Genomic DNA, 115,343 nt, shown 5'->3' on the forward strand with positions numbered 1-115,343 from the left:
AGCTGCTGCTGCCAAGCCAGTTCAAATCCCCGAGCAATGGCATTGGCACCGTTGACGGTTTGGTTGACCGTATAACCATCATAAGTTCCTCCTTCTTGAATGTAGGAACTTTCGTAGATATAATCATTGATGTTTTTCATAAACACACCACCCGACAAAATACCTACTGACTTAAAATAATGTTCAAATAGGATATCATAATTGATGGAAGTTGACTGGGTGAGGTCAGGGTTGCCCATTTTTACACGGTTTCTTCTAGTTTCCACTTCTTCCCATGGTACCAGGTCATAATAACTGGGCCGGGATAATGAACGGGTTACTGCTCCCCTGATGTTGGTACCTTTGCCAAGGGCATATCGAAGGTTTATGGAAGGGAACCAACCATCAAAAGTCCGGTCGGTTGATATCGGGTTGGTGCTTACATAATTTCCCTGGTCATCAAAGTTCACCCGGTTACCTTCATAGTCGAATCCTGTCTTTTCATAACGGATGCCGGTAATGATTTGGAGGTTGTCAATATTCAGTGCTGTCATGACATAGGCTGCAGCAAGGTATTCGCTGCCCTCGAAAGAATCCGGATCCGTGTTTTGACGGGTATAGGTCTCGTTATCACTGAATAGCTCAGGGTGCTGGTTGTAATAGGCTTCCATGGCTTCGGCCTCGGGAAACTGTCCCATATTGTAGGCCCCCTCGTAATGGTCGTCTTTTTTATAGTCAGACAGGTAATCACTCAGCACAAATGATCCTTCGTTCAGGTCATGGAGAAAATAGTTTCTGGACCTATCATTGTATTTTAGCTTTCCCCTTCCCCCAAACTTTAAATTTCCTTTATGTCTTCCCAATTGGTAGGGCTTGTTAATATTCAAGGTAAGCTGACCATCCCTGTCCACGGATCTGTCATGGCGGTTGATATACCTGTTGGTAGTAAACAGGTCAGGGGAGTAGGGATCCGCTTCACTAAATTCGAACTGCGGGGTTATTGGATTTTGAAGATTCAAGCCTGCCGAAAGGCCGTCACGTACAAACGCAGCACTGTAATAAATGGGCTGATCGTATTTACCCTGAGATAGCGTTAGGTCATAGTCCAGCTTCATATCACCGATATAACTTTTGCCGCCCATAGAGGCCTGTAGCAGGTTTTTGTGGTAGTCCCTCCAGTTGCCGGATTGGGTTATCCGGAGGTTATCCACTTGGTCGGAACTGGTGTACTCTCCGATGTTGAAGATACGTTCCAATCTGTTTTGGATTTCGTAGTAAAGGTTATAAGAACCGCGAAGATATAGTTCTGACCTATCATTGGGATAGTATTTGAATTCCCCGTTAAGGGCCAAATTGTCCCGCTTGATTTCATAACCGTCCAAGTCCAAGTTGCTCAGGTAAGTTGATTCTGTACCATTTACCGAATAGGTGTCATAATCCTTTTCCACACGGTCTTCCCCACGCCAGTTGCGGGAATAGCTTGTACCGATAATGTAGCTGGTCTTTTTCTTTCTTTCTCCAAAGGTAAGACCTGCATCGTAGGTAGCTTTGTTCACCAGTCCATTATATCCGCCGGCAAGCTTGGCATCAAATAGCTTTTCATCTTTGGCAGGGGACTTGGTAATAATATTTACAGCACCGCCCGTGCCATCAGCATCGCGATCAGGGGTCAAGGTCTTGATCACCTCTATACTCTCTATCGAATTGGCCAGGATGCCGTTCAGGTCAGTATCCCTGCCTCCGGCACCAGTGGACGGAAGGCGGGTACCGTTTAGCGTCATGGAACTGAGGCTTTGGCTTAGTCCCCTGATAATGATGTCCCTGGGAATGCCATAGCTGTAACCAACAGCTACCCCAGGAACTCGCTGTAGGGACTCACTGACTGTGAGGTCCGGAAAGCGTTCTATTTGTTCCTGAGACATGACATATTTAATGTTTTCTGCATTTTTCATGCTGTTCAGGGCCTTTACTTCTCCACGCCTGATCCCGGTGATCGTAACGCCTTCAAGTTCACTCATATTGGAAACCATCTCGACCTTTAATTCCGTGGTTTCCCCTGATATGATCTCTATCTGCTTTTCCAGAGATTCATATCCCAAATAGCTTATTTGAAGTGTATGACTACCGGTAGGGACTGAGGGGAAAAAGAACTGTCCCTGGTCATTGGTTAACGTGTATTTGTCCGAACCTTTGAAATTGACCGTTGCATACGGGAGGGGCATATAATCGGGCAGCCCTGTAACCGTTCCTTTTAGACTTCCGTTGATCACATTGGTTTCGGTTTCTTGTTTGAAAGGCACGATGGCAATCTGGCCAGAGACCACCTTGTAATTCAAATTATTGGGAATAAGTAACCTGTCCAATACGCTGGACAAGGGAAGGTTAGATACCCTGAGGGATACGTACTTTTTTAGGCCAGGCAATTGGTTGTTGTAGATAAAGCCAATTTGGTACTCCTCATCCATATTGGCCAGAACGGTACCCAATGGTTTATGATTAGCATGGAGTGATATTTCTTTTTTTAATAGTTCATCTTTATGCGCTGCTTGGGTGGCCGTCAGGGGAATGAGGTTTAAAAACATTATACCAAGCAGGAAGTGTATGCTCTTTTTTGTAATTAATTTCATAATTTTGAATCAGTTTTAAATTGGAATGATTTGAAACGCTTGCTTTTGATTAAGCGAGGTGCTGGATGTGGTGCAAACACATCCGGCACTCTTTTGAGGTGTTACATAGGCTTTGATTTTTCAACATTAGCAATGGTGTCCATATAGGTATACTTTTTTACCCTTTATTTTATATTCGATGCCCAAAGTAGTGGCCAGTAGTTCCATGAGTTCCCGAAGGGATTGTTTCTTGACCATACCAGATAATTGGCAGTCTTTGAGCTGTGGGTCATGGAATATGAACCTAACGCCGAATTTCCTTTCCAATACTCCAGTCAGTGTCCCCATGTTCATCTGGTCCAAGTAGTATTGCCCATTTATCCATGAACTGAATTTTGACGCATCTACAATTGATTTGACCAAAGGAGCGGTAGTTTCTGTCAAAAAGACCTGCTCATTAGGGAGGAGGATTACCTCATTGCCCTGCTGTTTTTCTTGATTTGAACCGGTTTTCTGTATCAATACCTTTCCGGTGGATACGGTTACAGTTGTAGGCTCTTCCTGATAGGCAGACACATTAAAGGAGGTGCCCAGTACCGTGGTGTATAATATTGGTGTGCTCACGATGAAGGGGCGGGTGGAATCGGGGTGTACTTCAAAAAAGGCTTCCCCAACAAGCTGCACATGGCGCGAATCCGGACTAAAACTTTTGGGGTAGCTTAACGTGCTTCCGGCATTTAGATAAATGAGGGTGCCATCTTCCAGCTGGATAGTGGAGGTTTGCCCATAAGCAGTAGTCTTGTGCACCATCTCCAATGAAGGACTATGAATCAATGAGGCATGAAAAATATATGAAATCGCCAACATCAGCAACAGGACAGCTGCAACATTGACCAAGGGCTTATGGCGCTTGGGCAGCTTGCTGACAAGATGTGGTTTTATCCTGCTTTTGACTTCTTCTTTGTTTCCCATGAGCAATGGATCCCATTCGGTGATTCGTTGAGATTCAATTGTATAGAATTCTTCTGCCAGCTTTTTTTGGTTTCCGGCCAGTTTACCTTCTAGGTATTCTTCAAACAACAATTGTTTTTGGTTTTTCATGGTACTTTCCCTGTTCACCTATATAGACCGGTAAAGCAGGGTAAGCACTCACTGGAAAAAGCTGATTTAATAATTGTTTAAACTTGGTAACCTTCGCTTAATGCCATCCATTGGAAATGTGCCAACAAAGCAGGTAGGGTAGGACTTCACGTAAGTGCTTGATGGCACGGTGCAATTGGTTTTCTACGGTCCGATTACTGAGGGTGAGTTTTTTGGCAATTTCTGTATTGGACATGTTTTCAAATCGGCTCATCAAAAAAATTTCCCTACATCGATCAGGAAGATGTTCCAAAGAAGCCATAATTTGTGACTCCAGTTCCTTGGCATTCATCTCATCCTCGGCATTATAAAGTAATTCCAAGGTGGTCAATGTATTGAGATGGTTTGCCTCTAGTTTTCTTTTAGCCAAAATTTTAAAGGCTCCATTTCGTGCACTTGTCTGGAGGTATGAATTGAAATGGTTGATCTTAATGGACTTTCTGTTCTGCCAGATCCTTAAAAAAACATCCTGAATGATGTCCTCGCAGGTTTCCGGATCCCGCAACAGGCTAAAAGTTTTTAGATACAATGTTTCCCAATGCCTGTTGAAAAGCATATCGAATGCCGCGGTATCCCCTTTTTTTATTAGGAGTAATAATTCTTGATCTGGGCTTTCATCGAATGGCATGGATGGGTGGTTTATTCCATCAAATAAAGGGTATAGTTTTATAAAAAATCACTTTTTGTAGGTTAAGAATTTATTAAAGAAAACGCTAAGGGAAAGGTTGTAGGAAATGGATGGAAAAGAAAAGCACACAGAAGGAAACCAGAATTAGGTTGGCTTGAGTAAATTGTAGCACTGTGGGATGTTATTGCGTCTAGGAAAGAAACAACCAGACATAACCATGAAACTTCCATTTTCATTTTCTTTTTTTTGTTTGATGGCACTCTTGGCCTCCTGTAAAAGCGATGATGAGATAGTGCCCACTCCTGAAAATATCAACGGTACCTATGAAAGGACCATTTATTCTGGGGAAAAGGATATTTGGTACGCTTACAGTTTAGTTTTTACTGTTTCTGGTGAGGTGGAGCAGGCGATTACAATTCGGGAAACCGAAAATGGAGAAGATGAAGGATACTTTAGCTTGGTAATGGGTAAATATAGCCTTCAGGGCGCAAATCTCACTTGGGAATTAGAGGAGTTCTATGATTGGGTATCTTCGGATCCGAACGAACCGTATGGCCCAAGGGAGCAAATGGTGCTGCAAGAAGAAGCCAATCCCATCCAACAAAGCGGCACACTGAAACTGCTTGATGGAGGAAATACCCTTTCCATTGAATTTCCCTGTAATGATGTCATGTCGAATTGTGTAGGGGAACTGATTTATCATAAAGTAGATTGATCAGGGATCATACAGTTTTCAATCATCCCACCTCCTGTCTTCAAAAATACTCCATTAATTTTGCCTTTGTTTTAAAAGCATCCATGGCGAGGTAGTAGAAGAGTTTGGTGGGTATGCCCTTGAGGCAAGTGCCTTAAGAAATCTGGGATTGAGGAAGTAATGGAGGATATTGGATGAATTAAGAGTCATTTTGCTATTTAATATTTTAAAGGAAGCGAAAAGATGAAATTTGCGGGGCTAGGACTCTTATTTACTACTCTTTACTACCTTATTTTGATTGGAGTTTTGCATTTGGTGTTATATGTATAAGGATTACTTGTTTGGGTGTAAGTAAGGCAACTTTAGGTGGTTGGGAAGGGGATTAGGTTGATACAAAGGTTTCTTAGGCTTAGAATTGAAGAAAAAAAGCCATGGAGGAATACCTTTACAGATTACCCTTATTGGATTTTGATATTTACAATGATCAGGCTGTCAATGATAATTATGGGAGAATATTGGATGCAGTATCTTTGTCCTCAAGGTCATTTTATCATGCTATAAAGGAAAAAACCTTAGATGAATTATCTGTAAAGGAAAAGAAAGTACTCAGGAAATATTTATTACGAGGGAGATATCGACCCATACCCTTTGGAAAATGGGCAGGTGTTGGTTTAGGTAAGTGGACGAATGCATCCCAATTACCCCCAATAAACACCCTTGAATATTCAGGCATTTGTACCGTTCATGATGATTTTTCTTGCAGAAAGACGCAAGAAAAGAGGAGCTCTTTAAACCCATTTTTGTACAAGGTCAAGAAAGGTTTTGTATTGTGGGAATTGATCTCCGAAGAAGAAAGGTGGGGAGAGGTTTTTCTACAGGAGGGAAGGATTTTGAGTTTAATCAATAAGTACTTGGAGGAGGAGAAGGTAATTGATTTTAGTGGTTTTAATCAATTGTTTGATGCCCAAATACCTTATGGATCAATACAGACAATTTGGGAAGAACTGCATTTGTCTGGTTTTTTGATTGAAGAAAATCAAACAGTAAAAGCTACAGCAAAAGAAGCACCACGATCCAAAGGAGGAAATGAATTTATATTCAGTAAGCTAAATGGCAATCTAAATCAAACAGCTTCAATCAAGGCTGTAGTAAAAATGGCTTATGAAGAATTGGGCGCTTTGATGCAGCCCATGTCATCTGCATTTTTGGATAAATTTAAGTCTGTCTATTTTTCCACTTACGATGATCGTTTTGTGCCCTTGAAAAAACTCCTTGAACCTTATTCCAAAGTGCATGATTTTTTAGTCCATCCTGATGATGCTATGGAGAAGGAAGGTAATCATGAAAATGGTGTATTGAATCCCTATTTAGGCTTGAGTGGAAAAGCTTATCATGAAGTCGTGGACCTCAGCGAATTTATTAAAGCTAAAAGGTGTGAGGTATCGCATCATTTAACTGTTTTATATCGCTTAGGAGAAAAAAACAGTATTGTTCTGGATGATATGGTAGGGGATAGGTCCTTTGGGATTTTGGGCAGGTTTACCCATGATACGGAAATTTTTAAATATGCTAAGCAAATAGGTAGCTCCTTGACCATGGACGGTGATGTGATATATGCAGATGTCTGCTATGAAGAGAATCCAAAGAATAATTATTTGACAGCCCACAGAAATATTTTAAGCTATAAGATAGATATGATGGGAAATAGTGTAGGAAACCTTCACTTGAATGATCTTTATATAGGGTTTGACCAGACTAGAATAGTATTATACCACATTAAACTAAAGAAAGAGGTCGTGCCTGTTTTCCAGCATGTTCTAAATAGAAATTTAATAAGTCACCCCATTGCCCGTTTATTGTGGGAAATGGCCCATCAAAATGTGCTTTCGTTAAAATTTAATCAGGAAGTCCCTCCTCATGTCAAATACCTGCCCAGATTAATCTGGAAGGAAATTATTTTATGCCCAGCCAAATGGTTGTTGCATTACCGACCCGTCAAAGATTTTAGGGGTATTAGAAAGGAAATTGAAAAAAGGAAGCTACCCAGGTACTTACTTATTGGTGAAATGGATCAGGAACTATTGATAGATATTGAGGATCCGCTTTCAGTTGATATTTTATTGGATGAACTGAAAAGCAGGAAGGAATTATGGGTGAAGGAATGTATATGGATCAAGAACAGATCCTATTTCCAAAAGGACAGCCCATTGTTTCCTCAATTTCTGGTAACTGTTGAAAAGAAAGAAAGGCCGAGATTGGAACAGGTCAATTTTAATCCGATCGAAGTAAGAGAAGAGGATTGGGCCGTTGTATATGTTTATCTCTCTCAACAGCTGGTACTGGATTTTTTAGTGAATGAATTAGCTTCTTTTTTGGATAGAGTGGAAAGGTACCACGGCGTAGAACAATGGCATTACCTATGTTACCGTGATCCAAATTATCATCTCAGATTACGTTTTAAACTTTCTGATATCAATAGGGCTTCCTTTGAAAAAGACCTGTATTTGTTCCTTAAGGAAAGCAATGAAGTGATATCCTTTTGTCCCAGGGATTACTATCCAGAGTTGTTGAAGTATGGTGCAAAGGGGATAGCGGTGTCAGAAAAGTTATTTGCGCTGGAATCAAAATTTTTATTGATGTCCAGTAATTCCCTTCTTTTGGAAGATGAGGAATATAGGCTTGTTTTTGTGGTTAAGGTGATTGTATGCTTACTCAAAGACAAGTGGAAATCATGGTACCCGTATTTGGTAAACTTTGTAAAGAAAATACTTTTGGAAAGAAGGAAATATTTCAAAAGGTGGTCAGAGGGTATTGATTTTAATGAGGAAAATATGAGCGTAGAGGAGTTACGGATATTCGTGGCCGGTTACCTTAACATGATGGGGAATCATAGCAAATTGGAACATAATGATGAACAACAAATTTCTCTGGCAAGGAATCATTTTCATATGTTCATCAATAGACTTTTTCCTGAAATCAATTCTAACAGTACCGAAGATTTTGTGTGGTACTGTGTGTATGGGGAATTGGGTAGAATGGTACATAAAGTATGATGTGCTTTGGTTGAGGAAAGAGGGGTTTAGGCGATTATAGTGCATAAATTATATTTTATTTATGGCGAGGGGAACCATGCTTCATATGGTTTTACTTTTTGTCAATGAATGTATATTTTTCCTGAAAGTTTCTCCAATCGGAACCGTTAGGTTTTTTTCTGCCAATATTATTTCCCTAGATGAAATACTCTTTATATTATCAAGATTCACCAAGTAGGATTTGTGTACTCTAATAATACCCGTATTGGTAAGGATCCTTGAAAGTTCTTCCATGCTTAAGTTAGAGGTATATTTAAAGGTTTTGGTGAAGATGTCAGCATAATGCCCTGAGGCTTTTATGAACATGATGTCATTGGTGTTGATTTTAATATAAGCATAACCTTTATTGGCCTTTACGAAAACATAGTCAGGATTCGGAGAAGTGTCCAGGTTCAATCTTCCATACTGTGGAGCGTGGTTATTGACTTTGAAGAGTGCTTTTGATAATTTATGGATAGAAATAGGTTTAGATAGAAAGTCCAGTGCATCGACTTCAAATGCTTCCCGGGCATCTAATGGATGCCCACTGGTTAGGATGACTGGAATATTTTTACTTTTAATTATTCCAGAAAGAACAATACCGTTGAAACCTGGCATATGTATATCTATGATCAATACATCTGGAGAGGAAATTTCACAAAGTTCCAGTACCTGATCCGGATTGGTGGTATAAAATATTACTTCTGCATTTGGGGTTTCCTCAATTAGTTTTTTTAAAATATCAAGGGCAGGCTTTTCATCATCCACTAGACCGATTTTAATGTGCTGTGTATTCATAATCCAAGGATAAATAAAGGTCAAAATCTGATTTAGTTTTATTATGAATCAATTTAAATTTGTCAGGGAAATAGAATTCCAATATTTCGATAATCCTATTTATTCCGGAACCCAAGCTACTATGAGGGGATGGGTTTATTTTGTTTTCAATAAGCATGGAGAATGTAAGTCTTCCGGGGAGTTGATTATTATTTCTTAAAGAAAAGGTCAATCTTGCTGGGGTATTTACATCATTAAAATCGCCATGCTTATAGATGTTTTCTACCAGGCTCAGCAAGGCCATTCTTGGGATAAATAGTTTTTTGGCTATGTTATGGTCAATATTGCTGGATATGATGATTGGTAATTCTTCTTGTTGCCTTCTTTTTTCGAGGTTAATATAGGTGACCGTCATATTTAGTTCTTCGGATAAATTGCCTTCGGAGGATATTACACCATATTTAATAAGCTCCGAAAGTTCGACCAACCAATCGGAAAGATCTCTTGATTTGGTGAATAAAGCAGACCTAAAAGAGTTTAATGAATTAAAGAGGAAATGCGGACTTAGTTGGCCTTTTGCAAGGTCAAGTTTTGCTTTTAGGGTTTCATTTTTTGCTTGTAGATTCTGGTTTTTCATGAGGACTGAGAAAATTATAAACCAAAAACCAAAAGAAAGGAGTCCAAAATATATTACTCTCCAGAACTCTGCGATGAGCAGTTGGTTCCAGTTATATTGAATTTCAGTCAAGGATATTGTAAGAAAGAGTTTGAGACAGCTTATCAGGGACAGCGATGCAATGATGGTCAACGAAGTCCAAATTTTGCTTTTGTCACGGTAAAGGGAAACCCATAGGATAAGTGGGATGGAATAGAAGATAAACAGTATATAAATAATGTTTAAAATTACGTAGGGCCAGTGAATTGAAGTGTTTTCAAAAATCATCACAGAGATAAAGTCCAGCAATAGATAGACGGACCAGGCAATGAAATGCCATCTGATATTTTTCAGGAATATGTGATGTAAAATATTGTTTGAGTAGGTCATAGCTGTGTTTGTGTTTTTGTGGTTTTCTAAAATGTTCATAACCATTAGCTTTTGTTAAAAATAAAAGCCTATGATTAAACCAGAAGATGTTCGGGGATTCGACATCAAAAAACGAAATAAGAATCCCAAGCCTTCAAAATTCAGTGTTCCGGCCAGCTCTAAAAGTGTTGTTTTTCAGAGTATTTTCAGGGAATGTAAAACAACTATTACAGGTGCTGGCTTATAAAGTTATGAAGGTTTTTCTGCAGGAGATCCACTTTGAACTGTTGAACCAGTCCAGATATCTCCATAAAAAACAACACATGTAGTTACAAACTATTTGATTTACCGGATCGAAATTCCGGTTGGGTAATGAAAAGCCCCAGAAAAACTGAGCAGGAAGGTCATGCATTTTCTTCCTGCTATTTTTATGGTACAGCCTTTACCGAATGTATTCCATTACCTTTTCTACTGGGATACCATGAAAAGTTGCATATTCCTCAAAGGTCACCACCTGGTGGTCTGTTTTATTATAGTAATTTTTGATCTTTGAAAGAAGTCCGTAAGCATAACTTTTGCTTCTACCTGTAATAAACATGATATCCTGGGCGTATATTACACTACGCTCGGTTTTTGTCATTAAAAAGATTTAACGGAATTATGGTTACAAAATAGTTTGTTGTGCGACAGCTTGACATTTTGGCGGAGCATGTCGGCAAGGGAATAAAAATTGCTTATTCATCGTCCTTTGATTAAATATTACTTTCTTCATATATTTTAGGTGAAATACCTAAAAGTTTGCTATTAATATAAGTATTTAAATTTATTCATGTTAACAAATTGTTAAATACAAGTAGAAATACGGTGTCGTTTCTGGGTTTTCCATATGGATTTATCAATTGTTTTTATGCCTATTTTGAAACTATTGGGTAGGTGATGTTTTTCTATAGTACTTTGGGAAGTTCCACCGTCCTTAGCAAGTAAGGACTCTTATGTTATTGGAAACTGCATCTCCTTTACTTTTGTAGAACTGTATAATCGGTTAACTGTTTTTTGGATGTTGGGTATGACAAATGGCCTTTTGGGGTGAATGATGTTATTCGGTAGCAGGACAGGTTTTAGACAAAATATGTAACAACCTAGCTTAAAGGTAGGAAGGAAACCTTTCCTTACTTTTTGTCCCCTAAAGTAATTCGGGACGGGCTTTATACACAAAAAGTAACAACCTAGCCTAAAGGTAGGCAGGAAACCTCAAGCCAGAAATAAAGCTTCTGCCCTCATGCCCACCGCTGGCTCGCATTTCTGGCAGCCTGCCGCACCTGTTTAAATTAATCTAGGGACGCATATAGGTAATCAACAGGGGAAGTATTCCACTTTACCAAGAGGTGCAGCATAAAATCATCGTAATATAATGAATGCTATGCAGGAGGGCGCGTTAGTGGATGCAAATCCGGGCCGGCGTTCGGCCATGCGGGCTGAAGGTTATTTGCATCTTGATCTTTTTGGTTCGTTTTTGGATCATAGCCAAAAATGAACAATACCAAAACAGCAGAGATGCTGGACTGACTGGGGTAGGTTTGCGTTGGAAGATTGATGAAAGTGGCTGAGTCGGAGACATCTCCCTTACTTTTTGTCCCCGAAAGTAATTCGGGACGGGCTTTAGACACAAAAAGTAACAACCTAACCTAAAGGTAGGCAGGAAACCTCAAGCCAGAAATAAAGCTTCTGCCCTCATGGCCACCACTGGCCCGCATTTCTGGCGGCCTACCGCACCTGTTTATACTATTCTGGAGAGGAGGTGAGCTTGAATCATCACCTTTTTATAATTGCTATCAAGGTTTATGGGGATCGGGTCTGCGTCCGAATATGGATGAAAGTGGCTGAGTCGGAGACGTCTCCCTTACTTTTTGTCCCCGAAAGTAATTCGGGACAGGCTTTAGACACAAAAAGTAACAAAAAAGTCAAGCCAGAAATAAAGCTTCTGCCCTCATGCCCACCGCTGGCTCGCATTTCTGGCAGCCTGCCGCACCTGTGTGTCGATAGCTGGAGAATTGGGACTGGAGATTGGGGAATGGGGAATAGGGAATTAGGACAGGGACGGGGGACGGGGGAATTGTCAAACTGGGGATTGTTATCGGTTAAATTGTTTAGGGGTTAGGGGCATTACAAATGCCCATGATTTATGGGGCCAGATTGCAAATCTGGACCAGTGGGGGGCTCTCCGCGACAGCGGATTGGGGCAAGGTGGTATTTAAAAAGCAAGGGAGTACTCCCTTGCTTCTGTACACCTTTTAAACTCTCCAGTTACTCATCAGTTTTTATTTCTTTGATTTGAGAGTCCAGCCACTCACGGATGTTTTGCTGCTCAGCTTTGAGCCATATAAACATATCTCTGAGTTCCAATTGGTCACGCTTCATCTGTTTGATTTCGTGAACCAATAGCTTTAGCAAATACGTGATCACTGCCAGAAGGAAGGAGACCACTGTTTCGGAAATTTCAGGAATGGTCAGCTGATCCATGCTACTTTCCTTTGGTACTGTGCTAAGTTCAAAGCCTTGTCGGGAGAGCTCCGCAGTTCTAAAAAGACTTCCTCCTGGGCCATGGCCTGAAAAAGGATTTCTTTGAGTTTTTCGAACATATGCTTGGATTTGATACCTCTACATTCACCTAAGGCCCTGTTAACAGGAGCTATATTTCCTGGCTTTAGCTTTTTGATATCTGTGGCAGGAAGGATGGAAATATCCTCCCTTCCCGGGACATTTTTTACCCGCAGGTACCAGCCTTTGGAGGCATCAAAAGCTTTTTCCAAAGGATAAAGTCCTTCGGGAATACAGGAATTCTGTGGATGATTTCTGTACCATGGCCATTCTATACTTCGGCCGATCCTAAATCCTTCAATGGTGAGGGTACCAATGGTACCCCCAGGCCAATATTCACGTTCCAGATGAAGTATCATGTTCCCTCTTCTGTAAAAATGATACCGGCTCCATTGTGTGCCCCATTGTTCAGGGTGTAAGTTTTCCCATTGGTTTCCTGTAGAAACTCAATACCCAGCGCATAGAAATGGTCTGCCCCAGTCAACTGGTTTTTGTCCACCGTAAGTACCAGGTCCGAGACCTCCGTTTCATCGATAGGATACTCGGCACTGCTTACAATGGCAGACTGTTTGGTCTGTTCGGCAAAGTTGGCACTGGCCGCGACCATGAACATTTTGAAGTGACTGGCACCATCCGGTTTGGCCAAGTACCTTACAGGTACAAAGGGATTAAAGGTCACTGTAAACTGTGTTCCATTATCCTGCACCGTGTGGTCCACAAAGACGAGTGATTCAAATACCGATGCAGAACTGAACTGAAAGCCGGTGAACAGGGAAATGTCCCCATCTTCCACTTTACGCTTTCCACGGTCTGAAACCAGATCGGATTTCAATACTTTGAGGGTCTGACGGTAAACCCGTGTATGGGTCCTTGCATCCTTGGCCCTGGCGACGATTTCCTGAAAAGCCCTTTTGAGCAATTTGGAAGCTGAAGCGGCACGGGCAAATTCCGCCAGGTTTTCCCGGGTACGCCTGAACTTTTCATCCTTAAGGATCCGCTCTTTTGTGATCCCTCCTTTTTGTCTGGCATTATAGCCATTTCTTCCTTTGTAAAAGGTCACATCTCCGATGGTTCCTTCCAGCTTGATAAAACTTGATTGTCTTGCCATAGTATATGGTTTTTAGTTAAACATGTGGACAAGATGGGGCTTGGAGGAATGGAATGAAATTGAAAGTGGACTATGTGGAAAATAAGGAAAATATGGAATGAATGAGCTTGAAATGTTTATAAGTAGTTGTTATTTGTAAATGAATGATTTTGGATTGTTGAACTGGTTGCCTGTAGAACTGTAGGATTGATGGCATTGTAAATGCCCTTTGATTTAAGGGTCGGGATTTCAAATCTGGACCAGCGTAGTTGCAAATCCCACCCAGCGTGGGGATCGGGGGATTGGGTCTTCGTCCGAATATGGATGAAAGTGGCTGAGTCGGAGACATTTCCCTTACTTTTTGTCCCCGAAAGTAATTCGGGACGGGCTTTAGCCACAAAAAGTAACAAAAAAGTCAAGCCAGAAATAATGCTTCTGCCCTCATGCCCACCGCTGGCTCGCATTTCTGGCAGCCTGCCGCACCTGTTTAAATTAATCTAGGGACGCGTATAGGTAATCAACAGGGGAAGTATTCCACTTTACCAAGAGGTGCAGCATAAAATCATCATAATATAATGAATGCTATGAAGGAGGGCGCGTTAGTGGATGCAAATCCGGGCCGGCGTTCGGCCATGCGGGCTGAAGGTTATTTGCATCTTGATCTTTTTGGTTCGTTTTTGGATCATAGCCAAAAATGAACAATACCAAAACAGCAGAGATGCTGGACTGACTGGGGTAGGTTTGCGTTGGAAGATTGATGAAAGTGGCTGAGTCGGAGACATCTCCCTTACTTTTTGTCCCCTAAAGTAATTCGGGACAGGTTTTAGACGCAAAAAGTAACAACCTAGCTTAAAGGTAGGCAGGAAACCTTTCCTTACTTTTTGTCTTAGACACAAAAAGTAACAAAAAAGTCAAGCCAGAAATAAAGCTTCTGCCCTCATGCCCACCGCTGGCCCGCATTTCTGGCAGCCTGCCGCACCTGTGTGTCGATAGCTGGGGAATTTGGCTTGCGAATTGAATTTGGGAATGAGGCATTGCAAATGCCCATGATTTATGGGGCCAGATTGGAAATCAGGACCAGCGGGGGATCTGGACTAGCTGCCACAAGGCAGATTCAACAATTCAACAATCATTCAGTTCAACACGCCCACAGTCAAACCTTCCCCCATCCCCACATCAAAGCCATACCAAAGCTGGGGCAAAGCTATATCAAAGCTAAGGTAAAGCTGGGGCAAAGCTGGGTTTAGCCCTCTTTTCAAGTCAAAAACAACCACGCTGGCCCATATCTACCCACGCTAGGCTGGGGAATTGTGGCGTGTTTATAGGTTAACTGTTTAATTGTTTAAGGTTAAAGGTGTTACAAATACCCATGATTTATGGGGCGGGATTGCAAATCCCGCCCAGTGTCGCTCAGTGTCGATAATTTATATGGTCAGATTTGAAATCTGGACCAGCTGGTGCCTGATATATGCTGGTCTGGGTTTCAAATCCAGACCAGCATCGTTGCAAATCCCATTCAGCGACGAAATTCAACCCATCGTGGATTTCAATTTTTAGGTTGGTGTAGTTTTTTGGGGTATTTGTGTGTTCGAAAAGGGTGTTCAGGAATTTGCTGTTTTATTTTTTCCTACCTGTAGCTAGCTTATGATGGTATTAGGAATAGTTGGGCATTTTAAATGCCCATGATTTATGGATCCAGATTGCAAATCTGGACCAGTTTGGTTTACCAGGTTTTTAAATCAGTAATGCATTAATGTTTTTCTTTACTATAAATGCCTCAATGGACTTTAATATGAAATTAAACTATAATTACTCATCTTGGCTTTACCTGGCTTCTTCAATGCTGTTTGTAGCGCTATGGACTTTCACGGGGATAGAAAAGCTTTTGGGCTTTTCAGCGTTCCAACAAGCCATGATGAATCAAACAATTCCTGTAGTATGGGCCAAGTTGTTGGCACCGATCATTATTATAGCTGAACTGGGGCTAGCTCTGTTGTTGGTGTTTAAAACCACAAAAAGACTTGGGATGCTTTTTTCATCTCTACTTATGACCGTCTTCACCACTTATATCGGTTTGGTATGGATGGGAGCTTTTCCCCGGATTCCTTGTTCCTGTGCAGGGTTTATCGAATCCATGGGTTGGGAGGGACATTTTTTGTTTAATGTAGGATTTATTGTCTTGGGGATGTTTGGAGTGATGGGGCGTGAGCCTTGATATGTGAAACATGGAATTCTTAGCTGAGTCAGAGACTCAACTTTAAAAGTCCCGTCCGCCACGGCGGGATCGGGACAACCGTTTGAAAAAATGCTGTCCGATTCCATGGCGGCAGGTATACTAGGTGGAATCAGTACCTGTGTCAGGCAGTGAAGAGAGGAGGATGCCCAAAATCCTGAAAAGAGTAGGCGAAAACAACCATAAACGTTAAGGGATTTTGATGGTTAAAAATCCCGATCTCAATAATGAAAAAATGGATCAAGAATATGCCGTTGCTGGCCTTTGTGCTGGCAGCGGCAAGCGCCCTGGCATTCAATATGCCTGAAAGTGAATTGGCTTCCGAGTTCGGTACTCCAGATGGAGGTCAGACATGGTATGATGTCACCAACGTGGACATGGGGCCCGCCCCGGACGAATACCAGTGCAATGCCTCTACAGAGTCCTGTCTGTATTCGGAAAAGGACCTGGAAAGTCCCATTACCGAAGAGGAAGGGGAGTTTGTTCCCGGATCGGCACTGATCCCTGATTGATCAGTTATGAAGGCCTCCCGAAATATGGAGGCCTTTTCTTTTTTCAATTATGCCCTGTTTCAGGGGTTCTGCTCCAATCCGTTCAACTGGATTTCAACAGGAGGGATTGGAAATACATACCGGGGGCTTTGGGGTTCCAATACGAATTCTTTTCCATCTATCGTCCGGGTAATGGTCTTGGCATATTCGGGTTCCCGGTTCAACCTTCTCAGATCCGTCCACCTGATGATACCCCTGCAGGGCAATTCCTTTCTTCTTTCCAAAAGGACGGCATCCAGAAGTTGGCCGGCACTTGCAAAATCTTGGTCCATATAGTCACCTGGTCGGTAGCGTGTGGCCAACCATTGGTTGAAAATGGGGACAGCCTCATCCAGGGCATTTCTTCTGGCCATGCATTCCAGTTTGATCAATTTCATTTCCGATACGGTCAGTCCACTGAAGAAAAGGTAATCACCCGTATAATTGCCAATAAAATTATATCCACCTGTGGCTTCATTGGGGTAAAGGTAGATGGCCTTTCTAAGGTCCCCGTCTTTATAGCTGTCCACAATGTCCCCGGCCACAAAAAGGTTAGGGGAGAAGAAATCGGATACCGAAAACATTTCGTCGTAAAGGAGTACCTCTTTGTTCTCCCGGGGGACCGGGTAAAAATAAGGTGGCAGTGGAAATTCCAGTCCCTGTTCCACCTCTGATAGGACCAAAAGTTCTCCGCCCATTTCCAATGAAGAAGTGGCATGTTCCTCTGCTTTCCCATAATCCCCTATGCTGAGGTATATTCTGGCCAAAAGTCCATGGGCCGTCTGCAGGTTGGGGCGGGTCCAGTAAATTGAGCTTTCAGGCAACAGTGCCAGGGAATTGTTCAGGTCGTCAAATACCTGCCGGTAGTTTTCTTCCAAAGGCGGTCTTTCTTTCCATTGGTTTACATCACTGTCCAGTTTTAAAGGCACTCCCAGTGCCCCTTCAGTTCCATAGGGCCGGGAAAACAGCTGTAAAAGGATATAGTAGGCATTGGCGCGGAAATAAAGGGCGGTACCTTTGATCCCCATTGCCTGTGTATCCTTCTGTTTAGCAGCATCCATTTCCCGCAGTTTTTCGAGAATAATATTACAGTACAGGATCTGCTGGTAGGGCACGGTCCAGTCGCCCACTTCATCGGTGGTTTCGAAAATGGCCCTGTCCCAGGTATGGGCCATCCTGACCCAATCTTCCCTGAAACCGAGGTATCCCTCGTCATTGGCCACCAGGTCATCGGAAGCCCAAAGTCCAATGGTAGGGGTACGGTTGAATACGTTGGTATTGTCCAGCATGGCCTGCATGTCCTCCAATGTTTCGGGAACGACAATTTCTTTTCTGGGCTTGGCATCCAGAAACTCCTGACAGGAACTGAGGAGGTGCGAGATACAGATGATCATGATGGCAAATATGGGGTTGAGTGTATGTTTCATGTTTTTATTAGACTTTAGATTTTAGACATAAGATTTGAGATTGGTTCACGGTAGCGAGGTCGTTCTGAAATCCATCATTGCGCGGAGGAGGAACGACGACGTGGCAATCTCATTTGCCGAAGAGGAGACTGCCGTACCTCCTATGTTGGTTCGCAGTGACGGAGACTGTGACAATCCTATTTTTATAATTCGTTTGCGTTAGTGGGAGTCTGGAGACACCCGGTTAATGGAGTTCCAAGTCACCGCTTTGCTAGAGACTTGGAACAGCGGGACTACCTAAGATGAGACTGCCGCAAATTCCCTAGGGTCATCCTCGCCTGCCTTTGTCGGCAGACAGGCAGTGACGTAATCTCTTTTCTCTTTCATCATTACTTTTGCTACTAAAAAGAGTCCCGGTTTCCCTTCTGGAAACATTTCCCGCTGACGATGATGTGTTATCAAATCATATGAAGAAAGTATGCGGTAAGGGACTCATTGATAGTAGTTAGTATAGAGTATTTAGTAGTTAGCCTTGTTCACATGGGCGTGATTGTATAGTCTTATGTACTCAGAGGCTTTGACAATCCTATTTTTATAATTCGTTTCATCGTTATTTTGAGATGTTATTTTTATAATTCGTTTGCGTTAGTGGGAGTCTGGAGGCTCCCGATTAATGGAGTTCCAAGTCACCGCTTTGCTAGAGACTTGGAACAGCATGGCATATCTTACTTTCATCTTTATTCTTTTCTCTATCATTCTTGCTACTATCATCTTGCTACTTTCTACTTAAAGCAAGCCCCGCCCATCATGGTTCTCAGTAAGTAATCAATCCGGTTTAACATAAATAAATAAGGCGATGGACGAAGCTATGTCTTTGGTGTCCTAGAAATCTATTTTGACTCCCAATGCTATGCTTTTTAATGGTTTGGAAGTCCTGAAATCCGGATCCAGGGGATCATCACTGGCCTTCCAGATCATGCCCACATTGTTGATATAGGTATAAAGTTCGGCACTTTGGAAGGGGAGCGAGGGCATCCTGCGCTTTTCAAATCGATAGCCCAAACGGATATCCTGTAGCCTGATATGGTCTCCCTTTTCCACCAGGGGTTCCGAGAACTGGTAGAAGTAATTCCTCGAAGAGTTGGAAGAGGAAGGCATGGAGGGGATATCGGTATGGGCTTCGTCACCGGGCTGTTGCCAGCGAAGGGCATGGTCGCTATGGGTGATCCTGCCGTTCAGCAGGTCATAATAGTTGACCGACTGCCTGCGGTAATAGTAGCCCAGCCTGAACGAAATGTTCAGCGATAGGGAGAAGCCTTTCCACTCAAAGCCATTCCTTAACGCGCCAAAGGTGGTGGGCCTTGCCGGACCATGGTAGACCAGCTCTTCGGGAACGGTGCCCGAACGCAGCGAATTGTAATTGTCGCTGAGTTCCCCGTCCACATAGCCCAGGGGATCACCGGTATCCGGATCAAGGCCACCCCAGCGCAGGCTGTAGATGGAAAACAGGGGCCTCCCCTCCATAGGTGCGGTTCCCAGCCCTAGGTACTGTCCCGTGGTGGAGGGAATGCCATAGGCGGTGACTTCTTCATTCAGGTGGCTGAAGATAAGGTTGGTCCGCCAGGTAAAAGGTCCGTCAAGGTTCAGGGTGGAGAGGTTCAGATCGATGCCCGAAGTGCGGGTTTCGGCATAATTGCCGGTGAAGGAGGTCACCCCTGAGGAAGGCGGAAAGCGGGTCTCCCCAATCAGGTCCCTGCCGTTTTTGATGTAATATTCCACACTTCCTTCTATCCAGTCATTTTTGGAACCGAAATCAACCCCCATGTTCCAGATGCCGATCCTTTCCCATCTAAGGGAGGGGTTGGGCGGGTTGATGATGGTGGCACTTCGGATTCCCGGAACGGGTGCCGAGCTTCTCGAAATAAAATAGGAAGCCGTGGTCAGTGAACTCAGCGACTTGTCCACATTGCCATTGTACCCGAAGGTCGTCCTGAGTTTCAGGTAGGGCATCCAAGCTGCTCCGTAAAAGCCCTCCTCACTGATGATCCATCCTGTCCCTGCCGACCACAGGGGAACCCCCTTGAGGTTGGTGTCCACTCCAAACAGATTGGAGGCGTCCTTACGGACACTCCCCGTCAGGTGCAGCCTGTTGTCAAAGGAATAGGCGACATTGGCAAAATAGGAAACAAAGCGGTCGGTCAGTCCGCTGTGGCCGTCATTGCCGGGGATGGTCGTCTGTGAATTGTTATGGTACAAAGGGAAGCGGTCCACCAGGTTTACCGGGACACTCAGCCCCATTCCATCATCATAGCCATAGTACCGTCTTTGGTCAGCGATTCCCTCCCAGTCCCTCAGCTCAAATCCTGCCAGCGCATCCAACCGGTGAAGCCCCCAGGACTGGTTATAGTCTGTACGTGCACGGAAAGTATGGCTGTCATCACGGCCATTGCCAAGGTCCAGGATGCCGCCCATCGGTACGGGGTATTCCCAATTGCCCTCCCCATTGAGCTGTGAGTAGCGGTTGACCATATTACGGGCAAAGTAGGATGCCAGGGGATAATTGGTCCTTGTTTCGCTGCGGTTCTGCCAGTACTGGTAGGAGACGGCCGCTTTCCAGTTTCGGGAAAGGTTTACCTTGATATTCGTATTCAGCCTTATATCGGTGGACCGGCTAAGGTCCGAGACCAGCCCGATTTCATCCAAGGGAACGTATTGCCAATTGAGCAGCCCTGCTTGTTCGGCCTGTTCCACAAACCGAAGGTTATAATCACGGATAAGGGCCGCACGCCTTCCTTGGGCATCGACTAGGCTTTCATAAGGTGAGCCGGAAGGGAGCTGCGTCCCGTTCTGGACGGAGGATCCAGTCAGGTATATGCCAGTGCCAACTTCCAGTTTATCCTTCAAGAGTTTCCAGCCCATATCCCCTTTGAGCGTAAAGCGCCCGTTGTCATTTTCCCTGATGGAAGCGCTGTTTTTGTCCCATCCTACCGAAAGGGCATAGCGCTGATAGCGTTCCCCACCGGAGAGGCCCAGGTTGTACTGCTGACGGACGGCAGGACGGAGGAAGTGTTTTTCCATGTCCCTCCGTATGTCCCTGTTTTTATAGGCTGCAATTTTATCATCTGCTTCCTGCTGGCTGATCATGCCCGTTTCTGCAGCGTACAGGGCTTCCACCACTGGTGAAAGGGGCGTTTTGGAAGAGCTGTTGATGCGGGAACTGTAAAAGCCATTGTCATAGAGGCTCCTTTCCACCTCGATGAATTCCCCGATGTCCATTTGGGGTTCGTAGAAAAGGTCGGGCTTTTCGAGTACGGTCACATTGCTGGTCAGACTAACGGAAAGGGGCCTTCCATACGTTCCCTTTTTTGTGGTGACCACAATGACCCCATTGCCGGCACGTGCACCCCAGATGGAGGCGGCCGCGGCATCCTTGAGGATGGTGATGCTTTCGACATCATTTGGGTTTATATTCTGTAAGGGTCCATCATAGGGAAAGCCGTCGACCACCACCAAAGGTTGGGTATTGGCAAACAGGGTGCTCCTGCCGCGAATACTGATGGGGTCGTTGCCGGATCGGGCATCACGGTTAAAGAGTACCCCCGGGGCAATGTCCTCTATCCTGTCCATCAGGTCAGTGCTCACCCTGCGTTGGAGGAGCTTTTCGTCCAGCTGTACAAAGGAGCCCGTGGAGCGTTCCCGTGGCAGCTGCTGGTATCCTGTGGAGACCACGTCCACCGCATCCATGGAGAGACCTTCTTCCACCAAAAAGGTGACAGGTTCTTTATCCAAGGGAACGGAAATTTCCAAAGTCTGTGAACGGAATCCAAGGTAGCTGATTTCCAGACTATAGCTGCCCTTGGCTAATTGAAACCCATAGTTCCCTTTTTCATCGGTCACGGTAGCGGTTTCGGTACCGGCCACCCTGATAAGTGCACCGGACAGGGGCAATTCCTTAATGGCTTCCAGCACCTGTCCCTTTACCGGATAGGCTGTCTGGGCATGCAGGGAACCGAAAAGTCCCCACAATAAAATAATAGCAAGTAGAAGATGTTTCATGGTGTTGTGCTTTGATGGGGTTCTTCAATAAGTTCCTGGATAAGGCCGGCAAGTTCCTGTGGATCATCGGGGAAGTTGCCGACTTTGCGGATTTTGCCTTCCCGGTCCAATAGCATCAGTGTGGGGAAGGCGTGGATATTGTAATAGTCCAGCACCTTGTGGTCGGGCCCTCCCGTCCATAGGTTGGTGTATGCTTCGGAGGTATATTTTCCTTCACGGATACTGTTCAGCCACTTGTCTTTGTCCCTGTCCCTGGATATGGAGACCAGTTCAAAGTTCCCGGCATCGCCAATGGCATCGATGGTAGGCTGAAGGTAGTTGTGGTGCATCTTGGAGCTGGCACTGCAGCCGGTAAACCAGAAGTCCAGCAATACCACCTTGCCCTTGAAGGTGTTGGATGGCACCGTTTTTCCATCGGTACCGGTAAACTCGGTTTCAAGGAAAGGGGCGCCCACCTTCTGTGTCTGATAGAGCCCTGAAATGGTTTCCAATACCCAAGGGGTCTTTACGGTGGCCAGGCCCTGGGTGAATTTTTCCTCGGGAGAGGGCAGTTGCCGGTAGAACTTGACTAGGTATTTGCCGATCAGTTGGTCGCGCACCTTGGGGCTGTATTCTCCATAGACCTCATAGATGGGTACCCCTTCCAAGATGGCCCTGAGCGTACAGCGGTCAAAAAGGTAGTCCAGATAATGGGCGGAGTGCCGGAGCACATCGTCTTCCCTGTCGAGGGGAAGCGAAGAGATGGTTTCGTTATAAAGCTTCCTGAAGGCGTCCGTATGCCTGAACGAGCGCATAAATGCCTGTACCTTTTCCCCATAGGCCATCCCTTCCAGTTCCTTTTCCATGCTGACCATAAAATCCCTGTCCAGCACAGCAGCATAGGCGCGTAGCACTTGGTACCCGGGATGGTCTTTTACCTCCAGGTTAAGGACAGAACGGATATAGGGGATGGAGCCGTCGCCATAGGCCACTACCTGCATGGGAGGTTGCATTGATGGGGCGTTTGCCAATGCCTTTTTGTACTCCTCCCTGTTGTTACCTTCGTTAAAGTGGACGGCCGTATCTCCCGTATACATGACCGGGGGAACCTGTTCCATGAATGCCCTGTGTGCCAGTCTGAGCTCATGTTGGCAGCGGTACTTCATCGCATCAGGTCCGGAGAAAACGGTGTTGCCGTTTTCAAGGTCCACGCTGATGGCCACACTGTCGCCCGGGGAGATTTGGACGCGTTCTAGAAAGGTGCCCTTGCCCCCTTTGATGGTCAGGTAGCCGGTGTCCGAAAACCGGGGGCTTTGGTAGGTGAAATATTCCATGGAAGCATTTCCGCCGTACACGGAGCCCCTTTTGGATGCTAATTCCGTGTTTTCCGGTTCGGGAAGCCGGGTAAAGTCGTCCAGATAGTGGGCATTGAAGCTCACCGTAAAGGTGTCGATGGGGACAGGGGAGTTGACTTCGAAATACACCACCACCGGAGCCGAAACATTTTCCGACCCAGTAGTGGTGGGAGGTGAAGCAACTTGGCCATATATTTCGCTTCCAAAAAGGCATAGCAATGCCAGGAAGCATGTGATCTTTGTTTTTTTCATGCTTAAAATGCGGTTGTGTAGAAAGTGTTGGGACAAGACATCGAGTCTTGTCAGATGCTAGACGCTAGACTAAAGACACAAGACTGGATTTCGAAGTCGTTATTTACCCTCACCTCTCCCTCTCCCTTAAAGGAGAGGGCGAACATTTCTGTCTACCGATAGATGTCTAGTGTTGATATTTACACTCTTCCATCGATGTCGTGAGGACTTTCTGACCTCGTTTACGAGATTACCTGCCCTACAAGCTGGCTACGGGCTAAAAAGAAGTGGATCTAGCCGAGGGCTAGCTAACTTCTTTTTTTAACGCCCTCCGTCAACTCCACAAAACCAACAGCTCCAAGGGCCGGAACCGGAATTTCGTATTTTACCCCCACCTAGCCTCCCCCTTTAGGGTGAGGAACCGATCTCGTTAACGAAATCTTGAAGTCCCCCTTCAGGGGGATTTAGGGGGTAAGTCTCACGTCTCAAATCTGACGTCTAGTGTCTTTTCCATCACTTCTACAATAGTTAAGAAATCATTTAATTACCCCAGTGCTTATAAAGCCCCAGGCTAGGCTGCCCTACCAGACGCGAGGGGCGTCCCCCAGGCGAATGCAGCCTCCGAATCGTCGAAAAGTACGAGGTATGAGGTACCCAGTACGATGTATACACTTTAAAATAGGTTTGATGGTGTTATATGATTAGTACTCAGTAGCAAGTATCCCTATCGCTTACGTTAATAAAAGTTAGCTACTAAATACTAAATACTAGGTACTATCTTAGATGGGATTTTTCGGTTTGCGTATAAATAGCATATCAAACTGCGTACAGCTATTTTGGCTATTTAGACAACTTGGATTAAAAATACAGGCAGCCGAACTTTCTCTTCTAAAAGAAGACCCTAATGGATTAGGATATGTAAATGATGTGCTACCCATAATGTCTTTTTTATTATGAGCCTCATTTAGTTCAATTATGAAATTGGCGCCTAAAAATTGGTAGGGCAGGCAATTCCAAGATTCTAATGCCACAAGGTTCTGGTAAACCTCCACTTTTTAAAGTAGTCCGCACATTAGAAACAAGGAGTGCCCGCCCTATTTTTTGAATAGGGACAAGGACCACTCTTTGAATTCCCGCGCGGAAAATTTACCAGATTTTGTGGCGAGACTCATTGAGCAGTTCCATTAAAGGTCCTGCGTTAAAATTAGTTTTTAGTTATATTATTTCAATAACATCTTTTCAAATATAATAAAGTATTATTAAAGTAAAAATTTAAATTTTCATTTTAAAAATTTTTCTTTTAAAAATAAGTGTCAGTGGTCAGATTGGGCCTAATGAAATCAAAAGAATCGAAAAAGAAAATCCAAGAATTCAAATTCGATGAGGAGTTTGAGGAAATTGGTGCATTATTTAATCAAGGTCTTATCAAAAGCATTTCAAGACTTCAAGAACTTAAACCTACTAACCTGTCCAAAAAGCTTCAAATGGGATTTAATACTTATACCGAAAAGCTAAGAAATCCAGAATTATTTACTATTGAGGAAATAGTTAAATTAGCTATTGTAGTTGGTACTAATTATAAAATAGTCTTAGAAATTATTCAAAGAGAAGTCAAGGAGAAATATGGAGTTTGATGAAATCAATAACAGTATATATCACATTGCAAAAGTTGGAATACTTAAAATGAAGCATAGTATTTTTGATCTATAGGCAATTTTCATTTTTAAATAACTCTTACTGTGATTCCACAAATAATGATTTATAAGTTAAATTAAGGAAGCTGATAAAATATATAAGTTGTTTAAATCCTATTCAATAATTTATAGAAGCCCTTCGGTTGGAGGGCTTTTTTTTGTGGGGTTTTGGTGAAAAATACCCCAAGTGGGGTATTTTATGGGAAGTGGGAGATTGTTAGTTTTAGAGGATATGTTCAATTATAAATAATTACAAATTATTGGTAAGCGTTTGGAAATGGATAAATGGTCTTTTGTTAAGGAAATAGGGCAAATTTTGTTAAAATAAATATAAAAGGTATATCAAACATTGGATGGTGATATACAAGTGCTGTGGTTAATGAAAAAGGAAATACTGAAAAGGTTAAAGAGAAATTAATATCTAACTGAAATAATATGGCTATATCGAGTGGTTTAACAATTCAAGGTACACATGTTCAAACTATTTACACTGATTTTATTAAACAAAGGTTGTTAGTAAACAGAAACTATCAACGTAAACTAGTTTGGACAATCGAAGAAAAAAGAAATTTCATAGATACACTTTCGAGAGAATTACCAATTCCTCTATTCTTATTAGCGGAGGTTAACTTTGAAAGTTCAACCAAACTTGAAATAATTGATGGAATGCAAAGATTTGATGCAATTTTTTCATTTATCGAAAACAAATATAGTTTAAAAGATGGTTTCTTTGATCTATCTGTAATGTCAGACAGCCAGTCAAGGCTTGAGAATGGTGTTTTAAAGCAAAAAGAACCGAAGCTTGATAAGGAGTTTTGTAGGAAAATAGTCAATTATTTACTTCCAATTTCAAAGGCAAGCACTCTAACAGGTCCAAAGATTGAAGAAACATTTCGAAGGATTAATTCTAATGGAAAACATTTATCTAATCAAGAACTTAGACATGCAGGTACACTTGGTAAGTTTCCAACTTTAGTAAGAAAGTTAGCAACTGATATAAGAAAGGATATTTCAGATGATTTATTAGTACTCAATGAAATGTCAAAGATCAGTATAACTCAAAAACGGCTTGGCTATTATGGAGTTTCTGTACTTGATATGTTCTGGGTAAAACATCATATAGTTAGTCCAGATAATATAAGAAACTCAACAGATGAAGAAATAATCGCTTTTCTATTAGCTGATATGATATCTGCAAATGACATTCATATGACTGCTGCTAGGTTAGATAAGTATTATGGTTATAATCCTAATCCTTTAGCTGTTGAATCAAAGGAGCTGGAAGAAATAGAGACTTCTCTAAGTAGAGTATCTGATGAAATAATTTCCAAAAATTTTCGAAGAGTATTTGCAACAATTGAGAACCTTTTGATTGAAGCAAGAAAAGACTTCCCAAATCTATTATTCGTTAAGAGTAAAGGGTCAAGTATTAGAGAAGTTTATCATATTTTATTTATGACTTTTTATCAATTAATAATAAAAGAGAACAAGTCAATTAATGATTCAAAAGCACTAATTAAGAGTATGTCAGGAATGGGCGATGATTTGTTTTCTAAAAATCAGCTAAGAGAGGCATTTAAGGGAAAAGAAAGAAGGAATATTATCAATCACGTTATTGGAAGAATTCAAGAGCATTTTCGAGAAAGAAATTCAGGTGATCCAATTAATGAGGACTGGACATTAGAATTTGAAAAGATATTAATGAATTCTATAACCGAGCAAAATCAAATTGATTTTAAGATGGGAGTAACCACTCTTACCAATGGAAAATATAACAGCGACCTTGTTACAAAGATTGCTAAAACTCTTTCTGCTATTTCAAATTTAGGACCTAATAAAGCTGGATATGTAATCGTTGGTGTTGCAGATAATGAGAATGATGCAAATCAACACAAAGCACATTACAATCGAAAACATTTTATAATGAATAAATTTCGTGTAACTGGGATAGAACCAGAAGCACTGAAATATTATAATTCAGTAGACAAATATTTAAGAAGAATTAAAGATACTATTAAATCTGCACCTTTAAAACCTGATAGATACAAGAATGAGATTTTGTCAAATATTATTTCAAGACAATATCATGGTAAAGAAGTATTGATATTCAAAGCCATCCCAACAAATGAGCCTGTTTGGTTTGATGGAGCTTTGTTTGAGCGTCATATGTCCCATAATAATAAAGTTGAGCCAGAAAATCATTCCGCAATATATTCGAGATTCTTTAAGAGAGATTAACTACAGTTAAGTAAGTTGATGACATTTTTTGGTATATGAAAACAATTAAACAAGTTGTGCAATAAATTTTAAGATGAGTGATTCAACCACTGTAGAATTTCAATTAAAAGAGTTTAAAGATAGATTAATGGAATATATTCCTGAAACATTTGTGTTTTCAGGAATAAAAGATAAGCAATTAAAGAAAAAAATTAGTGCAGTTAAAAATCGGTATGATCAGTTGGTTAAGATTACAGATCAGTCAAAAAACTACAGACCTCACTGTATCTATGATTTATTGTTTTTAACTGATATTGACTCAAATCCAAATAATAGATATATTTCTTTGCTTAGACACATAGAGTTAACTCTTAAAGAAATAAAAAAGCTAATAAATCCAGCTTTATTACCAAAAGTAAAAGATACAGTTGTTCAAATGTTAACAGCGGTTGACCCTAAACTAGGTTCAAATTACCAATACTTAAATTTTTTTGCTGAGTTACTGGGGATTCACTTTATTTTAAAAAATGGGTTTAATTTAGAGGATATTGAGAGACCCTTACCTAACGGAAAGAAAGTTGACCTTGTCTTTAAAAGTGAAGATGATTCTTCCCTTTTATACATGGATTTGATTAGTTATCATAATATAGCTCCAGACCTTCATCGAAGTGATGATGGATTTAAACGTTTTCTTATACAAAAGTTTAATGAGAAAATAGAAGGTAAAACAGAAGGATTGAATAGTAAAGGCCAATACCTTAATATAAATGGTGAAAATATTCCTTTTACGATTTTACCTATCATTTGGGGCGATCCCGATAGTTTTTTAAAATATAGAGATTTAATAAAACGTCTCGAAGAAGAGTTAATTAACGTGACAGCAATAGTAACTTTACTCACTGAAATTGATGATTTAGGAAATGTTCACTATACATTTACTACATTAAGTAATGTATTAGAAAGAATAGCAACGCCTTAGTCGATTAGGTAAAGGGGAACCCCAGACATAAACCTCTCACATGATCTGTCCTGCCATAGCTTTCAGGCTGTGAACTTCTCGATTCATTAGGCCAATGTATCGGTTGCTCTCTGAAGAGGTTTTAGTCCTTATTACCTGCCTAGAAATATTGGATTCGAATTGTTTTTTAAAATGAATTAATAAAATCTCGGTCTATATTTGTAAAAGACTTTAAAAATAAAAATGTGAATTGTATAGATTTATATAGTGGTATTGGTGGCTGGACTTTAGGGATGAAACTCAATGGTATAGAACATATCAAATCATTTGAATGGAATAAGGAATCTAACCTAACACACAATATTAACTTTGGAACAAACACCAAAGAGATAGATATTAGAAAACTAGATTTCAACTCTCTGCCCAAGGTGGGCTCAATTGATTTTGTTGTAGGCAGTCCACCCTGTACTCAATTCTCCTATGCAAACAGAGGTGGTGGAGGAGATATTCAAGACGGTTTAGTTGATATGTATCAATTTCTTTCCGTTGTTGAATACCTGAAACCAAAGTATTGGGCAATGGAAAATGTCCCAAGAGTTAAGAACATTTTAGAAAAAGTTTTAAATGAAGACCCTAAGTTTAAGCGATTCAAGAAGCTATTCAATTATTTAGAAGTGGTTGATTCAAGCGAATTTGGCCTTCCACAAAAGCGAAAAAGAATGATTGGGGGAAATTTTCCCCATCACCTATTCGAAGCATATAAAGCTGAGACAGCTGACAGGACATTGGGAGATGTTTTGAACGCTTTAAAAGGTGAAAAGGTAACTGATCCAATATATGGCTATGAACTATCAAGGGAAGAATTGACTGACCACATAATTGAAGCCTCCCTTAATCCTGAAGAATTAAGATTAAACAGAGAATCAAAAGAATATCATCCTGTTTATAATGGCATGTCATTTCCTGAAAACTTAACCAGGCCTTCAAGAACCATTACCTCTACGTGTACTAGGGTATCCAGAGAAAGTCTAGTTATACAAAACGGTGTTGGTTTCAGAAGATTAACAGTAAGAGAAAGAGGAATGTTAATGGGTTTTCCTATTACATATCAATATTATGGAAAAACATATAACTCAAAATTAAAAATGATAGGAAATGCCATTCCTCCAGTGGTCACGTACTATTTGTTTCAAAGTATGTTGGAAACTCCAGTTAGAGAATTAACTTTAATCGAAAATGCTCATCATTATCGACATGAATCACCAGGTGAGCCAATTCCTATAACTCCACCAGATAAAGCAAAATTTAAGTATCGAGATGACCGTTCGTTTAGATTAGCGATACCTGAATATAGATTTGGAAGTGGTGTTAGATTTGAACTCTCTAACAAGTTTGTTGGTACTATTTGCGCTTGGAAGGTAAGGTTCTTTTATGGTTCTTCAAAAAAAATAAATGAGGTATTATTTACCGATAAAAGCCATAAACAAATACTTGAGTTACTGAAAATTCAGAATATCAATATTGATAAGAAAGTGAAAGAATTAAAAGCTTTTTCTGAAACTCTAAGCTCTGAAGAATTACAGAAGAAATGGACTCATAAATCTCAAGAATACATCCATCCATATGACGTTTTGGATACAATTTCCAGGATAAGTTTAGATATAAGAAACAATATCTCTGATATAAATATCTCTGATTCTGAATTTGCTTCTATTGTTGGAGATAACTTAAATACAAAACTTTTTGACAATAAAGCTTTAGTGATTTCAGGGATCATTTCAGGGTATGTGTTCAATAAACATATTAAAGCATGAAAATTGGAGCAATGTACAACCATCTCAATGGTTATGAATGGTTGCAAGTTCATAGAAAAGAAACTTGGGAAGAAATTGAAAAAGTGATTGCTTCCATTGATGCGGAAGAGTACCGCACCAAAAAGAGCAAGGAAAAAACCATGAAAGACAAAATGGTTTTTTCGCCAATAGATTTGAATGCTAGAATGAAAAAAGAGTTTGAAGCCTCAGGTTGGAAAGAATCGAGATTCAATTACTACGTAACTGATGATTATGAATTAACAGCAGATATAATGCATTTGCCATATGAGGAACAAAAAATCCGAATAGAAAAAGCGGGTAAAACGGCTATATCCTCATATAATCAGACCGATTTTCAAAAAGATAGAGTTGCCATTGAAGTACAACTAGCAAAATATAGTTTTATCGAATTTGATCTGTTCGTAAAACACTTAGGTTTTTATATTGGAAACACCATCGATTTAGGAATTGAAATTATTCCAACCAAGAAACTGCAATCAGAGATGTCCTCTGGTCCAGGTTATTTTGAAAGAGTTATACATCACATAGCACGACAAGGAAGAGGAACTCCAGCAGTTCCTTTAATCTTGATTGGTGTAGAGCAAGATTAAAACTAAGATCAAGAACCCCTATTTGCACATTTCAATCTTCATTCCGACATTGGCAAAGAGCTTTCACACCTAGGCTAAAAACGAAATGAATAAAATAAAATGGTATACAACAACTAGGTTTTCGTCGCGTGCGTAGCACGAACGATGAAACCAGTGTAGCACGGAACCGGAGAGGTTCCTATGGGGATTGAGTCAGGATTTTTTGAGGGAAACGAGATGTCCAATTAGATTAAAGGATTTTGAACTATTTACAAACCAATAATTTTGAGCGTAACATTTAAGCAAATCAACCCAAAAGAAGCTTATAATAGCTATCAAACGGTATTGGATAATGGCCGCAGTTTGATTAAATCCGGGAAACTTTTAGGCCAAAAAGGTAACTATGGTGTTGCCTGCTCCTTACTGATTTTAGGAGGAGAGGAACTGGTAAAGTCAGGTGTACTCTTTTTGCTCGGCCATGGAGTAGAATTAATTAAGATAAAGGAAATGGAAAAGGTATTTTTCAATCATAAAGTAAAACATGACACTGCCTTTTTTCCAGAATTGATAGGGATTTTTGAGCACTTCTTGCAAGCACAAGAAATACCGAAAAACAAAAAGAGTTCTTTTTTAGATAATTTCGGACATTTTCTAAATCAAGCATTAATGGTTTTAAGTGGCCTAAAGCAAGTTGGTGAAAATCTCGAATGGTGGGAAAATGCTGATAATTTAAAGAAGCAGGGTTTTTATGTTGATTATAAGGATGGCTTGATTAGCCCAAAGGAAATCACAAAAGCCCAATATGAAGAAACCAATGAGATCATTAAGGGGCTTTCCATTAAAATAAGGGTTTTACCCATCCTTTTTCGAGCCTGGTCTGATAATGAAAAGGATAGAGTCGTTCAAATGTTGAACCAAGGGATTGATCTTAAGGTCGAGATGTCAGCAGAAAGGAAAAAGTTGGTTAATTAAAAGTAAGTTTGGTTGATTAAGCTTATATTTTATTTGAGGAAATTCCAATAACCTATTTCAAACTTTTAACCATAAACCTTATGAACCTCAAAGGCGGCGCATTGATTATTGGGTCCTTGTTTTGGCAAGACTATAGGGATAATAAAAATGATTCAAAAGATAAGAAAAGAAAGGAGTGGCGCGATAAACATCTAGACATGACCAGTGCAAAAGATGTTGTGGTTCCTATCCGGTATGGTCGCTTTTCTTCTAAGGATGGAGGGACATATACTATGGTATTTGATAATTCGCTCAATAGAGATCAATATGGTGTGGCGAAGGCGGTCGGTTTTGAAAAAAGTGATCTAGATGTTAAAGATATCGTAAACATCGTTAAGAACCTATCTAATGTTGAAGGAGGTGATCATCCTAATTTTATCAAAGGAAGTAGTGCGTGGTGTGTATGTGGAATACTTTTTAATCCTGAGCTCTCTGATGAGGATAAGAATAGTCTAAGAGATAGGTGGGAAATAGAGATGAAAAAGAACGGTGATGGATATAAAGTTTTTATAAATAAACCAGAATTATATAGTATGACCAAATCAGGTGAGCTGGACATCCCCTGGCCGGAGGGCTTGGATGATTTGGATTTTTTGTTGGCTACTTCTACTAGACCAAGAGATGAAAAGGGCGATAATAGGATTATACCCCCTAAGGAGATTGCTGAATATATTCCTAATCGAGAGTACGTTATTCCTAATATTATGAGTGGGATACGGACTTTTCAGGATGAGGAGGTGTTAAACAGGTATCTTAAGGCTTTATCTCACGATTGGAAAAAAGATGATATTGGAGAAAAAGGCTTGATTGCTTTTGAGCATTATTACAATCTGGAAAAGTTTTATAAAAACTTACCAAATTTTAAGGAGGTTGTAGAAAATGCTGGAAATGCAGTAGTTCCGAACAATACAACAGGTTGTGATAATAATAAAACCATGTTTGCCGGTCATCAAAATCGTGTAGGCAAGAAAAGGTGTCAAGATGGGGCTGAACTATTGCTTCAAGCTCCCTTCTATGAAGCTTTAGAAAAAGCCAAATCCTTCGAGGATATTTTTGAGATTACGGAGGAGGTTAAAACTAAAGTCTTTGGACTGGGTGATTTATGGAGTTATGATACTGCTCAAAGAATTGGTCTAGCCAAATCGTATTACCCTAAAGCTGTATACTTGCAAACTGGAACCTTATTAGGGGCAAAGGAATTGGTAAAACGTGGATTAGTGGATGGGAAGGCCTTAAGGGGACAACGTAGCGTTCCCCAAACTGTTTTTTCAAAAGTATTTAGAGACTTACCATGCTATATGATAGAAAACTTGCTGTGTGTAGGACATAATCAAAAATGGTTTACGTAATTATTTCCCCATGAACAAATTTAAAGAAGCAGCACTACAGGTTTTGATAAAGCATAAATCTTCCCTTCATTATAAAGAAATAACCAAAAGGGCATTGGAACAAGGGATATTGGTCACTGAAGGCAAAACGCCTGAATCTTCCATGAATGCCCAGTTGATCACCGATATCAATTCTAAAGGTGAGACATCCGCATTTATCAAAACAGGACCTGGTACTTATGGTTTAAATCCTAACCCATCAGTTCCTGTAAAAAAGGAAGAGATGAAATCATTGGCTCCTATAAAGAAGGAAAAGGTACAAGGGGGATTTATCGGCAAGGCCGGAGAGCACTATGTAACAGCTGAGCTGCTATTCCGCGGGTATAATGCCAGTATCATGAGTGTGGACGTTGGGATGGATATCATCGCAACCAGGGACAATAAACTGTTTAGCCTTCAGGTAAAAACATCGAATCTAAATGCCCAGAACTCATATATTTTTGATATGCGTAAGGTAGCGCTTGAGCGGGGTTATGCAGGGAATGTATTTTATGTTTTCGTGATGATCCATCCAAACAGACATAAATCTGTGGTCATCCTACCAGCAAATAAAGTAGATGAGTTGGTCCATACCAATGCCATCAAAGATATCAAGTTACATGATCGCTTTAGGGTCACACTTAAAATCAGGAATGAGAGGCTCTTCATTGGGACCTTGGATAATGAGATTGGGTATTATTGGGATAATTGGGAGATTATTAAGTGATGTAGTTTTTAGTATTGTATTAATTATTTTATGAATAAACATTCGAAAAAATGTGCATTGGGATGTATAATAATTTTACAATTTCTAATAATAATCAACTGGTATTTAGACAGGAAAGGGAGGAAGTCTCCCAAAAATGCTGAAAAAGTTTAATTTTATCGTTTCTTTATTACAAAACACTTTTTGCCATGGATGATAATTTGGAAAGTAAATTTAATGACAAGGCATTTGAAATTTATGAAGCAGCAAAAAAATATTGTGGATATAATGCCACTCGCTTCTTGCAAAAAATCAGAAAAGATGGTGGGTTAAAAGCTGCCAAATCATGGCTTAATCCAAAAGCCATGAATAAACCGCCAACTAAAGGGTTTATTACTTTGGTCAATGAAGGCAGGCTGGATATATCATTGGAGGCCCTGGTACTCAGGGAGCCCTGGAGAGAACTGTTCACCTCTGAAGAATTAGCCGTTGCTAGTCAGAGATTGAGGGAATATGGTTATGAAAACACTGAACTTTTTACGCATTCAAGTGATAAAAATATTCCTGAAGAACTGACAGAAAACAGCATATATGCTGAGGGAAGTTCTAAACGTATTCTTGTAAATTCATATGAAAGAGATAGTTCAGCGCGAAAATCATGCTTAAAACATCATGGTTACTCTTGTATTGTATGTGAGTTTAATTTTGAAGATCATTATGGTAGTTATTTTAAAGATTTTATCCATGTTCATCATCTTAGACCAATTGCTAGTATTGGAAAAGAATATCAACTCGATCCTGTAAGAGATTTGATACCAGTCTGTCCTAATTGCCATGCAATTATGCATCGCAGGAACCCTCCATATACTGTGCATGAAGTTAAAAAAATGATAAAGAGTAAAAAGAAAAAAAATCAAAATCCGCCAAATAGAAAGTGAAAAACGATTTGATTGACATATTTGAAATTGAGCAATCCTGTGAATACCGAGATGAAGTCTATCGGGTAAGGGATAATGGTGCCATTTGTAGACTTCAAAAATCTGGTAAAAGAAAAAGACCTCTGGACGAAAAATGGACTTTTGGAAAGGTTGATAAACAAAAAGGGTATATGTATCATTCATCAGAAACGGTGCATAGAATTGTGGTGACCGCTTTCCATGGAGTTCAACCATCAGAATCTCACGTAATAGATCATATTGATACCAATAAGAGAAACAATAGACTAGAAAACTTGAGATGGGTAACAAGGCTTGAAAATATACTACTAAATCCTATCACCTTGTCCAGAATAATTTTCAACTATGCTATCTTTCCAATCTCAATAAGCCCCTTAACGGTAATCTTGAGTAAAATTTCTCTTGGATGAGAACTGTCACCAAAGAAGAAGCAGAGAACGCAAAAAACAATTTACTGAATTGGGCGAAGGAAGGGAAAATTTCAAAAGGTGGTCAATTAGGAGAATGGGTATATAGAAAGATAAATCCGAATAATGATTTATCAAATGTGGAAGAACTTATAATTACATCAAAAACACCCAATGCTCAACAAAAAAATTGGAAAACACCAAATGAATTCCCAAACTGCCCTGCTTCAATCAACGAAAATGGATTACTAGAATATGTGCAAGGATTAGTAAAAGGAAGTGTATTTTCTAAGAATAAATATGGAGAATCGATAGTTGACTCGGCTGAAATAAATAGTGCTACCAACGAGCTTTTTGTTTTAACGAATGGCAGCGGCATAAAACCCTATGCACTGGCAAAGGTATATATCGAAGGAAATAATTTTATTCATGAAAGTATGGGGTCATTTTTTGATTTAAATGGAGCGCAAAAGCAATTTAATCTAGCACTTGGAAGAGAATGGGATGGAGATGATTCTATTGACGATTTTTCGTGATTTTAGATTGAAGCATTTATAAAAGATTTAAAGGAAATCATCTAATTGAACACCTATTCCCTGTGCCAGTCCAAGTTTTTTTTGCGAGGGAAATACCTTTCCTTATCGGGTTACAATAAAGTTCTTCAGAAGTCAGTACCTTGGTTCCCTTGCTTGCTTACTATGCTCTTTCTTCAATCTGGAAAGTTATAATTTAATCAGTGATTTTAGGTTGCCAACCGATAAGGTTTCAAAGCTTTTGTGTAGCATTCTATGGCAATTGGAACAGACCAAAGCCAAATCTTCCAATCGTGTATCGACCCTTCCATCAAAATCAGATAAAGCTACTTTGTGATGGCATTCTATATATCCTGCCCCTAAATCACCATATTTTACCTGGAAATTAAAATCGCAAGCCTCACAATCTAAACTACCATATTTTTGAAGATGTTGCGATTTCTTTTTTAGCACAAGTTTACTGTTACGCTCCCGGTACTTGTGCAATTTATACAGCACTTTTCCTTCTTTAAAAACAAAACCCGATTCCTCTTCGTTTTCAGGAATTTTATAGAGCTTATTGCTCAGGTTTACGTCTTTGACAGCATTTCTGATAGAATTGGCAATTTTCTTTAACTCATATCGCTTTCCATCAAATTCATTGAAAACCTGTTCGTCTAACTTGCTGAAGCTTTGCATTCCCTTGCCATGATATTCGGGGTCTATCGCAAGAAAGTTACTCAATTTTAAACCAACTCCATTTGGGTTTCTGAATTTGACAGCATCAGGTTTGATATCAAAAATCGGTAAACGATTTAATAATTCCGATAACTCAATAACCGCTGGGTTTCTTCCATGAATTTGACCCGGCTCTAAAGAATAGTACAGGTCCAGGGCAAGGATAATCTCGTCACGGTGCCATTTGGGGTTTCTCATGGGGGTATTTATTTTCTGTCTAATGAGATTGTTTTTGGAACATTTCTTTTGATGCTACTCCGTCCAAATAGGTATATGGACACGGGTTGTCAAGGTATGTGTGCCGTTGACTTGACCGGCTTTCCGGTTTTGTGTTTTTTTGTAAAAAAGCCGTTTCCCTTCCGTAATGTGGGCAGGTGATGGACTGGTTAGAGGAACAGTGAATAGCCATGTTACCGATAGCTTTAAGTATAAAATCCGGGACGATAGGGTCTCAATATAATAAACCCAAATGAATAAACTGCAATTCAATTACCTCTACCGTGACAGTGGTAACTACAAACAGTATGGCTACGTAGTATTTGCCAACCCTGAAAACCTTCATCCAGAGGAAGCCACCGCTATGATCAGGGAAAAACTGATTTCGGAAGAATTCTTTGTTGCGGAGGAATGGGATGTGCCCTCCTTGAGAAAAGACCCCTACGATCCGGAAATTGACCATGGTTGGCATGAGTTTGAAGAATTCAAATGGACGAAAGAGGAGGTGACGGATAATAGGCTCATTTCAGATTTTTTGAATGGGATCAAGAAAGGAGCAGGATATAAAAAGGTGTAGATACAATCTACACCTAGGCGCTCATACTACATCCAGGCGAGGGTTCTACCATGAATTTGGCTCGGCTCTAAAGAATGGTACAGGTCCGGGGCAAGGATAATCTCGTCACGGTGCCATTTGGGATTACGCATTAATGTTATAATATTATGTTTAAAAATTCAATTGAAGATAGTAAACATAAACTTAAAAAATAATTACGACGATCCTCTTTAGTTTATTGAGCTCAAAACTTGATTCACACATACCCCCAACTCCTTTTTCACTTCAAAATCCCAAAAGCGTAGGACCGTCCATCCTTTTCTTTTGTAATGGAGGTTGATCTCACGGTCGCGCTGCATGTTCCGTTCAATCTTGGGGATCCAAAAGTTCCTGTTGGACTTGATGGCCTGTTTCCTTTCGGGCCAGTTATGACCGTGCCAGAAGGTACCGTCGATAAAGATGACCAGTTTGTATTTGATAAAAACGATATCGGGTTTGCCTGGGAGTTTTTGTTTATTGGAGCGGTGGTGTAGTCCTGCGTGCCATAGGGCTTTCTTAAGGAGTTTTTCCGGCTTGGTGTCTTTACTTCTAATCCTGGACATATTATAAGACCGCTGCTTGGTGGTATAGAAGCCGTTTTCCTCGGAGAAGCGGGGGACTTTGATCTTTTGTTCAGGGTAGGTTTTTGACATGGCTTTGTAAACTTCTTTCACAAGAAGTAAGGGTCTTATCGTATACGTAAAATTTACAAAAGTGCAGGGAGAAAACAAACGGGCTTTTTATTGAATTTTTTAAAAGCGTAATTCTTCGATTAATCAAAAAGGAGATATAGAGTGAGACGCAGTATTAGGTGGTTCTGCACCTGTGAGTCTTGGCTTAGCTCAGCTGAGCAAATAAGAATTTTATGTTGTTGGAAACAGTATCTTCCTTACTTTTTGTCCCCGAAAGTAATCGGGACGGGCTTAGACACAAAAAGTAACAAAAAAGTCAAGCCAGAAATAAAGCTTCTGCCAGCAAGTCCTACGCTGGCCCGCATTTCTGGCTGCCTCCCGCGCTTACTTATATTATTATCGGAAGGAGTATACGTTTTTAACAGGGGAAGTATACCTGTTCACCTAGAGGTGAGTTATCCGAGCTGGAAAGAAAGGTTTACAGTATATTTACCTCGTATCCTGGACATATTATAAGACCGCTGCTTGGTGGTATAGAAGCCGTTTTCCTCGGAGAAGCGGGGGACTTTGATCTTTTGTTCAGGGTAGGTTTTTGACATGGCTTTGTAAACTTCTTGCACAAGAAGTAAGGGTCTTATCGTATACGTAAAGTTTACAAAAGTGCAGGGAGAAAACAAATGGACGCTTTTATGAATACTTTAAAGGGCATTGGAAGATAGTAGTTGAGTCGGAGACTCAAGTTTAGGTGGTACTGCACCAGTGCGCCGTGGCGTAGCTCAGCTGCTAGGACAACGGGGATCGCAATGACAGTTGTGGGGGGATTCCCCCTTCAGGGGGGCAGGGGGTGAGGGAAAGGTGGAGGTGAGAAGATGGGAAGAGGAAGAGTGAGCAGTGAAAGATAGTAGTTGAGTCCGAGACTCAAGTTTAGGTGGTCCTGCACCAGTGCGCCGTGGCGTAGCTCAGCTGTCAGGACAACAGGTCGCAATGACGTTTGTGGGTGGATTCCCCCTTCAGGGGGGCAGGGGGTGAGGGAAGAAAAGTGCTTTAGAGGGATTAGAGAGGAGACATAGAGGGAACATCAAGGAGACGTCGTGGGAACATCTAGGGAACGTTCAAATTTTATCTCTGTTTATCTCATGTGTTGTAAATAGCTGATTAGTAATGGTTGGGAATGTTTAAACTCTTTTCATGAAATTCACTAACTTTGTATTATGAAGGAAAGGAAAGACGATATCACTAGACAGATAGAAAACTTCAAACGCAAGATGAAGTCACAAATGCCTAAAATAAGGAAGGAAATTAAGGTATATGAAAATAACGTGGCCATGGGGATCCAAAACAAACATCCTCAAATAGCTCCTCAATTTAAATAATTCATGCCTCAATTTTTTGTCCTAGATGCTGAGATAGAGAAAAGATTCAGAGAGGGATATGCCAATTTAAACAAGCATTTCGAATTTTTTGACAACCTACATTTGTTTAACAGTTCATTTTATAATAGGACTCCTCAATACTGTGTTTCGTTTCAAAAGGGAAAAACAATTAAAAAAGACCATCTGCCTCATTTCTTTAAAAATGTAATTCCTGCATTATATTCAGCAATTCAGGAAATTGATGAATAGTCGCGCTTTAAAGGGTAGTGAAAGTACGAAGGGCGTGGAGTTCACAGAGGATGTAATGGGTTGTAATTCTCAGGGCAGGATTATGGGTTTGATCGGAGTCTGGAGACCTGTCTGCTGCCAGGCAGGCTCCTACTATTATTAAGTTCCAAGTCACCGCTGTGCTAAAGACTTGGAACAACTGAATGGATGTAAGTGGCTGAGTCGGAGACTCAAGTTTATGAGGTCCTGCACCTGTGCGCCGTGGCGTAACTCAGTTAGCATGACAACGGGGTCAGTCTTTTAACATTAAGCTTGTCCCTCCTATGGGGGTGTTTTATTTGTTTTGGGGATTATTTAGTTTTTATCAAACATTTTAAGTTTTTTATCCGGTTTGTTTGCCATTAATAATGGGTTTTGAACAGTCTTTCTATGATCTGTGTTATATCATTTAATGGAATGTAGTTGTAGTTAGTCTCTATTTTTATAATATTGTAAATGTTATGAGTAAGGATAAGTTAAGATATATCAGCACCCGTTTGGTAGAAAGGAAATCATCAAAGGCCTTTAAGGAAGGGGCCAAAAAAGCCATGGAGATCAATGGATATGTGATGGTCGCCGAGAAGGGTTGGGTAGTCAAAAAATATGAAGATGGGCATATAGAAAAAGTAAAGGAAATCAGCCATGGAAGTGATAACCAAAAACTGATTCTGGACTGATGACCAAACGCATGCGAATATTTGCTGGCCCCAACGGTTCAGGAAAAAGTTCCATCATAAAAGCCATTAGAAATACCGAAGTTCAAAGTGGTAAAACGCTGGACTTCGGTATTTATATAAATGCAGACGATATTGCTCAAGACCTTTACAACAGTGGACTTGATTTTTCGACTTATAAAATAATATATGATCAGCAGGAGTTTGAGGAAGTTGCTCATAATTCTGGATTGATCAGAAGAGAATTTCAACTACCAAGACTGCTGCAATGCATAAAAGTATCCAATAACCGTTTAAAGGTCATTCGAAAAATTTCAGATGAAAAGAGTGACAATCCTTATGAAAGAATTGCTCAAATACTGGCTGATTTTTTAAGAAAGAAATTATTAAAAGAAGGAGTGAAATTTTCCTTCGAAACGGTTTTTTCTCATCCGAGCAAAGTAGCAATCATCAAACAGGCCAAGGAAGCAGGTTATAAGGTTTACCTTTATTTTGTTTCCACAGAAGATCCAACAATAAATGTTCATAGGGTAAAGAAGGTCAGAGTTCCCCAGGATGGACACGATGTTCCAGGGGATAGGATTATTGACAGGTATTACCGCTCAATGGATTTGTTATACGAGGCAGCCCAACATTGTTACCAGGCTTATTTTTTTGATAACTCAAAAGAAGGAGAACGGCATAATCTATTTGCACATTTCAAGCTGAATGGAAGTGGAAAGAAGGTTTGGAATGATATCAAAAATGAAGAAGTGCCGGAATGGTTCAAGCATTATTATTCGGGGAAAATTGGTTGAATTATTAAAATCGTCGCTCCTAGGAAAAGTATATCTCTTCTTGCTTTTACTCGAGGAAATCACAATTCTAGTTAAGACGAACAAATTATAATCTTGGGAGCTGGTAGTATTAAAGAGGTGATATCGTGGGAGTGTCTAGTGGATGTCCGAATTTTATTTGGTGGTTTTGGAGGGGAAAGGGTAGTCTAATCGGTTAATTGTCGAACCTGTCTTACGGTAGCCAGGCTGGGGAACTGAGAATTGTGAGGGTGCGGAGTTCGGTAAGGGAGTAAAGCGTATTTACTATTGGAGAGGAGGATTGCGCTGGAAGATGACTGAAAATAGCTGAGTCGGAGACTCAAGTTTAGGAGGCCCTGCACCTGTGCGCCGTGGCGTAACTCAGTTAGCAGGACAAGGGGGGGAAATCCAACTTGGTAAAGAATACTTCTTCACCCTACTGTCCTGGAGTTTGGGTACGATATATAAACATTTCCTTTCATTTAAATCAGTTCCTTTTCTTCTAGGGACTTTTCTAGTCTGGCCTGATTTTCCCAGAACCGGTCCTCGATCTTTTGCATGACCTCATCAAATGCTGGATGATCTCTCAAAGGGGTTACCAGTGGGTCGATTTTCATAAATACAAGTATCCAGTATTGAAAATTATCCTGCATGGCAAACTTATTTAAATGTTCTATGGCCAGGTCTATTTTTCCCTCATTAGCAAATTTCATGGCCAGGCTTGCATTTTTGTAGATAGACTGGTCATTTTCACAATATTCGGTATAAGCCTGATAATAATGCTTCGATTGTTCTTTGAAGCCCTTCTTTTCATAGACCTTACCAATCCTTAAATCATCCTGAGGATAAATATCCAGTCCATTTGCTTCTTTGGCAGATACGAATTTATGGAAGAAATAAAAAGCACTGTCATAGTCTTCCTCGTAAAAGTAGAAATTGGCCACTTCCTGCAAGATGTCTAATCGTGTGGTATCCCTTTTCCATAGCTGTTTTAACGATTGTTTGGTCCGTTCAATATTAGGTTCCTTGGCATACATGATCAATGCCTTTACATAAGGTGCAAAATGGTTTTCCGGAAAGAGGTCAAGGGATTTATTGATATAGGTAATCGCCTCATCAACAAAACCATTCTGGATAAAGGCGTTGCTAAGGTTTAAGTAGAGATAGCTCAGGGTAACAGCATCATTGGCTGCCACATCAAGCTGCACCCCTTTCAAGGCGTACTCCAGGTATTTACCCGAGTTGGGAATGATTCTAAAATAGAAATCGGCAAGCATCTGAATTGCAAAAGATGAATTAGGGTTATACTCCAGGGCCTTTTCAAGGTGCGGCAGGGCTAGACTGTACTCCTTTGTTTGTAGGTAATAAAAAGACTTGGCGATGAGACTCTCTGCAGATTTTGAATCATAAAGCAAGGCCTTATCTGCATAACTATTAATCTTTTCGGTGTACTGTTTCTCCAATTGGGATATTTCAAGAAGATAGTATGATATGGCGATGTTGGCATAAGCCAGCGCGAACTCAGGGTCTAATTCTATCGCTTTTTTCAATAACCCAATGGCTTGTTGAAGCCCATCATGGGTTCTTGAATGAAGCGGGCCAAGTGCCCGAAGATAATAATCATAGGCCAGCAGGTTTTCAGTAGGTTTTTTCTCTATAAGATCAAGTTCCGAAGGGGTTACAATGACTTCTATGGAGCTGACTATTTTACGAGCCACTTCATTCTGCAATTCAAAAACATCGACAACTTCCCGGTTATACTGCTCTGCCCAGAGATGCCGATCGGTTGAGGCTTCAATCAGCTGGATGTGGAGTAGTATTTGGTCTCCGATCTTCTGACCACTGCCTTCCACAAAATAACTGACCTGGAGTTCTTCAGCTATTTCGGGAATGGTCATATCTGTGTTTCTGTATTTTTCCACCGAAGATCTGCTGATTACCCTCAGGTCCTTGATTTTTTGAAGATTGTTCAGTGTTGACTCCATAAGCCCATTCACAAAATACTGGTTCGATGAATCACTGCTCTCATTTTTGAATGGCAACACGGCTATGGATTTATCATTTGAAATTACAGCAGAATTTGATCCCAATTTTCCATTGAATATTTCAAAGGAGTAGGCAAGGATCGCTATTAGGAGTACGGTTGTAACTATTAAGGACCATTTTACAATCGGATTTCTCTTTGAGACGCTAGCATCCGAGCGCTCAATAGCACCAAGTTGATCATTGGAAACAGCATACACTTCTATGGGCTTGGTAACGTTTTTCAGTTTATGAATGCCCATGGACACCGCTAGAAGGTCATCTTGATTTTTAACTTCATCATACACCTTGTCGGAGATATAAATACTTCCAGTCTTGGCAAGTGATTCGATCCGGGAAGCAACATTTACTCCATCCCCGATGATCTCTTCATCTGATACAATGATATCACCTGAATGTATTCCAATTCGAATGGGGATTGTAGGCTCCTCCCTAAAAGCAAGTTGCATTTCAATGCCACACCGCACAGCATCGATAGCACTTGAGAATGTACTTAATGTGCCATCACCATAATACTGCAGAATGCGCCCGTTATATTTTTTGGTTGTAGCATCAAAAACTTTTCTATGCCGATCTCGATAGGCAACACCTTTCTTTTCATCCGTTTGCATAAGGGCAGTATACCCCTCAATATCAGTGAACATAATCGCCACTAACTGTCGATGTCTGGCCGATGTGGCTGCTGAACTTTTATCAAGCTTTCCTCTTCTACCTACCTCACCAGGCGGATAACCATAATATTCTCTGAAGCATTTGATAAAGTAGGAAGTACTTCCAAAGCCAACGTTGAAGGAGACTTCCGAAACAGTCAGGGAAGTCTGTCCAAGTATCTCCATACTTTTTTCTAACCGAACCTGACGAATGAACTGACTCGCTGAAAGCTTAGTTTGTTGCTTGATCTTTCTGAGTAGGTTAGAACGACTCGTATGCATGGCTTCTGCCAGGTCAGAGACACCGAATTCTTCATTGGAGACGTTCTCAAGGATGATGGATTCCGCCTGATCCACAAAATTTTCGGTGTTGGAAGGAGTGTCTGACATATCTTTTAGGTAGTTCAAAAATAATAAAATTTATAGCAATCCAACAATATTAGGATTTTCCATAGTACGATGAAGAATTGGGTTATTTGCTTCATAGTTTATATCCCTGCTCCATAGTTTTTATGACTTCCGAAAACTTTATGGATTTGGCTTCATAGCTCATAGGTCTCACTTTCATTCTTCCCTGATCTTTGTAAAAATCAATTAATCACAAAAAAACAAGATTATGAAAACGTTAAAAAACAGCTCCTTAGCAGTACTCTTGAGCCTAGTGCTGGCGGTATTATTATCCTCTTGCGGTAATAACAATGGCCACGAGAAAAATAAATCAGGAATGGAAAAGCCTGAAATGAATATTCACTCCGCAGTACTAAATGGAAACCTGGAAATAGTTAGACAGCATATAAAGGCAGGCACCAACATCGATGAAATAGAACCCATGAGTGGGTCAACACCTTTAATCTCAGCTGCTACATTCGGAAAAACAGCTATTGCTCAAGCACTGATAGCAGCTGGTGCAGACTTAACCATCTCAAATAAAGAGGGCACCACACCGCTTCATGCTGCAGCCTTCTTTTGCCGGGTTGAGATTGTACAGTTACTGGTTGATGTCAATGCTGATAGGACACTTAAAAATAATTTCGGAGCCACTCCCAGGGAAACCGTTATGGGGCCATTTTCTGAGATCAAACCCATCTATGAAATGATACAGCAACAGCTAGCACCATTAGGCATGCAACTGGATATGGAACAGCTCGAAAAGACCCGTCCTGTAATAGCGATGATGCTACAGTAACAAATCGCCAAAACAACTAATCTGATGATAACTGAAAGAAGAAACGATATTGACTGGCTGCGCGTAATTGCGATAGGATTGCTGCTAATCTACCATGTCGCCATCATTTTCCAGCCATGGGCCATGTTTGTAGGATTTATCAGGAGTGATGAATTGATGGAAGGCCTCTGGAAGCCCATGACTATGCTGAATGTCTGGCGGATTCCTTTCCTGTTTTATGTTTCAGGTATGGGTGTTTATTTTGCCATACGCAAACGAAACTGGGTGCAACTGTTGACAGAGCGTTCTAAGCGAATTCTTATTCCCTTCGTATTTGGCATAGTAGCTATAGCTCCATTGCATTTTGCGGTTTTTCAGGAATACTACAATCTGCCTTTAGGCTATTATGCACATCCGGCGCATTTGTGGTTCCTGGGAAATATATTCGCCTATGTGCTGATACTTCTGCCACTCTTTTACTACCTGAAGAAAATAGAGGGTGGCAGGTTTATGAAGGGTTTATCGACCTTCATGAGCAACCCACTCGGCCCTCTGTCCGTATCGGTCTTTTTTATCCTCGAAACTGTGATTGTAAGGCCACAGGTCTTTGAAATGTATGCTCAGACCTGGCATGGTTTCTTCCTTGGATTCCTGGCTTTCTTTTTCGGATTTCTTTTTGTGTATGCTGGCAAGACTTTCTGGCAGACTGTTTTGAAATGGAGGTGGCTTTATCTGGGAATGGCGGTGACATTATATGGCATCCGGTTGGTGGTTTTCGAACTTAAGTCACCCGGTTATTTCATGGCATTCGAATCTCATTGCTGGATCCTTTCGGTTTTCGGATTCGGCTACAAATACCTGAACAAGCCAAGTAACATTTTAAGCTATCTAAGCCAGGCAGCATACCCGGTGTATATCATTCATATGTTTGTATTGTATTCCGGGGCTGTTATCATTCTTCCATTAGGTATACCGGTAATGCTAAAATACATATCTATCACCGTGTTCACGACTATAGGGAGCTGTTTGATTTATGAATTCATCATTAGGAGGATAGGTTTTCTAAGGCCTTTGTTCGGGTTAAAATGGACCTTTAACAAATTTCAAGACGCAAAAAATGCTGTGGAAACCGTGGGGTCCATAAGAAAAAAATAGGCTCTTAGATTACCATTCAAGCTTCGATTAAACTTCAAAAGTCTCCGTTTTTAAAAATTACTAATATGAAAAATCTATCTATAATTCTATTGCTGTTCTGCGCACTTAATGCTTTTGCTCAAACTAATTCACCATCGGGTAAAGAAAATGGAGTAACCACGTAAGTGGCGTGTAAGTATACCTTATTTTATTATTACCTACCCTCTTGGGGGAGGGTGGAACGATCGTACAAGTACCCAAATGGTCGAGCTTCATATAAAACATAACCTGGTTTAATGGGGGATTTGTTGAATTGTCGAATCTGGGGATTGGGGAATTGGGAGAGGAGTTCGGTAAGAGGGTAAAGTGTGTTGTCAGTTGAAGATGAGATTGCTTCTCTTGGTCAACCGGAAGAAGCCTGCCTAACGCAGTTTCAGTAAGGAGCAAAGCGAATTGTCTATTGGGGATGAGGATTGCGCTGGAAGATGGCTGAAAATAGCTGAGTCGGAGACTCAGGTTTAGGTGGTCCTGCAACTCAGTTAGCAGGACAACGGGGTGCGGAGTTCGGTAAGGGAGTAAAGCGTATTTACTATTGAAGAGGAGGTTTACGTTGGAAGATGGATGAAAGTAGCTGAGTCGGAGACTCAAGTTTATGAGGTCCTGCACCTGTGCGCCGTGGCGTAGCACAGCTGACAGGACAACAGGGGGGTATATACGTTGTGCCCCGGCTAGATGAAGAATGTTTCTTTACTAAGTTATCCTGGGAATTTGAAATTCCCTTCTGAGTTAATTGATGCTAGATGAAGGATAAAGATATTAAGGTGTAGAGTGCACCAGCACCCAGGGAGGGTATTGACATAGCCTATTATATTTACTCCATTGTTTGCCATAGTAACAGGATCCAGCTTTGGAAATAGAAAGAAACAACCTATTACAGTTCCTTACTTTTTGTCTTAGACACAAAAAGTAACAAAAAAGTCAAGCCAGAAATAAAGCTTCTGCCCGCAAGCCCTCCGCTGGCCCGCATTTCTGGCGGCCTCCCGCGCTTACTTAATATTATTCTCGGAAGGAGTATATATTTTTTACAGGGGAAGTATACCTGTTCACCTAGAGGTGAGTTATCCGAGCTGGAAAGAAAGGTTTGCAGTATAAAATCATCATGCTATTACGAGCGCTATGCAGTAGGGCGTGGTGGCTGATGCAAATCCGGGCCAGCGTTTGGGCCTGTGGGCGGAAGGTTATTTGCATCTTGATCTTTCCTGCCTACCTTTAGGCTAGGTTGTTTCGTTTTTGGATCAAGCCAAAAATGAACAATACCAAAACAGAAGAGTTGCTTCACTGACTGGTTAATAGAGAAGAAAGTCCCAGCTTGGCTACCCTGACTGGGTGAAGAATGCCTCTTCACCCTAGTATCTTGGGAATTTGTAATTCCCGTTATGGCGAACGAATTATTATCTTGTTAGGGGAGTAAACAGGAGACGTTTAGGAAAGTCCGAATTTAATTTGGCGGTTTTTGGAGGAGGAGAAGTGGCTGCCCTGCAAGCTGGCTACTCGCTTAACAGAAAGTGTCTCAAATCCGTCTCATTGCGTCCAGTACAGTAGCTGGGAGAAGCCTGCCTAACGGAGTTTCAATAAGGAGCAAAGCGAATTGTCTATTGGGGATGAGGATTGCGCTGGAAGATGGCTGAAAATAGCTGAGTCGGAGACTCAGTTTTAGTTGGTCCTGCACCTGTGCGCCGTGGCGTAACTCAGTTAGCAGGACAACGGGGACAACAGGGAGACTAAGGTTAATACTTTCGGTGTCACTATGCGTATTTTTGTTATATATTTTGATGTTATGTATTAACAAAGTATAAAAAGGTGTAGATGCAATCTCAATTAGGGAGGGAGGCTAAAAGGGGGCAACCGTAAATAATTATTAAATAAAGTAAAAGGAGAGAGGGAATGGTTTTTCTTGGTGTCATTTTTATAACAGATGCCAAAAACCATACATTTCGTTATATACAATCCCCCATATATTAAAAACATTTACTTTCGGGGCTAACGATTGAAAGCTTATTGGTGCTTAGAAATAGTTTTATGGAATTGTAATTTTAAAAGGTAATTAATTGTATTTTTCAAGACGTTAGTCAGAATTTGAATTATAAGCCGAAATTGAAGAAAATATGAGCAAACACATTGATGCAAGTCCTGAAGCAGGAAAAGAATTTTATCAAAACTTCCACGACAAAGGAAAGGTAGTGATGTTGAACTTACTGAAGTTTAAAGCAACGGCTGACTATAAAAATTTGGAAGAATTAAAACCTACTAAAAATATCAGTGGAGAAGAAGCCTATCAATTGTATATGGACAGCACTCTACCCGAATTAGAGAAAGCAGGAAGCCGAATTATTTATTTTGGAAAGAGCCAAAACTTTCTGATTGGACCCGATTCGGAAAAATGGGATGCGGTTTTGTTGGTAGAACACGAGTCTGTTTTGAAGTTTATGGAATTTGCCCAAAACCCAGACTATTTAAAAAAAGCGGGGCACAGAACAGCAGCGTTGGAAGATTCTAGATTGTTACCAACGAGTGAAATAAAAAGCTACACCTAACTTCCGAGCAAAGTTCAAGCATGGCTAGTAGAAAACTGGCAGGATAGTGTTTTGCCATTTTCCCTATCTGTCCGGAGTGGACATTCAATTGTTGTAACGATCAACTTTTTGACCTATATTAAATAATTAAGTATTCAACATTTAAGGCTCACACAAGATATATAGCAAAAGAACCTGCAGGGTATGCTTTATGTCCAAAACACTACTAGTAACTAATGATAAAAGTAAGACTAGAAATAATAATACTGTTATTGCTGACATTTGGATTTATTAGCTGTTCTGACCAAGAAAATCATAGCATAATTATAAATGGAAAAATAGAAGGCGAAATTCCCGAGAAAATTGAATTCACCACCCCAATTAACGGAAAATGGTATTATGGGAATAAAAAAAGTATTCAACCAGATTCAACCGGTGAATTTAGAATAGAATTGGAAAGTGGAAAACCTTCATTTGTAACATTGTACCTTGTTGGAAAAGCAAATGGTCTTTTGCTAACAGAGCCTGGAAAATCTTATAATGTAAAATTTGACTTGAATGCTAAGAGTAAAAAGTTCATAGTTACATCACAGGACAGTTTGGCCCAGAATTATTATAACACTTTGCCAACACCAGACTTTTATATGATTGCATTGAATCAATTATACAGGGATTCAATACCTTCAGAGGTGTCATCCAAAATAAGTTCATATAAAGAGAAAGAGATTTCAAAATTCAACGAATTATTGGAGCAAGGAAGTATTTCAAAACAATACCATGCCTTAGCTGTACACGATAGGAATGTATATTTTGATGCGCTAGAGACTGGAGCGGCTTCAATTCTTTTGCGGAAATACCTTGACAATGGAAACCCCAAAAAAATTGATGAATTCAAAAAGTACTGGGATAAAAAAATTGATGTAACAAAATTGAACCAAACAGACAATGTGAGGTCCCCTTGGTTTTATGCTTTGGTTTATAATACCATCTGGTACAACTACTTTTCATCCAAAATGCCGGGGGATGATGAGATGACGGAAATGTATGAAACAGCCAAAAGATTGCGGTTTAACATTGATGAAGTCAAAAAATACCTTAGCGGAGAATCCCTTGAGTATTATTTAGCCTCGTTTATTTTTTTGGAAAGTTGGCAGACAAAAGATAATTCTAAAGAAATAATTAAAATATACGATAACTTCAAAAAAGCATATCCCGAAAATCCATATAACGAATATATAGCTGATGCAGTAATACCAATAATCGATTTCCATAATAAAATAGAAAAAGGATCAAGAAACGATAAAATACAAATAGTTGATAATCAAGAGCAAATCGATACGTTTGATGAGCTGATAGAAAAATTTCGTGGTAAAAAAGTATTCGTGGATATCTGGGGCACTTGGTGTGGACCTTGCAAAAAAGAATTTGAACATAAGGACAAATATGCTGAGTTGCTCGAATCAAAGGAAATTAAGACTCTTTATATATGTGAAGGAAATAACAGTAGAGAGAAAATATGGAATGAGATGATTAACTTTTATGAATTAGAAGGATATCATATTCTGGCTAATGAAAAACTTGTATCCAATATCTTTGAAAAATTCGGTAATCAGGGATCCTTCACCTACCCAAGGTATTTACTAATTGATGAAATCGGAAAAGTAGTAAACCCTCATGCTAGTTATCCGTCAAAAACTGATCAACTGGAAAGGGAAATCAACCAAAGTTATGTCTGGTAGTCATTGGGAGACTGGATTATAGATTGTATCTAGATGCCGTTGATGAAGTGCTTGGCATAATAAGAAAGCATCAGTTTTTACTCCTTACTATTCAAAGTTAACAAATATGATAGTAGTAATCCGTAAATGGCTTTGTTAAAGGTTATTTGGTATTTGAATATTCCCGAAAGCTTCGAAATTAGGAGATTTTCCACAGTGGACTGACTAGGTGAAAAATTCTTCCTCCTATTTTTCCCGGGAAATTGTATTTTTCGATATACAGAACAACTTATAATCTGTGGATATAGGATAGATAAGACTTAGTGGAAACGTCCCAAATTTATTTGATGAGTATTATAGAGGGAAAAGGGTAAGGACTTGGGATGGTTTGGTGTATTTGTGTCATTGGAAGCACCACCTGTTTAACGAGGGTGCCTGTAAGTTGGCTAGCCGCTAATTCCTAAAGCTATCGGAGCTCCTAACTGATTTGTTTACGCTCAGCCCCTCCAATATGGGGTGTTTAATTTTTTAATATACTAATAAAAGAAGAACCATTATGCCAAGCGATTATATGTACAATGGGGGATAATCTTCGCACTTGCTCTAAAATGCAATATATCCAATAAAAAAAGTATAGACCTTCAGTACCTAAAATATACATGCCAATATTCATTACACCCTATCCAAAAGGAGCTTATTATAATACAACCTTATGAAATGATGGCCGTATTGTTTAGTTAAATAATCATATGACCCAAATGAGGATATTAATCTTGTTACTATGCCTTTCATCAATTTCCACTTTTTCAAGTTGTGTGCAAGATGATAAAGAAAATGTGCAGAAATTAGTCGAAATGACCATTTATACGGAAACTGAATTCGGCGGTTATCTATTTTTATCAGATCTTTATCGGGAAGATTTATTGTTTTCAGAGAGTGATAACCAAAATAAAAAGTTACTTACCAACGGCGGTTTTGTCTACGATAACCTAGCTTACCGAAAGGGTTTTGAATATAAAATAGAGGCTGTAAAAACACTCTGAAAAATTAAAAATAGATAAACCAAAAATAAAAACTGAATGAAAAATAGAAAAGTCAATTTTGGAGGAACAATGAATTTATCCATTATAAGTTTTATTACTCTCATTTTTATTTTGAGCTGTTTTTATTCCTGTACGCCAGTTCAATACGGATTTGATGCAAGGGAATACAGTAAATTTTCAACATTTGATAATTTAGGTCTTTCTAAAGAAGATTTCATAAAACAATATGGGCCTCCAACCAATAAAGGTTTGTTTCAAGAAACATCGGCCACAAAAGTTGAAAAGTTATACTACACTGAGAAAATTAAAGACTTTTTAGTTACCACAAGATTTATTTTTGTAAACAATAGCCTAGAGCAAATGGAAAGGGTGGAAACAATTAATAATTTTACTGAAATCCGAGGACAAGTAGAAGGGACACGATAAGGTAGGGCTCCTACCATGTAATACCTGGTTTACCCCTGACAGGATGAAGGATGTCCCTTTATCATCATAATTTAGTGTTTAGGAAGGAAAAAAGAGTAGAGGCAGGCCTGAAAACTAGCAATTCGACTAAAAGAGGGACGTATCAAAAATCCATATTATTGCAACTATAGTTATGTGTCCAAAGGACTTATTCCTTACTACAAGAAAGCCGGAAAACTCTACTTTATCAAAGACGAAATCACCGAGTGGATTACTTCCAAACCAGAAGCATCTAAGTTAAAAGGAGTAAGGTATCACCAAAATGGCCGTCTCATGGACAGGGGATTCAAGAAAATTTAAAAATATTTTTTGACACCATTTTGTGTGCAAATACATAGGCCAATTACTATTTCCAATCGTAAGAGGTTATAAATAAAATTTTCTCAAACCAATTTTATGATCATTTGGAGAAATATTTTTGGGAGGAAAGTTAGTTTTAATGGAACCGTCAGGTGGAGCTGGCATCACATGGATCGAACTCTTTTTTGGAAGAAATGGAAATGTTAGAGAAGTTGATGGCTTTGGGTAAGTTGGGAGACGAGTCACTATAGTTTCTCATATGTGGCTCGATGTTCCAAAATAGCAAATAAATCTATGAGAGTCATCATATATCAGTTTTGCTATATGATGTATTTGGTGCATCAAAATATTCCTATTCTTTGCTGTCTGGATTAATCTTTTCTTGAATTTGTTTTTGACCATTTGGTCCGGTATTATTCGAATGTGAAGTGAATTAAATATCCACGAGATTGTTGAATATTAACCGCTACATCTCATTTGAAGAGAGCCTTTTCTGTATGGATTAATATTTTTTAAGTACAGTCCTATATTTTTAGCCACATTTAGCTAAAACAATTGTTTCGAAATTTTAGACCTGTTAAAAATCTCTAGTCTTATGTTTTATTATTGAGATAACAATATTGCTTTTTATTCAATAAAATATGAAGATTATTCCTGGGGTCACCAATTTTGGTGACCCCAGAATGCTGTATGCGAGATATTTTTGTTCTAAAGGAATTAGCAAACCGCTTTAAGTAAGGTGAAAAGAACCAAAGGGACTTTATCTAATTTCTTAGTCAGTGAAAGCTGATAAGCTTTCAGCTAGACAATAATCCATAGTTCTTTTATAATCTGCAATCAACCAGCGATTGCAGAGCATCGGTTGGTCCAAAGTGAAAGACACTCTGATGACCAGATGTGCCAACATACAGGGCATTGATTATTCTATATATCCTTTCAAAAAATGTTTGATAAAATGAACTTTAATGAAATTTACTTCGACAAATCTCTTTTAGGGAAGTGCTCTATGACGGCCCTCATCTTTGTTTTGCTTTTACTTTCTTATCCAATCAATGGACAGCAAGTTCAATCGGATGAGGCCAAGGTGGATTATTTGCAGCGAATTTATTTTTCTGGTGAAAATAAAGAAGGAATAGTCAAAAATATTTTGATTACGATCCAAGAACTCAAAGGAATGACTTTTACCCCTGCTTTGGAAAAGCAGTATATCTTTTTAAATGAAATAGAGGGTCAAGTAGCAAAGGCAAATGATGCTTGTGAAGCTTTGGATTTACTTGCTGTGGGTATATATAATATTGATCCTACTGAAGCGGCCAGTCAGGGAGTCATATTGCCTAGTGAAGAGGCAAAAGTAAAATCTTCTGATGCCATGGCCAATTTCAATAAGATAAACACCAATGCAAAGGATATCAGTCGCGTAGCTAATTCCGCCAATATGAATTCAATTGCTGGGACAAGTAGTACGGTGGGTGATGCCGCTAAAATGGCTGGTGAAGCAGGTGAAATAGGAAAGGAATTGGCCGATCTTGGTAAGTCAATAGGTATACTAAAGAAAAAGGATAAGCCATGTAAAAATGTGACCCAAAAGGATATCCCAATTGGTGTTCATTTAGTTTCAGGAAATTTAGTCAATTCAGGGGCTGTCTCACAGAGTGTAGAAACACTTACCACTGTCATTACCATTTCAAATATGGATTTCTCCTCTTTTAATGTGATGGTAGATACTTTGTCCAGTAATCCTAACATAAAATCTTTGGATAAAAAATTCAATGAGGATTCATCATCGATTACAGTAGTGCATATAGGAAGTACGGATGATTTGGCCGATTGGGTCCATGAAAAATTCAAGGATAAGGTAAAGCTGGTGGCGTTTGAAACGGGATTAATAAGTCTGGTTAGTGAAATCGAATGACAATTAATTTCGCTCAGCTATTTTGTTAATCATTTGTAGGAAAATTATTCCCTAAATAATTTAAAACCTGTATTATGGAAACTTCATATCGTATATTTTTACTTCTAATTCTTTTTACATTAGGCTCTTGTAAGAATGAAGATGAAGAACCTCAGGAAAGTTATACTCTTTCTGTTATGGCATCTCCAAAAGAAGCAGGTGAGGTAAACGTTTCTCCAGACAGGTTAAGTTATGTTGAAGGCCAAAGTGTATCATTATCAGCTGTACCTAATGAAAACTGGATTTTTGAAAAATGGGAAGGAGATGTTGACGACAGTTCTTCTCCTTTGTCCATCATAATGAATTCTGACAAGAATATTACCGCTGTATTTATCAAAAAGGATTATCCTCTGACTATCAATATTGTAGGAGAAGGAACGGTAAATGAAGTCATAGTACACAATCCAGGAGGAAGGGGATATCCCCATGGAACGACCGTGGAACTTACGCCAGAACCTAGTGAGGGATGGGAATTTGATTCATGGGATGGTGACCTAAGTGGTAATGAGGTTCCTCAACAGATTACAGTAGATGGGGAGAAAAATGTTACGGTGAGGTTTAAAGAGGTGAATTTCATGCCTGCCATTCCTGCCAAAAATATATTTGGGCAGCCTTATGTCGTCCCTTCCTGTAGATTAATAGAGGCATATAATGAAGGGTCAGACTCTAAAACTGTATTTGAGTACTACGATAATGGAATGATTAAACGGTGGATTGAAATTGATGGCGGAGTTGGAGTGGATACATTGACAGTTGAATATAGAGCTGATGGATTAATACATATCATACAGGAATATTTTAATACAATGACTATGGGCTACAATTCCGAGGGCAGGTTAGAGAGGGTATTTTTGGAGCATAATGCTTCTGGGTATAAAGACACAACGGATATCACCTATGTGGGTGACAGAACAGTTAGGATTGTACAGAAGCAATTTGGCTACTTCATAGGGAATTACGTTCATGAATTTGATGATAACTACAATCTTATCAGATCGGTTTTGAATGATCCCTCCAACGGTCAGACCGCTTATGAACGTATTTCAGCTTTTTATACGGACATCCAAAATATCTGGCTTTCCTTTGGTGATTTAAGGTTTCATTTTTTATTGGCCGGGGACTATTTTGGGGAAGGTACATATCCTGTTGTAGCAAGTGCGAATTTAATAAAAAGCACTATTTATATCAATCATTACGAAAATCTTCCAGAAAGAGAATATGCTGTATTTGATGTACTCTCTGTAAATGATCATGGGTTTCCTACAAAGATCTTAAATGTATATTCAGAAGAAGAAGAAGAAGTGACAATACTGAAGTATGAATGTGATCAAGGGAATTAAGTTAAGTTATAGCGCCAATTTCCATCAAGTTTTGTAAAAAGAATATTGTTATGCTATTCCTTACTAAATGTATATCAAAATCACATAAAATCTGATTATATGATATGAAGCAAATAACCATAAATCCTTTGCTCAGGTGGTAGAAAGCCTGTCTAACTGCCAGGTAGAACTGAAGATCGCAGCAGTTGATACTTTAATCAAAAGGATTTTTTTATTCGCGTTTATCCTTTGCTGGTAAAATTACATATATGCGTAATACAAAAAAATGTCTTATATCATTAAAGCTTTTAAGTCATGAATACTAAGGACAAACTATTATCAATAATTATTATGGTGGTTTTTATTCTATCATTCTCCTGTAGTTCTGATGATCCATCTCCCAAACCAATTTCAAACGAAGATCCTGTTGGCCCTATCAGTGGAGAGGATTTTAAAAGTGTTCCCATCCCGACCTATGATTTAGTTATTGAGGCTTACGAGAACATTTCTAATACATCTCCTAATCTTTTAGAAGAAGAAAGTGATCAACTTAGTATAGCTCTTTTTGAAGAAATAAAGAAATTGTCAAATAAGGCAAGCACAAATAATGACAGGCTTTTATATGAATCTTTGTCAGACAAACTGACTGAGGAAGAGTGGAAGTTGGTATTAACTAATCCATATAAAAGTTTTTTGGCTTTTCTCACTTTAAAACCATCTTTTGATGATTCAGGAAGCAGCTTTTCTTGTGACCCGAACCTCAGCTTAAAAGATACAAAAGTGGACGCCATAAGGCATGCATATTGGAATGCATTAATGACACAAAAGATTTCTGATATGACCTTTATTGAAGAACTGACCAATGCCCATGAAAGTAATTCTGATTCTGAAGATGCTAAGTTGATGGATTTACATAACAATAAAATAGGTAGAGAGCTCGCACTACAATACCCGACTGCAACTGCCGATGAACTATTGACAATTCTGCTACAGTATGATTTTTTGTTTGTTGGTATAGGGCAAACTATCCCTGAAACCTATCAGGGTTTAGTGTATATAGAAGGTAAAAAAATATTTGATATCAAGATGAAAGGCTCTTTGTCAAACCCTGATTCTGGAGGGCCTTGGGATATTGAGTTTGATATTTATGAATGCGGAAATACTATAAGAGGAAACTTCACAATTATTCGCGGGGCAGAAAGACAAGATAGAAGATTTTCAGGTACCATGGTGGATGGTTTAATGCAATTAGAAGTATCGAATCCTCTGGTTTTCGAAAATCCTAGGGGATTGTACGCTTGTACTGGTATGAGAATGAATTTGACTGGAAATGAGAAGTCATTAGAAGGAAGGTGGACATCATCAAATTGCTATCGCGGTGGAACTGTATTGTTGTCAAATGAAAATTAATCGTAGGGCTTCATAACAATGAACTACTGACATTTTAAAAAGGACTTTGATCTAGAATTTTTCCTTATATATGTTGTATAGAGAGAATGGTATTCAACTTTTGGTTGATCCCAAAATTGTAAATGGAGAATATAGTTTCGTAGGACAAAACTAAAGATGAGTCCTTTCACCTGTATATTTTGAATATCCTGAAAAATGTTTCATTAGTTTATCTTCTTATAATTTCCGTTTTACTTGCATCTTGTGGTTTAGGAGAAGAAAAGCCTAAAGTAAGTTATTTCCTTACTATCAAAGTGTCTACTCATGAATGTGGAATTGTTATTATTTCTCCCGACTTAGAATATTATTCAGATGGACAAAGGGTAAATCTTTCAGCGCTCCCCATCCCAATTGGGTTTTTGAAAATTGGGATGGGGGAGCAAAAGGGAATTCTTTAAGCCAGGACCTAATTTTGAATGAGGATAAAGTAGTCACGGCGAGCTTTGTTAAAAGAGATTATCCTTTGAGTATCACGATTGAAGGAGAATGAACGGTAAATGAAGTCATAGCAGACAATCTAGGAGGAAGGGAATATACCCATGGAACCAATGTGGTGACTACGTCAGAACCTAGTGAAGGATGGGAATTTGATTCATGGGATGGGGATCTAAGTGGTAATGGGTAGATGGGGAGAAAAACATAACGGCGAGGTTTAAAGAGAAAAGAGTATTTTACTGAGATGAAAATGGAATCACCTGCAAATGTGAGGGCGCAGTGACGGAATAGTAATCAAAGAGTCTATTTGTGTGGACAAGGGAATGGGGAGTATTTGCTGGTGGTAACTATTATAAAAGTTAATATGACAATAAATCAAATGCAAGTCCATACCAGAGCACTTCATGACTTTCTTCCAATACCAGTAAATCCTTTATCTTTTTCTTATGAGTGTTCACGGTATTGACGGATATACCCAGCATTTCACTAATTTCTTCTGCTTTACAGCAGCTCACCATATGAGCCAATACTTCCTTGTTTCTCTCTGTCAAAAGATTGAACTTTTTGTAATTGGCCTTTTTAAAATTCATCTCTTGAATAACCCGTTCCATTTTGGCCATTGCCCATGACTGGAACTTAATGGGAATAATCTGGATGAGTTGAAGTAATGGTGCATCAGTGTTTTCTGAAAAGATCTTCTTCACCAGGACCAATTCCATGGTTGTTTTATGGTCAAATACTTTTCGTTGTAGGTACAATTTTGTTTCTCTTTCATTAAGAGACTGCCCCTCTCTTGTGCCTAAAAAGCAAGTATCCTGGTGATGTGGTGAAAAAATAATTTTCTCAAATTCACGGGTGGGTAAGTGCTTAAAAAAAGCAGGGGATAAGCCATAATGTTGGATCCCTTTTTCACAAATAAACAGGTTTTGATTAGGGTCTATCTGTTGGATAATTTTGATCCCCGGCAACCATTTTGCAACCATCTCAAAAGCAGCAAGCTTCCCTTGGGTTTGGTCTTTATTTATGGAGGCTGAGTTATTCATTACCATTTGATGTTTTTGTTTCAACAGAATACACTTACTGGTTAATCAATTTGGATTAAGTAAATGTGTGGACCTGTTTTAGTTTGAATTAAGCAAAGCCCCAATACTTTTCAAATCTAAGTTCGTGAGGAGTCGGAAAAAGTTCGTGAAAAGGGAATATGTAGGAGGGAAGGAATAATCGTGTATGATGATCTCTTTGGGGTGAATTCTGAGTCTAGATCAACTAAAGAAGCTTTTTTATAATGATAATTTTTTAATCAGATTGAAAATAGCTCCCAAAAAAATGAAAGCATTAATAGAGTTCGAGAATAGTATGTTTGAAAACTGATGTAGAGCATAGGAGAGGTCTTTTGTTAAGTACACGTTTAATTACATACGGCAATAAAATACTTTAAAAGTATCTCAGCCACCAATTATGGTGATCTAAGTCAATTTGGTGATAGATAAATTGGAGTTATAAATATTAATCTCAGAGCGAACTGTTTTATAGTATGATCGAGTGATATCAGATGAAGATAGATACCAATATGGTTATGCATTAATGGTTAAAGTTCCGGATTCAATTTGTTGGCAGCTAAGGTGATGCGTTCAGTTGGGCTACGGTTCAAAGAGCAATAAGCCATGTAGCAAGTTGATTTTTCTTAGGGATTAATAATGTTCTAAGATAGAGTACTTAATTATTTATAACCTAAAATTTATTAAACCATGAAAAAACTATTCTTTTTAATGACTTTTGTGATAGTTACTTTAAGCGCAAAGGGTCAGAGCACTGGCGAATTGCGCTTGCAAGTGGGAGGTGACTATGGTTTCGAGATTGAGCGATTTGGTGTGAATTTTGGAGCAGAGTATTTGTTTTTGGACAATATCTCTGTTGCTCCCAATTTCACGGTGTATTTTCCAGAGGAAGATGTAAATGCAAGTAACCTGAATCTCGATGTAAGGTATTATTTAAGCCATCAACAACTTCAGTTCTATGGTATGGCTGGGTTTACAACCCTTTGGGTATCATCTAAGTATATGGGTATAAAGGCCGCCGCAAGTAATTCTGGTGCAAATATCGGGGTTGGAACAGTAGTAAAGTTTACTGACAATTTTGGTATTAATCCTGAAGTAAAATACCAAACCCTAGGAGATGGGCAAGTTGTTGTCAAGGCAGGTCTGGTGTATTTGCTTCAGTAAATTAAATAGGAATGGCAAGTTTAAAACTGGCCATTCCTATAAGTTTAACTAGATATATTTATTACTCCTCCTCCATATCCCCATAGGCATCCTCCACTGCCTTGTTCCAGTCCAGCTCATCCTGATCGTCAAAGATCGCCCCATAATGGCGCAAGCGTTTTTTTTCTTCGTCGGTGAAAATTGAGTCAGGGTGAAGATTTCGGAAGTTGACGCCCTGTACAATAAGCCCGAAATCATCAAGGTATCTCCTGTCTGGTTCACCGACTAAAGATCGTTCAATAATGGTGTTGTCTTTAGTTCTAAAAATAATACATTGTTTGTTAGGACTATTAGTAAAAATATAATTATTTACGGTGTCGGTGCTTTCTGAGAATAGTAGCTTTCCGGTGGAAACAGACCATCCTTTGATCATTAGTCCCTTGGAGTCAGTAGCAATGACTTTCTTACCTGCCATACTAAATTTAATAGAAGAGCTACTATCAAACCCTTCTAATGTAGATAAATTGCTTAGAGTGACACCATCCAAAGATCTTATTTCAACAGTGCCATTAAAAGAGACAGTTAAAAAATGTGTATCGTTATTTAAATATATAATGTGTTTAACATTAGAACCCTTAAAAACAATCTTCCTGAAGGGAGATGAGAATCCCTCATGCCATTCGAAAGCTATACTATTAGAGTGTGAGAATAGTTCCTTATGATATGAGAAAGCACTACTTATACTATTATTACTTGTCAAAGAAATAATTTTTTTTCCATCTCGACTATATGCGATTGAAAGCATACGCTCTTCTCCAAATTTGAGCGTTCTTAACAAATTCCCTCTAGTGACCGACCACTCGCAAATAGTCCCATCTTGGCCAAGTGTAAGTATGCGATCTCCATTTGGGCTATAAATAGCATTTTGAATGTTGCTATGAGTGAGTTGAAATATTTTTAGACATTGACCCTTAAATGTGGAGAATTCTTTAGCTGTGCCATTTTTAGATATTAATAACATTTGTCTACCAAATGGACTATACTCTGCAAACTTAATTTCATTTTCAATTAAAGGTTGTATTGTTGATATACATTCCCAAGTGGATCTCAACCATTCCCTTATGATTCCATCCCCAGATAAAACAAGTATCTTTAGTCCATCAGGACTATATATTGCTCGAATAATCCTTTCGTTTGATCTAGTAATTTCAAGCGTTTTTAAACATGAAAGTGTTGACGCAGACCATTCTTTAATTGTACCGTTATAATAAGTGGATATTATATATTGACCGTCTGGACTGTATGACGCATAGAGAACTCCGCTAAAATGTTTTTCCGAAGTATTGAGGCATTGTCTGGTTGCTACAGACCATGTTTTTATAGTTCCATCTTGAGATGCTGAGAGAACTGTTTGTCCATCTGGGCTGTAATTAATGAAATTGATTCCGTCACGATGGAATTTAAACGGAGAAAGCCATGTTTTATCCTTTTCAGACCATTCATCAATTTTCACTCCGCCTGAATTGATAAGTATTCTATCATCATAGGGACTGTATGCAGCAAAATAGGACTGTCCAAAAGACTTTTTGATTGTTCTTATTTTTTGCCCAAGAATTGATTTCCATTCAAAAGCACCATCTCTTGATCCAGTTATAAAACGCTCACCTGTTGAGTTATAGATAGCACTTAATACACCTCTAGTATGTTTATTAATAGTATAAAGGCAAATCCCTGTAGTTGACCATTCTTTTACAGTTCTATCCCACGAAGAAGATAGTATACGGTGATTATCCGGACTGTAAACAGCTGACACAACTCCCGCTTTGTGACCAGAAAAAGTATTCAAGCATAGCCCCGTTGACACCAACCATTCCTTTATAGTTCCATCTTTTGATGCTGAAAGAATCCTTTGCCCATCGGGTAGTCTATACTCAATAGAGTTAACGAAACTGGTGTGGCTTTGACAAATAAACTGCTTTCCATTTACTTTTGCTTCTTCAATTCTTACAGTCAGATATTTTTTTCCTCGGTAAGCAGTGAGCGGGATATTATTTAAGGCAATGCACGCTAAATCCAGTTGCCGCAAATCTGATCCAGCTAATGTTGCTCTTACTTCGTGTAGAATGCTGACTAGATTCCAAACTGTATAGTTATTTGTCATATTCTGACCTCTACAGGAATCTAAGAGATGTGTTATTAAATTTTCTTTGATCCGGGAGGGAGGCTCTTGTCCCTGCAATAATTCCTGAGCATCAAAGAGGTATTCTCCCTCCATTTCCCCCAACATCTTTCTTAGATAGATAGGAAATGTTCTTTCCTCCCATTCCATTGGTCTTTTTTGCTCGGATAGAGAAAATGTAATGCAGTTTCGCAAATGGCATGCAGCGTAGAAATCCCGAAAGTTTTGGTGCAGAAAGCGCAGGTCAGTTCCTTCCTGAACCAAGATATTCAGGTGGTGTGTTAAGTAATTCTTGATTTCCTTGGAGCGTTGGATGTCACTTAATACATTCGTTGTTTGTTCGGAAAATAGGTTAACTACCTTTGGGACGTCTGAGTATTTTTCTAGAATGCTTCTTCGATTTAGTTTTTCGCAGGCTTCCCTAATTACTGTGTTGAAATTGAATTTTGAATTTTTTGCAGAGGTACTAGAGATAAAGAAGACACCTTCTTTCTCCATCTTCCATGCGATATATGACACCACATATCGAATCAAAAATGCAGCGAAGAAATATTCTTTCCGTTTGCTTTCGAATTCTTTAAACGATTTGGCTAAAAGAGATTCATTAAAGTTCCAAAGCAATTCTGCCTCTGTCTGCACTTTGAAAAAAGAAAAGAGACTATGGTCGCTATATTCTCTTGAAATTTGTTCTGTTCCAACATATAGGGTCAGCATCATGGGATTACCTAACAACTCGAATAGCTTAGAATCCTCGGTTGGTGTAGAAACTCCGTGTTCGGACAGGTAATCTGAAATCGTGTTTTTTTCTAAATGGACTAATTCCATGACTTCGGAGTTGCGCGCCCAAGTATAGTTTTGAATCTCCACATAGCGGGAAGTGACGACCATTTGAACGTTAAGAGCCTCGGTTGATAGCTTGGATAGTTCCCAAATTAATTCGTCTAGGTCAGTTGTGACCTCATTGAAGCCATCCAATAGTAAAACGATGCCAAGTTGTTCCTTTTCCGGTTTCTTTTTGAGCAAATTCCAGATCAGGTTTTCTGTCTTTTTAGTGGGAGAGCTTTCAACTAAATAGTGGTGGGCTATATACTGGAGGATAAAATTTTTTCTTTCCTTTTTTGGAGCGTTGTTGTATTCGTTGAGCGCAATAAAGAGAGGTATAGGTTGATTTTTCTCTTTCAAAAGCCTTTCCCAAAGATACAAAAGCGACATCGTCTTTCCCATGCCACCTGACCCAAGTATAATGGCATGAGGGATGTCTTTTTTTCCTAAGGATTTGATAGCGGTAAAAAGATCTAATTGTTTATCCCTATTCTTGACCTCGGTTGGGAGGTTGGATGTAATGCTGGCATCCGCAAGAAGAATCTCTTCAATTCTTACATGTTGGAAGCGCCCTCTATTACTTAAAAGTGAGTTTCTGTAAGAATTTGAATTTTCCCTTAATTGTCCCAGTAAAATAGCCTGTTTGTCAATAGCTGCTTCTATTTTGCTTTCAAGGGGATGAGATTGTGATGTGCTTAAAGCCTCTTCTACTTTTTTTTGAGAATTTCCGCTTTGTAGTTTTTCAGGGGTATCCAGAAAGTTTAATTCAGCAGCTGTTTTGTCATAAAACTCTTGATACGACCTGCATTCTATAAAATTGCTAAGTGTATCTACAAATTTTGCTAGGTACTTGACAATACCGAAGTTTTTATTTCCGGGTCGGACAATGTAGAAATAATTCTTAATTGTATTTGCTCTAGGTACATCATATCCTTCATCTTTTGGGAATTGTTCATTAAGCTTTTCTTCTAACCTATCCCAGTGAGATTGCTTGTAGTTAATATGACAGTCAATTTTTTGGCGTGGATCAACAGTCTTGTGTTTTTCGACAATAGTTTCGATGAATTTTTCGAATACTAGAAAATCTACTTCGTGATTTTTTCCCATAGTCTATCAAAAAACTGTCGGCCGACAGCGGCCGACAAGCACCGACATTTTTACCTACATAAATTTGAATCATAATGAATTTCATATTGCAAAAAACAAAGTATGAATTTCATTATTCAATATAAAAAATAGAATCTATAAAATAAAGCAAAAGGCTTTGTTCCGTCCAACATGAATGCATGCATGTTGGGATAAAACGGATTGTACTGGATCAGCTGAATGCCGAAGGAAGCCATTAAATGTGGGGACATTTAGGACTCTTCACTTCGGCCACCTCCCCCATAATTTTAAAAACTAAAAATTTAATAGACATGGGGAAAATGTTTAATTCAGTTATCATCATCATTGTGATTATGATATGCTTAAGTTCATGTGGCAAAATTTTTGGCTACGATGAAAAAGATGAAAGACCCGCAAAGATGGAAAAAATGTTAGATAGCGGTGAAGGTGATGAAAAACCTGTTGACAAAGGTTGATTGGTGAAAAGACCTTGATTTTCAAGGTCTTTTCTTAACTTTATCAAACACGTATTTTTTACTAATTAATACATTTACAAGTATATGAAATTCGATCCTAAATTTATCAGGACATGGTCGCTAATAAGTTTCTTTCTTGTTTGGACCATTTGCTTTTCTTTTGGTCAAGAACCCTTCCAGTCAAAGCAAGACTCATTATTTGACCTGACCAATACTTACCTAGATGAAGGTGAGCACCATAAAGCTAAACTGATACTTCTAAGATTGTTAGCAGATGTAGACTGGAGTAGTAGATTAGTTAATAAAAGAAAAGCTACCAATAATCTTGGCTTTTCTTATTACTATCTGGGACAATATGATTCCTCCAATCACTTTTATATACTTACTAATCAAGCTGCCACTGAACTAAAAGATACCGTAAAGATCATCAGTTCATTTAAATCGATTGCTATGAGCTATAGGAGGATGGGCTTATACTCAAAATCCTTGGAAAGTAGCCAAAAAGCTTTAGAAGTGGCAAAAATCAAAAAGGATACAGCAAGTGCCTCTGAAATTCTCAACACAATCGGACTAATGTATATAGACTTAGGGGAGAATGAATTAGCTGCAAAAAGTCATAGGGAATCTTTGGCATTGGCATTGGCCATTGGTGACTCCACCATGGAATCATTTGTCTACAATAACTTGGCAATGGCCTATCGAAAGCTAAATTATATAGATAGCAGCTTATATTACAATTTCAGGTCCCTTGATCTAAAAAACAGATTGTCGATAGTTAATACTGCATCTACTTTAACCAATATTGGCTTAGATTTTTTGAAATTGAATCAGTTGGATTCTGCCCAAAAGTACCTTGAATGGGCAAATATGGTTTATCATAAGAATGAACATCAAATAGGGTTCCTAGTAAGCTATAATAATCTAGCCGACTTATTTCTTCATTTAGGCCAATATCAAACCGCTAAATTCTATCTGGATTCCGGCGCAACATTGTTAAATGCGGTCACCTTAAAAGACTTATTATTGGATCATTATGATTTAAAAGTAAAAGTCAATGAAAAAATGGGACAGCATGAAGATGCACTTATGGCTTTAAAAAAGTTGGGCGAATTGAAAGAAGAAGTATTTTTAGAAGAGAAGTTACAAGTTCAAAAGGTAGAGTCAAGGTTTCTGTTGAGAGAAAGAGAATTGGAAAACGAGTATTTAGAACAGGAAACTGTTTTAGCACAAGCTCGTATTCGAACAAATGAGCAGTTTATTATCTTTTTAGCTAGTGTGGTAGGATTGTCTATTATTTTCGGACTTTTCTTATTCCGTTTCAATAGAAAACTAAAGGAAAAAAACCTCATTATCATTGACCAAAAAAAGGACAATGAGCATAGAATTTATAATTTCCTTACTCGTCTTCAACAGCTACTTCGACTTGCTTCGGAAAGTATTTCTGATGAGAAGGCAAAAGAAGTGTTAAGAAACTCTGAAGCAGCGATTATTTCAATAGCGTCGTTGCAGGAATACTTGACCTACTCAAATCATGAAGAGGAAGATGTGCTGTTGGGAAATTACCTTTTGGACTTGACATCACACCTTGAAGAATTGTTCAGGCATACAGGCCAGAAGATTGATTTTAGGGTAGAAATCGATTCCAATGCTAAGTCAACAAGATTATCAGTCCCTACCTTACTGAATCTTGGACTGATTGTTTCGGAAATAATTACCAATGCTTCCAAATATGCATTTAACGAAACCATCAATTATCCTCAAATAAGTGTTTCATTAAAAAGACAGGCAAATGTCATTTTAATTCATTTGGAAGATAATGGCATTGGAATATCCAATGAAGCAAGTGAAGGGCTTGGTACAAAATTAATAGGTCGATTGGCTAGGTATATCCAAGCTGAAATAAGTTTACAGTCCGATGTGGGAACGAGGTATACACTTAAGTTGATTAGAAAATAGTAAATTGTATTTTAAGTTTTTGTAAATGTTTTTAGTCGCAAGAGAATTGTTTAAAAAAACCTATATGGTAAACGAAATAAACATATTATTGGTAGAAGATGATCCGTTTATTGGAGATATGATAAAAAGTGATTTGTTAAAAACTTTTTCACAGGGTCAGGTAAACGTTACAGGGCCGGCCACCTCATTTCAGGAGGGGGCAGAGTTGCTAAATTCAGACACATTTGATATTGCTTTGTTGGATATTGACTTAAATGGGGATCAGACAGCAGGCATCCAGCTGGCTTTACTGATCAATCAAATAAGTTCCATCCCAGTGGTTTTTCTATCTGGTTTGCCAAAAAATACTGGCTTTGATATTGCGAAACTTACAATGCCGTATGCCTTTTTAAGAAAACCATACAGAAGGCAAGAGCTTGAAGATTTGATGGAATTATTGGTAATCAAGCAAAGCCAAAGTAAAAAAGAGAACCATAACCAGTCAAATCATAGAAGCAAGTCATCAAATAATATCAGGCCAACTATCTTTGTTACAACCGGACATGGAGAACTTACAGGGTTGCCCATCAAAGAATTGGTTTTATTGGAGGCAGATGATAAGGTAATCAAGGCATATTTCCTTAATAAGGAGCAGCCAATAGTTTTTAGTTCTCCAGGGCTTAAAAACTTTTATGATGAAAACCATCATATGCTGGGGAAAAGTTTTTTTCAATTAAGCAGGAAATATGTCATTGATCTTAAGAAGATCATATCCATAAAGAACAATCATGTTCATCTGCCTAAATACAGTAAAACCCCATCTTATCCTCTATATTTTTCGTTACCCATTCCGCAAAATGGTGAAAAAAGAAAATTGCTTTTTGATAAGCTTGGAATCGAAGGTAAATAATTGTTTACATCTTTTTTTGAAAGCCTATTTTATTCAATACCATAAAAGTTGAATAAAACTTAAAACAAATAAGATATCACCAAAATGGCTGCCTAAGGGACAGGGGATTCAAGAAAATTTAAAATTATTTTTTGACCCCATTTTGTGTGCAAATCGTGTGCAAATAAAAAAGCCACTTACAATATTTTATCGTAAGTGGCTGATTTTCAGTGGGCCCACCTGGGCTCGAACCAGGGACCCCTTGATTATGAGTCAAGTGCTCTAACCAGCTGAGCTATAGGCCCCGAAAAGCATTGTTTCTGGAGTTTTCCAGTGGATCAAACCATGCAACCAATCGAAATCGCTTAGATGACTTTTTCCTTGCTTTTGGGACTGCAATGTTACATATTTGATTTCAAAACAACAACATTTACCTGTATGAAATTAGATAAAAATATCGATTTTTTTGTTTTTGATCTCGGTGGGGTGATCATTGATTTGGATATTCCGTTTACCATCAGTCAATTAGGTGAAAACCTGAGCGGTTACGGAAAAGTACTCTCTGAAAACTTCATGAAGAATCCAATTCATCATGCTTATGAAAAAGGTGAAATCGATGACGCTACTTTTAGATCAGAAATCAGAAATGCCTTTAAAAAGGACTGGAGTGATTTAGAAATCGATAATATTTGGAATGCGATGTTGGGAAAAATACCCATGCAGAAAATAGAATTGCTTCAGTACTTAAGAAAATCTCATCCTGTCTATATGTTGTCCAACACCAATGGCATTCATTTCAAAAGGGTCGAGGAAATTTTATTAGAGGATACTGGTATTGCTAGTTTTAAAGAACTTTTTGATCATGTATTTTTAAGCCATGAGATGGGTTGCCGTAAGCCGGATACTATTATCTATGAAAAAGTTTTGGATCATATCGGGATGCCAGCAGATAGAGGGGTGTTTTTTGATGATACGGCACCCAACCTGCTCGGAGCAGAAAAGGTAGGACTTCGAACCTGCCATATTAATCACCCTAATGCCCTGATGGATTACTTTTCTGATGTACAGTAATAAAGAATACCTTAAGCACAGTTTACTGTTTATTGTCACATTTGTGTGTACTACCTTGGCAGGTGGAGAGTGGTTGTTTGGAAGAAGCATTCTTTCTGATGAAATGCCGCTTACTTGGGACTACTTTGTCCAGTCCATGGCCTTTTCCATTCCCTTCGTTGGGATTCTATTGATACATGAATTGGGGCATTTATTCACTTCTATCCATCATAAGGTAAAGTCTTCCTTACCATTTTTTATTCCTTTTTGGTTAGGCTTTCTAGGCGCTCCATCTATTGGGACCATGGGGGCGATTATTAAAATGAAGGACTTTGTCAGTAGTCGTAAAAAGTTCTTCGATATAGGTGTGGCTGGCCCTTTGGCAGGTTTTATTATTGCCTTTGGTGTGTTGGTATATGGGTTTCAAAATCTTCCTGATGCTGACTTTATTTATGAAATTCATCCAGAATATCTTGACCCTGATTATTCTCTGGAAGAGAGTGGGGGAGTAAATATTCAATTGGGCTACAATCTGCTTTTTTATGGTATGCAAGAGCTTTTGGCAGATCCTGATAAAATGCCCGACATGAGTGAGGTAATTCATTACCCATATTTGTTTGCCGGGTATTTGGCCTTGTTTTTTACTGCCTTGAATCTCTTGCCCATCGGGCAGCTGGATGGGGGCCATGTGGTGTTTGGATTGTTTCCTAAACATCACCGGAAGATTAGTCTTAGTTTCTACACGGTATTTTTATTCTTTGCTGGCTTGGGGATGGTTAACCCCTATGAAGGAACCAGTTATTTGATTTTTGCTTTGCCGCTTTATGTGATCTTTATTTATATCTGCTTTAGGAAGTCCAGCCTTAAAAACCAGACAAAATGGACCTTAACCTTGAGTATTGTGACATTGCAATACGTGCTGCTCTATTTTTACCCACATTTGGAAGGGTACAGTGGTTGGTTGTTTTTTGCATTTATTTTGGGAAGGCTGATTGGAATTGAGCATCCTCCAGTAAGGGATGGGAAACCTATCAACCCGCCAAGAAAAGTATTGGCTTGGCTGGCCATTATCATATTTATCCTGTGCTTTACACCACAACCATTCCAGATAGCCTAATGGTGCATCCTATAGTTGGAAAAATAAAAAGAGTAGGTTTTGCCTACTCTTCTTCTAATTCTCTGTATGCCATAATGCCTCCTAGGACATTTCTGACTTTGGTGAAACCTTTTGTTTCTAAAAACTTCTTCGCATTTCCACTTCTTGCACCTGAGCGGCAATGAACGATCAGTTCCTGGTCTTTGTATTCCTCCAACTCACCCAAAGCATTTGGTAACTGGGACAACGGAATATTATTGGCACCAAGGTTATCTTCCTCGTATTCCCATTCTTCACGAACATCTAAAAAGGCAAACGATTCCTTATTGTCCAATCGCTCTTTTAATTCTTCTACCGTAATGTCTTCCATAATTATTCTACTAAAATTCTGATTGATTGAGGAGTGTTTTTATTCCATACTTTGATCAGGTACACTCCCTTGTGATTACCTGTAAAATTAATGATTTTACCTTTTTCCGAAGGTATGATATCTATATTTATTTCCCTGCCAAAGGCATCATACATTTTTACCAAATCCATTTCTCCTTCCAGAAAAATCCTTTGCTCGGTGGCAGGGTTTGGATAGGCTTTTATTCTATCTGTCTCGCCGGGTGTTTCAGGCACCTCTGGACCTGTCGTTTGCATATGGGGCCTAATCATCAAAGAACCTAAGACCTCAGTATTGGGCTGCCAAGTACCTGATGTGTTGTACATGACTTCACCTGAAGTATCATTGGACTTGTCTAAGCCGATTTGTATAAACTCATTCGTGAACTGCATAAAACCTACGTAAAAGTCTCCTTCTACACTGATGGCAGTATCCAGTTCAAATTTTGTAAAAGCTTCTAAGGAAGGCTTTTCTTGGATGATTACTTCTTTGGTAAATAAAGGGTTTTCCTCCAGTGATGACCAAATCATCAAGTCCACTGCATTACCTCTTTGGGCGGCATTGGTGAAATTGATGCTAATGGCATTAATAAAGGCTGGAGCAGAAGTGTTGTATTTTATCGCAATCATTCCGGATCGCTGATTGATTCCAGCTGCATAATCTACAGTACCTCTATCGTAAGCATAAAAGTCCTTGATTGGGATGGCGGTATTTATGGTGTCATTAAGCCTAAAGTCAACACTTGTATGGTAAGTGGTATCTAATCCATTGATCGCCTCAATCAAGTAATTGTCACCCGAACTAAGATAGACCCAACTTTCCATTTCAAATTCTTCTGTAACTTCTTCCAGGTTCCAATCCCCTGGGGCCGCGCTGCTAAAGTCCCTTCTTTCGTTGGCCAATGGTACTGGGTTAAAAGGTGTATTGCTATTAAGTACCATTATGGGTGCTGAAGTTGCTTTATTTCTTATTTCAATGGAATATTCCATGGCCCTAAACCGATCATTTAAATTGAAAAATTGGTTAGTGATAGGCTGAGGGATTGTGTCTGGCAAATTATTAAACTCATAAAGTGGAAGAGCCGCATATTTTCCCAAAAAGTTACTGTTCAATTGGGTTAGGGCACGGTCCTGATAGTATAAATCATTGCTGTTTCTACCATCATTGATGTAAACATAATCTATCATCCAGCTATCAAAAGGCCCTGCCATTCTTCCGGCACTTTGGAACTTGAATTGGAAATGATCATGAAGGAAAATGCCATTGACCTGGATAGTTTCCTGTTTGAATTCCTGAACATCCTGACCTCCTTGCTGTATCCATACTTGGTTCCAATTACCCAAACTGTCCAAGAATAGTAATTCCAAGTAATCTGAAGCATCAGGGAGTTCTGCCTTTCCACCTGCTTGCCAAAAGAAACTGAGGTAAATGGATTGTTGCGATATAGCTTCAATATCTTTCAGGTTGATGAATTGAGAGCTTAACTGGTCTGTTACTCCGGATTGGGTAATATCCGTACTATAAGGTTGGCCATTGGCTTTAACTCCATCCAGAAGGGCAACACCCAAGCTAGGTGCATTAATGCCTACATTCAGGGACACATTGGCTCCTTGATTGATCCATTTTGTTGAATCCAAGCTGCCGGATGAAAAGTCATCCCAAAAAGGCAAGGACAAAGTATCTGCCATTAGCCTTGCCCTTTGAGTGATGTTTTTGTTTTTAAAACCTGTATGATTTACAGGAAGCTGTATCAACTGTGCCTTTGATGGAAAATAGATCAAAGTCGACAGTAAGGAAAAAAGTAGAATTATATAAGTCTTTCTATTCATTTAAAAATTTATATCGACTCCCAGCTCAGAAACCCATAAATCGATCAATTCACCTGTTTTTGCTTGAATACCAGATGGAGGCAACTGTTTAAGAATAGTACCTTTAGGTACGGTATCGGTGGTCACATAATTGATACGGCCCAACCTTAAGCCAGATCCAACAATGGCAATTTCTGCTTCTTCTTCATCCATTCCTACTACGTTTGGAATGGCCAGGCTCTGCTTGCCAAGTCCATCACCAACGACCAAGTCGATTTGGGAACCCTTCGGGATCTCAAATCCCTCTTTGATCGATCTGCCTCTAAATTTTTGTTCTAAAACAACATTGTGTCCAATGTCAGGTGTGTAAATGATTTCTCCCCTTATCAGTCCGTAATTGGCCAATACTTCTTGTGCATTTTTGATAGGACTGTTAACCAAATTAGGCATTTTTATCAAAGGTGCATTTTCAGCATTCAAGGTAATGTAGATTTTTCTATCCCTTTTGACCTTTGCACCAGGTCGGGGATTCTGTTTAAGTACTGCCAAAGGTTGAGCATCTGCTACGAAACCACTGTCAGGAGTGATTTCATACCTCAAATTACGTGCTTCCAAGTATTTTTCAATTTCGCTATAGTGGAAATTTTCCAAATCTGGTACAGTTACCGATTCTCCGTGGTTGGTATATCCAGGGAGGTAAATCTGAAAGAATACGAATAGGACCGCAAACAATAAGCCCAATATTAAGGCAATATGGACAATAACTTTCTTGGAACCTTCTTTAATAGTGCTCATTGACAATTTACTTGGTTATATTTCCTTAGGTAAAGGTAATTTTAATTTTGGCTTCATGGAATGATTTTACCACAAATAATAGCATGTAAAACTATAATAAGTGTGCCAAAAATTACTAAAAAGCGTTAAAGTTTCATCTTTATTTAAAAACTAAAATGCTACTGAATGATTAATCTTTTTGTAAGGGAAAGGTCATCACTTTGAATTTTGATGATGAATACTCCCTTGGCAAACAGTTCAGTGCTAAAGCTATAAGTCTGATTGAGTGTTCCTGGGTAAATAACATCATGTACCAATTGGCCAGAAGAACTGATCACTTGAATGCGGACATCTTCGAAATCATCCAGGTTAAAGACAATATTGAATAAGTCAGTGGCTGGGTTAGGGTAGACCTTGGCATTGCCCAAGCCCGGGTTCACTGGTTCAGGATTGTTTTCAAGATAAAATTCAATATTGTCCAAATAAACTGGATTGGTTTCACTGTTTCCGTTTTCAACCACAAAGGCCAGTCTAACTTTTTCAAATCCAGAACCAGTGTAGTCAGAAAGATCAATAAACTCCCTTACAAACTCACTTGGTGTATTAGGGTTAACAGGCGCTTCACCGTTTATGGTATTAAGTTCCTCACCGGTAAAAGAGGTCATTTCTTCTGAAAATGTGACACCACCGTCTTGGCTAAGCAATACGGTCATTTGGGTGTTAGTTTCCACTCCGCTAGCCGCACGATCAAAGAAGACACTTGCCCGACTTGTACCGCTTAAATCCATTACAGGTGTACCAATCCAATAGGAGTTTTCATTGGATTGCTCGCGAAGATTAGCCAGGTTATCTCCACTTTCTCCAGTTTCTTTGGCAACTAACTCCCAAGAAGTGGCCCCACTTTCAGGGTTCACACTTACCCAAGGACTTATGGAACTGTTATTGTCAAAGTTTTGTCTCCAAGGAATGGCTAATTCGGCATTATCTTGATAGTAGTAACGCATCAAACTGCTTTCAGTATTTGGATTTTGGTCAAAGTTAGGTTTGGAAATGGTGTATTGAACCTCATTTAATCCATCTGTAAGTGCATTTGGAAGTTCTACTGTAATTGTTTCATTTGGATTTAAGGTGATGCCATCTGCAATCAAGGTGGATTGCTCCGAGCCATTGATCGTTCTGTCCAAAAGGAAAGAATTAATCACCAAGTTACCTGTGTTGCTTACATTCAGCACTTCATTTTCCTGACTGCCATCTGTAATTGGTGAAGGGCTTAGTACTTCATCGATCTTAAAACCATAGCTGATTACTTGGTTGGTGTTGATGGTAATATCCTTGATGTATAAATTGTTGCCGTAGCCGTTAATAGAGATAAAAGCAATTCTTATGTTTCCATAGTCAGCATAATCACTTAAATCTACTACTTCGGTTCTGAAAGCGCTTTCAGAAGTTGGGATAAATTCATTTGACGTGGAAGAGGCTGTTTCCAAAGTCCCTTGAGACTTATCGTAAGGGGCATTCACTAAATCAAATGTATTGCCACAGTCAGTAGATATGCCAATAAGTAACTTGTCGTCCAGGCCATCTTCCGGATAAGTGGCATAAGCCATTTTGAAAGTTAGCTGGGCATTAGGTGTGTTGGAAAGGTTTATTTGAGGAGTAATCAAATAATCCATTTCTCCATCAGTTTCATAATTGTAAAAATTGACTAGTAGTGCTTCCTGACTGACTCCATCTAGCGTCAGCTGTTCCTGTCTCCAAGTAATTCCTTCATCATCATTCCTTATGGACCAAATATCATTGACGTCTCCTGCTGAGTAAGTATAAGGAAGTACAAGATTTGGTTGAACGATAGGAGAGGAAGTCAAGCGGTTATTTCCTGGGTTTTCATCTGTTTTGTTGTTGACTGAAATTACATTGACTTCAAACTCATTACCATCATTTTGAATATCGATAGGATCAAATGTAAAGGTAAAAGTATCTCCTTGATCAAGGTCAAAAGTAAATGTCTTTTGCTCCATGACACTTCCATTGAGAGAGATGTTGACTACTGCGCTGGTCAAGGTAGTAGTACCTCCATTGAAAGCTTCCACTTGCGGTGTTACTGTATTGGAACAAATGTAATCTTGAGGTACCCTGATTTTATCCAAGGCCAAATCAAGTGAGAATACCTCAGGCTCTAGGGTGGCTCTACCATTTACCAATGAAACCCTTCTCGGGCTATTGGACAACACTACATCAAACCTTTCCAGTTGACCAGCTGTAAACAAGTTCATACACGCATCAGGCGTATAATCCATATAGTTTTGGATCATGTCCCTTGAACCACAAGTCGTCCTTACTGTGCTGTTACAGGCATTGTTGGAGCTTTCCTGATTGGGAGTGTCATTTACAAAATCATCGACAGAACAATCCCCATCACCCCAAATGTGCCTGAGTCCAAAAAAGTGGCCGATTTCGTGCGTGGCTGTTCTTCCTAGTGATGAAGAGGAGGCATTTCCTCCAGAACCAAAATAGCGATAATCAATTGTGACACCATCGGTTTCTTTGGAGCTGGGAGAGAAATTTAAACCATCTAAGTCCGATATAGGAAAAGACGCATAACCTATATAGGGGGATTGTATGGGCACCACCCAGAGATTAAGATAATCATTTGAATCCCAATAAGAAAAGGAGCTTATTAAGCTTGCATCGCTTTGGCTATAAACGGCTTTGGTGCCTTGAACTCTATTGATACCTGAAGTGGGGAGCCCCCTTGGATCTTGTTTGGCCAAGACAAATTCAATTTGTGCATCTACAGCGACACCTTGAAACTCATCAGGCGTATTGGCTGCGTCAGCATTTTGTCTTCTGAAGTCCTCATTTAGAATCCTGATCTGTGCCTCTATTTGTGACAGTGGAATATTGGCGCCATTGCCAATCGCTTCTCCATTGTGGATCACGTGAACAACTACTGGAATTACCCTTACTTCATCGGCAGCAGTTCTTAAACTTAAGCTTTTTTTTCTGCTTTCAATCTTATCATTTATCCAAGATTCAAAATATTCCTTTGAACCAAACAATCCCAATTCCTGAAGTTGTTGAGCTTCAACTAGGGGAGTGGCACACTTATCCCCATTACTGCTGATGGTATTTTGGTTATAAAAACGAGGGGTAATATTTTGGGCAAAAATGCTGGTGTTTAAAAAGAAGAAAAAGGATAAAACCAACTTTATCCTTAAAATCAGTAATATCCTTTTCATTAACTCTTTCTTAAAAATCGCTTTTCATTTACTCTGAAACAGAAATGTTGACGGCTTCCACCTTGCTGATCTCAGGAATGGCTTTTTTGACCGCTTCCTCAACACCTGCTTTTAAGGTCATGGTGGACATAGGGCATGAACTGCAGGTACCAGTCAACTCCAGTTGCAATACCATTTCCTCTGTAAGCCCCACAATTTTCACATTGCCACCATCAGCCTCCAAATAAGGGCGAATCGTATCCAATGCTGTTTCTATTTTTCCTATCAGTTCAGTTTCCATTTTATTATATCTAGGTATTAACCTGTACTATTTTTGTTTTATTTCTTTCTGCATTTCTAATGGCCACTTGTCTGGCTACTGTTTCAGCCAACTCGGTAAATGCCTTTTGGGTAACACCTTCTTTCAATACAGCAGGGAAGCCGCTGTCTCCACTTTCTCTAATGCTTTGAACAATAGGAATTTCCCCAAGGAAAGGCACTTCGAATTTTTTAGCCAGTCGCTGACCACCTTCTTTGCCGAATAAATAGTACTTATTTTCCGGCAATTCTTCTGGTGTAAAATAAGCCATATTTTCCACAACACCTAAAACGGGAACATTTATTTGGGGCTGTTTAAACATGGATAACCCCTTGGTAGCATCTGCTAGTGCTACTTTTTGCGGGGTAGTAATAATTACAGCACCAGTTACTGGTACTGTTTGTACCATAGTGAGGTGAATATCGGAAGTGCCCGGTGGCAGATCGATCAATAGATAATCCAATTCACCCCATTCAACATCTGCAATAAATTGCTTTAGCGCTGAGCTGGCCATTGGACCTCTCCAAACTACTGCACTGTCTGCAGGAGTCAAAAAGCCGATAGACATCAATTTTACACCATATTGCTCTATAGGAATGATAATATTCTTCCCGTTTTCTTGTTTAACAGCGGGTTGTTCACCTTCTACATTGAACATAGTAGGAACTGAAGGCCCTGAAATATCTGCATCGATCAAGCCCACCTTGGCACCAGTAGCTGCCAGGGCCACTGCCAAATTGGAAGAACAAGTTGATTTACCCACACCGCCTTTACCAGAGGCCACAGCAATGATGTTTTTCACTTTTGGTAGTAAGGGAGCATTGTCTCTGATCGTGGTTACATTGGAAGTCATGAAAATATCCAATTCAATAGTTTCACCAAATTCCTTCTCCAATGCTTCAACACACTTACTTTTGATCAATTCCTTGAGAGGGCAAGCAGGGGTGGTAAGTACTACTTTGAAACTTAATTTATCACCCTCAATCACAATATCCTGGATCATACCCAGTGTTACCAAATCCTTTTTCAGATCCGGATCATCTACTGTGGAGAGGGCTTTAAGTACCTTTTCTTTACTTATAATCATTACGTAGGGTAAATTTTGCGCAATTTAGTGCTTAATAATCCTTTTTAAAACTGTTGAACCTAATATCTATATTTTGACTTCATTGATTTAATCGATGATCATTAGGTAATCGGGCTTCAACCCTTTTAATTTTTTAACACTATAACCCTTTACTTTAAGTAATAGTTTCTATTAAGCGCGTCCTTTAGGAAGTCTATTTTCATAATACTTTTTTATCTTTGGATTTATTCCCAATACAGCATGTCATTAAGTAATATTACAACAGAAAAAGTCAAGGATAGGGCGGATATTGAAGAGGTGGTCAATGACTATGTGCCCCTAAAGAAAAAGGGACAGAACCTTTGGGCCTGTTGTCCATTTCATAATGAAAAATCTCCATCATTTTCCGTTTCTCCTGCCAAGCAGATTTATAAATGCTTTGGTTGTGGGGCTTCTGGTGATGCCATTCAGTTTGTCATGGAAGTGGAAGGTATTGGCTTTAATGAGGCTATCAAACAGTTGGCGCAAAAATATGGCATTGAAGTAGAAGAGGACCACACGGCGACTCCAGAGGAAGTCCAAGCGTACAACGAAAGGGAGAGTTTATACATAGTCCAGGCTTTTGCAAGGGACTTATTCCATAAAAACCTATTGCAAACGGATGAGGGCAAGTCCATAGGTTTAAGTTACTTTAAGGAGCGAGGCTTTAATCAAGCCACTATTGAAAAGTTTGACTTAGGATATGCCATGGACAGCTGGGATACCTTGCACAAGACAGCGACAAAAGCGGGTCATTCCGAAGATATTTTGCTTAAGGGAGGCCTGATCCTCCAAAAAGAAGGGGATCCAAGCCGGAAATACGATCGATTTCGAGGAAGGGTGGTTTTTACGATCCATAACCTCGCGGGAAAGCCCATTGCTTTTGGAGCAAGGATTCTCACCAATGACAAAAAGCAACCCAAGTATATTAACTCGCCGGAAACGGCTGTTTACCATAAGAGTGATGTGCTCTATGGGATGTACCAAGCCAAACAAGCTATTCGGAGCAAAGACAATTGCTATTTGGTCGAAGGGTATACCGATGTGGTTTCAATGCACCTTTCTGGAATAGAAAACGTAGTTGCATCTTCGGGTACCTCATTGACAGAAAATCAGATTAAGCTGATCAAGCGGTTTACCGATAATGTGACGGTACTTTATGATGGTGATGCTGCAGGTATCAAGGCTTCGTTGAGAGGTATTGATATGTTGTTGGAAGGAGGGTTGAATGTAAAAGCTGTTGTATTCCCTGATGGGGATGATCCTGACAGTTATTCTAGGAAAGTTGGGTCAGAAGCTTTTCAAACTTATTTGAATGAGCATGCCCGGGATTTTATAGAGTTTAAAATTGAGCTGTATGAAGAGGAGGCGAAGCATGATCCTATTAAAAGAGTAGACACAGTTAGACAGGTTGTGCAGAGTGTTTCCAAGATTCCTGATCCAATTACCCGTGCGGTTTATGTAAAGGAATCTGCCAAGCTGCTCCAAATGGAGGAAGAAATAGTCTTGGCCGAGCTCAATAAGATTCTTCTGAAAGGACAAAAAGAGACCTATGCAAAGCCCAAAGATAAATTTTCTCCGGGCCCACCTCCTCAAGATGCTGATACACCATTTGAAGCTTTTCTTCCAGAGGAAAAGCCTAAACTTTCCGCTAAGGATGTTTTGGCTGGTCAAGAAAGGGAAATGCTGAGACTTTTGGTTACCTATGGTTTTGAAAAAATATCCGAAGACCTGCATGTTTGTGAATACCTTATCCAAGAGACTGGGGACTTGGAATTTCAGACACCTTTGTATCAAAAGATCCTTATTGAATATAAAAGAGCTTTACGAAAAGGTGTTTTACCCAATGCTGATTACTTTATTAAGTTAGATGACAGTGATGTAAAATCTGAGGTGATCAACATGATATCCAATCGACATGAGATGTCCGACAACTGGCAACTCAAGCATTTGATCTATACTAACAGGGAGTCTGATGATTTGTCCAAAACCACTTTCAACGAGATTCACCGCTTAAAGAGAAGGGTCCTGGAAAAGATGGTGGATGAAACCATTCAAAAAATACGGGTTGCCGAAGAAAATGGGAATATTGATGAAGTGTCAGACTTTCAAATGGTTCTGATGGCATTGAACGAATCATTGAAAGAAATCAATAAGCAACTTGGAACCGTAAAGTCCAGATAGACCAAACTAAATACCGTCTTTCTCGGTTTAAGACAATAAAGAGTGTAATTTTGCACACTAAATTGACCATTCAATAAAATACTATGGCTGAAGAAATTAAATTAGATTCCATCGAAGAGGCAATTGAAGCGATAAAAGCTGGTGAAGTGGTCATTGTGGTAGATGATGAGGATCGTGAAAATGAAGGAGATTTTGTATGTGCAGCTGAAAAAGTAACGCCGGAGATTGTCAATTTTATGGCAACCCACGGTCGGGGTTTGATTTGTGCACCAATTATAGAAGACCGTTGTGAGGAGTTGGGCTTGGAGTTGATGGTTGGCAGAAATACAGCAGCTTATGAAACGCCATTTACTGTTTCTGTTGATTTGATCGGGCATGGTTGTACGACTGGAATTTCAGCTAGTGACAGGGCCAAAACGATCAAAGCATTAATTGATGATAATATTCATCCTGATGAACTGGGAAAACCAGGGCATATTTTTCCTCTAAAGGCCAAAAGGGGAGGTGTGCTAAGAAGAACAGGTCATACCGAAGCAGCGATTGACTTGGCTAGATTGGCAGGTTTGTATCCCGCTGGTGTTTTGGTAGAAATTATGAATGAAGATGGTACCATGGCCAGGGTTCCGGATTTGATTGAAGTAGCCCAGAGGTTCAACTTAAAGTTTGTGAGTATCAAGGATCTCATAGCTTACAGGCTTAAAAACGAATCATTGATCAAGCGTGAAATAGGTGTAGACATGCCTACGGAATGGGGAGATTTTGATTTGGTAGCCTTTAGACAAACCAATACTGATGAAATCCACATGGCCCTGATCAAAGGTGAGTGGAAGGAAGGGGAGCCAATTTTGGTAAGGGTTCATTCTTCTTGTGTGACGGGTGATATATTTGGATCTTGCAGGTGTGATTGTGGTCCTCAACTTCATAGTGCCATGGAAATGGTCAATAAAGCAGGTAAGGGAATTGTGCTATACATGAATCAAGAAGGAAGAGGCATTGGTCTGATCAACAAACTCAAAGCCTATAAACTGCAAGAGGAAGGAATGGATACGGTTCAAGCTAATCTTGCATTGGGTTTCCCTATGGACAAGAGAGATTACGGTGTTGGGGCACAGATTTTAAGGGATTTGGGTGTTTCCAAAATTAAGTTGATCACAAATAATCCAACTAAACGAGCAGGTTTACTAGGTTATGGCTTGGAGATTGTTGATACCGTAGCGTTGGAGATCAGCCCAAACAGTCATAATGAAAAATACCTTACCACCAAAAGGGACAAAATGGGTCATCAGATTCTCAAAAAAGAGATCAATAAGATGAAATAAACAAAGAGCCCTGAAAAAACAGGGCTCTTTTAGTATAAATTGAGACGTTTCGACTAACTAATCCGTCATTAATTTCGTTAGTCTAATTAGAATCAATGCCTTAATCGTCATGAAAAAACTGCTGTATATATTTCTTTTCGTATTCATTGCTGTGCAAAATGTTGATGCTCAGAATTTTCCTTCCCAAGTATGGCATGATGGTACCTTGTACCTGAGTGATGGAGAAGTTTATAAAGGAAAGCTAAAATACGATTTGGATAATAATATTGTGCAGTTACAGAGTCAAAGCGTCCAAACCTACAGTAGTTCTTCCATTACTAGGTTCGAGATATTTGATGAGTATTATGGAGGAATTAGGACTTTTTATAGTCTTCCTTACGATATAAATAACAATGACTATGCGGTTCCTATCTTTTTTGAACTCCTTACCGATGGTCCCGATATTACATTATTGTGTAGGGAATATATTACCAGTGACCCAAGAAGTATGGGAATGTACAGCATGTACATGTCACCTATGTACGGTCCGCCTATGACCAATTCCAGCAAATTGGCTTTTGACTTTTATTTCTTGGCAGAAGGTGAAATCACCAAATACAGCCAAAAGAAAAAAGAACTGCTTAACTATATGGAAGATAGGGAAGATGAGGTGAAATTGTACATGCGCAAAAACAGGTTGTCCCATGATAGAAGGGGAGATTTGTTGCGTATAACCGCTTATTATAATCAGTTAAAAGAGTAAGTATTTAAATTAAGGTCAAATAATTAAGAATGATGGACTGCCCGTTCATCATTCTTTGTTTTGGTGGGTTTATTGTAACAACTTTCCTTAAATTTGACCAAGAAGAATTTTTAATCAGACATCAACTTTAAAATATATTTTAATGAAAAAACCGTTGATTCTAGTATCCAATGATGATGGTATTACCTCACGGGGAATTCGTGTATTGGTGAATGTAATGAAAAAGTTGGGCGAGGTGGTAGTGGTTGCTCCAGACAGTCCTCAGTCCGGTATGGGACATGCGATTACCATCGGCAACACGCTTCGGCTAGACGAAGAGGAAATTTTTGATGATGTTGAGGCCTATAAGTCCAGTGGTACACCTGCAGATTGTGTGAAGTTGGCCAAACATTATGTTTTTAATGACCGCAAGCCAGATTTAATAGTTAGCGGAATTAATCATGGTAGTAATACTTCTATAAGTGTATTATACTCAGGTACTATGTCTGCTGCAATTGAAGGAGCAATTGAAGGGTATCCTTCCATAGGTTTTAGTTTGTGTGACTATAGCTCCAAAGCAGATTTTTCTCACGTGGAAGATTACGTGTTTAAGATTGCAAAACAGGTATTGGAACATGGAATGCCCAAAGGTGTTGCTTTGAATGTGAACTTTCCTCCCAAAAGAAACGAACCAATTAAAGGAATAAAATTGTGCCGCCAGGCCAGGGCCAAATGGCAAGAGGAGTTTGATGAGCGCTTTGATCCAAATGGTAGAAAGTATTTTTGGATGGCTGGAAACTTTGTGAATTTTGATAAAGGAGAAGATAATGATGAATGGGCCATTGCCAATAACTATGCTTCTGTAGTGCCTTGCCAGTTTGATATGACCGCGCACCATGCCATTACCCAAATGAATGAAGAATGGGATTTGGACATTGAATAAGGAGAATTGTATTGGAATCAAAAAGCCCTTCATTTTTGAAATGAAGGGCTTTTTGATTCTATCTGCTAAACTGCTAAAACTTTAATTTTGCAGGAAGGTATTTGGCCACCAGGTCTTCATAATAGGGCCTTAATTCTTTTGCATTTGGAGGAGTGGGGACTTTAGAGTAAAGATCATAAGGGTTGAATTTTTTTACCCAATCAAACATATTATGATCATGTTGGCTCATCAGGTGATCATAAGCATTTTCCTTATGTTGTGGGTAAAAAGAGTGGTAACGGATCATATAAAGCGCCGGTTCAGGCAAATAATCTTTGACCATTTGGTAAAGGTATTCATCATGTCCCCAGGACATTTTTACCAGATCCAAGCCACAATTAGGTGAGTAGACTCCATATTTGCTATTGAATTCAGAATTTTTTGAATCAGGATTGTTTTCAAAAAATTCTGGAAACACAATCTTATCAGAAAATTGGCAGCCTACCGGAAATGTATCGCCTACCACGGCCCACTGAGGTTCTCCAAATAGACACAGCACTTTGCCAAAATCATGTATAAACCCGGTGAGCACGAACCAATCTGGATGCCCATCAGCCCTAATAGCTTCTGAGGTTTGTAACAAATGCTGCAATTGATCTAGGTCTGTATCAGGATCAGAATCATCTACTAAGGTGTTTAGAAAATCAACTGCCTCCCAAAATCCCATTTCTTGTTTGTTGAACTGGAGGAATTCCTGCTCTTTTTGCTGTACGAAGTCATAGGTTTGATATTGATGATTCAAGCGGTAAAATTCTCTAACAGTGTCCTGTCTGCTTCCATTACTATAGTTTCGATAACCGTCTTTATTGTCTGACTCTTCTTCAGTTTGAGGGTAACGCTCTTTTAAATCATTCTCCCAATCTTCAAGATTTTGAAGAGGATTATTATTAACAAATTGATCAGGTTTGTTCATGCTGTTTAGGGCTTATGTTAGTTAAAATAAATATTGAGAAAATTATTTGTTTTCTCTTTTCAAGTTACTAAAAAACAAGATATTAAAAAGCTTCCTTTGATACATATCATTACATGTTTATCCACTTGCTTATCAATAAACTGATTCCTTTAAGGTACTATGAAAATTACCAATCAGGCCACAAAGAATATATGCATTCTTTTACAAATAATATTTAAATTCTAAAGCTGTTGGCATATAATATGGATATCAATAAGAATTTAATCGCTAAATAAAGTCATCATCACTACAAATGTAGTGATGATGATTATTTACTGGTTTTTGTACTTTTATTGGAAAAATGTAACCTTTCGAATACTGATAGCTTGCATTAATACGTAAGAATTCAAAAAAATATTTTGGAACCATAATAATTATACAAACGGGCATGCCATTCTGTAATTAGTTCTTATATTGGGTGTGAATTTATTGAAACCCTAAATTAATTATGTTGCTGAATAAGTTTGCTGTAGCGCTAGTTTTGGCAGGAGGAATTCTGCCAAGTCAAGACAAAGCCAATATTAATTCTGTTGATTTCAAAGCTTATCAACAAGAGATTCCCAATACTAATTTGTCATTCGAATTAACCCCAATTCCTGCTGGGGAGTTTTTAATGGGTAGCCCAGAAGCAGAAAAGGGCAGAGAGAGTGATGAGGGGCCTCAAAGAAAAGTAGCTTTAGATGCTTTTTGGATGGGAAAGCATGAAATTACTTGGGATATCTTCGAATTGTTTCTAAATAAAAATTATGAGGCTTCTGTCAGTGAAAAGGCATTGAGTCCTGAAGTGGATGGGTTGACACGTCCATCAACTCCTTATTTGGATATGACTTTTGGTATGGGAAAGGAAAATATGCCCGCTGTTGGAATGACCCAATATGGAGCCATCCAGTTTTGTAAATGGTTATACACTAAAACAGGTGTTTTCTATAGATTACCTACTGAGGCTGAATGGGAGTATGCCGCTAAAGCTGGAAGTGAATCCGCTTATTTCTTTGGTGATGATGGCAGCCAATTAAAAGAATATGCTTGGTATGAAGAAAACAGTGAAGAAACTACCCATGAAATAGGTCAAAAGAAGCCTAATCCATGGGATCTATATGATATATATGGAAATGTTCTGGAGTGGACCAATGACGCTTATGTCCCTAGTTATCCAAGCTCTAATGGACTTGATAAAAACCCCGTTCAAACTACCGAAGAGCTTTACCCTAGAGCTATAAGAGGAGGGAGTTTTGTCAGTGAGGCAGATGAATTGAGAAGCAGTAAGCGTTTTTATTCCACACCAGATTGGAAGCAAATTGATCCACAAATTCCTAAAAGCCAATGGTGGTTCCCAGAAGCACCATTTCTTGGCATTAGAGTGGTGAGGCCACTGGTTACTCCTTCAGAAGAGGAGATCATGGCTTACTATAATCAAGCACCTATTGATGACTATTAATCATAAAACCTATAAATAACATGAACCTTAAACAAAAGAATGAAAGAAGAGACTTCCTTAAAACTACTGCTCTCGTTACCGGTGGAGCCATGTTAAGTCCCTTTACATTACCGAAAGCATACGCTCAAGGTAGTGACGAGATAAAGATTGCTTTGATCGGTTGTGGCGGCCGTGGAACAGGTGCTGCATTCCAAGCATTTGGTACTGATCAAAATATAAAATTAGTGGCCATGGCTGATGCCTTTAGGGATCGCCTGGACGATAGTTATAAAGCATTATCCACTAAAATAGGAACAGATAAGGTAGTAGTAACTGAAGATAAAAAATTTGTAGGCTTTGATGCTTATAAAGATGCTATAAAGGAAGCTGACGTGGTGCTTTTGGCTACCCCTCCAGGTTTCCGCCCTATGCATTTTGAAGAAGCCATCAAACAGGGCAAGCATGTCTTTATGGAGAAACCAGTGGCTACGGATGCCAATGGAATCCGTAAGGTGATCGCAGCTGCGGAACAGGCCAAAGCTAAAAAACTTAATGTTGTCGTGGGGCTTCAGAGAAGGTACCAAGACAATTATATCGAAACCATCAACAGAATTCATGACGGCGCCATTGGTGAAGTGGTAGGAGGTCATGTATATTGGAATGGAGGAGGGGTATGGACCCGAGCCAGACAACCTGAACAAACAGAAATGGAATACCAAATGAGAAACTGGTATTACTTTAACTGGTTATGTGGAGATCATATCACAGAGCAGCACGTCCACAATTTAGATATTGCCAACTGGGTGAAAGGTGGTTATCCTGTTAAAGCTGAAGGTACTGGTGGAAGAATGGTCAGAACTGGTTTGGATACTGGTGAAATCTTTGATCACCACACCATTCGATTGACTTATGCTGATGGCACCATTATCAATAGTGAGTGTCGTCACTTCCCCGGAGCAGATAACAAAGTGGATGAATCATTCATTGGCACCAAAGGGCGGGCTTATATGAATGCCGGTAATGTTGGGAAAATTTGGGGCTTAGATAATTCTGTTATTTATGATCATGATGGCAAAGGTAACATCAACCCTTACCAACAAGAACATAACAAGTTGTTTGGAGCTATAGTAAATGGCGAGTATGTATATGAGGATGCTACCAGAGCTGCTATGAGTACCATGACCGCTATTTTGGGCAGAAATGCAACCTATACTGGTAAAGAAATTACTTGGGATGAAGCTTTCAACTCAGAAATTGACCTGATGCCGGATACTTATGCTTGGGATGCCATGCCAAAAATTCTTCCTAACGAAGATGGGCTATACCCACATGCTGTACCAGGTAAAACTAAGGTGGTTTAAAAACCTTAAAATATATTAGAATTAGAAGGGGCTGGATATTAAATTATCCAGCCCCTTCTAATTGATTAAGAAAAGCTTCTAGTCTTCTTCTTCCAATACTTCCAAGATATCAGCCAATTCATCAAAATCCTTATAACCAGGTTTGATTTCATCACCTCCCTTTAATGCGATTCCTTCAACAGGGAGCTCTTCCAAAAGCGAACTGATATTATCAGCATCTAAGCCAAAGCCGAGTAACACTTTGCACTTTTCAGCAATGGCCTTGATCAAATCTTTTACTTCATCTTTAAGCTCTAGACTATCAGATTCTAAAAGTAGTATGACATTATTTTCCTTTAAGCTTGGCGCTTTGGTCAACAAATGTTGCAACATTTCCACGTTATTGATCTCTTGCTTTAAAATAAGATTAAAGGAGGAGTTAAGGAGCATAGGAAGATGTAATTCTTCTGTAATCTGAAGATAGCTAAATCCCTCATAAGTTTTGGCTGTTTCTAAAATAGCGTCAGGATGAGAGGCTTCAAACTCTCCAACATATTCCAAGCCAGAAAGCCAATCGGTCATTTCCTTATATTTTTCAGGAGACAAATAATCTTTGTTTCCTTCCTCTAGGTTGAAACCCATCAGGTTGACATACATTCCCGCGCAATATCTGGCATCGCTAAGGTTATTTACTGTGCTTATTTTTACAAAAGTCTTAAGCGCCATTCCAATTTGATGTTTTAGCTAATTTAACTTTAAATGAGCCCAAAGATAAATAGAAAAGGGACTTTTACTAAATACCTAAAGGGTGGGTTTTCAAATTTAGGTACATTAATTTTAACTTTTTGATAGGAAATTGTATTTTTGCAGATCACCATTACTTGCTGAATGCGAACAAGTTTACTCTTTTGTTTCATCATATTGCTTGCTGCTTGTCAGCAAAAAGAAACAGAACCAATTGATTTAGGTTATGATTATATGCCGCTAGAAGTCAATAGGTTTTGGATATATGAAGTTGATGAAACCATTTTTTATGGAGAAAATGATAGTGAATCCTCACATTTTTATTTCCGAGATGTCATTTCAGAAAGTTACATAGGAGAAGAAGGAAGACTTGTTTATTTGGTCAACCGGGAAAAATCTACAGATCAAACCACTTGGTCAAACCACATGGTATATACTTTGCAAGTAAAACAAAATGCTTTGGTCCGATCTAGTGAAAACCAATATACCGTAAGTTTTGTCTTTCCACCGAAGCAAGCAATAGTTTGGGACGGAAATGCTTATAACACCCTTAATGAAGATGATTATAACCTTGAATTGGTAAAAGCCTATGAGGTTGGGGGTAAAACTTATCAATCTACCGCTAAGGTGTATCAAGAAACCGAAGATGACCTCATCACCATACGGGACAATAGGTATGAAGTGTATGCCAAAGGAGTTGGAATGATTGAAGAGTATAAAGAAGTCCTCACTTACTGTTCAAGAAATGATTGCCTAGGTGAACAAATTATCGATAGTGGCCGTTTTATTCATTTGAAACTGATCAATAATGGACAATATTAAAAGACTGGTCATAGCTACAGCCTTAATCATCCTTCAAGGAACTATGGCCTATGGACAGGACAGGTATGCTATTAAATATAAATATAAACCGCAGGACACATATAGTCTTGATGAACCAACTGCTTTTTTGACTCAAAAAGCCATGGATCGTCGCGAAAGAGAAGGTATACTTGCAGATAGCACAGACTTACCTGTTGCGGAGAGATACATTGACATTATCGATGACATGGTGGACAATGTGCAATATCATTCCAAATGGATGAATGCATCTGTTGTAGTGGCCAATGCAGAACAAATTGAGGCAATCAAAGCGCTTCCATTTGTGAAAGAAGATGGAGTCGAGTTGATTGCTAAAGGTTTTTATATGAATGGAAGAAGTTCCAATTCCAATATCCTTAAAATGCCTGTTAGTATTCAAGTTCGTGGAAAATCCAAGGCGGAAGAAGATTATGCTTTTCAAAATGGTTTGTTAGGAGTGCCAGAAATGCATGGTGAAGGACTGACGGGAAAAGGAATTACAATAGCTGTATTTGATGGTGGTTTTATGAATACTGATGAAATCATAGGATTAAAGCACCTTCTTGATGATAATAGAATTATTGCTACTAAAGACCTAGTGACCCCATGGTCAGAAAGTGTTTATAGGACAGAAACTCATGGTACTTCAGCTTTGTCATTGATTGCTGCGAATGATGTCAATACTCTTGTATCGGGTGCTTACGATGCCAATTATATCCTTTGTATCACGGAAGATGTTGCTTCGGAATACCGAATTGAAGAATATAACTGGGCAAGAGCGGCCGAATTTGCTGATAGTCTAGGTGTGGATATCATCAATAGTTCTTTGGGGTACACCACTTTCAATGATCCAAGCATGAATTATGAAAAGTCTGACTTGGATGGAAAAACTGCAGTAATCACCCAAGCTGCCACTTTGGCCGCAGAAAGAGGGATATTGGTGGTTTCCAGCGCAGGCAATGAAGGAGGTGGATCTGAAACAACGATTACAGCACCATCGGACGCAGAAGGAATCTTGGCAATTGGAGCAGTTTCAAAAGACCTGAGCAGGGCTTCTTTTAGCTCAATAGGCCCAACAGCAGATGGTAGAATTAAACCAGACTTGTCTGCACTCGGCAGTGGTGTAAGACTTTGGAGAGGAAGTAATAATACTTCTACTGCTAGTGGGACTTCTTTTTCTGCTCCTCAAATAGCTGCCTTGGCAGCGGGGATATGGCAAGGAAGGCCACATTGGACAAAGGATGAACTGATCCATTACTTATTAAAGAGTGGGAGCCAAGCAGAGAATCCAGATGATCAATTGGGGTATGGTATTCCAAATTTTGACCTGGCCTATTTTGGTGAAGTATTGGATGTAGAAGAAGAGTTTGAAGAATTTCAAACCAAGATCTATCCTAACCCTGTCAATGGTGAAGAATTATTTATCCAGTTTGGAAATAGCGCCCAGTGTGATTTCACTTTGATTGATACCAATGGAAAAGTTATTGGGCAAAACACCCTAACAAGAAATTCCAATAGAGTGCCCTATGAAGTCCAATTGGCAGCGATACACACAGGGCTTTATGTCATAGAATTAAACGAAGGATTTAACAAGGAACGACACAAGTTGCTCATAAAGTAAAGTCTCTACTCCATAAAGAAAGTCACTTTGATACTAATCATAAAGTGGCTTTCTTTTTAGTATAAGTTGGGCAAGTTGCGATCGGAAGGGTTTATTTTTGTAATTATTTTTTGCTTTCTTTAGGCTCACATTAAAAGTAATTCCAAATATGAGTACGCTTGTAGCGCCATCAGTATTGGCTTCGGATTTTGCCAATCTGCAATCTGAAATTGAAATGCTTAATGAGTCAAGTGCTGATTATATCCATATTGACATCATGGATGGAGTATTTGTTCCCAATATCTCTTTCGGCCTGCCTGTAGTTGAAGCTATAAATGTACATGCCAAAAAACCTCTGGATGTGCATCTTATGATTGTTAATCCAGATCAATATTTAAAAAGTTTTTCAGATGCTGGAGCAAGTGTTATTTCAGTGCATCTTGAGGCCTGTCCTCATTTGCACCGCACCATTCAAGCCATCAAAGAACTGGGTTGTAAAGCAGGGGTAGCCATTAATCCACATAGTTCTGTTGAACTTTTAAGAGATATTATAAGAGATATTGACCAAGTGATTGTCATGTCAGTAAATCCTGGGTTTGGAGGGCAAAAGTTCATTGAACATACTTACGCTAAAGTGAGAGCTTTAAAGGCTATCATCACTGCTTCAGGTGCTGAAACAAAAATTGAGATAGATGGTGGGGTCAATCTGGAAAATGCACCTAAACTGATCGATGCGGGTGCTGACATTTTAGTAGCGGGCAGTTTTGTATTCAAATCCAGCGATCCCAGCAAAACAATAGCTGAACTTAAGGAACTCTAGCAATCAATTGTTTAGCTTAAATCAATTATGGGATAAATACTATTTCCAATAAAAAAATAGTGTTTTTTTAGATTGAAAACTTGCTTAATTAGCTTTAAACCCTTTTATTGGAATTTAGTTAAGTTTAGATAATAATAAAAAGATTAAAAAAGATGAAGCGTTTATTTGGATTGGCATTCTTGATGTTGTGTTTATTTAGTGCTACAGCAATGGCACAGCAAGAAAACACAGAAGCGGAAGAAGTGACTGATGAAGAAATTGAGAAATTTGCATCAATGAAGGATTCTGTTAATCACTTTATGGAAGTGAAACAAGCAGAGCTGGAGAGTATGATTAAAGAAAATGAGGTATTTGATGTGGCTAGATACAATGAGATTAAGGATGCGTGGGGAGATGATGCTAAGCTAACAGAAATTGAAATTACTGAAGACGAAAAAGCGGAGTACAGCAAAATCATGGATACTAAAAATTCACTTTCTGATGTGATCAAAGAAAGGATGATTTCATTGATAAAAGATGATGAGGTCCTTGGAGCTGCTACTTATAACAAAGTGAATAGCGCAATGAAAACAGATCCAGAGGTAAAAGCTAAAGTAAATGCTTTGATAGCTGAAAAGAAAAGTGCAAGAAGTACTGAAGAAGAAGAGGCTGAGTAAGCTTTGAAACAAATATATTTTCAAAAAGCCTTCCAAATTATGGAGGGCTTTTTTGTGTCTTATGGTCGGTAATTCGTTAATAATATAAGTAGGAAATTCAGTGAAGCCTTTACTTGTAAATGAAATTATCTAAATTGTGTGCCAACTAACACAAAATTGAAAACCAACTTCTCCTATGAAGAATTTAGCTCCTCGATATATTTCAAGATTATTGACATTATGTTTACAGGATAAATGTCTCCAGCTGTCCCTTTTTATCATTGCTTTACTGTGTCTCAATTTCCCCTTACAGGCCCAGCAGGAAGATCTATTTGGAATAGACACGAAAGCAAAAAGCAAGAATAGAAAGAGCGAAAGTGGTATTGGAAATGCCACCCGGGGAATCATTAGCAAGATCAGTTTGGAGTTATCTACAGGCTATGGACAACATTTCAATACAATGGATTTCCAAAGCAGTACACCCGCAAGCTACCCCATTGTACCTATTAACAGTGAAAGCAACACTTCAGATATTGGAACGGGAGACTTGATTCCTTTTGATTCCAAAAGTTCAGCCATTCCCCTCAATGCTGGAGTGAGAATAGATATGTTTGGCATATTAAGCATTGGAGGTGGATATGGAAGAGAGTTTGGGAGCATGTCAGCACTTACAAGTGACCAATTTCAGTTCAATTTCACAAATGACAAATATGTATTTGACAAGCTATATGGAACGGTTGGATTAGTGCTTTTTGATGCGCAAAGGAGAAGAGCCATATTAAACTGGAAATACAAAAAATATAGTGCACAAAATACCTATATGCAAGCGGAAAAGAAGATTAGGATGAGACAAGATTATCCTTGGAGATTTATACTGGAAGGAGAGTATGGTTCTATTTCTATTCAAGAAAGCTATGATAATTCCTTAAGCGCTACTGAGCCGTATTTTGGTTTGGGTCTTAGAATCGAAAGAGACTTTTCTGAATATACGAAAGTATTCCTAAAGCCTTCGGCTGAATTTAGAAAGTTCAATTACCACATTAGTGCATTGGAAGAAATGCAAACGATAGAACAAAATCTCTACTCGGTAAATCTAGGAGTTGCAGTAAGGTTACCAGGTACAAAAAGGTGTAAATTTCCCGGATGTGGAGTGAAAATGAGGCACTTACACAATGGTATAGAATATCGAGGAAGTTCAATATGGAACATGCAAAACAGAAAGGTGGGTCAATGGTACTAAAAGTGGCCTAAATAAACCTTTTGAATGGGAAAATAGTGTTTTAAAACCTTATTCTTTTTATTATCTTGCAACCTTATATTGAGAATTATAAAATATGGCTCAAGGAGAAAACGAGAACATTATACCGATTAACATTGAAGAAGAAATGCGTGGAGCCTACATCGATTATTCGATGTCGGTTATTGTTTCCAGAGCACTTCCAGATGTAAGAGATGGGATGAAGCCAGTTCACCGCAGAATCCTTTTTGGAATGCAAGAATTGGGCGTCCTTCATAACAAGCCTTATAAGAAATCAGCTAGAATTGTTGGGGAAGTTTTAGGTAAGTATCACCCTCACGGTGATAGTGCTGTTTATGAAACCATGGTAAGGATGGCCCAGGATTGGTCATTGAGATATCCATTGGTTGATCCTCAAGGAAACTTTGGTTCCATTGATGGTGATAATGCTGCAGCCATGCGTTATACTGAAGCAAGGTTAAAGCGGATCGCTGAAGAACTTCTTATTGATATCAATAAAGAAACAGTTGATTTTCAGCTGAACTTTGATGATTCTTTAAAAGAGCCAGTTGTTCTTCCTGCAAAGATTCCAGCATTACTTCTTAATGGAGCTTCAGGTATTGCTGTAGGTATGGCCACTAACATGGCTCCACATAATCTTGGAGAAGTTGTTGATGGTATTATTGCCTATATCGACAATAATGATATTACCGTTGAGGAATTGATGAAATACATCATCGCTCCGGATTTCCCTACAGGAGGGATTATCTATGGATATAATGGTGTGAAGTCAGCCTTTGAAACGGGTAGGGGCCGAGTAGTAATGAGAGGAAAAGCTACCATTGAAAACAAAGACAATGGTAGAGAAATGATCATTATCAATGAAATCCCTTATTTGGTCAATAAGGCCAACATGATCGAAAAAACTGCCCAATTAATTCAAGAGAAGAAGTTGGAAGGTATTTCGGCCATTAGAGATGAGTCAGACCGTCGCGGAATGCGCATCGTATATGAATTGAAGAGAGACGCCATAGCCAATGTAGTCTTAAACAACCTATACAAGCAAACACAACTTCAGACTTCTTTCAGTATCAATAACGTTGCCTTGGTAAAGGGCAGACCTTACACCTTAAACCTGAAGGATCTTATCCTGCATTATGTCAACCACCGACATGAGGTGGTAACTAGAAGGACAGAATATGAACTAAGAGAAGCTGAAAAACGTGCTCACATACTACAAGGCTATTTGATAGCTTTGGATAATCTTGATGAGGTAATCAACTTGATCAGAAGTTCTAGAGATCCTGAAACAGCACGTAATGGCTTGATGGAGAAATTTGAGCTTACTGAGATTCAGGCCAGGGCCATTTTGGATATGCGACTTCAGCGCCTTACTGGCATGGAGCGTGAAAAAATCCAAAATGAGTATGATGAATTGATGGTATTGATCGAAGACCTAAAAGATATCCTTGCCAGCAAGGAACGTAGGATGGACATCATCAAAACGGAACTTTCCGAAATTAGAGAAAGATATGCTGATGAAAGAAGAACCATCATAGAGCATAACGCGGAAGACTTTAGCTATGAGGATATGATCCCAAATGAGGAAGTAATCATTACAGTATCCCATCAAGGCTATGTAAAAAGAACTGCATTAAAAGAATACAGAACGCAAGGTAGAGGAGGAGTAGGTTCTAGAGGCGTAAGTACTAAAGACGATGATTACACAGAATATATTTTCTCTGCTTCCACACATAACTACTTGTTAATATTTACCGATAAGGGTAAGCTTTTCTGGTTAAAGACTTATGCCATTCCGGAGGGGAGCAAAGTGTCCAAAGGTAGGCCTATTCAGAACTTGATCAATATTGAAAGTGATGATAAAATCCGTTCTATCATTCAAGTTTCTGATTTGAATGATGAGGATTATATCCAAAACAATTTCTTGGTGATGACCACTAAGCAAGGAATCATCAAAAAAACAACCTTGGAGCAATATTCAAGACCACGTTCAAATGGTATTATTGCATTGAATATTAGAGAAGATGATCAATTACTTAATGTTGAACTTACCCATGGTGATTCCCATATTATCATTGCAGCCAAGTCAGGTAGAGCTATCCACTTCCATGAGTCGGCTGTAAGGCCTATGGGAAGGACCGCTACCGGAGTAAAAGCCATCACCTTAGCAGATGACAATGACTTTGTGGTTGGCATGATTTGTGTTAATAGAGATGACGCCACATTACTGGTGGTTTCTGAAAAAGGTTATGGTAAAAGAAGCGCAGTAGACGAGTACCGTATCACCAACAGAGGAGGGAAAGGCGTTAAGGCCATGAATATCACAGAGAAAACTGGAAGTCTAGTTGCTATCAAAGAAGTAGTAGATACGGATGACTTGATGATTATCAATAAATCTGGTATTATTATTAGAACTCCTGTTTCAGGCCTGAGAGTAATGGGACGTGCCACACAAGGTGTCAGATTGATTAAACTGAACGAGAATGACGAGATTTCTTCCATTGAGAAGATTGAAAATGTAGAAGAAGAGATTGAGGAAGAAATCCAAGACGATTCTTCTGATGAAACTCAAAATGATTCAAACGAAACCGAAAAACCAAAAGAGGAATAAACAAATAGAGATGAAAAAATTAATTTTATCATTGGCTTTGGTCGGAGTGGCTTCAACGGTAGCCTTTGGCCAAAAAAAGGTAGTTAAATCTGCGGAAAAGAGCCTTAGAAAAGGAGAGTTGGCCACTGCTTTATCTGAAATAGAAGCAGCTACGCAAGATCCTGAAACTGGTTCAGATCCTGAAACATATTTAATTAAAGGGAAAATTTTAACCAATCAGTTTGTTGCTGATTCATCTAATACTGAAGCAACTGTAACAACTGGTAGAAGTGCTTTCGATGCCTTTACCAAAGCATTGGAACTAGACGGAAACGATTCCACTAGCAAAACAGGGAAAGAAGTATATAAAGAAGTAGTTGCAGGTTTACCTGATAACTTGCAAGGAGAGGGTGTCTACAAAATCAAAAATGCCTCTGTAGACAAAGCAATTGCTAGATATGAAGAGGATGATATGGCTTTGGCTTCTAAATTCTTTGGTTTGGCAGCTGACATTGATCCTTCAGATACTTCTATTGTATTCAATGCTGGTTATACCGCAAATGCAAGTGAAAACTGGGATGATGCTAAAAAGTACCTTAATCTATTATTGGATAACCCAGATTATAACAAACTAAATGCATATTATTTCTTGATTCAAATTGCCAATACAGAAGAAGATGATCAAGAAGAAGCTTACAGATTGGTGAAAGAAGCAAGGGAAGAGTATCCAATGGATAAAGGTCTTTCTGAATTTGAAATTCAACTATTGCTTCAATTGGAAAAAATGGATGAGGCAATGGCTTCCATCAAGGAGTCTTTAGATAAAGACCCTAACAATGCTCCGATCCGTTTGAGATATGGATATTTGAAAGAGCAGTCGGGTGATCTTGAAGGTGCATTGGAAGAGTATCTTAAGACAACAGAGATTGATCCTAACTTCTTTGAAGGAAACTATTATGCAGCTGCTGTATATGTAGACAAGGCCAGAGAAATCATCAATGAGGTGAACAACCTTCCAGATGATGAATGGGAAGAAAAATCTGATAAAATGTTAGCCGAAGCTGATGACCTTTACAAAAAAGCCGTACCGCTTTTTGAGAGAGCATTGGAAGCAAAGCCTGAAAACACTGAAATTATGCAGATCTTGTTCCAGATTCATACAAGGTTGAAAAATGAGGCTAAAGCTTCAGAATACGACAAAAAATTGCAAGAGCTTATTGGTCCAAACTGGATGGAAGGTTAATAGGCCTTGATATTAAAAAGGAGGTTGCTGAAAATATCAGCAACCTTTTTTTATGTTTATAATTTTGAATTACAAGTTCCATTTTTTCTGTATTGGATAGAAAGAGATATAATAATTAAGATATCCTTGTTTCCACCACTTTTCCGATTGATTACCTGTCCCTATTGATGTAAAGTAAGAAGTGCTAAAATAGATTTTGATCTATAAAGAGACCCATCCGATAGAATTCTTTAAGATTTTCATTCAATCATTTTTCAATTTGCATTATAGCTATAACTTTGTAAGAACGTAATAAAGACTTTAGGGGTGTTCCGATAAACCATCGGGGCTGAGACATACCCTCCGAACCTGATCCCGGTAATGCGGGCGAAGGGAAAAGTGAAGCGTCCTTCCGACAGATTATCTTCATTCCTGAAGTTGTTTTCTTAATTCTTAAATTTTATTCCGATGAATATTCTCCTCAATGGTGAACCTATGGTTCATGCAGAAGGGGAACTCACTTTATCCAGCCTTTTGGCGACTCACCTCTTCCACGGAGTTCGGGGAGTGGCTGTGGCTGTAAATCATGAAGTGATCCCCAAGTCACAATGGGATGTTTTTCAATTAAAAGAAAATGACAATATCCTTATCATTAAAGCTACGCAAGGTGGTTAGCAACATTACTCTATGTTGCTTTAACCCTAGTCGATTTAAATCTCTTTTTTCTAACATCTGTCAAACAATAAAGACGAAACATGAAATCTCTAAGTCAGGAAAACATCAGTCAATATATTACTACTGACCCTTTCCCTAATTCCAAAAAGGTATATGTCAAAGGGGAAATTCACCCCATTGAGGTAGCCATGAGGGAAATCAAACTGCATGACACAGTATCCCACCTCGATAGACATCAAACGGTGGAATCCAATGATCCGGTAACAGTATATGATACCAGTGGGCCATACACTGACCCTAACATTGAAATTGATGTAAAGAAAGGTCTGCCAAAACTAAGAGAAGAATGGATCAAATCTACTGGAGATGTTTACCAATTGGAGAAATTATCATCAGAATATGGGCAAAGAAGATTGGGAAATCCTGCTTTAGAAAAGTATCGATTTGACTTGGTCAATGCTCCTTTGAGAGCCAAAGCAGGCAAAAATGTAAGCCAAATGCATTATGCAAAAAAAGGCATCATTACGCCAGAAATGGAATACATCGCAATCAGGGAGAATCAGCAGATCAGCGAACAGAAGACTTTAACCAAACAGCATCCCGGACAAAGCTTTGGAGCCAATACCCCGAAAAACTACATTACCCCCGAATTTGTCAGGAAAGAAGTAGCTGAGGGCCGCGCTGTTATCCCTGCTAATATCAACCATCCTGAGGCAGAGCCAATGATAATTGGTAGAAATTTTTTGGTTAAGATCAATGCTAATATTGGCAATTCAGCCATTGGCTCAAGCATAGAGGAAGAAGTAGAAAAAGCCGTTTGGGCATGCAGATGGGGTGCTGATACTATTATGGATCTTTCTACAGGAAAGAACATTCATGAAACCCGGGAATGGATCTTAAGGAATAGTCCCGTTCCTATTGGAACAGTTCCCATTTACCAAGCCTTGGAAAAGGTAAATGGCAAAGCAGAGGACCTGACTTGGGAATTGTTCAGGGATACACTGATCGAACAAGCAGAGCAAGGGGTAGATTATTTCACCATTCATGCTGGAGTACTATTAAGGTATGTGCCTTTGACGGCGAAAAGAATTACAGGTATCGTGTCACGAGGAGGATCTATTATGGCCAAATGGTGCCTTGCCCATCATAAAGAGAATTTTCTGTATACTCACTTTGAAGAAATTTGTGAGATTATGAAAGCCTACAACGTCACTTTTTCCCTTGGTGACGGACTTAGGCCAGGTTCCATTGCCGATGCCAACGATGCAGCTCAATTTGCTGAATTGGAAACTTTGGGGGAGTTGACCAAAATAGCTTGGAAACATGATGTTCAAACCATCATTGAAGGACCAGGGCATATTCCAATGCATATGATCAAAGAAAATATGGACAAACAATTGGTAGAGTGTGGAGAAGCACCTTTCTATACGCTTGGTCCACTTACTACGGACATCGCTCCCGGTTATGACCATATCACATCAGGAATAGGAGCTGCAATGATTGGTTGGTATGGCTGTGCCATGCTCTGCTATGTTACTCCTAAAGAGCATTTGGGATTGCCAGACAAAAAAGATGTCAAGGATGGGGTGATTACTTATAAAATTGCTGCTCATGCTGCTGACTTGGCCAAAGGGCATCCAGGTGCACAACACCGTGATGATGCACTAAGCAAGGCAAGATTTGAATTCAGATGGGAAGATCAATTTAACCTTTCCCTAGACCCAGATACTGCTCGATCATTTCATGACGAGACATTACCGGCAGATGGAGCGAAAGTAGCTCATTTTTGTAGCATGTGTGGGCCAAATTTCTGTTCAATGAAGATCACTCAGGATGTCAGGGATTTTGCCGACCAAAATGGATTAGGAGATATAGAAGCAATAGAAAAAGGTTTGCAACAAAAGGCAAATGAATTTTCTGAAAAAGGAGGTGAGATCTACCTCAATGAATGATGGAGTTTATCCTTATCACCGATCCCGGACAAGTTAATGAAGAGGTGAAATCCCTGATCCAATTTATGGATCAGGGATTGACCAAATTACATATTCGCAAACCCGAATGGCCACCTGAACAAATAAAGAAGTTGATTAAAGATATTCCATCTCAATATCATCAGCAAATTAGTTTACATGGAAATGTATCATTGGCTGAAGAACTGGGTATTGGGTATTGTCATTTCAAAAGCCACCAAAACATTGTGAATACGCATTTAAGAATAAGCAAGTCTTTTCATTATTTGGATGACCTATTAGATCCACAAAATAACAAATTGGATTATGGTTTTTTCAGTCCCGTTTATGATAGTGTTTCCAAACAAAATTATAGGCCACTGCTTTCACAGGAAGAAATAACCTCTTGGCTTAAGCTGAACAAATTGAGTTTCTCGTTGATCGCCTTAGGAGGGATTTTGCCATCAAAAGTTCTTGAAGTTAAAATAATGGGATTTGATGGTGTGGCTGTTCTAGGTTCAATTTGGAAACACCATTCCACGAAGGATCGATTTAACGAGTTCTTAAATTTTCAAAAGGAAATTAATGATGTACAATAAAAATATCAGCCAATTTCAATATATCACACCCAATTTGAACCATCCTGACGATTTCCTATATGATATCGAAAAAAAATGTGATTTGGGTGTTAAATGGATACAACTTAGGATGAAAGATTTCCCCAAATCAATTATCCTGAAGACTGCTTTCTTGGCTAAGGTAATATGTGAAAAGTACGATTGTACACTGATCATTAATGACCATCCGGAAATTGCCAAAAAATCAGGTGCAGCAGGTGTTCATGTTGGCAAAGAAGATCAACAAGTATTGGACATTAGAGAAAGATTTGGTTCTGAGTTGCTTATTGGGGCAACTGCCAATACCTTGGAAGACATCCTTGCTGTAAAAGACCAAGTTGATTATATCGGACTAGGACCCTTTCAATTTACTTCTACCAAAAAGAAGTTGAGTCCTATATTGGGCTTGGAGGGCTATCAATTCATATTAGAACAATTAAGATTCCACAATATAGATATTCCTATCATCGGTATTGGTGGGATCAAAGCCAATGATTTAGTGGATCTAAGATCATGTGGTCTATATGGAGTGGCTGTTTCAGGTTTGATAAATGACAGCAAAGAGCCAGAAGAAATCATTCAAAAAATCAATAAAACTTTCGATTATGCTGACTATAGCAGATAAGATATTTTCATCAAGACTCTTTACCGGAACAGGTAAGTTTCCCAGTTATTCTTTAATGAAGGAAGCTTTGGAGGTTTCAGAATCTGAACTGGTAACGGTAGCTTTAAGAAGGGTAGACATAAAAAATGAGCAAGATCACATGTTGGACCATCTTGCTCATGAACGCATCAATATTTTACCCAATACCTCTGGAGTGCGTACAGCGAAAGAAGCAGTTTTTGCTGCCCAACTGGCGGCTGAAGCAATGGAAACCAATTGGATCAAATTGGAAATCCATCCAGACCCAAGGTACCTTATGCCGGACCCAATTGAGACCTTGAAAGCTACTGAAGAATTGTCTAAAAAAGGATTTGTGGTTTTACCTTATATTCATGCTGACCCAGTGCTGTGTAAAAGGCTGGAAGAAGTGGGGGCATCAGCAGTAATGCCATTGGGCTCACCAATTGGAAGTAATAATGGGCTTAAGACTTTGGATTTTCTCAAGATTATCATTGAGCAAAGTGCTGTTCCGGTGATTGTAGATGCCGGATTGGGCGTGCCATCACATGCCGCCCAGGCAATGGAAATCGGCGCTGATGCAGTATTGGTCAATACTGCCATAGCTGTAGCAGGGGATCCAGTTGGAATGGCCAAAGCGTTTAAATTAGCTGTAGAAGCAGGGAGGTTGGCATATGAATGTGGCCCAGGAGCGTCTACGATAAAAGCCAATTCGAGCAGTCCACTTACTGAATTTTTGTCCTATGAATAATTTCAAATCCATACTAGACAATTGGACTCCTGAAGCTATCCAAAGAAAATTGGGTGGGATTTCGACTCTCCATGTTGAGAAAGCTTTATCGAAAACGAATAGAAATTTGGATGATTTTCTGGCCTTAATTTCTCCTGCAGCTGCACCCTATTTAGAGATTATGGCTCAAAAAAGTAGGGAGCTTACCTTGCAAAGGTTTGGAAACAATATGCAGTTGTTCGCTCCCATGTATTTGTCCAATGAGTGCCAAAATATATGTACCTATTGTGGGTTTAGCCTGGACAACAAAGTAAGAAGAAAAACACTTACGGATGCTGAGATTTTAAAGGAAGTAGCTGCTTTAAAAGAGATGGGGTTTGACCATATTTTACTGGTCACAGGAGAGGCCAATAAAACAGTAGGGGTGGATTATTTAGAGCATGCAATCAAATTAATCAAGCCCTATTTTGCCAATGTTAGTATTGAGGTACAACCTTTGGACCAGGAAGAGTATGAGCGATTAATCAGATGCGGTTTGCACAGTGTTTTGGTATACCAAGAAACTTATTATCGGGATACCTATAAGACTCACCACCCCAAAGGGAAGAAGTCAAATTTTGATTATCGACTTGAAACGCCTGATAGGTTGGGCAGAGCGGAAATCCACAAAGTGGGAATAGGTTGTTTGATAGGGTTGGAGGATTGGCGAATTGATAGTTACTATACGGCCATGCACTTACAGTACTTAAAGCAAAAGTATTGGAAAACAAAATATTCCATTTCATTTCCAAGATTGAGACCTTTTTCAGGAGGACAAGAACCAAAGGTTGTCATGAATGATCGAGAATTGGTTCAACTTATCTGTGCCTACAGACTGTTTGATCCTGATGTGGAGTTGTCCCTATCTACCAGAGAAACTCAGCATTTCAGGAATCATGCAATCAAATTAGGGATAACATCTGTAAGTGCCGGCTCCAAAACCAACCCAGGTGGTTATGCAGTGGAGAAACAGTCGTTGGAGCAGTTTGAGATTTCAGACGAAAGAGGCCCAAATGAAATATCAAAATTACTTGTAGATAATGGTTATCAACCTGTTTGGAAAGATTGGGACCCCGCCTTGCAATATGCAGAATAAAGATAGTATAAGATATAGCCGGCATTATTCATTGCCTGGGTTTGGAGAAGAGAAACAGGAAAAACTTCAGTCCAGCAAAGTTCTTATAGTGGGAGCAGGTGGCTTGGGCTGTCCTGTTTTGCAATACCTAACGGCAGCTGGTATAGGAATGATTGGTTTAGTGGATGGAGATCAAGTAGAATTGTCCAATTTGCAAAGACAAGTGCTTTATAACATGGAAGATATTGGTCGATCCAAAGCAAAGATCGCTATTCAAAAGATGAAAAAATTGAATCCTGATATTATTTTCCAATGCTTTGATACTTTCATTGATGCAGCTAATATTTTAGAAATCATGGAAGGTTTTGATGTGGTAGTTGATGGTACGGATAATTTTGAATCCCGTTACCTAATTAATGATGCGGCTGTAATCCTAGGAATTCCAGTAGTATTTGGATCTATTTTGGGTTTTGAGGGTCAAGTAAGTGTCTTCAATTACGGCGAAGAAGGGCCTACTTATAGATGCTTATTTCCCGAAGCTCCTAATCCGCTTGACAGCCCTAACTGCAATGAATTGGGGGTAATTGGAGTTTTGCCAGGAATGGTTGGGACATTGCAAGCCAATGAAGTCATAAAAATATGCACAGGAATAGGGAAGCCTCTTTCAGGTAAATTGTTGATCATTGATGCTTTGACCAACAGCCAACAAGCTTTTGGGTATTCTTTAATCCCGGAAAATAAACAAATCAAAAGACTTAAACATTTATATTTTGATTGCTCAATTGATCAATCCAACAGAATCATTTCTGCCTCTTCATTTATTGCTGAAGAAGAAAAATGGAAAAACTACCTGGTAGATGTGAGGACCGAAGAAGAACATAACCGTTTCAACAGAGGCGGCCTTAACATCCCATTACAAAAGCTCCCATCGGAATTAAATCAGTTAAAGCAAATGGAAAAGGTGATTTTGGTCTGCCAATCCGGATCAAGGAGCAAAAAAGCTTTGACCTATCTTCGTAAAGCTGGCTTTGAAAATGTGTTTCATCTGGAAGGAGGGCATGAAGCCTTAAAAAAAATTACTTTATAACAATTTAAACTGAGGGTAAATTTATGGAACTTTTGCCTTTTATAATCCCGTTGAATTGGTGAAGTTAGTATATCTTTAGGTATGCAGTTTGTTTTAATCCGTTCCTTTAAAAATTATGAAAACTTTATCTTTTAGCAATGGTGATAAAATGCCCATTATCGGACTGGGCACCTGGCAATCAAAACCAGGAGAAGTTTATGAGGCAGTTTTGGAAGCCATTAATATAGGCTACAGGCATTTTGATTGTGCCTACATTTATAAAAATGAAAAAGAAATCGGTGATGCATTTGAAAAGGCCTTCGAAGAGGGCTTGGTAAATAGAGAGGAGCTTTGGATCACATCAAAACTATGGAATGATTCGCACAGGCCTGAGCATGTTTTGCCTGCTTTGGAGAAAACACTTCATGATCTCAAATTAGACTACCTCGATTTGTACCTTATCCATTGGCCATTAGCCTTACAGCATGGTGTGGAGTTTCCTGCTGGAAAAGCTGATTTTGATTCTTTGGAAAATATTCCTTTGGAAAAAACTTGGTCAGCAATGGAAAAGCTTCTGGAAACAGGAAAAGTCAAACATATTGGTGTCTCCAATTTTAAGATCAAAAAACTTCAGGAAGTACTTTCCACTGCAAAGGTGAAGCCCGAAATGAACCAAGTAGAAATGCATCCATTTTTGCAGCAGCAAGGCTTAGTGGATTTTTGTAAAAATGAAGGGATTCACCTAACTGCCTATGCGCCATTAGGAGCAGCCTATAGGACCAAAGGTAAAAATGGATTGGATCTACCCATTTTGTTAGAGGATGATGATGTTAAATTCATTGCTAAAACCCATGAAGCTACTCCAGCTCAGGTAGTTTTGGCATGGGGAATGTCAAGGGAAATAGCTGTCATACCTAAGTCAGTGAATGCCTCTAGGATCAAAGAAAACTTTGATTCAATTAAATTAAACCTAGGTCAGGACGAGATAAATTCCTTGAATCAAAAAGAGGGACCTTACCGATTTACAGATGGAAAATTATGGACACTTCACGATAGTCCTTATGAGTTCTCTGATTTTTGGGAGGAGTATAGTTGATTTATACTTGAAATAGAAGTTAAATATAAATGGAGGAACTTATACACTCCTCCATTTATATTTAACAAGTTTATAATGATTGACTAATTGCTTCCTTCGCTACCTTTTAGTTTATCCTCGATTTTTTTCATATAATCCCTCAAGAATGGCACCGATACCGAAACAATAAATTGCCATCGTTTCCACTGAAATTGGCCTGATTCGTCTGTGATCACATCTGATGGTCCGTTATTGATTGGAAGATTAACAGGTTTGCTAAACTTACTTTTTCCACTGGTATGGGTAGCCCCTAGGGTAAATTCAGCACCTCTGAATTTAAGTACAGTTCCCGCTCCAAAATGATAATAATTGGCATCAAAAGATAAATTGGAAGCTCTTTCATTTTGACTGACGAAGCTTATAGTATTTTTTGGGGAAGCATTAAAATCAGTACTAACTCCACCATAGACACTTACCTTTTCGCTTAAGTACCACTCTGTTCCTACTCCTATGTTCAATATGCTTTTATAACCATCCTCTAAAGTAAAGTTCACCGTTGAGTCTGGATTGCTTTGCATTGGGTGAGGATTGGCCGTAAATACATCAAAATTATTCACCTTGTGAAAATACTCAGCACTTAGATGCAAAGCCCCCTTAGAGCTTAAATGGTGGCTGGCTCCCAAGCCTATGGATAAAGGAGTTTTAAGTTTTAGATCAAGATCATTTTGGTAACTGTTGGCATATGTCTCGGTAGCATCCGCTTCGGGTGGGACAGAGAAATATAATTGATAATTATAATTAGCTTTGCCATTTATTTTGAATCTTGGTGTCGTGATGGTCATGCCTAGGTCCCAGTTTTCCATGATATAAGCTAAGCCAAACTTAACGATCAGCCCATAGCTGTTCAATTGGTAATTTCTGTTGTAGTCATACATGCTTACACTTCCATTATTGCTAAGCGCCCGCATCTCATATTTATTACCTTTGCTCGAGTTGATTTTGGAAACAAATACTGAGCTGCCTACACTAAAATTTTCCTTGATGGCATAGGACCAACTTCCACCAAACCATTGGTCTTTTGAGCTATTTATTACCGACACTTCTCCTTCAAACAATTCGTCACCCGGGATATTTCCAATTATATCTGTTGTTATTTCATCGTGATAATTGAACCCAAAATTACTATCATCTCTTAGTAAGACAGCATAGGCAAAAGAATGGTTGGGCAAGGATTTGATTTTGACCGTACCGGCAGTCAGACTTGGAGCTCCACCAAAAGAAGATTGATTGAGATCCGCCCTTGTTCCAATGGCATCCTCTACATTATAACTATTTAGTTCATAAACATCACCGCTGATTACAAAAGCTGGGTTTTTGATCAATGCCAAACGCGCAGGGTTGTAATAAACTGCTCCCAAATCAGAAACACCACCGATCACTGATCCATTAAGTAGCATGGATTGACTACCATAGTTTTGACTCCAAAAATGGTGGGTTTGCCCGTTGCAAATTTGATGACAAAAGCTAACTAAAAATAGGACAGTAATGGATACTCTTATTTTCTTCATATCAAGTATTGAATAAGATTGATCTAAACTTGAGTATTAATGCATACAAGTACCAAAGTTGATATGTTGAAATAAGTTACGCCCAAAAAAATTATTTGAATAAAAATAGTGGGCAGACATGCTCAAATTTATCAATCTACTCAAATGAATTCACCAGAAGCAATTTTACCGATGTAGGAAGGGGCGAATTACCAATCTTCATCCTCATCATTGGAGGAAATATTTTCCGTATCATGGTTGAGATTGTAGAAGATTTCTTCATAGTTCTCATTATATTGAATGGTTGCCTTTTTCAAGAATGAGTTGGTTTCCAACAAACTTTCATAAGTAGGATTGGCAATATGCTTTGGAATCTTGAAAACCCGGGCGTCATTTTTTTCAAATGGCGTAGTAACCTTGGCATCAAATAGATAGGGGATGAGCGTTGTGGTACAACTCAATCCAACTTTATCAACCCTGTATTCCTTAAAGTACTCTTGGAGCCTTTCATTGATCTCATCAAAAAATTCCAAAGTTTCGGCCAAACGAATTCGAGACCCGGCCCTTGACTTGCCTTTTGTTTTTAAATGTTTGATTTGGCTTTTTCCTTGTTTCTTTCTTACCATGTAGGCCCTAAAAACCCTATGATCTATATTTTCGCCATTTTCAAAGTACCCTATGGAAGCAATTCCTGATCGAATCATCAGCAGCACATAATTGGTTTCTTCCATTTGGTTTTGCTTCATATCTGAAGGTGAATTCCAAAATATAGGAAGCCTTACTTGAATGACCTTTTCTTCCTCTTTATAAAAATAAACGGTGTTTTTTGAAACATTAAATTCTTGCTTGAATGGATAAGAATGTAGTTTTAAAAGTAATTTTTCACAGTTTTCAGAACTAATCAATTTCTCTTCCATCTTCGGGAATTTAAAGCAATATTAAGAGGTTTGTAAAAGATCCACACTTGCACCAGTAAAGATCAAAAGCAAAGCTAAATGATCATTTTGATTTAGCAATCAACTGTTTAGGTCTTCGGACATCAAACTTTCGACTATCCAATCAAAAGATTCAAGCTTACTGGCATCATAGCAGATAATCAGATTATCCAATTATCTTTGTCAAAGTACCGAAAAAATGAAGAAACATGGCAGCAAATATTGACCTTTTGATTAATAAAATGTGTGACAAGAAGGAAGAAGAAGCTTACATCTATGCAGATGAACTGGCCGAAATAGGAGGGGAGGAAGTATTGAACAAGCTATTGATAGTATTAAAGGGAGAGGATGTTGAGAGTGCTTATCTAGCGGCTCGTGCACTGTCTGCCATGGAAAATAACCAAGAAGCATTGGCTCCGTTATTGGAAGTGATTCATGACAAAAACAATAAGATGAAGAATGGAACTTTTGTTCAATCTTTGGAAGGATTTGACTTGAGTGAGAAGTTTGTAGACATTTTGAGAATCTATTTATTCGGGAATTTTAAAGCCTCGTTTTTGGCCAAAGACTACCTAGATTACACTGAATTTGATATTACTCCAAGGACCATAAAAAAGGCTGAAAAACACTGGAAGCACTTTCAGAACAATAGTAAACAAGACGAGGCTTTCGAAATAAAAAAAGAAGAAACAGAATCCATCCTTAATGATCTCAAAGCCATGTTTGATGAATAGTTGAATGCACGATTTTTTCGATCATACTATATAAATGTGCTTAAACAATGGTAAATTAGGATATAACTCAAAATTCCTATCGCCATGAAACCCCTTTCTCTCTTTGTTTTATTTCTACTTACCATGCTATCTGCTTGCGCACAAGATCAAATAGCCAATAAAGATGAGCAAATTAAATTAGCCGTAAAAGCCGCTCCGGAAGAAAGCCGTGCTGAAGCCATGGTTTATGGTTATGATACAGCGGGGGAACTGGTCGTATTGAGGACAGGCACTAACGAGTATATCTGTATCGGTGATGATCCTAACAAAGATGGAATTAGTGTTTCTTGCTACCACAAAGATTTGGAACCATTTATGGAAAGAGGCAGGGCTTTACGAAAAGAGGGCAAAGACTTTAAAGAAATTTTTGATATCAGAGAGCAAGAAGTAAAGTCAGGGACTTTGAAAATGCCCAATGATGGTGCCACATTGTTTGTCTTTTCTGCCAATCAAGAAGATTATGACGCATCAACAGGTGAAGTAAAGGATGGAAATTTCCGATATGTAGTTTATATTCCCTACGCGACTGTGGAAAGTACAGGACTTCCCTTAAAACCAGAGGCTCCGGGAATGCCCTGGATCATGGATCCAGGAACACACCGAGCACATATCATGATCACTCCTCCAAAGAACAATTAAAAAGCCCTTGAGGACTGTTTCTTTTATAGCTCTGAATAGCTTGCTGGATGTAAAAGAGTAATATCAATGTGGGATACATTATTTTGGAACCGAGGGTCATCCCTCAACTGAACCCATCCAGCATCTGTTCCAAAGGATTTCCAAGCCGCTTTTTCAGCTTCCAGATTTTCAAAAGAAGTCATGTACATTAAATTTGGCATTTTATCTCCTACAACTACTTCACCATAAAACAGGGCATTGAAACCAAGTCGGTCAAAGATTTCTACCTCACCACTGTTGAACATCTCTACTTTGTTATGGAATAGTTTTTCTGTAGGACTTTCATAGCTTCTCAACTCATATATCCTTTCTTCTTTCGGTCCATTCAACTGCGGTATGGCATAATGGGGCATATCGCTGAAGGCCTTCAACAGAATAGTTTCAATTCGATCAAATGGAGGATTTTCATGGGAAGCATTTTGATAATTAAGGCCTTCTTCCAAATGTAATACAGAAGCAATATTCATAAATTGCTGAGCATTAGAATACGGTGTAAATACATATATCCTTTTACCACTCAAGCTATCCGTTTCCACTGGCTTGAAAACACCGACGTGTTCTACTCCCTTTTGGTGCATGGCAGGGATGTAGGCACTTTCCAAGAACTGGTCGATGGATGCCTCCTGCGCCGCACTGGATAGGTGATAGATTTTGATTTCAAAAACGCTTCTTTCGGGTTTTTCTTGGGCAAATGCCTGCCCAATATTAAAATAACAAAGCAACAAAAAGCCAACTATTAGCTTATCTCTAGTTTTCATAGGTAGTGGTTTATTAGGTTTCAATAATTTAAACTTAAATATAATCAGTAGATCATGGAAGAAATGATCATTGGACGAATAAATTAGCCGTTTATAAAAAATAAGAAGTGCACAAAAAAGCCATTACATGAGTCACGTAATGGCATCGTTTAAATATCTATTAATTTAAAAAAGGGTAGGAGAGCTTTTAGAGAATTATTCTTTATTTGATCAGAAAATTAACTTCTTAGTCTTCTCGCTTTTTTCTTTCGTCTTCTCGTTTCGGTCTTTTCTTGTCATCCTTTTCTACAGGTGGCTCAGGAGGAGTATCACTTATGTTTCCAAACTCATCCACGTAAGCAATCATATCTTCCAATTTTCCACTGGTTTCTTGTTGCTTCCTTTCCAAACGGTTTTCAAATTTTTCTTTTTTCTTCTTTGCTTTTCTGTCTGCCTTCTGCTTTTTGATAAAGCTATTATTCGATCTTGCCATATATATTATTTAGTTCCGACATACAAGCAACCCAGCTTTTGTCCAAAACCTTAACAAATAATTTATAGTAAATGATCTAATGCATTAGCATTCAACTAGAAATGACATTTGGAAGTAGTCTTAAATAAAAACTTGGGAAATGTGCTCATGTATATTTAACCAAAGGTCAACAAAAAAGAGCAGGATAGCTAATTGTAACCACTTTATTTTAGGTTTGCCCTTAGGTCATATTCGACTAATTTCTGTCCTGAAATCATCTTTAATTGACTATTATTGATTTCTCTTGACACCTCTAACGGCCTCTGCATCTAAAGGGTTATCGGGCCAATAATGCTTAGGATATCGACGCTTCATTTCTTTTTTAACTTCAAAATAGGTGTTTTTCCAGAAACTCCTTAAATCAGAAGTGACCTGGACTGGTTTAAAACCAGGTGACAATAAATGCATGATCACTCCGATCCTTCCCCCATTTACTTTTGGTGTATCCATAAGCCCAAATACTTCCTGAAGTCGTACCGCCAAAATTGGAGGTTCCCCATCTTTCTGATAAATGATTTTAATGTTTGAACCACTGGGCACCGTCAATTTTTCAGGAGCCAATTCATCAAGCTTTTGTTGGAGGTCGAAGGGAAGGTCATGCTGTAAGATTTCATGTAGATTAAGCTTTTTGAGTTCATCAGCTGTATCTAAATCCATTAAATATGGTGCAATCCAATTGGGTGATTTTAAAAGTGTTGATGTACTGACATCTGGCCAATTCTCTTCCGGATTCCATATGTGCAAAGAATTTACCCTATTCTGCCACTGCTGCACTTTTTCATTAAAATCCAAAAAGCGATTACCTTCCATTTTTATCGCATCCATTAGTGCTTCCATCACCAAGTCAGGATCAACATCGATAATGGGTTTTGATTGAAGAACAATATGTCCTATTCTCCATTGTCTTTCGGCGACAATCTCGCCTTTACGACTATCCCAACTCACCACATCTTTTTCTTTGACCATATGGGCAAGATCCCTTGGATTAAGTGGAGCTGCCATGAATATCTTTCCCATACCATCTCTTGCGTCCACATGGGCAACGCTGAGCCATGCTTCATGGGCCAAATCATCCTTATGATGCATCATGGCGATTTTACCATTGGTCATCTTGAACTGTGCATTGTTACCCGGTCTGGCATGAGCAATCCTCTCTGGATAGGCGTATGTAAGGATCAGGCCAGATTCAAATGGGTCAAAAACTGTGTTTTCTTCCTTAATGTCAAATAGTCGTCTATAATTTTGGGCTACTTTTTCAATTTTATCAAAACCTCTACCTTGCTTATTTACCGATCTGTGCCTTCTTAATTTTTCAACCCGAAGGTTAATATCAGTGCCTGAATCCTTAGGTAATGGATCTCTTTCTTCTAAAATGGCGGCAATATCCGTTGCTAAAGCCAAATGCCCATCTTCTTTTGCCATCAATAACATATGCGCTATTCTGGGGTGACAAGGAAGCTCCCTAAGTTGCTCTCCATGAGGTGTAAGCTTGTCTTCTTCAACGGCTCCAAGTTGTTGAAGCAAATCTTGGGCTTGCGCTAAAGCACCTGAAGGGGGAGGGGTGAGCCAAGTCATATTGGGAATATCCTTGATTCCCCATTGAACCAAATCAAGGCATAAAGAAGCCAAATCAGCTTCCATGATTTCAGGAACCCTAAATGCCTGCATCCTATCTTCTGTGGCTTTGGTCCAGAGTCTGTAGCATTTCCCTGGTCCCAAGCGCCCAGCACGCCCGGCTCTTTGGTCTGCTGAATCCTTGGAAATTTTCACAGTCTCCAACCTTGAAAGGCCTGACTTAGGGTCAAACTTGGAGGTTCTCCCAAAACCGGAATCTACTACTATAGAAATCCCCTCAATGGTCAAACTTGTCTCTGCAATGGAAGTGGCCAAAACCACTTTTCTTTTCCTTGCGGGGTGAGGCATTATAGCCTGTTGTTGCTTTTGTGGGGACAACTGACCAAAAAGAGGGCAAATGGCAAATCCCGGTAATTTTTTCTGGAGGATTTCTTCTGTCTTCTTGATCTCTCTTTGCCCTGGTAAGAAAGCCAATATATCTCCACTATCTTTCTTCGAAGCTATTAGTACGGTTTCAGAAATCAATTCAGGAAGGGTCCACTCATCAGCATCTTGGGTATGAAAAATTTCAACTGGATACTGTCTTCCTTTACTTTCCACTATGGGCGCTTGAAGTAAATTGGACAACTGCGGCATATCCAATGTAGCCGACATGACCATAATTCTTAGGTCTGGCCTGAGAATTTGTTGCACTTCCCTACAAAGTGCCATGGCCACATCTGCATGAATGTTACGTTCATGGAATTCATCAAAAATGACCAATCCCACATCTTCCAAAGCATTATCATGATGGATCATCCGGGTCATGATTCCTTCAGTCAACACCTCTATTTGTGTGTTGTCCGTTGCCTTGCTCTCAAACCTGATCCGGTAACCTACTCGATCACCGACTTTTTCTCCCAATAAATCAGCCATTCTCATGGCAATGGATTTCGTAGCTAACCGCCGTGGTTCGAGCATCAAAATCTTCTTGCCTTTTAACCAATCCATATCCATCAAAGTCAAGGGCACCAAAGTACTTTTTCCTGCTCCAGGAGGCGCATGAAGGATAAGGCTGTTATTATTTTCAAGTTGCTGTTGGACCTGTGGGATAATATCCACCACAGGAAGATTTATTTTTGAGGGATCGAAAGCCAAAGTAGTAATATTTGTTAAACCAAAGGTAAGGGGAGTATTGGTTTAATTCAAGGCTTTAATCCTCATAAAAAATTAAGGCCATCTTGAGATTTCCTAAGATGGCCTTACATTAAATGGGTTCTTTTCTGATTAGGGTTACTCGATATTTGCCTTTGCCATTCCGTACTCCCAGCGAACTTCAAAACCATCTTCTACTACCTCATATACCAATCTTTCTTCCATAGTAGAAGATTCCATAGAAGGTACCGTTACACGAAGTACATCTTTGCTTTCATCATAGTCATAGGCACCCCACTGCTTGGCAACAGAGTTAAAAATAAAAACAGATTCTTCCTCTCCTGGAATGATGAAAAAGCTGTATTTACCAGCCGGTAAAGTCTCTCCTTCTACTTTAATGTCTTTATCAGTTTCAAATGTAGTAGCATCATTTGCTCCTGCTCTCCACACTTTTCCAAAAGGTACTAAGTCTCCCCAGATTTGTCTGCCCTTTACACCTGGACTGGAATAATTAATGGTAATGGTAGCACCATCGATCTCACCTGAGGCAGTAGCAGCTGGACTGGCCTTTTCTTGTGCATAGACACTGATACATACTAATAAGCTTAAAACAGTTAAAAAGCTAAGCTTGTTGATCATGCTTGTTTTCATGGATTTTTTATTGTTTTGGTTTTGTCTCAATATAAGGAAAAACTAAGAATTATGGCTCAGAATAGAAGGAAAATCAATCATAGCAAAACAAAAAAAGAGACTCCCTTTATAAGGAAATCTCTTTTAAAAACATATGTATATCCGCAATTTTACCAGTAAAGATTAAAAGCGAGTAGAAACTACCCTTTTGATTAAAATACCAACTGCTTGAGGCTTCCGACCACTTGAGCTAAGGATGTATGGTTACTGTCATCATTGCGGATAATCAGATAAATATATTACAACATTAAGAACTGGTTAAGCAATTACCCCAGAACCAATGCTTTCCTCACCTTCATACCAAGCCACAAACTGCCCCGAGGCAATTCCCTTTTGGGCTTGGTCAAACAGGACATACAGGCCATTTTCCTTCATGATTAAGGTGGCCATGCTCAAAGGTTGTCTGTACCTGATTCTTGCCAAATACCGCTTGCTTTGACCTTCGGTCAAGCGAAGGTCTTCTCTGATCCAGTGTACATCTTCCTTAGGTACAAATAATCCGTGTCTCAGTAAGCCTGGATGCTCCTCACCCAAACCTGTATAAATGATATTTTCTTTGGTATCCGTTTGGATCACAAATAATGGTTTACCCGTCCCTCCAACATTTAAGCCTTTTCTTTGACCAACCGTAAAATAATGGGCTCCATTATGTTCTGCTATTTTTTTGCCTTGTTCGGCGTGATATTGAAGTGGTAAACAAATTTCGTCCAATACTTCCTGATCAAGCTCTTCCGCTGCCATCCCAGCAGGTATTTGCTGCCTTTTGTAAACCGGTAAATCATCAGGGACAACCAAAATATCACCTTTCTTTGGTTTCAACTGTTGCTGCAAAAAATCTGGCAATCTTACTTTTCCAATAAAGCAGAGACCTTGGCTATCCTTCTTGTCCGCAGTGATCAAATCCTGCTCTTTGGCGATTTTTCTCACCTCTGACTTTTGCAAGTGGCCAATTGGAAAAAGGGCTTTGGATAATTGCTCCTGACTAAGCTGACATAGAAAATAGCTCTGATCTTTATTGTTGTCTGCACCGGCCAATAATTGGAATACAGTTTCTCCATCCACAGTCAGCTCACCTTTTTGACAATAATGCCCAGTGGCCACATAATCCGCTTTGAGTTTTTGGGCTGCTTTCAGAAAAATATCAAATTTAATCTCTCGGTTGCACAGCACATCAGGATTGGGGGTTCTGCCTGCTTTGTATTCCGCAAACATATAATCCACTATTCTTTCCCTGTATTCCTCACTTAGATCAATTGCTTGAAAAGGTATTCCCAGCTTTTCTGCAACCAACATAGCGTCTGTACTATCTTCCATCCAGGGACATTCATTGGAAATGGTTACGGATTCGTCATGCCAGTTTTTCATAAACATGCCTATGACTTCATAACCTTCTTTTTGGAGCAAATAGGCCGCTATAGAGCTGTCCACCCCGCCGGAAAGTCCCACTACTACTCTTTTTTTATCTTTCATGACTTTTACATTTTCATGGGGTCAAGGCCCATGAGGTTTAGTAATAAGCCATCAACAATTATGATGGCTGCTTTGGTTCACAAAAATAGTGAAATCAGTTGGCATTCTTTACAAGCTTTTCCGATGCTGTCAGCATTACTGGTCGGTTTAGAAATTTACCTACCACCGAGCATTTGTAATGATGGGAACTCTATTCCATTAAAAATACCTATTTTTGTGCTCATGAATAATTTTGATCATAAAGGAAAGGTAGTCGTTACTTGTAAAGATAGGTTTGCACCTTATTTGGAGCAGGAACTCAAAGAACTTGGTTTCAAGCCAAAGAATGTCAACAGGACCAGTGTGGAACTGTATGCCAGTCTCAACCAATGTATTTTTCTGAATATGCATTTGAGGGTGGCCAGCCATGTCCTTTTTGAAATTAAGTCATTCTATTTGCACCACGCCAAGGATATTTATAGGAGAATTAAGGCTTTACCTTGGGAAAACTACATCGACAAGGATACTTATTTTTCAGTCGTTTCTCATGTAGAGAATGAAAGTATTAACAACCCCTTATTTGTAAACGTAAAGGTCAAGGATGCGATCGTCGACCGTTTTAGGGAAAACACAGGAATTAGACCAGATACAGGTTCAGAGTTTGAAGGAGCTGTCATTCAATTGTACTGGAAAGACACACAGGCTTCTTTGTTTATCAATACATCGGGAGATACCCTGTCCAAGAGAGGTTACAGAAAGATCCCAGGGAAAGCCCCCATGGCCGAAAATTTGGCCGCAAGCACCATCATGGCCAGTGACTGGGACAAAAAGGGCCCATTTGTCAATCCTATGTGCGGAGCAGGAACTTTGGCCATTGAAGCAGCTTTGATGGCTACTAATAGATTTCCCGGCCTTTTTAGAGATCATTATGCTTTCATGCATATCAAGGGTTATAAAGATGAAATTTACCAAGAACTTAAGGCAGAGCTAGAAGCCAAAGTCAACGATAATATTTCAACCCAGTTTATTGCTTCGGATTTAAGTGAAAGGGCTATTTACGCTACCCAGGAGAATGCAAAGACTGCGCAAGTTTTTGATCATATTACCTTTGAGGTTGGTGATTTTGCAGAAACAACTGTCCCTGACAGTGACAATGGGGTCGTTTTCTTTAATCCGGAATACGGTGAAAGGTTAGGAGAGGAGGATGAATTGGTAGCGATTTATAAAAGAATGGGTGACTTTATGAAGCAAGAATGTGCTGGATATACAGGTTACATTTTTACAGGCAATATGAATTTAGGCAAGAGGGTAGGATTGAAACCTAGCAGACGAATAGAGTTTTACAATGGGACAATAGATTGTCGATTGCTTAAGTACGAACTGTACAAAGGAAGCAAAAAAGGAATTCCGAATAAATCATAAAAAAGAAGCCCTTTTCCGAGAGAGTAGGAAAAGGGCTCAATTCATCCAAACTTGGTATTCGGATAAGATAAGCAACGTTTTTCGTTAACGGACTTTAATTTTAAAACGAATTAACGCATCGATTTATTTTTAAGTCGCTACTTTATACTAGCCTTTTTAATTCAATTCAAGACTTTATCCACAGAAACGATATTTTCGCTAGGTACCTGTCTGATTCTTTTGGTTCTTAAATAACGGCCCAATTCATATTCATCAAAATTAGGGCTACTAGGGTCAAAGCTGCTGATCCTAACCCTTCCCCTGGAGTGAATAAAGGAATTATTTCCTATCCACATTCCTACATGAACAATTCTTTCCGGTCTGTCCTCTGTAGCTTTTCTACCGAAAAACAATAAGTCTCCAACCCTAAGATTGTCCCAGTCTTTATCGGTATCCACCAACTCACCTTCATTTACTTGCTGAGAAGCATCCCTTGGAATCACTTGTCCATTGAGGAAATAGATCGTTTTGGTAAATCCACTGCAATCAACCCCCTTGATAGAGGTGCCTCCCCATAGGTAAGGTACTCCCATCATATTTTTAGCTGTACTGATCAAGTTATCATCGGTAAGCGACCTACTGGCTACCCAATCGATAAATGGTGCCGCAGTGGATTTATTGATGTATCCTGATCTTCCATCAGGCAATGCCACCTCATAATGGCTGTTGGATTCCCCCAACTTTTCGAGGAGGTTTCCTGCAGTGAGATCACTGACCATGGATGCTTCGGATTCATCTTCATAAACATAACCCAAAAGGCCTGTAAAGATCACTTTCTGGGCATTTTCCCACTTGGCCAATTCAGCATCATCCATTAATTCAATACCAGCTGC

99 protein-coding genes, 1 tRNA gene and 1 riboswitch (2 of these 101 only partly in view) are annotated in these 115,343 nt (G+C 39.3%); of the genes, 62 read left to right on the top strand and 38 right to left on the bottom strand.

Annotated features, from left to right (window positions below):
• The 3 genes from IFO69_RS10445 to IFO69_RS10455 all read right to left on the bottom strand — a co-directional run.
• Positions 1-2,606, bottom strand: the 5' portion of a protein-coding gene (locus IFO69_RS10445; RefSeq protein ID WP_192010051.1) for a TonB-dependent receptor. The gene continues 427 nt to the left of window position 1, outside the view; the window shows 2,606 of its 3,033 coding nt (coding positions 1-2,606); it begins with the start codon at positions 2,604-2,606; its stop codon lies off the left edge, out of view.
• Positions 2,607-2,732: 126 nt separating this feature from the next.
• Positions 2,733-3,686: a FecR family protein gene (locus IFO69_RS10450; protein ID WP_192010052.1), complete on the bottom strand. Its 954-nt coding sequence runs from the start codon at positions 3,684-3,686 to the stop codon at positions 2,733-2,735.
• Positions 3,687-3,783: 97 nt separating this feature from the next.
• Entirely contained in the window at positions 3,784-4,353 is a 570-nt protein-coding gene (locus IFO69_RS10455) for an RNA polymerase sigma factor (protein ID WP_192010053.1), read from the bottom strand.
• Positions 4,354-4,570: 217 nt separating this feature from the next.
• On the opposite strand from IFO69_RS10455, the gene IFO69_RS10460 reads away from it, so the two are divergent.
• Both IFO69_RS10460 and IFO69_RS10465 read left to right on the top strand, forming a co-directional pair.
• The gene (locus IFO69_RS10460) at positions 4,571-5,068 is read left to right on the top strand and encodes a hypothetical protein (RefSeq protein WP_192010054.1); all 498 of its coding nucleotides are present in this window, start codon (positions 4,571-4,573) and stop codon (positions 5,066-5,068) included.
• 410 nt (positions 5,069-5,478) lie between these two features.
• Positions 5,479-8,100: a thiopeptide-type bacteriocin biosynthesis protein gene (locus IFO69_RS10465; RefSeq protein ID WP_192010055.1), complete on the top strand. Its 2,622-nt coding sequence runs from the start codon at positions 5,479-5,481 to the stop codon at positions 8,098-8,100.
• Positions 8,101-8,181: 81 nt separating this feature from the next.
• Here IFO69_RS10465 and IFO69_RS10470 read toward each other — a convergent pair whose 3' ends face one another.
• Complete coding sequence (locus IFO69_RS10470) at positions 8,182-8,916, bottom strand: LytR/AlgR family response regulator transcription factor (RefSeq protein WP_192010056.1); 735 nt, start codon at positions 8,914-8,916, stop codon at positions 8,182-8,184.
• Positions 8,897-9,979 (bottom strand): histidine kinase, encoded by a 1,083-nt coding sequence (locus IFO69_RS10475; RefSeq protein ID WP_192010057.1) that lies wholly within the window; start codon positions 9,977-9,979, stop codon positions 8,897-8,899. Before IFO69_RS10475 ends, IFO69_RS10470 begins: the two co-directional genes overlap by 20 nt.
• A 31-nt stretch (positions 9,980-10,010) precedes the next feature.
• Here IFO69_RS10475 and IFO69_RS10480 point away from each other — a divergent pair, with 31 nt between their 5' ends.
• Entirely contained in the window at positions 10,011-10,166 is a 156-nt protein-coding gene (locus IFO69_RS10480; RefSeq protein WP_192010058.1) for a hypothetical protein, read from the top strand.
• A 195-nt stretch (positions 10,167-10,361) separates the two neighbouring features.
• On the opposite strand, the gene IFO69_RS10485 is transcribed toward IFO69_RS10480, so the two are convergent.
• The 5 genes from IFO69_RS10485 to IFO69_RS10505 form a co-directional block, all read right to left on the bottom strand.
• Positions 10,362-10,559 (bottom strand): hypothetical protein, encoded by a 198-nt coding sequence (locus IFO69_RS10485; protein ID WP_192010415.1) that lies wholly within the window; start codon positions 10,557-10,559, stop codon positions 10,362-10,364.
• A gap of 1,664 nt (positions 10,560-12,223) precedes the next feature.
• Positions 12,224-12,439 (bottom strand): hypothetical protein, encoded by a 216-nt coding sequence (locus tag IFO69_RS10490; RefSeq protein WP_192010059.1) that lies wholly within the window; start codon positions 12,437-12,439, stop codon positions 12,224-12,226.
• Entirely contained in the window at positions 12,427-12,876 is a 450-nt protein-coding gene (locus IFO69_RS10495; RefSeq protein WP_192010060.1) for a DUF5675 family protein, read from the bottom strand. The genes IFO69_RS10490 and IFO69_RS10495 overlap by 13 nt, the downstream gene beginning before the upstream one ends.
• Positions 12,873-13,625 carry a hypothetical protein gene (locus tag IFO69_RS10500; RefSeq protein ID WP_192010061.1) on the bottom strand — a complete coding sequence of 251 codons (753 nt, stop codon included), beginning with the start codon at positions 13,623-13,625 and terminating at the stop codon, positions 12,873-12,875. Before IFO69_RS10500 ends, IFO69_RS10495 begins: the two co-directional genes overlap by 4 nt.
• Before the next feature lie 116 nt (positions 13,626-13,741).
• Complete coding sequence (locus IFO69_RS10505; protein ID WP_192010062.1) at positions 13,742-14,068, bottom strand: hypothetical protein; 327 nt, start codon at positions 14,066-14,068, stop codon at positions 13,742-13,744.
• Positions 14,069-14,587: 519 nt separating this feature from the next.
• Between IFO69_RS10505 and IFO69_RS10510 the strand changes: the two genes are divergently transcribed.
• The 3 genes from IFO69_RS10510 (at position 14,588) to IFO69_RS10520 (ending at position 16,349) form a co-directional block, all read left to right on the top strand.
• Positions 14,588-14,851 (top strand): hypothetical protein, encoded by a 264-nt coding sequence (locus tag IFO69_RS10510; RefSeq protein ID WP_192010063.1) that lies wholly within the window; start codon positions 14,588-14,590, stop codon positions 14,849-14,851.
• Between the two features lie 545 nt (positions 14,852-15,396).
• Positions 15,397-15,819: a MauE/DoxX family redox-associated membrane protein gene (locus tag IFO69_RS10515; protein ID WP_225444092.1), complete on the top strand. Its 423-nt coding sequence runs from the start codon at positions 15,397-15,399 to the stop codon at positions 15,817-15,819.
• A 317-nt stretch (positions 15,820-16,136) separates the two neighbouring features.
• Positions 16,137-16,349 (top strand): hypothetical protein, encoded by a 213-nt coding sequence (locus tag IFO69_RS10520; RefSeq protein WP_192010065.1) that lies wholly within the window; start codon positions 16,137-16,139, stop codon positions 16,347-16,349.
• Positions 16,350-16,408: 59 nt separating this feature from the next.
• On the opposite strand, the gene IFO69_RS10525 is transcribed toward IFO69_RS10520, so the two are convergent.
• From IFO69_RS10525 to IFO69_RS10540, 5 genes are all read right to left on the bottom strand, one after another.
• Positions 16,409-17,794 (bottom strand): RagB/SusD family nutrient uptake outer membrane protein, encoded by a 1,386-nt coding sequence (locus IFO69_RS10525; protein ID WP_192010066.1) that lies wholly within the window; start codon positions 17,792-17,794, stop codon positions 16,409-16,411.
• Positions 17,795-18,070: 276 nt separating this feature from the next.
• The gene (locus tag IFO69_RS10530) at positions 18,071-18,235 is read right to left on the bottom strand and encodes a hypothetical protein (RefSeq protein ID WP_192010067.1); all 165 of its coding nucleotides are present in this window, start codon (positions 18,233-18,235) and stop codon (positions 18,071-18,073) included.
• Between the two features lie 183 nt (positions 18,236-18,418).
• Positions 18,419-18,544 (bottom strand): hypothetical protein, encoded by a 126-nt coding sequence (locus IFO69_RS21735; protein WP_262891625.1) that lies wholly within the window; start codon positions 18,542-18,544, stop codon positions 18,419-18,421.
• A gap of 111 nt (positions 18,545-18,655) precedes the next feature.
• Positions 18,656-21,829, bottom strand: coding sequence for a SusC/RagA family TonB-linked outer membrane protein (locus tag IFO69_RS10535; protein ID WP_192010068.1), 3,174 nt, complete (start codon positions 21,827-21,829; stop codon positions 18,656-18,658).
• Complete coding sequence (locus tag IFO69_RS10540; RefSeq protein ID WP_192010069.1) at positions 21,826-23,415, bottom strand: TlpA family protein disulfide reductase; 1,590 nt, start codon at positions 23,413-23,415, stop codon at positions 21,826-21,828. Before IFO69_RS10540 ends, IFO69_RS10535 begins: the two co-directional genes overlap by 4 nt.
• Before the next feature lie 1,313 nt (positions 23,416-24,728).
• Between IFO69_RS10540 and IFO69_RS10545 the strand changes: the two genes are divergently transcribed.
• The 11 genes from IFO69_RS10545 (at position 24,729) to IFO69_RS10595 (ending at position 35,650) form a co-directional block, all read left to right on the top strand.
• Complete coding sequence (locus IFO69_RS10545; protein ID WP_192010070.1) at positions 24,729-25,028, top strand: hypothetical protein; 300 nt, start codon at positions 24,729-24,731, stop codon at positions 25,026-25,028.
• Between the two features lie 495 nt (positions 25,029-25,523).
• Positions 25,524-27,326 carry a DUF262 domain-containing protein gene (locus IFO69_RS10550; RefSeq protein WP_192010071.1) on the top strand — a complete coding sequence of 601 codons (1,803 nt, stop codon included), beginning with the start codon at positions 25,524-25,526 and terminating at the stop codon, positions 27,324-27,326.
• A 73-nt stretch (positions 27,327-27,399) separates the two neighbouring features.
• Entirely contained in the window at positions 27,400-28,284 is an 885-nt protein-coding gene (locus IFO69_RS10555) for a hypothetical protein (protein ID WP_192010072.1), read from the top strand.
• Between the two features lie 224 nt (positions 28,285-28,508).
• A complete protein-coding gene (locus IFO69_RS10560; RefSeq protein WP_192010073.1) occupies positions 28,509-30,077 on the top strand; it encodes a DNA cytosine methyltransferase in 1,569 nt (522 codons plus the stop codon).
• Positions 30,074-30,688, top strand: coding sequence for a BglII/BstYI family type II restriction endonuclease (locus IFO69_RS10565; protein ID WP_192010074.1), 615 nt, complete (start codon positions 30,074-30,076; stop codon positions 30,686-30,688). The genes IFO69_RS10560 and IFO69_RS10565 overlap by 4 nt, the downstream gene beginning before the upstream one ends.
• Before the next feature lie 264 nt (positions 30,689-30,952).
• Entirely contained in the window at positions 30,953-31,639 is a 687-nt protein-coding gene (locus tag IFO69_RS10570; RefSeq protein ID WP_192010075.1) for an AbiV family abortive infection protein, read from the top strand.
• 80 nt (positions 31,640-31,719) lie between these two features.
• The gene (locus IFO69_RS10575; RefSeq protein WP_192010076.1) at positions 31,720-33,027 is read left to right on the top strand and encodes a hypothetical protein; all 1,308 of its coding nucleotides are present in this window, start codon (positions 31,720-31,722) and stop codon (positions 33,025-33,027) included.
• A gap of 10 nt (positions 33,028-33,037) precedes the next feature.
• Complete coding sequence (locus IFO69_RS10580) at positions 33,038-33,772, top strand: winged helix-turn-helix domain-containing protein (protein WP_192010077.1); 735 nt, start codon at positions 33,038-33,040, stop codon at positions 33,770-33,772.
• A 188-nt stretch (positions 33,773-33,960) separates the two neighbouring features.
• Positions 33,961-34,689 carry an HNH endonuclease gene (locus IFO69_RS10585; RefSeq protein WP_192010078.1) on the top strand — a complete coding sequence of 243 codons (729 nt, stop codon included), beginning with the start codon at positions 33,961-33,963 and terminating at the stop codon, positions 34,687-34,689.
• Positions 34,686-35,117, top strand: coding sequence for an HNH endonuclease signature motif containing protein (locus tag IFO69_RS21800; protein ID WP_317173450.1), 432 nt, complete (start codon positions 34,686-34,688; stop codon positions 35,115-35,117). Before IFO69_RS10585 ends, IFO69_RS21800 begins: the two co-directional genes overlap by 4 nt.
• Complete coding sequence (locus tag IFO69_RS10595; protein ID WP_192010079.1) at positions 35,114-35,650, top strand: hypothetical protein; 537 nt, start codon at positions 35,114-35,116, stop codon at positions 35,648-35,650. The genes IFO69_RS21800 and IFO69_RS10595 overlap by 4 nt, the downstream gene beginning before the upstream one ends.
• Positions 35,651-35,836: 186 nt before the next feature.
• Here the strand turns inward: IFO69_RS10595 and IFO69_RS10600 are convergent, their stop codons facing one another.
• On the bottom strand, positions 35,837-36,562 hold the full coding sequence (locus IFO69_RS10600) for an HNH endonuclease (protein ID WP_192010080.1): 726 nt from the start codon (positions 36,560-36,562) through the stop codon (positions 35,837-35,839).
• A gap of 271 nt (positions 36,563-36,833) precedes the next feature.
• Here IFO69_RS10600 and IFO69_RS10605 point away from each other — a divergent pair, with 271 nt between their 5' ends.
• Complete coding sequence (locus IFO69_RS10605; protein WP_192010081.1) at positions 36,834-37,157, top strand: hypothetical protein; 324 nt, start codon at positions 36,834-36,836, stop codon at positions 37,155-37,157.
• A gap of 209 nt (positions 37,158-37,366) precedes the next feature.
• Here IFO69_RS10605 and IFO69_RS10610 read toward each other — a convergent pair whose 3' ends face one another.
• Together IFO69_RS10610 and IFO69_RS10615 are read right to left on the bottom strand one after the other, a co-directional pair.
• The gene (locus IFO69_RS10610) at positions 37,367-37,849 is read right to left on the bottom strand and encodes a very short patch repair endonuclease (RefSeq protein ID WP_317173451.1); all 483 of its coding nucleotides are present in this window, start codon (positions 37,847-37,849) and stop codon (positions 37,367-37,369) included.
• Between the two features lie 413 nt (positions 37,850-38,262).
• A complete protein-coding gene (locus IFO69_RS10615; RefSeq protein WP_225444093.1) occupies positions 38,263-38,406 on the bottom strand; it encodes a very short patch repair endonuclease in 144 nt (47 codons plus the stop codon).
• A gap of 612 nt (positions 38,407-39,018) precedes the next feature.
• On the opposite strand from IFO69_RS10615, the gene IFO69_RS10620 reads away from it, so the two are divergent.
• The 3 genes from IFO69_RS10620 (at position 39,019) to IFO69_RS10630 (ending at position 40,918) form a co-directional block, all read left to right on the top strand.
• On the top strand, positions 39,019-39,180 hold the full coding sequence (locus IFO69_RS10620) for a hypothetical protein (protein ID WP_192010082.1): 162 nt from the start codon (positions 39,019-39,021) through the stop codon (positions 39,178-39,180).
• A 728-nt stretch (positions 39,181-39,908) separates the two neighbouring features.
• Complete coding sequence (locus tag IFO69_RS10625) at positions 39,909-40,124, top strand: hypothetical protein (protein ID WP_192010083.1); 216 nt, start codon at positions 39,909-39,911, stop codon at positions 40,122-40,124.
• The gene (locus IFO69_RS10630) at positions 40,124-40,918 is read left to right on the top strand and encodes a zeta toxin family protein (protein ID WP_192010084.1); all 795 of its coding nucleotides are present in this window, start codon (positions 40,124-40,126) and stop codon (positions 40,916-40,918) included. Before IFO69_RS10625 ends, IFO69_RS10630 begins: the two co-directional genes overlap by 1 nt.
• Positions 40,919-41,397: 479 nt before the next feature.
• Here the strand turns inward: IFO69_RS10630 and IFO69_RS10635 are convergent, their stop codons facing one another.
• Complete coding sequence (locus tag IFO69_RS10635; protein ID WP_192010085.1) at positions 41,398-44,016, bottom strand: helix-turn-helix domain-containing protein; 2,619 nt, start codon at positions 44,014-44,016, stop codon at positions 41,398-41,400.
• Between the two features lie 208 nt (positions 44,017-44,224).
• Between IFO69_RS10635 and IFO69_RS10640 the strand changes: the two genes are divergently transcribed.
• From IFO69_RS10640 to IFO69_RS21865, 11 genes are all read left to right on the top strand, one after another.
• Complete coding sequence (locus IFO69_RS10640) at positions 44,225-44,794, top strand: ankyrin repeat domain-containing protein (RefSeq protein ID WP_192010086.1); 570 nt, start codon at positions 44,225-44,227, stop codon at positions 44,792-44,794.
• Between the two features lie 24 nt (positions 44,795-44,818).
• Complete coding sequence (locus IFO69_RS10645; RefSeq protein ID WP_192010087.1) at positions 44,819-45,928, top strand: acyltransferase family protein; 1,110 nt, start codon at positions 44,819-44,821, stop codon at positions 45,926-45,928.
• 2,144 nt (positions 45,929-48,072) lie between these two features.
• Entirely contained in the window at positions 48,073-48,501 is a 429-nt protein-coding gene (locus IFO69_RS10650) for a DUF1330 domain-containing protein (protein ID WP_192010088.1), read from the top strand.
• 215 nt (positions 48,502-48,716) lie between these two features.
• Positions 48,717-50,219, top strand: a complete 1,503-nt coding sequence (locus IFO69_RS10655) for a TlpA family protein disulfide reductase (protein ID WP_192010089.1) — start codon at positions 48,717-48,719, stop codon at positions 50,217-50,219.
• Between the two features lie 815 nt (positions 50,220-51,034).
• Positions 51,035-51,241: a hypothetical protein gene (locus tag IFO69_RS10660; protein WP_192010090.1), complete on the top strand. Its 207-nt coding sequence runs from the start codon at positions 51,035-51,037 to the stop codon at positions 51,239-51,241.
• Between the two features lie 36 nt (positions 51,242-51,277).
• Positions 51,278-51,667, top strand: a complete 390-nt coding sequence (locus IFO69_RS10665) for a hypothetical protein (protein WP_192010091.1) — start codon at positions 51,278-51,280, stop codon at positions 51,665-51,667.
• Between the two features lie 174 nt (positions 51,668-51,841).
• Positions 51,842-52,006 (top strand): hypothetical protein, encoded by a 165-nt coding sequence (locus tag IFO69_RS10670; RefSeq protein WP_192010092.1) that lies wholly within the window; start codon positions 51,842-51,844, stop codon positions 52,004-52,006.
• A 955-nt stretch (positions 52,007-52,961) separates the two neighbouring features.
• Positions 52,962-53,918, top strand: a complete 957-nt coding sequence (locus IFO69_RS10675; RefSeq protein WP_192010093.1) for a hypothetical protein — start codon at positions 52,962-52,964, stop codon at positions 53,916-53,918.
• Positions 53,919-53,992: 74 nt separating this feature from the next.
• Positions 53,993-55,297 (top strand): InlB B-repeat-containing protein, encoded by a 1,305-nt coding sequence (locus IFO69_RS10680; RefSeq protein ID WP_192010094.1) that lies wholly within the window; start codon positions 53,993-53,995, stop codon positions 55,295-55,297.
• Between the two features lie 294 nt (positions 55,298-55,591).
• Positions 55,592-56,686: a DUF6973 domain-containing protein gene (locus IFO69_RS10685; RefSeq protein WP_192010095.1), complete on the top strand. Its 1,095-nt coding sequence runs from the start codon at positions 55,592-55,594 to the stop codon at positions 56,684-56,686.
• A 544-nt stretch (positions 56,687-57,230) separates the two neighbouring features.
• Positions 57,231-57,350, top strand: a complete 120-nt coding sequence (locus IFO69_RS21865; RefSeq protein WP_394354469.1) for an InlB B-repeat-containing protein — start codon at positions 57,231-57,233, stop codon at positions 57,348-57,350.
• 169 nt (positions 57,351-57,519) lie between these two features.
• On the opposite strand, the gene IFO69_RS10690 is transcribed toward IFO69_RS21865, so the two are convergent.
• The gene (locus tag IFO69_RS10690) at positions 57,520-58,203 is read right to left on the bottom strand and encodes a helix-turn-helix transcriptional regulator (protein WP_192010096.1); all 684 of its coding nucleotides are present in this window, start codon (positions 58,201-58,203) and stop codon (positions 57,520-57,522) included.
• Between the two features lie 705 nt (positions 58,204-58,908).
• Between IFO69_RS10690 and IFO69_RS10695 the strand changes: the two genes are divergently transcribed.
• Positions 58,909-59,382 carry an outer membrane beta-barrel protein gene (locus IFO69_RS10695; RefSeq protein ID WP_192010097.1) on the top strand — a complete coding sequence of 158 codons (474 nt, stop codon included), beginning with the start codon at positions 58,909-58,911 and terminating at the stop codon, positions 59,380-59,382.
• Positions 59,383-59,443: 61 nt separating this feature from the next.
• Here IFO69_RS10695 and IFO69_RS10700 read toward each other — a convergent pair whose 3' ends face one another.
• A complete protein-coding gene (locus IFO69_RS10700) occupies positions 59,444-63,469 on the bottom strand; it encodes an NACHT and WD40 repeat domain-containing protein (RefSeq protein ID WP_192010098.1) in 4,026 nt (1,341 codons plus the stop codon).
• Between the two features lie 311 nt (positions 63,470-63,780).
• Between IFO69_RS10700 and IFO69_RS10705 the strand changes: the two genes are divergently transcribed.
• The 3 genes from IFO69_RS10705 (at position 63,781) to IFO69_RS10715 (ending at position 66,790) form a co-directional block, all read left to right on the top strand.
• Positions 63,781-63,945 (top strand): hypothetical protein, encoded by a 165-nt coding sequence (locus tag IFO69_RS10705; RefSeq protein WP_192010099.1) that lies wholly within the window; start codon positions 63,781-63,783, stop codon positions 63,943-63,945.
• 84 nt (positions 63,946-64,029) lie between these two features.
• Positions 64,030-65,901, top strand: a complete 1,872-nt coding sequence (locus IFO69_RS10710; RefSeq protein WP_192010100.1) for a histidine kinase dimerization/phosphoacceptor domain -containing protein — start codon at positions 64,030-64,032, stop codon at positions 65,899-65,901.
• A gap of 64 nt (positions 65,902-65,965) precedes the next feature.
• Positions 65,966-66,790: a response regulator gene (locus tag IFO69_RS10715; protein WP_192010101.1), complete on the top strand. Its 825-nt coding sequence runs from the start codon at positions 65,966-65,968 to the stop codon at positions 66,788-66,790.
• A 210-nt stretch (positions 66,791-67,000) separates the two neighbouring features.
• Here IFO69_RS10715 and IFO69_RS10720 read toward each other — a convergent pair.
• Positions 67,001-67,074: transfer RNA gene (locus IFO69_RS10720), tRNA-Ile, on the bottom strand.
• A 133-nt stretch (positions 67,075-67,207) separates the two neighbouring features.
• Here IFO69_RS10720 and IFO69_RS10725 point away from each other — a divergent pair.
• Positions 67,208-67,840 carry an HAD family hydrolase gene (locus tag IFO69_RS10725; protein WP_192010102.1) on the top strand — a complete coding sequence of 211 codons (633 nt, stop codon included), beginning with the start codon at positions 67,208-67,210 and terminating at the stop codon, positions 67,838-67,840.
• Complete coding sequence (locus tag IFO69_RS10730; RefSeq protein ID WP_192010103.1) at positions 67,830-68,936, top strand: site-2 protease family protein; 1,107 nt, start codon at positions 67,830-67,832, stop codon at positions 68,934-68,936. The genes IFO69_RS10725 and IFO69_RS10730 overlap by 11 nt, the downstream gene beginning before the upstream one ends.
• A gap of 43 nt (positions 68,937-68,979) precedes the next feature.
• On the opposite strand, the gene IFO69_RS10735 is transcribed toward IFO69_RS10730, so the two are convergent.
• The 6 genes from IFO69_RS10735 to IFO69_RS10760 all read right to left on the bottom strand — a co-directional run bounded on the left by IFO69_RS10735 (position 68,980) and on the right by IFO69_RS10760 (position 76,509).
• Positions 68,980-69,285, bottom strand: coding sequence for a rhodanese-like domain-containing protein (locus IFO69_RS10735; RefSeq protein ID WP_192010104.1), 306 nt, complete (start codon positions 69,283-69,285; stop codon positions 68,980-68,982).
• Positions 69,286-69,287: 2 nt separating this feature from the next.
• A complete protein-coding gene (locus IFO69_RS10740; RefSeq protein ID WP_192010105.1) occupies positions 69,288-71,132 on the bottom strand; it encodes a T9SS type A sorting domain-containing protein in 1,845 nt (614 codons plus the stop codon).
• Positions 71,133-71,906 (bottom strand): PASTA domain-containing protein, encoded by a 774-nt coding sequence (locus IFO69_RS10745; protein ID WP_192010106.1) that lies wholly within the window; start codon positions 71,904-71,906, stop codon positions 71,133-71,135.
• 158 nt (positions 71,907-72,064) lie between these two features.
• Positions 72,065-75,124, bottom strand: a complete 3,060-nt coding sequence (locus tag IFO69_RS10750) for a zinc-dependent metalloprotease (protein ID WP_192010107.1) — start codon at positions 75,122-75,124, stop codon at positions 72,065-72,067.
• Positions 75,125-75,152: 28 nt separating this feature from the next.
• Positions 75,153-75,404 (bottom strand): NifU family protein, encoded by a 252-nt coding sequence (locus IFO69_RS10755; protein ID WP_192010108.1) that lies wholly within the window; start codon positions 75,402-75,404, stop codon positions 75,153-75,155.
• Between the two features lie 10 nt (positions 75,405-75,414).
• Positions 75,415-76,509, bottom strand: a complete 1,095-nt coding sequence (locus tag IFO69_RS10760; protein ID WP_192010109.1) for an Mrp/NBP35 family ATP-binding protein — start codon at positions 76,507-76,509, stop codon at positions 75,415-75,417.
• Between the two features lie 240 nt (positions 76,510-76,749).
• Between IFO69_RS10760 and dnaG the strand changes: the two genes are divergently transcribed.
• The 4 genes from dnaG to surE all read left to right on the top strand — a co-directional run bounded on the left by dnaG (position 76,750) and on the right by surE (position 81,694).
• On the top strand, positions 76,750-78,711 hold the full coding sequence (dnaG, locus tag IFO69_RS10765) for a DNA primase (RefSeq protein ID WP_192010110.1): 1,962 nt from the start codon (positions 76,750-76,752) through the stop codon (positions 78,709-78,711).
• Positions 78,712-78,794: 83 nt separating this feature from the next.
• Positions 78,795-80,030 (top strand): bifunctional 3,4-dihydroxy-2-butanone-4-phosphate synthase/GTP cyclohydrolase II, encoded by a 1,236-nt coding sequence (locus IFO69_RS10770; protein ID WP_192010111.1) that lies wholly within the window; start codon positions 78,795-78,797, stop codon positions 80,028-80,030.
• Between the two features lie 109 nt (positions 80,031-80,139).
• The gene (locus IFO69_RS10775) at positions 80,140-80,772 is read left to right on the top strand and encodes a hypothetical protein (RefSeq protein WP_192010112.1); all 633 of its coding nucleotides are present in this window, start codon (positions 80,140-80,142) and stop codon (positions 80,770-80,772) included.
• Between the two features lie 142 nt (positions 80,773-80,914).
• Positions 80,915-81,694 carry a 5'/3'-nucleotidase SurE gene (gene surE, locus IFO69_RS10780; protein WP_192010113.1) on the top strand — a complete coding sequence of 260 codons (780 nt, stop codon included), beginning with the start codon at positions 80,915-80,917 and terminating at the stop codon, positions 81,692-81,694.
• Positions 81,695-81,767: 73 nt separating this feature from the next.
• Here the strand turns inward: surE and IFO69_RS10785 are convergent, their stop codons facing one another.
• Positions 81,768-82,646, bottom strand: a complete 879-nt coding sequence (locus IFO69_RS10785; protein WP_192010114.1) for an inositol oxygenase family protein — start codon at positions 82,644-82,646, stop codon at positions 81,768-81,770.
• 487 nt (positions 82,647-83,133) lie between these two features.
• Between IFO69_RS10785 and IFO69_RS10790 the strand changes: the two genes are divergently transcribed.
• Together IFO69_RS10790 and IFO69_RS10795 are read left to right on the top strand one after the other, a co-directional pair.
• The gene (locus IFO69_RS10790) at positions 83,134-84,123 is read left to right on the top strand and encodes a formylglycine-generating enzyme family protein (RefSeq protein ID WP_192010115.1); all 990 of its coding nucleotides are present in this window, start codon (positions 83,134-83,136) and stop codon (positions 84,121-84,123) included.
• Between the two features lie 20 nt (positions 84,124-84,143).
• Positions 84,144-85,463: a Gfo/Idh/MocA family protein gene (locus IFO69_RS10795; RefSeq protein WP_192010116.1), complete on the top strand. Its 1,320-nt coding sequence runs from the start codon at positions 84,144-84,146 to the stop codon at positions 85,461-85,463.
• Between the two features lie 78 nt (positions 85,464-85,541).
• Here the strand turns inward: IFO69_RS10795 and IFO69_RS10800 are convergent, their stop codons facing one another.
• Entirely contained in the window at positions 85,542-86,168 is a 627-nt protein-coding gene (locus tag IFO69_RS10800) for a beta/alpha barrel domain-containing protein (protein WP_192010117.1), read from the bottom strand.
• 162 nt (positions 86,169-86,330) lie between these two features.
• Between IFO69_RS10800 and IFO69_RS10805 the strand changes: the two genes are divergently transcribed.
• The 15 genes from IFO69_RS10805 (at position 86,331) to IFO69_RS10875 (ending at position 103,020) form a co-directional block, all read left to right on the top strand.
• Positions 86,331-87,008: a hypothetical protein gene (locus IFO69_RS10805; RefSeq protein WP_192010118.1), complete on the top strand. Its 678-nt coding sequence runs from the start codon at positions 86,331-86,333 to the stop codon at positions 87,006-87,008.
• Positions 86,995-88,647: a S8 family serine peptidase gene (locus IFO69_RS10810; RefSeq protein ID WP_192010119.1), complete on the top strand. Its 1,653-nt coding sequence runs from the start codon at positions 86,995-86,997 to the stop codon at positions 88,645-88,647. The genes IFO69_RS10805 and IFO69_RS10810 overlap by 14 nt, the downstream gene beginning before the upstream one ends.
• A 148-nt stretch (positions 88,648-88,795) precedes the next feature.
• Entirely contained in the window at positions 88,796-89,446 is a 651-nt protein-coding gene (gene rpe, locus IFO69_RS10815; RefSeq protein WP_192010120.1) for a ribulose-phosphate 3-epimerase, read from the top strand.
• Between the two features lie 152 nt (positions 89,447-89,598).
• Positions 89,599-90,102, top strand: coding sequence for a hypothetical protein (locus IFO69_RS10820; RefSeq protein ID WP_192010121.1), 504 nt, complete (start codon positions 89,599-89,601; stop codon positions 90,100-90,102).
• Between the two features lie 175 nt (positions 90,103-90,277).
• A complete protein-coding gene (locus IFO69_RS10825) occupies positions 90,278-91,321 on the top strand; it encodes a hypothetical protein (protein WP_225444094.1) in 1,044 nt (347 codons plus the stop codon).
• A gap of 94 nt (positions 91,322-91,415) precedes the next feature.
• Positions 91,416-93,950, top strand: coding sequence for a DNA gyrase subunit A (gyrA, locus tag IFO69_RS10830; RefSeq protein WP_192010122.1), 2,535 nt, complete (start codon positions 91,416-91,418; stop codon positions 93,948-93,950).
• Between the two features lie 10 nt (positions 93,951-93,960).
• On the top strand, positions 93,961-95,172 hold the full coding sequence (locus IFO69_RS10835) for a tetratricopeptide repeat protein (protein ID WP_192010123.1): 1,212 nt from the start codon (positions 93,961-93,963) through the stop codon (positions 95,170-95,172).
• Positions 95,173-95,464: 292 nt separating this feature from the next.
• A riboswitch (TPP riboswitch) is annotated at positions 95,465-95,564 on the top strand.
• 55 nt (positions 95,565-95,619) lie between these two features.
• Entirely contained in the window at positions 95,620-95,826 is a 207-nt protein-coding gene (thiS, locus tag IFO69_RS10840) for a sulfur carrier protein ThiS (RefSeq protein WP_192010124.1), read from the top strand.
• Between the two features lie 80 nt (positions 95,827-95,906).
• Positions 95,907-97,778, top strand: a complete 1,872-nt coding sequence (thiC, locus tag IFO69_RS10845; RefSeq protein ID WP_192010125.1) for a phosphomethylpyrimidine synthase ThiC — start codon at positions 95,907-95,909, stop codon at positions 97,776-97,778.
• A complete protein-coding gene (locus IFO69_RS10850) occupies positions 97,775-98,374 on the top strand; it encodes a thiamine phosphate synthase (RefSeq protein WP_192010126.1) in 600 nt (199 codons plus the stop codon). The genes thiC and IFO69_RS10850 overlap by 4 nt, the downstream gene beginning before the upstream one ends.
• Positions 98,361-99,017: a thiamine phosphate synthase gene (locus IFO69_RS10855; RefSeq protein WP_225444095.1), complete on the top strand. Its 657-nt coding sequence runs from the start codon at positions 98,361-98,363 to the stop codon at positions 99,015-99,017. The genes IFO69_RS10850 and IFO69_RS10855 overlap by 14 nt, the downstream gene beginning before the upstream one ends.
• Positions 98,998-99,765, top strand: coding sequence for a thiazole synthase (locus tag IFO69_RS10860; RefSeq protein WP_192010127.1), 768 nt, complete (start codon positions 98,998-99,000; stop codon positions 99,763-99,765). The genes IFO69_RS10855 and IFO69_RS10860 overlap by 20 nt, the downstream gene beginning before the upstream one ends.
• Complete coding sequence (thiH, locus tag IFO69_RS10865) at positions 99,758-100,879, top strand: 2-iminoacetate synthase ThiH (RefSeq protein ID WP_192010128.1); 1,122 nt, start codon at positions 99,758-99,760, stop codon at positions 100,877-100,879. Before IFO69_RS10860 ends, thiH begins: the two co-directional genes overlap by 8 nt.
• Complete coding sequence (gene moeB / locus IFO69_RS10870; RefSeq protein ID WP_192010129.1) at positions 100,869-101,945, top strand: HesA/MoeB/ThiF family protein; 1,077 nt, start codon at positions 100,869-100,871, stop codon at positions 101,943-101,945. Before thiH ends, moeB begins: the two co-directional genes overlap by 11 nt.
• A gap of 115 nt (positions 101,946-102,060) precedes the next feature.
• A complete protein-coding gene (locus IFO69_RS10875; protein ID WP_192010130.1) occupies positions 102,061-103,020 on the top strand; it encodes an aldo/keto reductase in 960 nt (319 codons plus the stop codon).
• A gap of 83 nt (positions 103,021-103,103) precedes the next feature.
• Here the strand turns inward: IFO69_RS10875 and IFO69_RS10880 are convergent, their stop codons facing one another.
• Together IFO69_RS10880 and IFO69_RS10885 are read right to left on the bottom strand one after the other, a co-directional pair.
• A complete protein-coding gene (locus IFO69_RS10880) occupies positions 103,104-104,567 on the bottom strand; it encodes an OmpP1/FadL family transporter (protein WP_192010131.1) in 1,464 nt (487 codons plus the stop codon).
• Positions 104,568-104,755: 188 nt separating this feature from the next.
• Positions 104,756-105,463, bottom strand: coding sequence for a hypothetical protein (locus IFO69_RS10885; protein WP_192010132.1), 708 nt, complete (start codon positions 105,461-105,463; stop codon positions 104,756-104,758).
• Positions 105,464-105,690: 227 nt separating this feature from the next.
• Here IFO69_RS10885 and IFO69_RS10890 point away from each other — a divergent pair, with 227 nt between their 5' ends.
• Positions 105,691-106,215: a HEAT repeat domain-containing protein gene (locus IFO69_RS10890; RefSeq protein WP_192010133.1), complete on the top strand. Its 525-nt coding sequence runs from the start codon at positions 105,691-105,693 to the stop codon at positions 106,213-106,215.
• An 84-nt stretch (positions 106,216-106,299) separates the two neighbouring features.
• Positions 106,300-106,893 (top strand): hypothetical protein, encoded by a 594-nt coding sequence (locus IFO69_RS10895; RefSeq protein ID WP_192010134.1) that lies wholly within the window; start codon positions 106,300-106,302, stop codon positions 106,891-106,893.
• Between the two features lie 23 nt (positions 106,894-106,916).
• On the opposite strand, the gene IFO69_RS10900 is transcribed toward IFO69_RS10895, so the two are convergent.
• From IFO69_RS10900 to mnmA, 5 genes are all read right to left on the bottom strand, one after another.
• Positions 106,917-107,690 (bottom strand): NIPSNAP family protein, encoded by a 774-nt coding sequence (locus IFO69_RS10900; RefSeq protein WP_192010135.1) that lies wholly within the window; start codon positions 107,688-107,690, stop codon positions 106,917-106,919.
• 226 nt (positions 107,691-107,916) lie between these two features.
• On the bottom strand, positions 107,917-108,162 hold the full coding sequence (locus IFO69_RS10905; RefSeq protein ID WP_192010136.1) for a cold-shock protein: 246 nt from the start codon (positions 108,160-108,162) through the stop codon (positions 107,917-107,919).
• A 270-nt stretch (positions 108,163-108,432) separates the two neighbouring features.
• The gene (gene hrpB, locus IFO69_RS10910; protein ID WP_192010137.1) at positions 108,433-110,913 is read right to left on the bottom strand and encodes an ATP-dependent helicase HrpB; all 2,481 of its coding nucleotides are present in this window, start codon (positions 110,911-110,913) and stop codon (positions 108,433-108,435) included.
• Positions 110,914-111,048: 135 nt separating this feature from the next.
• Positions 111,049-111,561 (bottom strand): DUF2911 domain-containing protein, encoded by a 513-nt coding sequence (locus IFO69_RS10915; protein ID WP_192010138.1) that lies wholly within the window; start codon positions 111,559-111,561, stop codon positions 111,049-111,051.
• A gap of 297 nt (positions 111,562-111,858) precedes the next feature.
• Positions 111,859-113,070, bottom strand: a complete 1,212-nt coding sequence (gene mnmA / locus IFO69_RS10920) for a tRNA 2-thiouridine(34) synthase MnmA (RefSeq protein ID WP_192010139.1) — start codon at positions 113,068-113,070, stop codon at positions 111,859-111,861.
• A gap of 222 nt (positions 113,071-113,292) precedes the next feature.
• Here mnmA and IFO69_RS10925 point away from each other — a divergent pair, with 222 nt between their 5' ends.
• Positions 113,293-114,471, top strand: coding sequence for a THUMP domain-containing class I SAM-dependent RNA methyltransferase (locus IFO69_RS10925; protein ID WP_192010398.1), 1,179 nt, complete (start codon positions 113,293-113,295; stop codon positions 114,469-114,471).
• Positions 114,472-114,632: 161 nt separating this feature from the next.
• Here the strand turns inward: IFO69_RS10925 and IFO69_RS10930 are convergent, their stop codons facing one another.
• On the bottom strand, positions 114,633-115,343 hold the 3' portion of the coding sequence (locus IFO69_RS10930; protein ID WP_192010140.1) for a C40 family peptidase. Its footprint extends 459 nt past the window's final position; 711 of the gene's 1,170 nt are visible here — the last part of the coding sequence; its start codon lies off the right edge, out of view — the gene reads right to left on this strand; its stop codon occupies positions 114,633-114,635.

Origin of the sequence: Echinicola arenosa (genome assembly GCF_014841125.1) — a bacterium.
In the GTDB taxonomy this organism is placed as follows: domain Bacteria; phylum Bacteroidota; class Bacteroidia; order Cytophagales; family Cyclobacteriaceae; genus Echinicola; species Echinicola arenosa.

Bases quoted from the DNA above. Each gene is read 5' to 3' on its own strand.
- IFO69_RS10450 (WP_192010052.1), bottom strand. From the start codon at position 3,686: ATGAAAAACCAAAAACAATTGTTGTTTGAAGAATACCTAGAAGGTAAA.
- IFO69_RS10455 (WP_192010053.1), bottom strand. From the start codon at position 4,353: ATGCCATTCGATGAAAGCCCAGATCAAGAATTATTACTCCTAATAAAA.
- IFO69_RS10460 (WP_192010054.1), top strand. From the start codon at position 4,571: ATGAAACTTCCATTTTCATTTTCTTTTTTTTGTTTGATGGCACTCTTG.
- IFO69_RS10465 (WP_192010055.1), top strand. From the start codon at position 5,479: ATGGAGGAATACCTTTACAGATTACCCTTATTGGATTTTGATATTTAC.
- IFO69_RS10470 (WP_192010056.1), bottom strand. From the start codon at position 8,916: ATGAATACACAGCACATTAAAATCGGTCTAGTGGATGATGAAAAGCCT.
- IFO69_RS10475 (WP_192010057.1), bottom strand. From the start codon at position 9,979: ATGAACATTTTAGAAAACCACAAAAACACAAACACAGCTATGACCTAC.
- IFO69_RS10480 (WP_192010058.1), top strand. From the start codon at position 10,011: ATGATTAAACCAGAAGATGTTCGGGGATTCGACATCAAAAAACGAAAT.
- IFO69_RS10485 (WP_192010415.1), bottom strand. From the start codon at position 10,559: ATGACAAAAACCGAGCGTAGTGTAATATACGCCCAGGATATCATGTTT.
- IFO69_RS10490 (WP_192010059.1), bottom strand. From the start codon at position 12,439: ATGGATCAGCTGACCATTCCTGAAATTTCCGAAACAGTGGTCTCCTTC.
- IFO69_RS10495 (WP_192010060.1), bottom strand. From the start codon at position 12,876: ATGATACTTCATCTGGAACGTGAATATTGGCCTGGGGGTACCATTGGT.
- IFO69_RS10500 (WP_192010061.1), bottom strand. From the start codon at position 13,625: ATGGCAAGACAATCAAGTTTTATCAAGCTGGAAGGAACCATCGGAGAT.
- IFO69_RS10505 (WP_192010062.1), bottom strand. From the start codon at position 14,068: ATGCGAGCCAGCGGTGGGCATGAGGGCAGAAGCATTATTTCTGGCTTG.
- IFO69_RS10515 (WP_225444092.1), top strand. From the start codon at position 15,397: ATGAAATTAAACTATAATTACTCATCTTGGCTTTACCTGGCTTCTTCA.
- IFO69_RS10520 (WP_192010065.1), top strand. From the start codon at position 16,137: ATGCCTGAAAGTGAATTGGCTTCCGAGTTCGGTACTCCAGATGGAGGT.
- IFO69_RS10525 (WP_192010066.1), bottom strand. From the start codon at position 17,794: ATGAAACATACACTCAACCCCATATTTGCCATCATGATCATCTGTATC.
- IFO69_RS21735 (WP_262891625.1), bottom strand. From the start codon at position 18,544: ATGATAGTAGCAAGAATGATAGAGAAAAGAATAAAGATGAAAGTAAGA.
- IFO69_RS10535 (WP_192010068.1), bottom strand. From the start codon at position 21,829: ATGAAACATCTTCTACTTGCTATTATTTTATTGTGGGGACTTTTCGGT.
- IFO69_RS10540 (WP_192010069.1), bottom strand. From the start codon at position 23,415: ATGAAAAAAACAAAGATCACATGCTTCCTGGCATTGCTATGCCTTTTT.
- IFO69_RS10545 (WP_192010070.1), top strand. From the start codon at position 24,729: ATGAAATCAAAAGAATCGAAAAAGAAAATCCAAGAATTCAAATTCGAT.
- IFO69_RS10550 (WP_192010071.1), top strand. From the start codon at position 25,524: ATGGCTATATCGAGTGGTTTAACAATTCAAGGTACACATGTTCAAACT.
- IFO69_RS10555 (WP_192010072.1), top strand. From the start codon at position 27,400: ATGAGTGATTCAACCACTGTAGAATTTCAATTAAAAGAGTTTAAAGAT.
- IFO69_RS10565 (WP_192010074.1), top strand. From the start codon at position 30,074: ATGAAAATTGGAGCAATGTACAACCATCTCAATGGTTATGAATGGTTG.
- IFO69_RS10575 (WP_192010076.1), top strand. From the start codon at position 31,720: ATGAACCTCAAAGGCGGCGCATTGATTATTGGGTCCTTGTTTTGGCAA.
- IFO69_RS10580 (WP_192010077.1), top strand. From the start codon at position 33,038: ATGAACAAATTTAAAGAAGCAGCACTACAGGTTTTGATAAAGCATAAA.
- IFO69_RS10585 (WP_192010078.1), top strand. From the start codon at position 33,961: ATGGATGATAATTTGGAAAGTAAATTTAATGACAAGGCATTTGAAATT.
- IFO69_RS10595 (WP_192010079.1), top strand. From the start codon at position 35,114: ATGAGAACTGTCACCAAAGAAGAAGCAGAGAACGCAAAAAACAATTTA.
- IFO69_RS10600 (WP_192010080.1), bottom strand. From the start codon at position 36,562: ATGAGAAACCCCAAATGGCACCGTGACGAGATTATCCTTGCCCTGGAC.
- IFO69_RS10605 (WP_192010081.1), top strand. From the start codon at position 36,834: ATGAATAAACTGCAATTCAATTACCTCTACCGTGACAGTGGTAACTAC.
- IFO69_RS10615 (WP_225444093.1), bottom strand. From the start codon at position 38,406: ATGTCAAAAACCTACCCTGAACAAAAGATCAAAGTCCCCCGCTTCTCC.
- IFO69_RS10620 (WP_192010082.1), top strand. From the start codon at position 39,019: ATGAAGGAAAGGAAAGACGATATCACTAGACAGATAGAAAACTTCAAA.
- IFO69_RS10625 (WP_192010083.1), top strand. From the start codon at position 39,909: ATGAGTAAGGATAAGTTAAGATATATCAGCACCCGTTTGGTAGAAAGG.
- IFO69_RS10630 (WP_192010084.1), top strand. From the start codon at position 40,124: ATGACCAAACGCATGCGAATATTTGCTGGCCCCAACGGTTCAGGAAAA.
- IFO69_RS10640 (WP_192010086.1), top strand. From the start codon at position 44,225: ATGAAAACGTTAAAAAACAGCTCCTTAGCAGTACTCTTGAGCCTAGTG.
- IFO69_RS10645 (WP_192010087.1), top strand. From the start codon at position 44,819: ATGATAACTGAAAGAAGAAACGATATTGACTGGCTGCGCGTAATTGCG.
- IFO69_RS10650 (WP_192010088.1), top strand. From the start codon at position 48,073: ATGAGCAAACACATTGATGCAAGTCCTGAAGCAGGAAAAGAATTTTAT.
- IFO69_RS10655 (WP_192010089.1), top strand. From the start codon at position 48,717: ATGATAAAAGTAAGACTAGAAATAATAATACTGTTATTGCTGACATTT.
- IFO69_RS10665 (WP_192010091.1), top strand. From the start codon at position 51,278: ATGAAAAATAGAAAAGTCAATTTTGGAGGAACAATGAATTTATCCATT.
- IFO69_RS10675 (WP_192010093.1), top strand. From the start codon at position 52,962: ATGAACTTTAATGAAATTTACTTCGACAAATCTCTTTTAGGGAAGTGC.
- IFO69_RS10680 (WP_192010094.1), top strand. From the start codon at position 53,993: ATGGAAACTTCATATCGTATATTTTTACTTCTAATTCTTTTTACATTA.
- IFO69_RS10685 (WP_192010095.1), top strand. From the start codon at position 55,592: ATGAATACTAAGGACAAACTATTATCAATAATTATTATGGTGGTTTTT.
- IFO69_RS10690 (WP_192010096.1), bottom strand. From the start codon at position 58,203: ATGAATAACTCAGCCTCCATAAATAAAGACCAAACCCAAGGGAAGCTT.
- IFO69_RS10695 (WP_192010097.1), top strand. From the start codon at position 58,909: ATGAAAAAACTATTCTTTTTAATGACTTTTGTGATAGTTACTTTAAGC.
- IFO69_RS10700 (WP_192010098.1), bottom strand. From the start codon at position 63,469: ATGGGAAAAAATCACGAAGTAGATTTTCTAGTATTCGAAAAATTCATC.
- IFO69_RS10705 (WP_192010099.1), top strand. From the start codon at position 63,781: ATGGGGAAAATGTTTAATTCAGTTATCATCATCATTGTGATTATGATA.
- IFO69_RS10710 (WP_192010100.1), top strand. From the start codon at position 64,030: ATGAAATTCGATCCTAAATTTATCAGGACATGGTCGCTAATAAGTTTC.
- IFO69_RS10715 (WP_192010101.1), top strand. From the start codon at position 65,966: ATGGTAAACGAAATAAACATATTATTGGTAGAAGATGATCCGTTTATT.
- IFO69_RS10725 (WP_192010102.1), top strand. From the start codon at position 67,208: ATGAAATTAGATAAAAATATCGATTTTTTTGTTTTTGATCTCGGTGGG.
- IFO69_RS10730 (WP_192010103.1), top strand. From the start codon at position 67,830: ATGTACAGTAATAAAGAATACCTTAAGCACAGTTTACTGTTTATTGTC.
- IFO69_RS10735 (WP_192010104.1), bottom strand. From the start codon at position 69,285: ATGGAAGACATTACGGTAGAAGAATTAAAAGAGCGATTGGACAATAAG.
- IFO69_RS10740 (WP_192010105.1), bottom strand. From the start codon at position 71,132: ATGAATAGAAAGACTTATATAATTCTACTTTTTTCCTTACTGTCGACT.
- IFO69_RS10745 (WP_192010106.1), bottom strand. From the start codon at position 71,906: ATGAGCACTATTAAAGAAGGTTCCAAGAAAGTTATTGTCCATATTGCC.
- IFO69_RS10750 (WP_192010107.1), bottom strand. From the start codon at position 75,124: ATGAAAAGGATATTACTGATTTTAAGGATAAAGTTGGTTTTATCCTTT.
- IFO69_RS10755 (WP_192010108.1), bottom strand. From the start codon at position 75,404: ATGGAAACTGAACTGATAGGAAAAATAGAAACAGCATTGGATACGATT.
- IFO69_RS10760 (WP_192010109.1), bottom strand. From the start codon at position 76,509: ATGATTATAAGTAAAGAAAAGGTACTTAAAGCCCTCTCCACAGTAGAT.
- dnaG (WP_192010110.1), top strand. From the start codon at position 76,750: ATGTCATTAAGTAATATTACAACAGAAAAAGTCAAGGATAGGGCGGAT.
- IFO69_RS10770 (WP_192010111.1), top strand. From the start codon at position 78,795: ATGGCTGAAGAAATTAAATTAGATTCCATCGAAGAGGCAATTGAAGCG.
- IFO69_RS10775 (WP_192010112.1), top strand. From the start codon at position 80,140: ATGAAAAAACTGCTGTATATATTTCTTTTCGTATTCATTGCTGTGCAA.
- surE (WP_192010113.1), top strand. From the start codon at position 80,915: ATGAAAAAACCGTTGATTCTAGTATCCAATGATGATGGTATTACCTCA.
- IFO69_RS10785 (WP_192010114.1), bottom strand. From the start codon at position 82,646: ATGAACAAACCTGATCAATTTGTTAATAATAATCCTCTTCAAAATCTT.
- IFO69_RS10790 (WP_192010115.1), top strand. From the start codon at position 83,134: ATGTTGCTGAATAAGTTTGCTGTAGCGCTAGTTTTGGCAGGAGGAATT.
- IFO69_RS10795 (WP_192010116.1), top strand. From the start codon at position 84,144: ATGAACCTTAAACAAAAGAATGAAAGAAGAGACTTCCTTAAAACTACT.
- IFO69_RS10800 (WP_192010117.1), bottom strand. From the start codon at position 86,168: ATGGCGCTTAAGACTTTTGTAAAAATAAGCACAGTAAATAACCTTAGC.
- IFO69_RS10805 (WP_192010118.1), top strand. From the start codon at position 86,331: ATGCGAACAAGTTTACTCTTTTGTTTCATCATATTGCTTGCTGCTTGT.
- IFO69_RS10810 (WP_192010119.1), top strand. From the start codon at position 86,995: ATGGACAATATTAAAAGACTGGTCATAGCTACAGCCTTAATCATCCTT.
- rpe (WP_192010120.1), top strand. From the start codon at position 88,796: ATGAGTACGCTTGTAGCGCCATCAGTATTGGCTTCGGATTTTGCCAAT.
- IFO69_RS10820 (WP_192010121.1), top strand. From the start codon at position 89,599: ATGAAGCGTTTATTTGGATTGGCATTCTTGATGTTGTGTTTATTTAGT.
- IFO69_RS10825 (WP_225444094.1), top strand. From the start codon at position 90,278: ATGAAGAATTTAGCTCCTCGATATATTTCAAGATTATTGACATTATGT.
- gyrA (WP_192010122.1), top strand. From the start codon at position 91,416: ATGGCTCAAGGAGAAAACGAGAACATTATACCGATTAACATTGAAGAA.
- IFO69_RS10835 (WP_192010123.1), top strand. From the start codon at position 93,961: ATGAAAAAATTAATTTTATCATTGGCTTTGGTCGGAGTGGCTTCAACG.
- thiS (WP_192010124.1), top strand. From the start codon at position 95,620: ATGAATATTCTCCTCAATGGTGAACCTATGGTTCATGCAGAAGGGGAA.
- thiC (WP_192010125.1), top strand. From the start codon at position 95,907: ATGAAATCTCTAAGTCAGGAAAACATCAGTCAATATATTACTACTGAC.
- IFO69_RS10850 (WP_192010126.1), top strand. From the start codon at position 97,775: ATGATGGAGTTTATCCTTATCACCGATCCCGGACAAGTTAATGAAGAG.
- IFO69_RS10855 (WP_225444095.1), top strand. From the start codon at position 98,361: ATGATGTACAATAAAAATATCAGCCAATTTCAATATATCACACCCAAT.
- IFO69_RS10860 (WP_192010127.1), top strand. From the start codon at position 98,998: ATGCTGACTATAGCAGATAAGATATTTTCATCAAGACTCTTTACCGGA.
- thiH (WP_192010128.1), top strand. From the start codon at position 99,758: ATGAATAATTTCAAATCCATACTAGACAATTGGACTCCTGAAGCTATC.
- moeB (WP_192010129.1), top strand. From the start codon at position 100,869: ATGCAGAATAAAGATAGTATAAGATATAGCCGGCATTATTCATTGCCT.
- IFO69_RS10875 (WP_192010130.1), top strand. From the start codon at position 102,061: ATGAAAACTTTATCTTTTAGCAATGGTGATAAAATGCCCATTATCGGA.
- IFO69_RS10880 (WP_192010131.1), bottom strand. From the start codon at position 104,567: ATGAAGAAAATAAGAGTATCCATTACTGTCCTATTTTTAGTTAGCTTT.
- IFO69_RS10885 (WP_192010132.1), bottom strand. From the start codon at position 105,463: ATGGAAGAGAAATTGATTAGTTCTGAAAACTGTGAAAAATTACTTTTA.
- IFO69_RS10890 (WP_192010133.1), top strand. From the start codon at position 105,691: ATGGCAGCAAATATTGACCTTTTGATTAATAAAATGTGTGACAAGAAG.
- IFO69_RS10895 (WP_192010134.1), top strand. From the start codon at position 106,300: ATGAAACCCCTTTCTCTCTTTGTTTTATTTCTACTTACCATGCTATCT.
- IFO69_RS10900 (WP_192010135.1), bottom strand. From the start codon at position 107,690: ATGAAAACTAGAGATAAGCTAATAGTTGGCTTTTTGTTGCTTTGTTAT.
- IFO69_RS10905 (WP_192010136.1), bottom strand. From the start codon at position 108,162: ATGGCAAGATCGAATAATAGCTTTATCAAAAAGCAGAAGGCAGACAGA.
- IFO69_RS10915 (WP_192010138.1), bottom strand. From the start codon at position 111,561: ATGAAAACAAGCATGATCAACAAGCTTAGCTTTTTAACTGTTTTAAGC.
- mnmA (WP_192010139.1), bottom strand. From the start codon at position 113,070: ATGAAAGATAAAAAAAGAGTAGTAGTGGGACTTTCCGGCGGGGTGGAC.
- IFO69_RS10925 (WP_192010398.1), top strand. From the start codon at position 113,293: ATGAATAATTTTGATCATAAAGGAAAGGTAGTCGTTACTTGTAAAGAT.